The 112,529-nt window shown below is 65.6% G+C and carries 113 protein-coding genes and 1 pseudogene (1 of these 114 running past the window's edge); 56 read left to right on the top strand and 58 right to left on the bottom strand.

Annotated elements, in window-relative coordinates; genetic code table 11:
• Together NOF53_RS19060 and NOF53_RS19055 are read left to right on the top strand one after the other, a co-directional pair.
• Nucleotides 1-15, top strand: partial view of a serine/threonine-protein kinase gene (locus tag NOF53_RS19060; protein WP_255971588.1) — the 3' end only. Its footprint begins 3,486 nt before the window's first position; 15 of the gene's 3,501 nt are visible here — the last part of the coding sequence; its start codon lies off the left edge, out of view; its stop codon occupies nt 13-15.
• A gap of 20 nt (nt 16-35) precedes the next feature.
• Nucleotides 36-800, top strand: a complete 765-nt coding sequence (locus NOF53_RS19055) for a maleylpyruvate isomerase family mycothiol-dependent enzyme (protein WP_255971557.1) — start codon at nt 36-38, stop codon at nt 798-800.
• A gap of 27 nt (nt 801-827) precedes the next feature.
• Here the strand turns inward: NOF53_RS19055 and NOF53_RS19050 are convergent, their stop codons facing one another.
• The gene (locus NOF53_RS19050; protein WP_255971555.1) at nt 828-1,253 is read right to left on the bottom strand and encodes a pyridoxamine 5'-phosphate oxidase family protein; all 426 of its coding nucleotides are present in this window, start codon (nt 1,251-1,253) and stop codon (nt 828-830) included.
• 151 nt (nt 1,254-1,404) lie between these two features.
• Here NOF53_RS19050 and NOF53_RS19045 point away from each other — a divergent pair, with 151 nt between their 5' ends.
• The gene (locus NOF53_RS19045) at nt 1,405-2,457 is read left to right on the top strand and encodes a Dyp-type peroxidase (protein WP_255971553.1); all 1,053 of its coding nucleotides are present in this window, start codon (nt 1,405-1,407) and stop codon (nt 2,455-2,457) included.
• Nucleotides 2,454-3,260 (top strand): family 1 encapsulin nanocompartment shell protein, encoded by an 807-nt coding sequence (locus NOF53_RS19040; protein WP_255971551.1) that lies wholly within the window; start codon nt 2,454-2,456, stop codon nt 3,258-3,260. Before NOF53_RS19045 ends, NOF53_RS19040 begins: the two co-directional genes overlap by 4 nt.
• A gap of 24 nt (nt 3,261-3,284) precedes the next feature.
• Here the strand turns inward: NOF53_RS19040 and NOF53_RS19035 are convergent, their stop codons facing one another.
• Genes NOF53_RS19035 through NOF53_RS19020 form a run of 4 tightly spaced genes read right to left on the bottom strand, consistent with a single transcriptional unit; the run spans nt 3,285 to nt 7,068 of the window.
• Complete coding sequence (locus NOF53_RS19035; RefSeq protein WP_255971549.1) at nt 3,285-4,616, bottom strand: hypothetical protein; 1,332 nt, start codon at nt 4,614-4,616, stop codon at nt 3,285-3,287.
• Nucleotides 4,613-5,032 carry a hypothetical protein gene (locus tag NOF53_RS19030; protein WP_255971547.1) on the bottom strand — a complete coding sequence of 140 codons (420 nt, stop codon included), beginning with the start codon at nt 5,030-5,032 and terminating at the stop codon, nt 4,613-4,615. Before NOF53_RS19030 ends, NOF53_RS19035 begins: the two co-directional genes overlap by 4 nt.
• Entirely contained in the window at nt 5,033-5,221 is a 189-nt protein-coding gene (locus tag NOF53_RS19025; protein WP_255971545.1) for a hypothetical protein, read from the bottom strand.
• A complete protein-coding gene (locus NOF53_RS19020; RefSeq protein WP_255971543.1) occupies nt 5,218-7,068 on the bottom strand; it encodes a hypothetical protein in 1,851 nt (616 codons plus the stop codon). Before NOF53_RS19020 ends, NOF53_RS19025 begins: the two co-directional genes overlap by 4 nt.
• A gap of 263 nt (nt 7,069-7,331) precedes the next feature.
• Between NOF53_RS19020 and NOF53_RS19015 the strand changes: the two genes are divergently transcribed.
• Complete coding sequence (locus NOF53_RS19015; RefSeq protein WP_255971541.1) at nt 7,332-7,844, top strand: CGNR zinc finger domain-containing protein; 513 nt, start codon at nt 7,332-7,334, stop codon at nt 7,842-7,844.
• A gap of 42 nt (nt 7,845-7,886) precedes the next feature.
• Here the strand turns inward: NOF53_RS19015 and NOF53_RS19010 are convergent, their stop codons facing one another.
• Together NOF53_RS19010 and NOF53_RS19005 are read right to left on the bottom strand one after the other, a co-directional pair.
• On the bottom strand, nt 7,887-8,318 hold the full coding sequence (locus tag NOF53_RS19010) for a VOC family protein (protein WP_255971539.1): 432 nt from the start codon (nt 8,316-8,318) through the stop codon (nt 7,887-7,889).
• 86 nt (nt 8,319-8,404) lie between these two features.
• Complete coding sequence (locus tag NOF53_RS19005) at nt 8,405-9,574, bottom strand: LLM class flavin-dependent oxidoreductase (RefSeq protein WP_255971537.1); 1,170 nt, start codon at nt 9,572-9,574, stop codon at nt 8,405-8,407.
• Between the two features lie 133 nt (nt 9,575-9,707).
• Between NOF53_RS19005 and NOF53_RS19000 the strand changes: the two genes are divergently transcribed.
• The 3 genes from NOF53_RS19000 (at nt 9,708) to NOF53_RS18990 (ending at nt 13,484) form a co-directional block, all read left to right on the top strand.
• Nucleotides 9,708-11,033, top strand: a complete 1,326-nt coding sequence (locus NOF53_RS19000; RefSeq protein WP_255971536.1) for an MFS transporter — start codon at nt 9,708-9,710, stop codon at nt 11,031-11,033.
• A 97-nt stretch (nt 11,034-11,130) separates the two neighbouring features.
• Nucleotides 11,131-11,838, top strand: coding sequence for a TetR/AcrR family transcriptional regulator (locus tag NOF53_RS18995; protein ID WP_255971535.1), 708 nt, complete (start codon nt 11,131-11,133; stop codon nt 11,836-11,838).
• Entirely contained in the window at nt 11,835-13,484 is a 1,650-nt protein-coding gene (locus NOF53_RS18990) for an FAD-binding dehydrogenase (protein WP_255971534.1), read from the top strand. Before NOF53_RS18995 ends, NOF53_RS18990 begins: the two co-directional genes overlap by 4 nt.
• 43 nt (nt 13,485-13,527) lie before the next feature.
• Here NOF53_RS18990 and sfnG read toward each other — a convergent pair whose 3' ends face one another.
• On the bottom strand, nt 13,528-14,643 hold the full coding sequence (sfnG, locus tag NOF53_RS18985; protein ID WP_255971533.1) for a dimethylsulfone monooxygenase SfnG: 1,116 nt from the start codon (nt 14,641-14,643) through the stop codon (nt 13,528-13,530).
• 100 nt (nt 14,644-14,743) lie between these two features.
• On the opposite strand from sfnG, the gene NOF53_RS18980 reads away from it, so the two are divergent.
• The 3 genes from NOF53_RS18980 to NOF53_RS18970 all read left to right on the top strand — a co-directional run bounded on the left by NOF53_RS18980 (nt 14,744) and on the right by NOF53_RS18970 (nt 18,536).
• Nucleotides 14,744-16,009 carry an acyl-CoA dehydrogenase family protein gene (locus NOF53_RS18980; protein ID WP_255971532.1) on the top strand — a complete coding sequence of 422 codons (1,266 nt, stop codon included), beginning with the start codon at nt 14,744-14,746 and terminating at the stop codon, nt 16,007-16,009.
• Complete coding sequence (locus NOF53_RS18975) at nt 16,006-17,226, top strand: acyl-CoA dehydrogenase family protein (protein WP_255971531.1); 1,221 nt, start codon at nt 16,006-16,008, stop codon at nt 17,224-17,226. Before NOF53_RS18980 ends, NOF53_RS18975 begins: the two co-directional genes overlap by 4 nt.
• 98 nt (nt 17,227-17,324) lie before the next feature.
• Nucleotides 17,325-18,536, top strand: a complete 1,212-nt coding sequence (locus NOF53_RS18970; protein ID WP_255971530.1) for an SfnB family sulfur acquisition oxidoreductase — start codon at nt 17,325-17,327, stop codon at nt 18,534-18,536.
• Nucleotides 18,537-18,546: 10 nt separating this feature from the next.
• On the opposite strand, the gene NOF53_RS18965 is transcribed toward NOF53_RS18970, so the two are convergent.
• Nucleotides 18,547-20,019, bottom strand: a complete 1,473-nt coding sequence (locus NOF53_RS18965) for a glycoside hydrolase family 183 protein (protein ID WP_255971528.1) — start codon at nt 20,017-20,019, stop codon at nt 18,547-18,549.
• Nucleotides 20,020-20,526: 507 nt separating this feature from the next.
• Here NOF53_RS18965 and NOF53_RS18960 point away from each other — a divergent pair.
• Genes NOF53_RS18960 through NOF53_RS18950 form a run of 3 tightly spaced genes read left to right on the top strand, consistent with a single transcriptional unit; the run spans nt 20,527 to nt 23,442 of the window.
• Nucleotides 20,527-21,525: a ScbA/BarX family gamma-butyrolactone biosynthesis protein gene (locus NOF53_RS18960; protein ID WP_255971526.1), complete on the top strand. Its 999-nt coding sequence runs from the start codon at nt 20,527-20,529 to the stop codon at nt 21,523-21,525.
• Complete coding sequence (locus tag NOF53_RS18955) at nt 21,522-22,187, top strand: HAD family hydrolase (RefSeq protein ID WP_255971524.1); 666 nt, start codon at nt 21,522-21,524, stop codon at nt 22,185-22,187. The genes NOF53_RS18960 and NOF53_RS18955 overlap by 4 nt, the downstream gene beginning before the upstream one ends.
• A gap of 22 nt (nt 22,188-22,209) precedes the next feature.
• A complete protein-coding gene (locus NOF53_RS18950) occupies nt 22,210-23,442 on the top strand; it encodes a cytochrome P450 (protein WP_255971522.1) in 1,233 nt (410 codons plus the stop codon).
• On the opposite strand, the gene NOF53_RS18945 is transcribed toward NOF53_RS18950, so the two are convergent.
• Entirely contained in the window at nt 23,433-24,128 is a 696-nt protein-coding gene (locus NOF53_RS18945) for an enoyl-CoA hydratase-related protein (RefSeq protein WP_255971520.1), read from the bottom strand. The genes NOF53_RS18950 and NOF53_RS18945 overlap by 10 nt on opposite strands.
• A gap of 61 nt (nt 24,129-24,189) precedes the next feature.
• Between NOF53_RS18945 and NOF53_RS18940 the strand changes: the two genes are divergently transcribed.
• Nucleotides 24,190-24,810 (top strand): TetR/AcrR family transcriptional regulator, encoded by a 621-nt coding sequence (locus tag NOF53_RS18940; RefSeq protein WP_255971518.1) that lies wholly within the window; start codon nt 24,190-24,192, stop codon nt 24,808-24,810.
• Here the strand turns inward: NOF53_RS18940 and NOF53_RS18935 are convergent.
• Together NOF53_RS18935 and NOF53_RS18930 are read right to left on the bottom strand one after the other, a co-directional pair.
• Entirely contained in the window at nt 24,742-26,262 is a 1,521-nt protein-coding gene (locus tag NOF53_RS18935; RefSeq protein WP_255971516.1) for an FAD-dependent oxidoreductase, read from the bottom strand. The genes NOF53_RS18940 and NOF53_RS18935 overlap by 69 nt on opposite strands.
• Nucleotides 26,259-27,827: an MFS transporter gene (locus NOF53_RS18930; protein ID WP_255971514.1), complete on the bottom strand. Its 1,569-nt coding sequence runs from the start codon at nt 27,825-27,827 to the stop codon at nt 26,259-26,261. The genes NOF53_RS18935 and NOF53_RS18930 overlap by 4 nt, the downstream gene beginning before the upstream one ends.
• A gap of 134 nt (nt 27,828-27,961) precedes the next feature.
• Here NOF53_RS18930 and NOF53_RS18925 point away from each other — a divergent pair, with 134 nt between their 5' ends.
• Both NOF53_RS18925 and NOF53_RS18920 read left to right on the top strand, forming a co-directional pair.
• Nucleotides 27,962-28,276 carry an ArsR/SmtB family transcription factor gene (locus tag NOF53_RS18925; protein ID WP_255971512.1) on the top strand — a complete coding sequence of 105 codons (315 nt, stop codon included), beginning with the start codon at nt 27,962-27,964 and terminating at the stop codon, nt 28,274-28,276.
• 81 nt (nt 28,277-28,357) lie between these two features.
• Entirely contained in the window at nt 28,358-29,419 is a 1,062-nt protein-coding gene (locus NOF53_RS18920; RefSeq protein WP_255971510.1) for a GAF domain-containing protein, read from the top strand.
• Here the strand turns inward: NOF53_RS18920 and NOF53_RS18915 are convergent.
• From NOF53_RS18915 to NOF53_RS18905, 3 genes are all read right to left on the bottom strand, one after another.
• Nucleotides 29,342-30,427, bottom strand: coding sequence for a VIT1/CCC1 transporter family protein (locus NOF53_RS18915; protein WP_255971508.1), 1,086 nt, complete (start codon nt 30,425-30,427; stop codon nt 29,342-29,344). The two genes, NOF53_RS18920 and NOF53_RS18915, sit on opposite strands and share 78 nt — an antisense overlap.
• Before the next feature lie 63 nt (nt 30,428-30,490).
• Complete coding sequence (locus NOF53_RS18910) at nt 30,491-31,159, bottom strand: SanA/YdcF family protein (protein WP_255971507.1); 669 nt, start codon at nt 31,157-31,159, stop codon at nt 30,491-30,493.
• Nucleotides 31,160-31,684: 525 nt separating this feature from the next.
• Nucleotides 31,685-33,097, bottom strand: a complete 1,413-nt coding sequence (locus NOF53_RS18905) for an FUSC family protein (protein ID WP_255971506.1) — start codon at nt 33,095-33,097, stop codon at nt 31,685-31,687.
• Nucleotides 33,098-33,172: 75 nt separating this feature from the next.
• Here NOF53_RS18905 and NOF53_RS18900 point away from each other — a divergent pair, with 75 nt between their 5' ends.
• Entirely contained in the window at nt 33,173-33,688 is a 516-nt protein-coding gene (locus tag NOF53_RS18900) for a MarR family winged helix-turn-helix transcriptional regulator (RefSeq protein ID WP_374212636.1), read from the top strand.
• 12 nt (nt 33,689-33,700) lie between these two features.
• Here NOF53_RS18900 and NOF53_RS18895 read toward each other — a convergent pair whose 3' ends face one another.
• Nucleotides 33,701-34,759, bottom strand: coding sequence for an SDR family oxidoreductase (locus NOF53_RS18895; protein ID WP_255971505.1), 1,059 nt, complete (start codon nt 34,757-34,759; stop codon nt 33,701-33,703).
• Nucleotides 34,760-34,850: 91 nt separating this feature from the next.
• Between NOF53_RS18895 and NOF53_RS18890 the strand changes: the two genes are divergently transcribed.
• The gene (locus NOF53_RS18890) at nt 34,851-35,168 is read left to right on the top strand and encodes an ArsR/SmtB family transcription factor (RefSeq protein ID WP_255971504.1); all 318 of its coding nucleotides are present in this window, start codon (nt 34,851-34,853) and stop codon (nt 35,166-35,168) included.
• A gap of 19 nt (nt 35,169-35,187) precedes the next feature.
• Here NOF53_RS18890 and NOF53_RS18885 read toward each other — a convergent pair whose 3' ends face one another.
• Together NOF53_RS18885 and NOF53_RS18880 are read right to left on the bottom strand one after the other, a co-directional pair.
• The gene (locus NOF53_RS18885; protein WP_255971502.1) at nt 35,188-35,661 is read right to left on the bottom strand and encodes a hypothetical protein; all 474 of its coding nucleotides are present in this window, start codon (nt 35,659-35,661) and stop codon (nt 35,188-35,190) included.
• Between the two features lie 59 nt (nt 35,662-35,720).
• Nucleotides 35,721-36,542, bottom strand: a complete 822-nt coding sequence (locus NOF53_RS18880) for a DUF72 domain-containing protein (RefSeq protein WP_255971500.1) — start codon at nt 36,540-36,542, stop codon at nt 35,721-35,723.
• 82 nt (nt 36,543-36,624) lie between these two features.
• Between NOF53_RS18880 and NOF53_RS18875 the strand changes: the two genes are divergently transcribed.
• The 3 genes from NOF53_RS18875 to NOF53_RS18865 all read left to right on the top strand — a co-directional run bounded on the left by NOF53_RS18875 (nt 36,625) and on the right by NOF53_RS18865 (nt 39,381).
• On the top strand, nt 36,625-36,945 hold the full coding sequence (locus NOF53_RS18875) for a GYD domain-containing protein (RefSeq protein WP_255971498.1): 321 nt from the start codon (nt 36,625-36,627) through the stop codon (nt 36,943-36,945).
• A gap of 58 nt (nt 36,946-37,003) precedes the next feature.
• Entirely contained in the window at nt 37,004-37,858 is an 855-nt protein-coding gene (locus NOF53_RS18870) for an LLM class F420-dependent oxidoreductase (protein ID WP_255971496.1), read from the top strand.
• Nucleotides 37,859-37,974: 116 nt separating this feature from the next.
• Nucleotides 37,975-39,381: an ABC1 kinase family protein gene (locus NOF53_RS18865; RefSeq protein ID WP_255971494.1), complete on the top strand. Its 1,407-nt coding sequence runs from the start codon at nt 37,975-37,977 to the stop codon at nt 39,379-39,381.
• Nucleotides 39,382-39,383: 2 nt separating this feature from the next.
• Here the strand turns inward: NOF53_RS18865 and NOF53_RS18860 are convergent, their stop codons facing one another.
• From NOF53_RS18860 to NOF53_RS18825, 8 genes are all read right to left on the bottom strand, one after another.
• Nucleotides 39,384-40,085, bottom strand: coding sequence for a methyltransferase domain-containing protein (locus NOF53_RS18860; RefSeq protein ID WP_255971492.1), 702 nt, complete (start codon nt 40,083-40,085; stop codon nt 39,384-39,386).
• Complete coding sequence (locus NOF53_RS18855) at nt 40,082-41,641, bottom strand: TerD family protein (RefSeq protein WP_255971491.1); 1,560 nt, start codon at nt 41,639-41,641, stop codon at nt 40,082-40,084. Before NOF53_RS18855 ends, NOF53_RS18860 begins: the two co-directional genes overlap by 4 nt.
• Nucleotides 41,642-41,650: 9 nt before the next feature.
• Entirely contained in the window at nt 41,651-42,898 is a 1,248-nt protein-coding gene (locus NOF53_RS18850) for a TerD family protein (RefSeq protein WP_255971489.1), read from the bottom strand.
• 63 nt (nt 42,899-42,961) lie between these two features.
• Complete coding sequence (locus NOF53_RS18845; RefSeq protein WP_255971487.1) at nt 42,962-43,882, bottom strand: HAD family hydrolase; 921 nt, start codon at nt 43,880-43,882, stop codon at nt 42,962-42,964.
• The gene (locus NOF53_RS18840) at nt 43,879-44,988 is read right to left on the bottom strand and encodes a cysteine protease StiP family protein (RefSeq protein WP_255971485.1); all 1,110 of its coding nucleotides are present in this window, start codon (nt 44,986-44,988) and stop codon (nt 43,879-43,881) included. The genes NOF53_RS18845 and NOF53_RS18840 overlap by 4 nt, the downstream gene beginning before the upstream one ends.
• Nucleotides 44,985-46,268: a phosphoribosyltransferase family protein gene (locus NOF53_RS18835; RefSeq protein WP_255971483.1), complete on the bottom strand. Its 1,284-nt coding sequence runs from the start codon at nt 46,266-46,268 to the stop codon at nt 44,985-44,987. The genes NOF53_RS18840 and NOF53_RS18835 overlap by 4 nt, the downstream gene beginning before the upstream one ends.
• Nucleotides 46,265-47,434, bottom strand: a complete 1,170-nt coding sequence (locus tag NOF53_RS18830; protein ID WP_255971584.1) for an HpcH/HpaI aldolase/citrate lyase family protein — start codon at nt 47,432-47,434, stop codon at nt 46,265-46,267. Before NOF53_RS18830 ends, NOF53_RS18835 begins: the two co-directional genes overlap by 4 nt.
• A gap of 66 nt (nt 47,435-47,500) precedes the next feature.
• On the bottom strand, nt 47,501-48,619 hold the full coding sequence (locus NOF53_RS18825; protein WP_255971582.1) for a hypothetical protein: 1,119 nt from the start codon (nt 48,617-48,619) through the stop codon (nt 47,501-47,503).
• Nucleotides 48,620-48,876: 257 nt separating this feature from the next.
• Between NOF53_RS18825 and NOF53_RS18820 the strand changes: the two genes are divergently transcribed.
• The 5 genes from NOF53_RS18820 (at nt 48,877) to NOF53_RS18800 (ending at nt 52,881) form a co-directional block, all read left to right on the top strand.
• The gene (locus NOF53_RS18820; RefSeq protein ID WP_255971481.1) at nt 48,877-49,452 is read left to right on the top strand and encodes a TerD family protein; all 576 of its coding nucleotides are present in this window, start codon (nt 48,877-48,879) and stop codon (nt 49,450-49,452) included.
• 117 nt (nt 49,453-49,569) lie between these two features.
• Nucleotides 49,570-50,721 carry a DUF475 domain-containing protein gene (locus NOF53_RS18815; RefSeq protein ID WP_255971479.1) on the top strand — a complete coding sequence of 384 codons (1,152 nt, stop codon included), beginning with the start codon at nt 49,570-49,572 and terminating at the stop codon, nt 50,719-50,721.
• 80 nt (nt 50,722-50,801) lie between these two features.
• Nucleotides 50,802-51,425 carry an AIM24 family protein gene (locus NOF53_RS18810; protein ID WP_255971477.1) on the top strand — a complete coding sequence of 208 codons (624 nt, stop codon included), beginning with the start codon at nt 50,802-50,804 and terminating at the stop codon, nt 51,423-51,425.
• Nucleotides 51,426-51,430: 5 nt separating this feature from the next.
• Nucleotides 51,431-52,129, top strand: coding sequence for an AIM24 family protein (locus NOF53_RS18805; protein ID WP_255971475.1), 699 nt, complete (start codon nt 51,431-51,433; stop codon nt 52,127-52,129).
• Complete coding sequence (locus NOF53_RS18800; protein ID WP_255971473.1) at nt 52,126-52,881, top strand: AIM24 family protein; 756 nt, start codon at nt 52,126-52,128, stop codon at nt 52,879-52,881. Before NOF53_RS18805 ends, NOF53_RS18800 begins: the two co-directional genes overlap by 4 nt.
• Before the next feature lie 7 nt (nt 52,882-52,888).
• Here the strand turns inward: NOF53_RS18800 and NOF53_RS18795 are convergent, their stop codons facing one another.
• Nucleotides 52,889-53,359 (bottom strand): hypothetical protein, encoded by a 471-nt coding sequence (locus NOF53_RS18795; protein ID WP_255971471.1) that lies wholly within the window; start codon nt 53,357-53,359, stop codon nt 52,889-52,891.
• A 60-nt stretch (nt 53,360-53,419) separates the two neighbouring features.
• A complete protein-coding gene (locus tag NOF53_RS18790) occupies nt 53,420-53,869 on the bottom strand; it encodes a PPOX class F420-dependent oxidoreductase (protein WP_255971469.1) in 450 nt (149 codons plus the stop codon).
• A gap of 129 nt (nt 53,870-53,998) precedes the next feature.
• Here NOF53_RS18790 and NOF53_RS18785 point away from each other — a divergent pair, with 129 nt between their 5' ends.
• On the top strand, nt 53,999-54,661 hold the full coding sequence (locus NOF53_RS18785; RefSeq protein WP_255971467.1) for a hypothetical protein: 663 nt from the start codon (nt 53,999-54,001) through the stop codon (nt 54,659-54,661).
• Here NOF53_RS18785 and NOF53_RS18780 read toward each other — a convergent pair.
• Entirely contained in the window at nt 54,641-55,504 is an 864-nt protein-coding gene (locus NOF53_RS18780) for a spermidine synthase (protein WP_255971466.1), read from the bottom strand. The genes NOF53_RS18785 and NOF53_RS18780 overlap by 21 nt on opposite strands.
• Nucleotides 55,505-55,626: 122 nt before the next feature.
• On the opposite strand from NOF53_RS18780, the gene NOF53_RS18775 reads away from it, so the two are divergent.
• A complete protein-coding gene (locus NOF53_RS18775; RefSeq protein ID WP_255971465.1) occupies nt 55,627-55,956 on the top strand; it encodes a hypothetical protein in 330 nt (109 codons plus the stop codon).
• 113 nt (nt 55,957-56,069) lie between these two features.
• Here the strand turns inward: NOF53_RS18775 and NOF53_RS18770 are convergent, their stop codons facing one another.
• The 5 genes from NOF53_RS18770 to NOF53_RS18750 form a co-directional block, all read right to left on the bottom strand.
• Nucleotides 56,070-57,152, bottom strand: coding sequence for a PQQ-dependent sugar dehydrogenase (locus tag NOF53_RS18770; RefSeq protein ID WP_255971464.1), 1,083 nt, complete (start codon nt 57,150-57,152; stop codon nt 56,070-56,072).
• Nucleotides 57,153-57,221: 69 nt separating this feature from the next.
• Nucleotides 57,222-57,983: an SDR family NAD(P)-dependent oxidoreductase gene (locus NOF53_RS18765; protein WP_255971463.1), complete on the bottom strand. Its 762-nt coding sequence runs from the start codon at nt 57,981-57,983 to the stop codon at nt 57,222-57,224.
• Complete coding sequence (locus NOF53_RS18760; RefSeq protein WP_255971461.1) at nt 57,983-58,429, bottom strand: nuclear transport factor 2 family protein; 447 nt, start codon at nt 58,427-58,429, stop codon at nt 57,983-57,985. The genes NOF53_RS18765 and NOF53_RS18760 overlap by 1 nt, the downstream gene beginning before the upstream one ends.
• Nucleotides 58,430-58,487: 58 nt before the next feature.
• Entirely contained in the window at nt 58,488-59,252 is a 765-nt protein-coding gene (locus NOF53_RS18755) for an RsiV family protein (RefSeq protein ID WP_255971459.1), read from the bottom strand.
• A 31-nt stretch (nt 59,253-59,283) separates the two neighbouring features.
• Nucleotides 59,284-63,819: a non-ribosomal peptide synthetase gene (locus NOF53_RS18750; RefSeq protein WP_255971458.1), complete on the bottom strand. Its 4,536-nt coding sequence runs from the start codon at nt 63,817-63,819 to the stop codon at nt 59,284-59,286.
• A 119-nt stretch (nt 63,820-63,938) separates the two neighbouring features.
• Here NOF53_RS18750 and NOF53_RS18745 point away from each other — a divergent pair, with 119 nt between their 5' ends.
• Nucleotides 63,939-64,922: an LLM class F420-dependent oxidoreductase gene (locus NOF53_RS18745; protein WP_255971456.1), complete on the top strand. Its 984-nt coding sequence runs from the start codon at nt 63,939-63,941 to the stop codon at nt 64,920-64,922.
• Nucleotides 64,923-65,031: 109 nt separating this feature from the next.
• Nucleotides 65,032-66,027, top strand: coding sequence for an LLM class flavin-dependent oxidoreductase (locus NOF53_RS18740; protein ID WP_255971454.1), 996 nt, complete (start codon nt 65,032-65,034; stop codon nt 66,025-66,027).
• A 43-nt stretch (nt 66,028-66,070) separates the two neighbouring features.
• Here the strand turns inward: NOF53_RS18740 and NOF53_RS18735 are convergent, their stop codons facing one another.
• Together NOF53_RS18735 and NOF53_RS18730 are read right to left on the bottom strand one after the other, a co-directional pair.
• Nucleotides 66,071-67,180 (bottom strand): NDMA-dependent alcohol dehydrogenase, encoded by a 1,110-nt coding sequence (locus NOF53_RS18735; RefSeq protein ID WP_255971452.1) that lies wholly within the window; start codon nt 67,178-67,180, stop codon nt 66,071-66,073.
• Nucleotides 67,181-67,435: 255 nt separating this feature from the next.
• Nucleotides 67,436-68,578, bottom strand: a complete 1,143-nt coding sequence (locus NOF53_RS18730; protein WP_255971580.1) for a lipase family protein — start codon at nt 68,576-68,578, stop codon at nt 67,436-67,438.
• A gap of 181 nt (nt 68,579-68,759) precedes the next feature.
• Between NOF53_RS18730 and NOF53_RS18725 the strand changes: the two genes are divergently transcribed.
• The gene (locus tag NOF53_RS18725; protein WP_255971450.1) at nt 68,760-69,113 is read left to right on the top strand and encodes a TraR/DksA family transcriptional regulator; all 354 of its coding nucleotides are present in this window, start codon (nt 68,760-68,762) and stop codon (nt 69,111-69,113) included.
• Between the two features lie 48 nt (nt 69,114-69,161).
• Here the strand turns inward: NOF53_RS18725 and NOF53_RS18720 are convergent, their stop codons facing one another.
• On the bottom strand, nt 69,162-69,431 hold the full coding sequence (locus NOF53_RS18720) for an ANTAR domain-containing protein (protein WP_308213841.1): 270 nt from the start codon (nt 69,429-69,431) through the stop codon (nt 69,162-69,164).
• Between the two features lie 373 nt (nt 69,432-69,804).
• Here NOF53_RS18720 and NOF53_RS18715 point away from each other — a divergent pair, with 373 nt between their 5' ends.
• From NOF53_RS18715 to NOF53_RS18705, 3 genes are read left to right on the top strand one after another with little or no spacing between them, the layout of a single operon-like run.
• Nucleotides 69,805-70,023: a ferredoxin gene (locus NOF53_RS18715; RefSeq protein WP_255971447.1), complete on the top strand. Its 219-nt coding sequence runs from the start codon at nt 69,805-69,807 to the stop codon at nt 70,021-70,023.
• Nucleotides 70,013-71,377, top strand: a complete 1,365-nt coding sequence (locus tag NOF53_RS18710; RefSeq protein ID WP_308213840.1) for an NAD(P)/FAD-dependent oxidoreductase — start codon at nt 70,013-70,015, stop codon at nt 71,375-71,377. Before NOF53_RS18715 ends, NOF53_RS18710 begins: the two co-directional genes overlap by 11 nt.
• Nucleotides 71,378-71,392: 15 nt before the next feature.
• Nucleotides 71,393-72,601, top strand: a complete 1,209-nt coding sequence (locus NOF53_RS18705; protein WP_255971443.1) for a cytochrome P450 — start codon at nt 71,393-71,395, stop codon at nt 72,599-72,601.
• Between the two features lie 9 nt (nt 72,602-72,610).
• Here the strand turns inward: NOF53_RS18705 and NOF53_RS18700 are convergent, their stop codons facing one another.
• The gene (locus NOF53_RS18700) at nt 72,611-74,050 is read right to left on the bottom strand and encodes an HNH endonuclease signature motif containing protein (protein WP_255971441.1); all 1,440 of its coding nucleotides are present in this window, start codon (nt 74,048-74,050) and stop codon (nt 72,611-72,613) included.
• Nucleotides 74,051-74,150: 100 nt separating this feature from the next.
• The gene (locus tag NOF53_RS18695; RefSeq protein WP_255971439.1) at nt 74,151-75,098 is read right to left on the bottom strand and encodes an AraC family transcriptional regulator; all 948 of its coding nucleotides are present in this window, start codon (nt 75,096-75,098) and stop codon (nt 74,151-74,153) included.
• A 239-nt stretch (nt 75,099-75,337) separates the two neighbouring features.
• On the opposite strand from NOF53_RS18695, the gene NOF53_RS18690 reads away from it, so the two are divergent.
• The 4 genes from NOF53_RS18690 to NOF53_RS18675 all read left to right on the top strand — a co-directional run bounded on the left by NOF53_RS18690 (nt 75,338) and on the right by NOF53_RS18675 (nt 79,272).
• Nucleotides 75,338-75,910 (top strand): flavin reductase family protein, encoded by a 573-nt coding sequence (locus NOF53_RS18690; RefSeq protein ID WP_255971437.1) that lies wholly within the window; start codon nt 75,338-75,340, stop codon nt 75,908-75,910.
• Nucleotides 75,911-75,931: 21 nt separating this feature from the next.
• Nucleotides 75,932-77,548, top strand: coding sequence for a 4-hydroxyphenylacetate 3-hydroxylase family protein (locus tag NOF53_RS18685; protein WP_255971435.1), 1,617 nt, complete (start codon nt 75,932-75,934; stop codon nt 77,546-77,548).
• 20 nt (nt 77,549-77,568) lie between these two features.
• Nucleotides 77,569-78,417, top strand: a complete 849-nt coding sequence (catA, locus tag NOF53_RS18680) for a catechol 1,2-dioxygenase (RefSeq protein WP_255971433.1) — start codon at nt 77,569-77,571, stop codon at nt 78,415-78,417.
• A 72-nt stretch (nt 78,418-78,489) separates the two neighbouring features.
• On the top strand, nt 78,490-79,272 hold the full coding sequence (locus NOF53_RS18675) for an alpha/beta fold hydrolase (protein ID WP_255971431.1): 783 nt from the start codon (nt 78,490-78,492) through the stop codon (nt 79,270-79,272).
• Nucleotides 79,273-79,276: 4 nt separating this feature from the next.
• On the opposite strand, the gene NOF53_RS18670 is transcribed toward NOF53_RS18675, so the two are convergent.
• From NOF53_RS18670 to NOF53_RS18645, 6 genes are all read right to left on the bottom strand, one after another.
• The gene (locus tag NOF53_RS18670) at nt 79,277-80,512 is read right to left on the bottom strand and encodes an acetyl-CoA C-acetyltransferase (protein ID WP_255971429.1); all 1,236 of its coding nucleotides are present in this window, start codon (nt 80,510-80,512) and stop codon (nt 79,277-79,279) included.
• The gene (locus tag NOF53_RS18665; RefSeq protein WP_255971427.1) at nt 80,505-82,211 is read right to left on the bottom strand and encodes an AMP-binding protein; all 1,707 of its coding nucleotides are present in this window, start codon (nt 82,209-82,211) and stop codon (nt 80,505-80,507) included. The genes NOF53_RS18670 and NOF53_RS18665 overlap by 8 nt, the downstream gene beginning before the upstream one ends.
• Nucleotides 82,208-83,053, bottom strand: coding sequence for an alpha/beta fold hydrolase (locus NOF53_RS18660; protein WP_255971425.1), 846 nt, complete (start codon nt 83,051-83,053; stop codon nt 82,208-82,210). Before NOF53_RS18660 ends, NOF53_RS18665 begins: the two co-directional genes overlap by 4 nt.
• Nucleotides 83,054-83,055: 2 nt before the next feature.
• Nucleotides 83,056-83,877, bottom strand: coding sequence for a hypothetical protein (locus NOF53_RS18655; RefSeq protein ID WP_255971423.1), 822 nt, complete (start codon nt 83,875-83,877; stop codon nt 83,056-83,058).
• Nucleotides 83,874-85,067, bottom strand: coding sequence for an acyl-CoA dehydrogenase family protein (locus NOF53_RS18650; RefSeq protein WP_255971421.1), 1,194 nt, complete (start codon nt 85,065-85,067; stop codon nt 83,874-83,876). The genes NOF53_RS18655 and NOF53_RS18650 overlap by 4 nt, the downstream gene beginning before the upstream one ends.
• Nucleotides 85,068-85,201: 134 nt before the next feature.
• Entirely contained in the window at nt 85,202-85,807 is a 606-nt protein-coding gene (locus NOF53_RS18645; RefSeq protein WP_255971419.1) for a TetR/AcrR family transcriptional regulator, read from the bottom strand.
• A 210-nt stretch (nt 85,808-86,017) separates the two neighbouring features.
• On the opposite strand from NOF53_RS18645, the gene NOF53_RS18640 reads away from it, so the two are divergent.
• Genes NOF53_RS18640 through NOF53_RS18630 form a run of 3 tightly spaced genes read left to right on the top strand, consistent with a single transcriptional unit; the run spans nt 86,018 to nt 88,442 of the window.
• Nucleotides 86,018-86,497 carry a nuclear transport factor 2 family protein gene (locus NOF53_RS18640; RefSeq protein WP_255971417.1) on the top strand — a complete coding sequence of 160 codons (480 nt, stop codon included), beginning with the start codon at nt 86,018-86,020 and terminating at the stop codon, nt 86,495-86,497.
• The gene (locus tag NOF53_RS18635) at nt 86,494-86,847 is read left to right on the top strand and encodes a DUF485 domain-containing protein (protein ID WP_255971415.1); all 354 of its coding nucleotides are present in this window, start codon (nt 86,494-86,496) and stop codon (nt 86,845-86,847) included. Before NOF53_RS18640 ends, NOF53_RS18635 begins: the two co-directional genes overlap by 4 nt.
• Complete coding sequence (locus NOF53_RS18630) at nt 86,844-88,442, top strand: solute symporter family protein (protein WP_255971413.1); 1,599 nt, start codon at nt 86,844-86,846, stop codon at nt 88,440-88,442. The genes NOF53_RS18635 and NOF53_RS18630 overlap by 4 nt, the downstream gene beginning before the upstream one ends.
• A 195-nt stretch (nt 88,443-88,637) precedes the next feature.
• Here NOF53_RS18630 and NOF53_RS18625 read toward each other — a convergent pair whose 3' ends face one another.
• The 4 genes from NOF53_RS18625 to NOF53_RS18610 form a co-directional block, all read right to left on the bottom strand.
• Nucleotides 88,638-89,720 carry an NAD(P)H-dependent amine dehydrogenase family protein gene (locus NOF53_RS18625; RefSeq protein ID WP_255971411.1) on the bottom strand — a complete coding sequence of 361 codons (1,083 nt, stop codon included), beginning with the start codon at nt 89,718-89,720 and terminating at the stop codon, nt 88,638-88,640.
• Entirely contained in the window at nt 89,717-90,523 is an 807-nt protein-coding gene (locus tag NOF53_RS18620; protein ID WP_255971409.1) for an SDR family oxidoreductase, read from the bottom strand. Before NOF53_RS18620 ends, NOF53_RS18625 begins: the two co-directional genes overlap by 4 nt.
• A 210-nt stretch (nt 90,524-90,733) precedes the next feature.
• The gene (locus tag NOF53_RS18615) at nt 90,734-91,915 is read right to left on the bottom strand and encodes a 4-hydroxybenzoate 3-monooxygenase (RefSeq protein WP_255971407.1); all 1,182 of its coding nucleotides are present in this window, start codon (nt 91,913-91,915) and stop codon (nt 90,734-90,736) included.
• 91 nt (nt 91,916-92,006) lie between these two features.
• On the bottom strand, nt 92,007-92,747 hold the full coding sequence (locus NOF53_RS18610; protein ID WP_255971405.1) for an IclR family transcriptional regulator: 741 nt from the start codon (nt 92,745-92,747) through the stop codon (nt 92,007-92,009).
• A 120-nt stretch (nt 92,748-92,867) separates the two neighbouring features.
• On the opposite strand from NOF53_RS18610, the gene NOF53_RS18605 reads away from it, so the two are divergent.
• Together NOF53_RS18605 and NOF53_RS18600 are read left to right on the top strand one after the other, a co-directional pair.
• A complete protein-coding gene (locus NOF53_RS18605; RefSeq protein ID WP_255971403.1) occupies nt 92,868-93,344 on the top strand; it encodes a VOC family protein in 477 nt (158 codons plus the stop codon).
• A gap of 25 nt (nt 93,345-93,369) precedes the next feature.
• Entirely contained in the window at nt 93,370-93,771 is a 402-nt protein-coding gene (locus NOF53_RS18600) for a VOC family protein (protein WP_255971401.1), read from the top strand.
• Here the strand turns inward: NOF53_RS18600 and aztA are convergent.
• On the bottom strand, nt 93,768-94,415 hold the full coding sequence (gene aztA / locus NOF53_RS18595) for a zinc ABC transporter ATP-binding protein AztA (protein WP_255971398.1): 648 nt from the start codon (nt 94,413-94,415) through the stop codon (nt 93,768-93,770). The two genes, NOF53_RS18600 and aztA, sit on opposite strands and share 4 nt — an antisense overlap.
• Before the next feature lie 19 nt (nt 94,416-94,434).
• On the opposite strand from aztA, the gene aztB reads away from it, so the two are divergent.
• The 4 genes from aztB to aztD all read left to right on the top strand — a co-directional run bounded on the left by aztB (nt 94,435) and on the right by aztD (nt 98,790).
• The gene (gene aztB / locus NOF53_RS18590; protein WP_255971396.1) at nt 94,435-95,289 is read left to right on the top strand and encodes a zinc ABC transporter permease AztB; all 855 of its coding nucleotides are present in this window, start codon (nt 94,435-94,437) and stop codon (nt 95,287-95,289) included.
• Nucleotides 95,290-95,332: 43 nt separating this feature from the next.
• Complete coding sequence (locus NOF53_RS18585) at nt 95,333-96,589, top strand: YncE family protein (RefSeq protein ID WP_255971394.1); 1,257 nt, start codon at nt 95,333-95,335, stop codon at nt 96,587-96,589.
• Entirely contained in the window at nt 96,586-97,509 is a 924-nt protein-coding gene (gene aztC, locus NOF53_RS18580; protein ID WP_255971392.1) for a zinc ABC transporter substrate-binding protein AztC, read from the top strand. The genes NOF53_RS18585 and aztC overlap by 4 nt, the downstream gene beginning before the upstream one ends.
• A gap of 66 nt (nt 97,510-97,575) precedes the next feature.
• Nucleotides 97,576-98,790: a zinc metallochaperone AztD gene (gene aztD / locus NOF53_RS18575; RefSeq protein ID WP_255971390.1), complete on the top strand. Its 1,215-nt coding sequence runs from the start codon at nt 97,576-97,578 to the stop codon at nt 98,788-98,790.
• A 57-nt stretch (nt 98,791-98,847) separates the two neighbouring features.
• Here aztD and NOF53_RS18570 read toward each other — a convergent pair whose 3' ends face one another.
• Nucleotides 98,848-99,291 carry a carboxymuconolactone decarboxylase family protein gene (locus NOF53_RS18570; protein WP_255971388.1) on the bottom strand — a complete coding sequence of 148 codons (444 nt, stop codon included), beginning with the start codon at nt 99,289-99,291 and terminating at the stop codon, nt 98,848-98,850.
• Nucleotides 99,292-99,431: 140 nt separating this feature from the next.
• Here NOF53_RS18570 and NOF53_RS18565 point away from each other — a divergent pair, with 140 nt between their 5' ends.
• A complete protein-coding gene (locus tag NOF53_RS18565; RefSeq protein WP_255971386.1) occupies nt 99,432-99,800 on the top strand; it encodes an MmcQ/YjbR family DNA-binding protein in 369 nt (122 codons plus the stop codon).
• Here NOF53_RS18565 and NOF53_RS18560 read toward each other — a convergent pair.
• Nucleotides 99,784-101,133, bottom strand: a complete 1,350-nt coding sequence (locus NOF53_RS18560; RefSeq protein ID WP_255971384.1) for a TIGR01777 family oxidoreductase — start codon at nt 101,131-101,133, stop codon at nt 99,784-99,786. The two genes, NOF53_RS18565 and NOF53_RS18560, sit on opposite strands and share 17 nt — an antisense overlap.
• A gap of 57 nt (nt 101,134-101,190) precedes the next feature.
• On the opposite strand from NOF53_RS18560, the gene NOF53_RS18555 reads away from it, so the two are divergent.
• Nucleotides 101,191-102,678, top strand: coding sequence for an SDR family oxidoreductase (locus NOF53_RS18555; protein ID WP_255971382.1), 1,488 nt, complete (start codon nt 101,191-101,193; stop codon nt 102,676-102,678).
• A gap of 31 nt (nt 102,679-102,709) precedes the next feature.
• Here the strand turns inward: NOF53_RS18555 and NOF53_RS27970 are convergent.
• Nucleotides 102,710-102,950 (bottom strand): annotated as a pseudogene (locus NOF53_RS27970) (lipocalin family protein); the annotation flags it as partial.
• A 207-nt stretch (nt 102,951-103,157) separates the two neighbouring features.
• Here NOF53_RS27970 and NOF53_RS18550 point away from each other — a divergent pair.
• The 6 genes from NOF53_RS18550 (at nt 103,158) to NOF53_RS18525 (ending at nt 107,353) form a co-directional block, all read left to right on the top strand.
• Nucleotides 103,158-103,826: a fasciclin domain-containing protein gene (locus tag NOF53_RS18550; protein WP_255971380.1), complete on the top strand. Its 669-nt coding sequence runs from the start codon at nt 103,158-103,160 to the stop codon at nt 103,824-103,826.
• A gap of 126 nt (nt 103,827-103,952) precedes the next feature.
• On the top strand, nt 103,953-104,531 hold the full coding sequence (locus NOF53_RS18545) for a sigma-70 family RNA polymerase sigma factor (protein WP_255971378.1): 579 nt from the start codon (nt 103,953-103,955) through the stop codon (nt 104,529-104,531).
• Nucleotides 104,524-105,249, top strand: coding sequence for an anti-sigma factor (locus tag NOF53_RS18540; protein WP_255971376.1), 726 nt, complete (start codon nt 104,524-104,526; stop codon nt 105,247-105,249). Before NOF53_RS18545 ends, NOF53_RS18540 begins: the two co-directional genes overlap by 8 nt.
• 68 nt (nt 105,250-105,317) lie before the next feature.
• Nucleotides 105,318-105,539 (top strand): hypothetical protein, encoded by a 222-nt coding sequence (locus NOF53_RS18535; RefSeq protein WP_255971374.1) that lies wholly within the window; start codon nt 105,318-105,320, stop codon nt 105,537-105,539.
• On the top strand, nt 105,536-106,045 hold the full coding sequence (locus NOF53_RS18530; protein WP_255971372.1) for a Clp protease N-terminal domain-containing protein: 510 nt from the start codon (nt 105,536-105,538) through the stop codon (nt 106,043-106,045). Before NOF53_RS18535 ends, NOF53_RS18530 begins: the two co-directional genes overlap by 4 nt.
• Before the next feature lie 78 nt (nt 106,046-106,123).
• The gene (locus NOF53_RS18525) at nt 106,124-107,353 is read left to right on the top strand and encodes a helix-turn-helix transcriptional regulator (protein ID WP_255971578.1); all 1,230 of its coding nucleotides are present in this window, start codon (nt 106,124-106,126) and stop codon (nt 107,351-107,353) included.
• On the opposite strand, the gene fdhD is transcribed toward NOF53_RS18525, so the two are convergent.
• The 5 genes from fdhD to NOF53_RS18500 all read right to left on the bottom strand — a co-directional run.
• Entirely contained in the window at nt 107,346-108,167 is an 822-nt protein-coding gene (fdhD, locus tag NOF53_RS18520; RefSeq protein WP_255971370.1) for a formate dehydrogenase accessory sulfurtransferase FdhD, read from the bottom strand. The two genes, NOF53_RS18525 and fdhD, sit on opposite strands and share 8 nt — an antisense overlap.
• The gene (locus tag NOF53_RS18515; protein WP_255971368.1) at nt 108,167-110,473 is read right to left on the bottom strand and encodes an FdhF/YdeP family oxidoreductase; all 2,307 of its coding nucleotides are present in this window, start codon (nt 110,471-110,473) and stop codon (nt 108,167-108,169) included. Before NOF53_RS18515 ends, fdhD begins: the two co-directional genes overlap by 1 nt.
• Nucleotides 110,474-110,477: 4 nt before the next feature.
• Nucleotides 110,478-111,110, bottom strand: coding sequence for an MBL fold metallo-hydrolase (locus tag NOF53_RS18510; protein WP_255971366.1), 633 nt, complete (start codon nt 111,108-111,110; stop codon nt 110,478-110,480).
• Nucleotides 111,107-112,192, bottom strand: a complete 1,086-nt coding sequence (locus tag NOF53_RS18505; RefSeq protein ID WP_255971364.1) for an S-(hydroxymethyl)mycothiol dehydrogenase — start codon at nt 112,190-112,192, stop codon at nt 111,107-111,109. The genes NOF53_RS18510 and NOF53_RS18505 overlap by 4 nt, the downstream gene beginning before the upstream one ends.
• 166 nt (nt 112,193-112,358) lie before the next feature.
• Nucleotides 112,359-112,529, bottom strand: a 171-nt coding sequence (locus NOF53_RS18500; protein ID WP_255971576.1) for a Fe-Mn family superoxide dismutase, incomplete at its 5' end; no start/stop codon positions are given.

Raw genomic sequence — 112,529 nt, 5'->3', positions numbered from 1 at the left:
CCGTACACGCTGTGACGGTGGATTACCGTGAGCGGATGACGAACCCCGGCACGCCCCTCCTTCTCGACGTTCTGCGCACCGAAGGGCAGCGCATCGCGTCGATGCCGGCCGACGCCCTTGCCGCGCCGGTGCCGTCATGCCCGGGCTGGACCCTCGAACACGTGGTCCGGCACACCGGCAAGGTCCACTTATGGGTGACCGCCGTGATGCAGGCAGGCCCCGAAGCCGCCCTCGACCAGTCTCGCCCGGCGCGGCAGATGCCACGGGGACCGGAGTGTCTCGACGCCTACCGTTCGGCTCACGAGTCGATGATGACCGAGTTCGAGCAGCGACATCTCGATGAGCCCGCACCCACCTTCGTCGGACCCGCAACCTTGCGGTGGTGGGTTCGCCGTCAGGCCCACGAGGCGACGGTCCATCGTTTCGACGCCGCCGATGCCGTCCACACGGCCGGTGGGCCACTGCCCGAACCCGCAGACCCCACCGCAGCGGCCGACGGCGTCGACGAGTGGATTCAGGCCATGGCCTCACGATTTCTCGGCGCGGGACAGGTGCCCGAAAGCCTGCTCGGCCGCACCGTGCACCTGCACGGCACCGACACCGGTGACGCCGAGTGGCTGCTGGCCTTCACCGACGAGGGCATGTCCGTCACGACCGAACACACGAAAGCCGACGTCGCGTTGCGCGGCTCCGCGGAACGACTACTCCTCGCCGTGTGGCGGCGGCGGCCGCTCGACAGCCTCCAACTCTTCGGCGACGAAGCCGTTGCCGAAGCTCTTCTCGACACCGTGCAGGTCTGAGGCGTTTCACCCGGGCACCGGAGGGAGTCAGCTCGATCCCATGTCTGCCGATCGCCAGTGCTCGGGGCGGAGGTAGATGGCGACCTGTTCGCCGAGTTGGGCCTTGGCGAACTCGAGGTAGGCGTCCACCTTCTCCGGCGCGAGGTAGCGCTGGGTGATCTCCCGCATCATGTCGTCGGTCCCCGGGGCGGTTCGCGTCACCGCGCCCTCGACGGAGACATATCGGACGGTGGGGTCGACTCGTTCGACCATCATCGTGAATCGCCCGGCCGCCTCGATGAGGCGCGCCTTCTCCGAACCGGCGCCGGTCAGTACCCACAGATCACCGCCCGGGGCGTACTGATACCAGATCGGGACCGTCAGAGGTCCGCGGCCCTCACCAGCGGAGACCGACAGCGCCGCGATGTGCGGCTCGGACAGGAACTGTTCGCGCTCGTGCACAGAGAGTGGCATGCCCCGACGATAGAGCCACCCACCGACACCGTGGTCCCGAAACACCGTGGTCCCGAAACACCGTGGTCCCGAGTCGACGAATTCGGACGAGGGTGTTGAATGGGACCCGTCGGTCGGTGCAGCGTCGTTGTCGAAATGATCGGAGGCCGTGATGCCGGGTCCAGTGCCGAGATTGGCGGCGCAAGCCGTTCTCACACCACCGAGTGCGGCGTCCCTGTTTCTCGTCGTCGTGGCGGGCGAGTCGCGCGAGGACGCGCTGACGGTCCGCGACGTCGTCGCCGACCTCGAAAGCCTTCTCAAGGCGGTCGGCTTCCGGGAACTGTCGGGTTCGCTGTCGTGTGTGGTGGGCATCGGGTCCGAGTTCTGGGACCGGGTGAGCCCAGCGACCAAACCGGCTCTGCTGCACCGCTTCCTCCCCTTGTCCGGACCCGTTCACAGCGCCCCGTCCACTCCTGGTGACGTCCTGTTCCACATCAAGGCTGCCCGCGCCGACCTCTGTTTCGAGCTGGGCCGCTTGCTCGTCGCAGCGCTCGGACCCGCTGCGACCGTTGTCGACGAGGTGTCCGGCTTCCGGTATTTCGACGCCCGCGATCTCCTCGGATTCGTCGACGGTACCGAGAATCCCACCGATGCGGACGCCGAAGAGGCAGCCCTGATCGGTGACGAGGATCCGGATTTTCGCGGCGGCAGCTACGTGATCGTGCAGAAGTACCTCCACGACATGAGTGCCTGGACGTCGCTCAGCGTCACCGAGCAGGAACGGGTCATCGGGCGCACCAAGCTCGAGAATGTCGAGTTGGACGAGGACGCCCAGCCCAGCAACTCGCACGTCACCCTCAACACGATCGTCGACGACGACGGTGTCGAACACGACATCCTCCGCGACAACATGCCGTTCGGCAGCCTGGCGGCAGGTGAGTTCGGCACCTACTTCATCGGTTACGCCAGGAATCCCGGCATCACCGAACTGATGCTGCGCCGGATGTTCCTCGGCGAGCCGCCCGGCAACTACGACCGCATCCTCGACTTCTCCACGGCCGTAACGGGCACGCTGTTCTTCGTGCCGAGCCGGGAGGTCCTCGAGTCCCTCGCCGACCAATCCGAGAACGCCGAGGCGCCATCGGACGTCACCGGCGAAACCGAGCAACCAAATACGTACGACCTGTCCCTGAACATCGGTGGTCTCAAAGGAGTATCGCAATGACTGATTCGAGCAATCTGCACCGCAACCTGGCCCCGGTCACGGAGGCAGCCTGGCAGCAGATCAGCGAAGAGGCGGCTCGTACTTTCAGGCGCCATGTCGCCGCGCGACGCGTCGTCGACGTCGCCGGGCCGTTCGGTTACTCCTACTCCGCCCACAACGTCGGCCGGGTCACCCCGATCACGACTTCCGACAGCAGAATTCGGGCACAACTGCGCCAGGTCCATCCGCTGGTCGAACTGCGCTTCCCGTTCACGCTCAGTCGCGCGGAGGTCGACGACGTGGCCCGGGGCTCACTCGACTCCGACTGGCAGCCCGTCAAGGACGCCGCGAAGGCCATCGCGTTCGCCGAAGACCAGTCGATTTTCGACGGATTCGAGCAGGCTGGAATTCGCGGCATCGGCGCGTCCAGCGACAATCCCGTCCTGAGCCTGCCCGAAGATCCGCTCCTCGTTCCCGACGCGGTGGCCTCGGCACTGTCGGCGTTGCGTCTCGCCGGTGTCGAGGGACCGTACTCGGTGGTGCTCGACGCCGACACGTACACGGCAGTCAGCGAGACTCGTGACGCCGGGCACCCGGTCTTCCATCACCTCGACGCCCTGGTCACCGGTGACATCATCTGGGCACCGGCGATCCGCGGCGGGTACGTGCTCTCCACCCGTGGCGGTGACAACCAACTGACCCTCGGATCCGACCTGTCCATCGGCTATGACAGCCACACCGCGACCGAGGTGACGCTGTACCTCGAAGAGACGTTCACGTTCTCCTCGCTCACCGCCGAGGCCGCCGTCGTCCTCCAACGCTGAGTTCTCCAATGCTCAGCGCGGGCGTCAGCCGCCGAACAGCAGGTACAGCCCACCGAAGGTGTACGTGACCATGATGAGCAGTAGTGCCAGCTGTCCGGTGAGCTGATGCCCTCGCGGCAATATCCTCACCGATGCATCGTGCGCGGCAACCACGCCCAGGACGTGCCCGATCAGCACACAGAGCACCTTGATCGACGCCGTCGCGGAAGGGTGTTCGGACAAAACGTAAGCCACGTCGGCGTTGCCCAGTCCCAGCAGATTCCATCCGCGTCCCAGCGGGTCGGCCAACAGGATCACTGCCGCCTGCCCCTTCTCCACCAGATACGTCAGGTAGTGGGCGAACACGTAGCCGATGATGATCGGGATCAGCGAGTGAGACAGTGATCCGGGTAGTGCGGCGCGCTGTTCGGGTCGCAGGCCTCCTGCCGCCCTCGCGGCCGCCCAGAACGACACCCCGACGAAACCGATGAAGACGAGAAGTCCGGCCGTGCGTGCCAACGTCTCCCCCACCGCCCCCCCGGCCCCGTCGAGTGTGCGCTGCCACCACGGAAAGGCGGAAAAGCTGTCGAACGCCGTCGACCCCAGCAAGGTAGCCATCAGCGCCACCGACCCGGCACGAACGGGCATCGAGCCCAGATGGTCGAGCGGATTACGCAACGCGATTCGGCCGTCACCGCGGTTGCGACTGAGCGGCGACAACCGGGATGCAAGGGTGCTGTAGACCTCGAAGGGGTCGCCTCGCTCGCACCAACGTTCACCCGCGACGACAGCGCCGACCAACGTCACCACAAGGTAGACGACGCACCAGGTGCGCACGGCGGCAACCGAACCCGGATCCGAGAAGGCGAGTTCGAGCCACACGAACGCGAACAGTCCCACCACGGCCGGCCGGTATCCCCACGAGACGCGGTACCGTCGATTTGGTTCGGAGGGTGAGCGTCCGAGCGCGGCGCATGCGAGTCGGTGCAGTGTCCGTACCGGAGACAGGACCCGCCATATCGGACCGAACGCCAGCGACGCCGCAACCAGGCCCACCCACAGGAGCACGTAGAACACACCGGGCAGCGCATTCTCCGCGGACGTCGGCGGTCCGAAGAAGGCGGCCAGAGCCACCCATGCGGTGAAGACCAGCGCCACACCCGCCAGGACGTTCCTGGTGATCGGCGAGTCCGCGAACCGCGTGACCCAGAGGGGAAGGGCACGACCAGGCCTGTCGGGATCGAGCTTCGGGGTCTTCCAAGCGAAGGCCAGGACGACGAACGACGCGGTCAGCGCCCAGCTCGCCCCGATCAGGGCATAGGTGAACGGAATCGGGAGATCGGTGGACCCACCGAGCCCGTGCGCGAGCAGGGTCACGGTCGCACGAGCAGGGTGGCCACCGTCTTGCCGGTCTCATGCAGTTCCAACGCCACCTGTCCGGGAACCTCTACCGCAAACTGGGTCTGCTGACCCGTTCCCGGGTGAATCTCGAACGAGTGCTCCGGCACCGCATGGACGTGCAGCTCGTCGTCGGCATCACTGTCGATGCGCACGGTCACTGTCTGTCCCACCGCGACGTCGATGCGCTCGTTGGTGGGCGTCACCGTGCCCTCGCTGATCCGGACGTCGATCACGACACCGTCGTCGGCCGCTTCCGGTGTGGTTTCTGCCGAGGTTCCACCGGCCGGCGTACCAGTGACAGGAGCAGGGCCTTCGTTCCCGGTCCCGCAGCCGGACACTACGAGAAGAACACCCGCGGATACCGCCACCACGGCGGTCAACCGCCTGATCACCTAGACGTCCTCCTCTTTCGGGGCCGATGATTCATCGCCGGCGTTCTCGGCGGCCTCGGCTTTGCGGTCACGGACCGCAAGGTAGACGATCAGACCGACGACGAGGAATGCCGGAACGAAGGCAGGGATCGCCAACAACACCGAGTGGTCCGCGAGATAGACGACGTTCGGGTCGCTCGCCGGACTCATGTCACGTTCACATCCTCGCGGGTGTCGGCGGTCGCCTGTCCCCGGGTGTACTTGCCGATCCGCCCGGCGCCCCATGCCAGCGCGGAGACGAGTGCGAGCGTGCAGGCCAGCACCACCAGAGACGCGGCGGCGAACAACCAGCTGGGGTGATCGAAATTACGTTCGCGCTGCAAGATGGTGATCTCCGGAACGAACTCGCGGGTGAACGAGGCCTCGGCGGGCAGTTCCTCGGCACCGATACCCGGGTCGCTCGGCAGGAAGATCGGTACGGCCGTCATGGTGCGTCCGTCCTGCACGCGCAGCAGCGTCTTCCACGTTCCGTGAACCGGCACGGGCTCGTTGGTCCGGTACGTTCCCGGCCCGGTGCGTTCGAGGTTGTCCACGGTGAAGCCGTTGTCGAGGTCGGGACCGCCCTGCCAGGACAGGATGGACACCCAGGCCGGATCGTCGCTCGCCAGTTCGGGAGGATCGATCGTGACCTCGGCGTTGACCATACGGCCGCCTTCGGGTGCCGCGTCGGTGAGCGCGACTGTGGCCGTCGCGTTCTCGGGAACGGTGGCGATCAGTCCGTTGGCGGTCGCACCGCCGATCACCAGAACGGTGGCGACCACGATGGTCCTGCTGAGCGCGGGACGCGGCAAACCCTCGGACCGCAGGACCCGGCCGAGCAGCGCACCGCACGCTCCTGCTGCGATACCGACGGGCACAGCCATCGCCAGCGCCTCCGGCCACATACTGGTCGGCCAGGGGTAGAGGTACATGGCGTCGATCCACAACGATTCGAGCCACAGACCGACGGTCGCGACGAGGAATCCGCCCACCGCGCCGAATGCCACCCGGTTCTTGATCAGCGGTGTGAGGGCGAGCAGTTCGATGACCACGGCCGCGCCGAGGCACAGTTCGAACACGTTGGTCGGAGCACCGAGCACCGGGCCCACCACCAACGCGGTGACTGCACGCACCACTCCGGCGACGGCGACCGCGACGAGGGCCGCGAACGGACCGAGGACGATGCGTGCGGCAACCAGCGCGAATGCGGCAGCACCGGCGATCATCATCGGCTGCAGGACCAACCGGAACTGTTCGACACCGAAGTCGTACTCGATCTGGAAGACGGACAATCCGATGATCAGTCCACCGAAGGTGCCGCACCGGAGGAACCAGATGAGCCGACTGTCGGGCACCTTCTCGCCCGCCTTGGCGGCGCGGCCTTCGAAGTCGAGGAGGAGAACGCCGATCAGCGACAGTCCCGCTCCGCCGATCAGCATGAGGTGAGTGGGGCCCCACAGCGTGACGTCCTGACCGAAGATGCGGTGCCAGACGTCGTCGAGCGGAAACCCGATGAGGGCGTACAGACCTGCGCCGGCCACCAGCACGCCGCCGACCGGGACGTACCAGGTGCGGGTGATCTTGAGCGCCGCGGGACCGGGCTTCTCGTCGCGGGGCAGGATCATCGCCAGCATGCCGGTGATGAACAGCAGGAACAGGCCTACGAGGATGAAGTAGTGAGCCGGGTTTGCCAGAGGGCCGTCGTCACGTCCGCGGCCGATGTGAAGACTCACATCCCAGATGAAGCCGAAGAACGCCGTGAGGATGGTCCCCACGAAGGTGAACAGGGGCAGCGCCACCCAGGCGGGGCGATCGAGCGTGCGGCCTGCGGCGTCGGCGATCGACTGCAGCCACGTGATCTTGCGCGTACGGTGCAGGTACGCGATCCATAGCAGTCCGATCGTGATGACCGCCGTCGCCACGGTGATCCCGATGATCTGGTCGAACGCTGCGCCGCCACCCTCTCCGCCAGACTGCGCGAAGATGAGTGAACTCGAAGTAACAGTAACTTGGCTCACGTGGTGATTATGTGCGCCTCGGGCGAAAAATGCCAGCCCTTCAGCGGGGAGGTCATCTTTCCGTAGGGGAATCTATGCCTTTCTGCGATCAGACATAGATCCGCTTAGATGCCGCTACGGAATTCTCTACCAGTACTAATCGCCAACGTCCGCAGCTACAGCCGCTGTAGACCACCGCGCCCGTACTCGTCCGATGTCGCGATGATTCCTGCCATTGATGCTCGTGCCGTTCGCTCATGCGTCCAGCGTGATGTAATGGCATTGTGCATCTCAACCCTTACGGCGAGTACGCGGTAGAACTCGCCGCCGATCTGGCGAATCGTCGACCTCAAACCATTGGCGAACTGGTGACCCGATGCATCGATGCCGGGATCGTCGTCGATTTCCCGGTCTCTGAGGACGACCTCGGCGAGGTGCTCGCCATGCTCGACCGGTGGGTGGTGGTTGCGGACGCCGGGAACGAGGAGGACCGCGCCGAGCAGGTCAATCTCCTCCTCGCGAAGGCGTCCGCCTACCCACGACTGACCAACCACGCCGGCGACGGCTGGCATCTGCACTATCGCGACGACCAGCACTCCCTCGCCGGAGTGCTCGAAGCGCTCATTTCCGTCGGAACCGCACTGCATCTCGTCGGCCGGGGAATGCACCGCCTCGGCCGGTGCGCAGTGGACGAGTGCACTTTGATCTATGCGGACACCTCGCGGAACGGGCGGCAACGCTACTGTTCGCCCCGTTGCGCCAACCGGGACGCGGTCCGCCGTCACCGTTCACGTTGACGGTCCAGTCGGACGGTCCGGGCGCGAAAGAGTGCGGCGCAATCAGTGCGGGAAATCCTCACCGGTGAACTCGCGCTTCTCCACCAGCACCAACCAGTTCCCGGAATTGTCTCGCATCACCGCTTCGACGCCGTAGGGACGCTCGGCCGGAGGCTGCGTGAAATCGACTCCCTTCGCGCGCAACTCCTCGTACGTCTTCCGGCAGTCGGTGGTGGTCAATCCGAATCCGCCCATCGTCCCAGCCGCCAGAGAGCGCCGGACCGCCTCTGCCATGTCGGTGTCGAGCGGGGGACCGGGCTTCATCAGGGTGACCTCGAGCTCTGGGTGGTCGGGGTGCATGATCGTCACCCAGCGAAACCCGTCACCCATCGTGACGTCCGTGCCCTCGACGAAGCCGAGCATGTCGACATAGAACGTTATCGCGTCGTCTTGATCCGTGACGTACAGCGTCACGAGCGATACACCTGTAATCATCTGCTGCCCCTGCCTGCGTGGTTTGTTCTCCACAGAACGTACGCCGAGGACGCAAGGTGCAGTGCTTCTTCGAAATTGCTTGGGACCTACCGACGAGACGACAGGAACGCCGTCGACCCCGACAGGTCGCCCGGACGGTAACCGCGAGGTTGGACGAGCCCGCGGCGCTCGAGGACGGGCCGCACACCCTCCCCGAAGCGGTAGGACTCTTCGAGGTGCGGGTAGCCGGACAGCACGAAGTGGTCGAGTCCGAGTGCCGCGTATTCGGCGATGCGGTCCGCGACCTCCTCGTGAGAGCCGACCAGCGCGGTTCCGGCGCCACCACGGACCAGTCCGACACCCGACCACAGGTTGGGCGCCACCTCGAGGCTCCGCGCGTTGCCGTCCTGCGAATACGCGCTGCCTCCGCCGTGTAGCTCGCGCATGCGCCGCTGCCCCTCCGAGCCTGAGCGGGCAAGGCTCTGTTGCGCCTGTTCGACCGTGGCCGGATCGAGCGCCCCGAGTAACCGGTCGGCTTCCGCCCACGCCTCCTCCGAGGTGTCGCGGCTGATCACGTGCAGTCTGATGCCGTAATCGAGAGTGCGACCCTGCACCTCGGCGAGGTCCCGGATCCACGCGATCTTCCCCGCGACGGCACTGGGCGGCTCACCCCAGGTGAGGTATGTGTCGGCGAACTGGGACGCGACGGTACCCGCCGCAGGTGACGACCCTCCGAAGAAGATCGGTGGCACCGGATCGGGGAGCCGCTGCAGCGCAGCGTTCTCTACCCGGATGTACTCACCGGCGTAGTCGACGGGACCGTTGCCCGCCCACAGCCGCCGGATGACATCGAGGAACTCTCCGCACCGCGCGTACCGCTGGTTCTTGTCGAGGTAGTCGCCGTACGTGCGCTGTTCGTGGTCTTCACCACCGGTCACCACATTGAGCAGCAGGCGACCCTGCGACTGCCATTGGAAGGTCGACGCCATCTGGGCCGCGAGCGTCGGGCTGAGCAACCCTGGCCGCAATGCCACCAGGAATTTCAGTGTCTCGGTGGTCTCCACCATCATCGCGGTGGTGAGCCATGCGTCCTCGCACCAGGCACCGGTGGGTGTGAGAACCGATTCGAAGCCGCTCGCCTCCGCGGCGGCGCCGATCTGGTTGAGGTATTTCAGCGTTGCGGGACGGTCTCCGGCCATCGCGCTTCCGTGGCCGCCTGCCATCAAGTTGCGGGAGTCACCATAGGTGGGCAGGAACCAGTGGAAATGCAGAGACACGCGGGATCCTCTTGTCGTCGAAGATGGGCAGCGCGCCCAGTTCATCAACCGGACCGCCCGGTCGGGAGGCTTTTATTCACGGTGATTCGGAGGGGTGAAAGCTGACGGCGGACACCGATAGCGTCACCGGGCCATGACCACGCTCTCCCAACCCGCCTCCACGCCGTCCACCGAGTCCGACGTCGAGCGGCGTACGCGGTTACGCACCGTCGTGGCCGCCAGCCTCCTCGGCACGACGGTGGAGTGGTACGACTTCTTCCTCTACGCGACTGCCGCCAGCTTGGTCTTCAACCAGCTGTTCTTCCCCGACCAGACCTCGTTTGTCGGCACCATGCTGGCTTTCGCGACGTTCGCGGTCGGTTTCGTTGTCCGCCCGATCGGTGGCGTCGTGTTCGGCCACATCGGCGACCGCATCGGACGCAAGAAGACGCTCGCGCTGACCATGTTCATCATGGGCATCGCCACCGCCCTGATGGGCGTGCTGCCCACCGCCGAGCAGGTCGGTGTTCTCGCCCCCGTGCTTCTGCTGCTGCTCCGGATCCTGCAGGGGTTCGCCCTCGGTGGCGAATGGGCGGGCGCCGTGCTTCTCGCCGTCGAACACAGTTCCGCCCATAGGCGCGGGTTGTTCGGGAGCATTCCGCAGATCGGACTCGCCCTGGGCCTCGCGCTCGGTACCGGAGTATTCGCGGCGCTGCAGGTGATCTTCGACGACACCCAATTCCTGTCCTACGGGTGGCGAATCGCCTTCCTGCTCAGCCTGATTCTCGTCATCATCGGCTTCGTCGTGCGGTTGAAGGTCGAGGAGACCCCGGCATTCCGGGAGGTACATGATCTGCAGACGCGCTCCTCCGCTCCGTTGAAGGACGTGTTTCGCGGTCGCGTCCGCCGCAGCAGTGTGCTCGGGTTGCTCTCGCGCTGGGGTGAAGGGGCCGCGTTCAACACGTGGGGCGTCTTCGCGATCACCTACGCGACGAACAACCTGGAATTTGCGAAAGTGCCCGTCCTGCTGGCTGTCACGATCGCGGCGCTCGTCATGGCGGTACTGCTTCCGTTCTCGGGACTCCTGGTGGATCGGTACGGAGCCCAGAAGATCTACATCATCGGAATCGCGGCATACGGCTTGGCGGTGTTCCCGACATTCGGCCTGTTCGGCACCGAGAACCTCGTCCTGTTCACCGTCGCGCTGGTGTTGGTCTTCGGGATCTTCCACGCACTGTTCTACGGAGCGCAGGGCACCCTCTATGCGAGCCTCTATCCCACCGAGATCCGCTACACCGGACTTTCGGTGGTGTATCAATTTTCCGGGATCTACGCCTCCGGGGTGACTCCGATGATCCTCACCGCCCTCATCGCCGTCGGCGGCGGCACCCCGTGGCTCGCGTGCGGCTACCTCGTCGCGACCTCGGTTGTCAGCGTCGCCGCCACTTCTGCGATCCGAAAGCAAGACCTCTACCTCTGACACGGGCATTCGTCGGCACTTTCTCGATACAGCAGCGTATCCGATACGTTATTGTATCGAATAAGTCCGTCGGTCCCGGTGTAGTAGAGGAGGAAGCATGCCGACATCTCCGGCGTCCTCTCCCCAACATGCCATCGACGCGCCGAGCAGGGTGACGAAACGGCGAGGACAGACTCGTCGGCGCCTTCTCGACGCTGCCTGCGAGGTGTTCTCCGAGAACGGGTTCGGACGATCGACTGTCGAGCAGATTTGCGAACGCGGCGGTTATACGCGCGGAGCCTTCTACTCCAATTTCGCTTCGCTCGACGAGATGTTCTTCGCCATGTGGGAGCAGCGATCCAGCGCCATGCTCGAGCACATTCGACTGGCAGCCGAGTCGTCGAACATCGATCTGGCCGATCTGCCGCCGTCGGAAAAGGTGCGCGCCGGTACCGCCCTGATACTCGACGTCGTTCCCGTCGACGACCAGTGGTACCGGATCAATGCGGAATTCACCGCGCATGCTTTACGTAATCCCTCGTTGAAGAAGGCGCTCGCGGCGCGCGAGGAGGCGATCCTGAACACGATCGTGCCGATCCTCGAGAGCGCGCTCGGCCGGCTCGGCCGCACAATTACCGGCGACCCGCGGGTATTGGGTCGCGCCTTGGTGGCCGTACACGACGGCACAAGCGTCCAGTGCCTGATCGAGGACGCCAGCGTGTCCGCCCGCGAACTGCGCATCGAATTGTTCACCCACGTCGTCCTGGCGTACAGCCGGCCCGACACCACCGCACCACACACCGCTCGAGAAGAGGAGTCTTCGTGACCGAACAGGCTGATGTCATCGTCGTCGGCGCCGGCTTGGCCGGACTCGTCGCCACGTACGAAATGGTCAAGGCGGGCCGGAAAGTCCTGGTGGTCGAGCAGGAAAGTTCGTCGAACCTCGGTGGGCAAGCCTTCTGGTCGCTCGGCGGCTTGTTTCTCGTCGATACACCCGAACAGCGCCGCCTCGGCATCAAGGATTCCTACGAGCTCGCGATCCAGGACTGGATGGGCACCGCCGCCTTCGACCGCGAACGAGAGGACCAGTGGCCCCGGTTGTGGGCGCAGGCGTACGTCGAGTTCGCCGCCGGAGAGAAGAGGCAATACCTGCACGACCTCGGCCTGCGTCTCATGCCCAATGTGGGGTGGGCCGAACGTGGTCGGGGATCTGCTCTCGGGCAGGGTAATTCGGTGCCCCGCTTCCACATCACCTGGGGCACGGGACCAGGTGTCGTCGAAATCTTCCTCACCCGCGTCATCGCCGCCTCGCAGCGCGGACTGGTCACCTTCAAGCACCGGCATCAGGTCGACGAGATCGTCGTCACCAACGGCGCCGCCACCGGCGTGCGCGGCACCGTCCTCGAACCCTCCACCGAGCCTCGCGGGGTGAAGAGCTCGCGAACGGCAGTCGGCGACTTCGAGTTCTCCGCACAGGCGGTGGTCGTCACCTCCGGCGGCATCGGCGGCAACCCCGAGCTGGTGGCGAAGAATTGGCCTGCCCGCCTCGGCAGGGCACCCGAGAACATGCTCGCCGGTGTCCCGGCGCATGTCGACGGCAGAATGCTCGAGATCACCGAGAACGCGGGCGGCAACATCGTCAACCGCGACCGCATGTGGCACTACACCGAGGGCATCCAGAACTGGGACCCCATCTGGCCCAATCACGGCATCCGGATTATTCCCGGACCATCGTCGATGTGGTTCGACGCCAACGGAAAACGGTTGCCCAGCCCCAACTTTCCCGGGTTCGACACCATGGGGACGCTGGAATACATCATGAACAGCGGTCACCACTACACGTGGTTCGTGCTCGACCAGAAGATCATCGAGAAGGAGTTCGCCCTGTCGGGCTCCGAACAGAACCCCGACATCACGGGCCGGAATTTCAAGCTCCTCGCCGAGCGCTTGAAGAAGGGTGCTCCCGGACCGGTCGAGGCTTTCAAACAGCACGGGGCCGATTTCGTCGTCCGCGACAACCTTCGCGATCTCGTCGACGGTATGAACGCTCTCACCGACCAGCCCCTGATCAAGTACGAGGACCTCGAACACGAAATCGTGGCCCGCGACCGCGAGGTGAAGAACAGCTACAGCAAAGATTTCCAGGTGATGGCGATTCACAACGCGCGTAACCTTCTGGCGGACAAGATCACCCGAGTTGTCGCACCGCACGAACTGCTCGCCCCCGAGAACGGCCCACTCATCGCCGTCCGGTTACACCTCCTCACACGCAAGACCCTGGGTGGGCTCGAAACCAACCTCGACTCGCAGGTCATCAAGCCGGACGGAACGCCGTTCGAGGGGCTCTACGCCGCTGGTGAGGTCGCCGGATTCGGTGGCGGCGGAGTGCACGGTTACAGCGCCCTCGAGGGCACCTTCCTCGGTGGCTGCATCTTCTCCGGACGCGCTGCGGGCCGAGCCCTCGCCCGGTAGGCGGCTCCGCCACCCGTGCGTGGTTAGCGAGTCTCTGGACTCGCTAACCACTCACGGGCGCGAGCCTCTCGGAAGCCTCGAGCTCCCGCACGAGCGGCAGGACCTTGGCACCGAAGTACTCGATCTCCTCCTGGAAGTGGAGGAACCCGCCCAGAATGAGATCGACTCCGCGACGCCGGTATTCGACGATGCGCTCGGCGATTTGCTCGGGTGTGCCAATCAGCTGGGTACGAAACCCGTCGTTGTACTGCACCAGATCTTCGAAGGTCGAATCCGCCCACATGCCCGACTTGTCGGCGGTGGACGCACCCGCCTGCTGGACGGCCGACTTGAACCCTTCGACGGCCGGCTTGTTGGCTTTGTCGATGATTTCCCGGAGAGTGTCGCGGGCTTCCTTCTCGGTGTCGCGGGCGATGATGAAACCGTTGAGCCCGAACTTCACTTCACGGTTCGCCTCCCGTGCATGCCGGCGGAGGTCGACAACCTGCTCGGTGACACCGTCGTAGTCCTTTCCGTTGGAGAAGTACCAATCCGCGTAGCGTCCGCCGTTGACCCGGGCCGCTGAGGAGTTCCCGCCCTGGAACAGTTCCGGGTTGGGCCGTTCCGCAGTGTTCAGCGGCTTGGGCTTCAACGTGAAGTCGTGGATGCGGTAGAAGTCCCCACGAAAGTCGACCTCGTCTTCGGTCCAGATCTTGCGTAGTACCTGCAGGAACTCGGAGCTACGCCGGTACCGCTCGTCGTGTTCGAGCCAGGGCTCGCCGAGGTGGGTGAATTCGTCCTTGAACCAGCCGCTCACCACGTTCACCGCGAACCTGCCGTTCGACAGGTGATCCGCCGTGGCCCCCAGCTTCGCCAGCACCGCGGGCTGCCACAAACCCGGATGCACCGCCGCGATCACCTTCAGCCGCTCGGTGGCCAGTAACAGCGCGAGACTGAAACTGGTCGACTCGTGCTGGAACTCCGCGCCGTAGCTCGCCTCGTATCGCACCTGGCTGAGCGCATACTCGAAACCGTTGTTCTCCGCCGTCTGAGCAAGCTTCTTGTTGTACTCGTAATCCCAGCTCGTGCGTTGCTCGATGTCGGACGTGACGAGCCCGCCACTGACGTTGGGCACCCAGTAGGCGAACTTGATCTGATCGGCGATGTGTTCCGTTGACATACCCAGCATGAAACCTGCCCACCGCGGTTGCGCCCACCCTTCCGATCATGGCGCGCACAACCCTTCCTCGCCCCCACTCAGCCGTGTGAGCTTCTCCGACATGACAGCCGTACAGGAACGAAGAGCTGCTCCACCGATCGCGAGCGAGACGGATTACGACACCCTCGCGAGCACTTTCCGCCCAATTTTCTCCGACATCGCCGAGGGCGTGGTGCAGCGCGAGCGCGACCATGTACTTCCCTACGAACAGATCGACGCTTTGAAAAAGGCCGGTTTCGGGGCGATCCGGGTACCCACCTCGTATGGCGGATTCGGCGCCAGCATTCCTCAGCTGTTCCGGCTTCTCGTCGAACTTTCCGCCGCGGATTCGAACGTCATTCAGGCCCTGCGTGGGCATTTCGCGTTCGTCGAGGACCGTCTGGTGGCCGCCGACGGCCCGGATCGCGACCTGTGGCTCCAGCGCTTCGTCGACGGCCAGCTCGTCGGGAATGCGTGGACGGAGATCGGGGACGTCGCCCTCGGTGAAGCCAACACCAAAGTCTCCCCCTCGCCCGACGGTGATCATTTCCTCGCGAGCGGCACCAAGTACTACAGCACGGGATCCATCTTCGCCGACTGGGTCGACCTGTATTCGCAGCGCACCGATACCGGCACATTCGTCATCGCCGCCGTCGACGCCCGCCAACCGGCCGTCACCCACAGCGACGACTGGAACGGTTTCGGGCAGCAGACTACCGGTTCCGGCACGTCGACCTATGACAACGCAATAGTTCAGCCGGAGAACATCTTCGACTTCTCCACCCGCTTCAAGTATCAGACCGCGTTCTACCAGCTGTTCCACCTGGCGACTCTGGCCGGGATCGCCCGGGCAGCGACGGACGCCATTGCTGCGCGCGTCGCCGTCCGCACCCGCACGTTCAGTCACGGCAACGCACCCACCTACGCCCAGGACGCCCAGATTCAACAGGTGGTGGGTGAGGTGTCTGCTGCCGCGCACGCAGCCGAGGCCATCGCGATCCACGCCGCGGAGCCGGCGCAATGGGCCTACGAGGCCGCGTTCGGTAGCGACCCCGACGAGGAGAAGTCGGCGAACATCGCCGCCGAGATCGCCTCTGCTCGAGGTCAAATTGCCTCGACGTCCCTGGTCGTCCCGGCCACCGCGAAGATTTTCGACGCGCTCGGCGCCTCCGGCGTCGACCGGAATTGGGACCTCGACAGGTTCTGGAGAAATGCGCGCACCGTGGCCAGCCACAACCCGGTGGTCTTCAAGGCGAAGGTCGTCGGCGACTACGAAATCAACGGAACAGAACCCATCTATGTCTGGGCCATCGGAACCGCACGGAGCGACAAGGGAGAGAAGGCATGACAACCACAGAAGAGAAGGTTTGGGCGGACACCCCGACCACGAGCGCGGAGTGGATCGCCCGCGCACGCGAGGTGAGCGACATTCTCGCCCGAGACGCCGTCGACCGCGACCGCGTCGGAGCCGCCCCCTACGCGGAGGTTCGGCTCCTCAAGGACAGCGGACTGGTCACTCTCCTCGGCCCCACCGACTTCGGTGGCGGCGGACAGCGCTGGGAGACGGCGTACCAAGTGGTTCGGGCGATCGCGCGTGGAGACGGTTCGATCGGGCAACTCCTCGGATACCACTACCTGTGGGCCTGGGCCGTGCGGCTCGTCGGCACCGAACCTCAGATCGGCGCGGTCGAGGAGCTGTACACCAGCAACAACTTCCTCTTCGGCGGCGCGGTCAATCCACGTGACACCGACCTCACCATCGTCGACCGCGGTGACAGCCTCGTGTACAACGGCGTGAAGTCGTTTTCCACCGGGGGCCGCGCCACCGACCTCACCGTGCTCGAGGGCATCATCGAGGGTACCGCCACCCACGTGTTCGCGATCGTCCCAACCTCTCAGGACGGCATCGTCTTCCGCGGTGACTGGGACAACCTCGGCCAGCGTCTCACCGATTCCGGTTCGGTGGAAATCAATGATGTCGAGGTGGACTGGACCGGTGCCGCAGGGTTCGTGGACAAGGAGTTCCAGCCTTTGGTTTACAACACGCTGAACTTCCCGGCACTCGAAATCGTGTTCGCTAATTTCTACGTCGGGATCGCCCGCGGCGCACTGGACACGGCTGTCGAGTACACCCGAACCCGCACCCGACCTTGGCCTTACGGAGGCGACAACAAGGAACTCGCCACCGACGAGTGGTACCTGCGCGAAGGCTACGGCGATTTGCAGGCGAAGCTGTGGGCGGTGGAGGCCTTCGTCGATCAGGTGAATCGCGAGTCCGACGCGGTCCTACACGACGCACGGGAGAATCTCACCGAGCAGGCTCGTGGCGATCTCGCCGTGCGGATTGCCGCAGCGAAACTCCGGGCCGCCGACGTCGCTCTCGAAATCGGGACCACGGTGTTCGAGTTGACGGGTGCGCGTGCCACCTCCAACAGTGTCGGGCTGGACATCTTCTGGCGGAACGTGCGCACGCACACCCTGCACGATCCCGTGGCGTACAAGCGCCGTGAGGTAGGCGGCTACGTTCTGACCGGCGAGATTCCCGAACCGACTTGGTACACGTGACAATTCCGACGAATCCGACGAATCTGCATTTCCGGTTCATCGAGTCCGGCTACCACAAGCGGTAGCCGGACTCGGCACGTCACCACACTCGGAGGACCATGACCGCCGTCCAGAATGCCCACCGGATCACCGACGAGGCGGAGGCCCTGGCCGTCGCCGCCGATCTCGCCGCGCAGTTCGCCGCCGACGCGCCGGCCCGCGACGCGGACCGGACACTGCCATACGACGAGGTGCGGGCTCTTGCGCGCTCCGGACTGCTCACGCTGAGTGTCCCGCGCGAGCATGGCGGAATCGATGCGCGAACCGAAACGCTGACCGAGGTATTTCGCCTTCTCGGGGAGGCTGATCCGAGTATCGCGCAGATCCCGCACAGCCACTACACGTTCCTGGAAGTGTTGCGGCTCCAGGGGACTGCGGAACAACGCGAGTTCTTCTACAAGGAAGTTCTCGCCGGTGCGCAGTTCGCGAATGCGCAAAGCGAGCGGGGGACGAAAACCATCGACGTCGACGCCACCACTCTCCTCGAGGACGGTACCGACTTCGTGGTCGATGGAAAGAAGTTCTACTGCACCGGCGCCCTCTTCGCCGACTGGATCGCGGTACGCGCCACACTTCGCGGAACCACCACAGCGACCGGCAAACCCGCCAAAGCTGTTGCTTACGTGCCGAGATCTGCGTCGGGCCTCTCGATCGTCGACGACTGGGACGGCATGGGCCAGAGAACCACGGCGAGCGGCACCGTCACCCTCGACTCCGTGCGGGTGCCCGCGTCACACGTCGTGCCGTTCTCCCCGATCTTCGACGCACCCACCACGTACGGTTCACAGGCCCAGATTCTGCACGCAGCCATCGACACAGGAATCGCGTCGGCAGCGCTGAACGAGGCAGTCCGATCAGCACACCGGTCGCGGCCGTACTTCGAAGCCGGTGTCGCGGACGCCGTCGACGACCCGCTGCTCATCCAACTGGCCGGTGAAGCATCGCTGGCGGTTCGGGCGGCCACCGCAATGCTGCGAGAGGGTGCCCGGAGCATCGATACTGCACGCACGAGCCTGACCGAGTCGACGGCTGCGGTCGCCTCGATCGACGCGGCCGCTGCCAAGGTGGCGTCGGCACGGGCGTCACTCGAGGCGTCGTCCGTGCTGTTCGAGCTCGGGGGCACGCGGAGTGCGTCGGAGTCGGCCAATCTGTCCCGCTACTGGCGTGACGCCCGTACCCATACCTTGCACGACCCCACCCGGTGGAAGATCCAGCACATCGGCCGGTGGACGCTGTCAGGGACCGTTCCGCCCCGGCACGGGCTGCTGTAGGCGGCTGCGCCTACTCGACCTTCGCCCTCATCAGGAACACGTTGTAGTCGGACCACGTCGACATAGTGAAGTACAGATCTTCACCGCTCGACCACGGGTGGATGAAACCGCCGTACAGCTCCGGATACTCCATGGCACTGACCAGCCGGGCGCCCTCGGACCATTCACCCTGCGGTGAGTCGGATTCCCGGAGAACAATGGCCGCCTTGGAGGTGTCGAGGTAGGACATCTGCCACTTGCCGGTGGCCTCCTCGTACCGCACGGACAGTTCGCCGGCCGGCGCGTTCACGATTGGGGTCGCCTCGTTGAATCCACCGACCGGAGTCCAGTTGCCGTTGTGCCAGTACTGGTACGCCGACTTGTTGAGCACCTGATCGGCGGGAACCCGGGCGAGGCCGATCGAACCCAGCCGGGTGTTGGGGGTGCCGAACATGTAGACGAAGTCGCCGACCGGAACCATCGAGGCCACCTGGAACTTGGTGACGCCGAAGATGTTGTCCCATTTGGCGTAGGGGTCCTTGGTCCACGTGGAACCGCCGTCATCCGAGTAGGCGATGCCACCATAGTTCGTCCACCACGTGGCGGGAATGCTGTTCCACGTCCGAATCGACATGTAGCTCAGGTACTGCCTGTTTCCGACCGCGAACCCGGACGTCGGAATGGTCGTGATCTCGACGTTGTCGAGTTTTCTACTGTCCAGCAGTTCCGCCGCATGGCAACGGCTGTCCTGCACCATGCTGTCGAGGCTCATCCCGTCTGCGAGGTTGCGGTCGGAACTGAAGCCCAGGACGTTGCTGCGCCAGTCGCCACCCTGGCCACCGGGCGGCATGAATCCCTTGCCGACGGTGTCACCGAAGGCGACCGCGACCTGATCGGGCGCGCTCTCCCACATGATGCCCAGGTCGGTACCGTTGACCTGGTAGCGCTTGTCGGTCCGGCTGACGGAACCGGCCCCCGTCACCTTCGCGACACGGGTCACTTCACCGATCTCGGGGGTTGCCGGGGCGGGGCTCCGAGGGGCTTCCTCGGTTGCGGGATGAACCAGTGGTGGTGGAGGTGGTAGGGCGACGTCCGCACCGGGGACCGGAATTCCGAGGTGGAACGGGGTGAACTTCACGCTGACATCCGGGATGTTCAGTACGCTCGACAGATTCCCCGATTCGAGATCGGTCTCGTCGGTGAGGTCGGGGCAGGGATCCAGGCAGGGGTCCGCGGGTAGCGGTGGCGGAGCGATACGCGTGGGTTCCGTGGTCGGTGCCGGGTACGGAACGGTGGTGATCTTCGGGTAAGGGATCGGAACTTCGAGCTTTTCCGGGATGAGCGAACCGGTTTCATTGGTGCTGTCACTGGCACACGAACCACTGCCCGGCACCCCGTTGGACACCGTTTCGGGTTCGGCAACGGCCGAGCTCTGATTCGAGTAGACGATCACGCCCGAACCGATAGCCACCGCCGCGAAAGACGCGACCCATCTCTTCGACATCCCCGAACCCCTCCGCTGTCAACTCTGTCCGCGCGCAGGCTCATCTCGCCCACACCCGGCGAGGGCAACATAGCATCGCCCGGCTACGCCCACCGATTCCCACGCGCCATACCCGGGGGTAACATTCCGCGCCCTGCAGCCCGTACGCCGGTTGTGACGCCTGCCACGCTCGACCAGCACAAATACCCATCCGGAGAAACAATTCCGCAGGTCACGCCTCTTCCGTCGGCACCGTCTCCAGCAATGGCGAGGCGCCGACTGTGAACTCTTCGGTTGCAAGTGTTGACGACCCCCACTCCCCGGTATTCACTGATCGTGCGCAACCACCGGCCCAGCCGGACCGCGACGAGACCCCGAGCTCCTCGCCCCTGCGCTGCGGAACCTCCCGCCCTCTTCGCTCAGCACGACCGTCGTGTTCTCTCGTCGGCCGCGCCTCTTCTTCATGCCGTCCGTAGCAGGGCGTGGGTCACCGCCGCGTGGATTCATCTGTCAACGAAAGGAATCGACATGACCGCCGTCCTCGAACCAGCATTGTCATACTCGACTGCCATTCCCCGAGCACACGTCCACCGCGCCGCGATCTGCGAAGTCTTCCTCACTGACATCATCTGCGAGAGCTACCCGCAATTCCGCCTCGGCGTGCAACTTCCGCGCGTTCACAGTTACTACAGCGACCACAATATCGTTGTGCGACAGTACGACCCACTGCTTCTCCTCGAGACCTTCCGGCAGGCTTCGATCCTCATCTCTCACCGCCATGTCGATGCTCCGCTCGACGCCAAGTTCGTGTTCAACTCAGGGGCATTGGAAATCACCGACCTCGACGCGGTCCGGGTAGGGGCTGCCCCGGCGAGCGGCGTCCTCGATGCGACGATCACCGCGGAGAAAAGACGCGGCACGGAGATCGTCGGAATCACCCTGGCGATGACGCTCGCACTCGACGGAGCCGCTGCAGCCAGGATGAGCATGACCATTCAGTGGATGCCCGGCGAAGCATGGGATCGTCTCCGTCACAAAGGACGTTCACAACTGGGTCTCGAGCCGGTTCGCCCCTACCCTTTGCACGAGCGGGTAGAGCCGCGCGAGGTGGCGCGGCACTCGTTCGACAACGTGGTGCTGAGCCGCGTCGCCCTACAGGGGGACACCGTGCGCAGCCAGGTCCTGGTAGATCAGTCCCACCCCGGTCTCTTCGATCATCCACTCGACCACGTTCCCGGGGCCTTGATCTTCGAGGCCATGCGTCAGACCGCCCTCGTCGCCGCCCACGAAGTATTCGGGCTGTCGCCCCGCATGCTCGTACTCGTGGGATGCGATGCGGTGTTCGAGAGCTTCGGCGAACTCGAGTTGCCAACGGACTGCGCTGCCGTCGCAGAGGCCGAGATCTGCTCGCGCCAAGTTGTTTTCTCCGTCGCGCTCGCCCAAGAGGGTAGGCAGATTGCCCACGGCCGAGTTACCTTGCAGCGAGTCAGCGCGCTCACCTCGGCTCTCGATCGCGTGGTCCGATGACGGAACGTGAGAACCCCTTCGTCTGGTTCGATTTCGGTGGAGTTCTATCACCCCCGCTCGCCGAACTCTTCTCGACTTACGAGACGAAGACCGGAATCACACCGGCGGCGCTGCAGGCTGCGATGCAGGCCGTCGGCGACGACCTCGGCGCGCATCCACTCGCACCCATCGAGTTGGCGCAGATCACCGAGCGGGAGTGGGGTTCCCGGTTGCGCGAACACCTCGCGGCAGCGGATCCAGACCTGGATCTGTCCCGAGCGCGACTGGAGACGTTCGGCGAGCAGTGGTTCGACGGAATCGTGGTCAACTCCGCGATGGCCTCTGCTCTTCGTGGTCTGAAGGCATATGGTCATCGTGTCGGAGTCTTGTCGAACAACGTGGTCGAGTGGGAACCGTACTGGCGAGCCATCATCGAGCCGGCCGGTCCACTCGATGCCCTCGTCGACTCCTGCCTGGTCGGTGCCAGGAAGCCCGACGAGCAGATTTTCGCGATCGCGGAGAAGGTTGCCGGTGTCGATGCGTCCCAGTGCATTCTGATCGACGATCTCGCGCAGAACGTCGATGCCGCCCGCCGGCGCGGCTGGCAGGCGATCCATTTTCGGAGCAATGGTCAGGCTGCGAGTGAACTGTCCCGACTGACCGGCATCCCCGCGGTGCTGTGAACCTGAGACGAAGGAGTGCTAAATGACTATCGGGATCGCGACATCAGCTCTACTGCAGGACGGACGCGGCATCGCCGTGTCTGTCTCCGACATACCGAATCTCGACCCACCGATTGCGTACACCCCGGCGAATCCGCAAGGCCCGACCGGTCTGCCGGAGATCACGCTACCGAGCGGTCACACGGCTCTGCACATCACTCGATACGACGACGTCCTGAAAGTTCTGACGGATCCATCTTTCGGCCGCACGGACACCAACAGGGAGGACGGTCCGAGCTTTCTGCCCACGACGATGCCTCCCGACCTCCTTCTGAACCTGGACGCCCCGGACCACGGAAGAATGAAGGGCTTCGTCAACTCCGATTACAGTCCCGCATCGGTGGAGAGCCTGGAAGACTCGGTGCACCGGCTCCTCGACCGGCGGATCGCGCTGCTCCGCGGCCAGGAAAACCCCGACTTGTTCGGCACGGTGCTCGATAGGCTTCCCATCGAGGTGAATGTCCGCTTCCTCGGGATCCCCGAGGAGGACATCGACTACTTCCGCCCGTCGTCGCGGGTGGTGCAACTGGCACACGACGAGGACATTCCGGATCTACTCGAGCACTTCTGGCTCGTCTACCACTACGTCACCGACCTGGTGCAGCGCAAACGCCCAACGGAGCCGGGCGGTCTGATCGACCGCTTCCTTTCGGCACGCGGCGAGGTGAATCCGCCGCTGTCCGACGAAGAACTCGTTGCGATCCTCCTGGGGTCGGTGCTCGGCGCCGACCAGAATGTGCTGTCCGTGCTCACGAAGGCCGCGTACGTGCTGTTGCAGGCACCCGGACTCTGGAATCTACTGGTGGAGCATCCCGAGTCGGCGCCGAAAATCGTCGAGGAGTTGCTGCGGGTACTTCCCCTCGGGACCATTTCGACGTTCCCCCGGATCGCCACTCGGGAGGTTCAGCTGCGCGGTGGGGTCATTCCGGTGGATGCCGTGGTGTACGCCGACGCGTTCGCCGCGAACCGGGATCCCGAGGTCTTCCCGGAGCCCGAACTCATCGACCCGTTCCGGAACGGGAAGCGCCACCTGCAATTCGGCTACGGGATGCACCACTGCATGGGCGCCTCGTTGGCCCGAATGGAGATCACGACGGCGCTCGTCCGTCTGGCCGCCGAATTTCCGAAACTTGAACTCGCCGCGGACCCTGGTTCCCTGCAGTGGGATTCGGGCGTGATCCTGCGACGGCCGACGTCGTTACCCGTTCAGTGGTGACCAGACGCCTCCAATTGGGACAGCCCTTCCAGGGCGGTGCAATAAAGACGCTCCTTGATCGTCCGCAAGGTGGGGCCGGCTTTGGGAGCCAGTGTTCTCGCTAGTTCCACAGCGGCGGGGACTACGTCGTCTTCCTCGGCTGTCCGCTCGACGATGCCGGCGGCCAGGGCCTCGGCGCCGCTGTATCGGCGGCCGGTGGTCATGGCCGCGTTCGCGGTGGGGATCGGCAGTTTCGCGCGAATGAGTTCGGTCATGCCGACGGAGAACGGGATCTGGATGTCGACCTCGGGGAAACAGAAGTAGCCGCGGTCAGCGCGCATCACGTGCTGATCGTGTGCGAGGGCGAACATCGCCCCCGCCCCGAAGGCGTGGCCCTGGATCGCCGCGACCGTGGGTACCCCGAGCGCCAGCACCCGGGCGAACAATGCCTCCACGCGTGCACTGAAGGCGGGAATCGCGTCCGCGTTGGCCATCAGCCATTGCAGGTCGAGCCCGTTGCTCCAGAACTTGCCGGTTGCCATGGTGACGAGTGCGATCGGCCCACGCTCGGCTGCGACCACGTCGAGCTGCGATTCGACGGCGTCCATCCAGGCAGGATTCATCCGGTTCTCGTCCGAGCCGAGATGCAGGACGAGCACGTCGCCTACCCGGTTCAGTGCCGGACCTGTCATTGAAAAGAATGTCATTTCTAGAAACTATATTCTAGAACTGGTGATGTCCAGCGCCCGGATCTGAAAGAATGCGCTCATGGCCCGGACGACGTTCTCCACAGATGCCCTTCTCGACGCTGCCCGCGAGGTCATACTCGAGCGCGGCCCCCGTGCGGCGACCATCACGATGATCGCCGCACAGGCCGGTGCACCGACCGGGTCGATCTATCACCGCTTCGCCTCCGTGGACGAGTTGCTGGTACGCACGTGGCTACGGGCGGTCCGGCGCACCCAGCAGGTCCGGCCCGGAGGAAGCGACACCGCAGAGAACCCAGCCGAGGCGGCGGTGCGGCTCGCCCTCGCGTTCTACGACCACTGCATCGAGACCCCGCAGGACACGCTGCTACTCGATCGCCTGCGCCGGGAGGACGTACGGCACCTCGACCTCGACCCGGCGCTGCAAGCCGAGGTCGAGGCTGCCGACAGGGACACGGCCGCCCTGATGGGGGCACTGACCCGCACCGTGTTCGGGCATTCGGGCCGAAGGCAATCCGACCTCGTCGTGCTCGCCGTCATCGACCTGCCGCACAGCTTCGTGCAGCGTTACCTCCAGAGCGGGAAGCGACCGCCCCGCAGTCGCCGGGAAAAGCTACCCGACGCTGTACGTGCTGTCCTGACGGACCGGAACGTCCCCGCGGAAGGTCTCGGTGAGCCGTGACGATAGTTCGGCGAGGTCTGCCGCACCGCCCGACCACGCGACTTCACCGTCCGGTCGCACCAGAACGTTCGCTGTTCCGAGGTTCCGGGCGCGCACCACCTGCACCCGGTCACTCCAGGAGGATTCCACCAGGGCCTGCATCTCGGCGGAGGCATCGCCACACAGCAACAGGCCGCGATCGCCGGCTGCGACATGCAACCGAATCAAATCTGTTGTCTCCACATCTGTCTCGATTTCAGTGTTCACCGCGAAGTCTCCGCGCAGCGCGTCCGGAAGTCCACTGGGCGCCGGCTGACTTTGTCCACTGATCAGCGCGCCCAGAGCGCGGTTGCGCTGCGTGTCCGCCAGCAGGAGGTCCAGTTCGCTCCGCGCACGATCGCCGACCGGACCGATGCGCATACGCTCCCGTTGGTCCGCGACATTGGCGATCACTCCCGCGGCACATGCGTGCCGTTCGCGCGAGTAAGCGTCGAGAACCGAGGGGTCTGCCGATCCGCGCGCCACGAGCGCCAGCCGCCAGCCGAGACCGATCGCGTCCCCGATGCCCAGATTCACACCCTGCCCACCGAGTGGAAAGTGCACGTGCGCAGCATCTCCGACGAGAACCACCCTCCCTTGCCGGTAACGGTCGACGAGTCGCGAGAAGTCGCTGAACCGCGACAGCGATCGGGCGTGCCGAAACGGGACGGGGCTGCCCGCGAATCTGTCGAGAGTGGCCTGCAACTCTGCGGCGGTGAGCGGTCTGCGGTGGTCCTCGTGCGGACGTTCGAGATCAAAGGTGATGATGCGGCTGAAGCCGCCGGGATTCACATTCAGCACCGTCCACCCGCGCTCGGTGCGCATCCATCCCCGCGGGGCAGTCGCGGGGTCGTCGAGCACCGCCAGGCCCAGGAGGGCCGCCGCCGTCGGTGCCGTCTCCGTGACCGGAAACCCGACACTTCGCCGGACGACGCTGCGGGCACCGTCCGCGCCGACCACCCAGTCGCTCGTGACGACGTATGTACGTCCCCCCTGCGTGAACGACACCGTCACCTCGTTGTCGCCTCGGGCAACGTCGGTGACCACCGCGGCCTTGCGCACCGGGACGCCCAGATCGGCCAGACGGGCCGTGAAGACTCGTTCGAGGTCGCTCTGCCCGATACCCGCAATGGCGGGGCCTTCTCCACACGGAGCTGTGATCTGCAATCCCCAGACACCGGCATAGTGGAAGACCGTCGACGTAGCGGGCGCATCGACAGCGGGAGCCGCGAGATGTCCGCGCCGCGCCAGCAGTTGAAGGCTGCGAGCGTGGATCGTCCCCGCCTTCGGAACGTCGGTGGTGTAGGGGGCGGCCTCGAGAACCAGCACGTCGATTCCACTGCGCGCCAGTTCGAGCGCCGTCAGCGATCCGACCGGTCCACCCCCGACCACCACGACCTGATAGTGATCCCGAAGAATGTCGGCCGTCGTCATCGCGCCCTCGGACCCCTGCGCAGCAACACCGCGATGATCCCCGACAGCGCCGTCACGACCACCGCCAGCACGATCAGCGTCGTGTGGAAAGCACTGTTGTAGGCGTCGATCATCAGCGGTGCCACCTCGTCGCGGGCACGCGGTCCTGCCACGTCGAGGGCCTTGCCGAGGTCGCCACTCGCCGTGTTCGCTACCACATCGGCCGGGCTACCGATTCCGTCGACACCGGCCAGAGCGGCTTCACCCCGGCTTGTGACCAGACCGGTGAGCAGCGCCGCGTAGACGGCGACCGCTATCGCCTCGCTCCCCAACCGCATCGTGTTCACCACGCCCGCAGCCATCCCGGCCTTGTCGTCGGGTACCAGCGCCAGGGCCTGGCCGTCGACGAGGCCGGCCGAGAGTCCCATCCCGCAACCGGCGAGCAGGAGGGGTACCGCAATCACCGCGACGAGGGTGTCCGGTCCGGCCAACAGGAGACCCAGATCCCCGAAGACCAACGCTCCGAGGCTGATCCAGATGACCACCAGTGGATTGATTCCCGCGGTCACGGCGCGGCCGGCGACGAGCGGGCCCACGACCACCGGGATGGTGAGCAACACAATCACCAGGCCGGCCTTCGCCGACGACTGTCCGGCAACGAGTTGCAGGAAGGTCGGAAAGTACGTGAGCAAAGTGACGAAGCCGAACGACGCGGCTACCGGAACCAGGCACAGTGCCATGAATCGTGCGTGTGTGAGTAGTTCGAGATCCAGCAGAGGGGTCTGCCGGCGTGACTCGACCCGGGCGAACGCCACGAGCAGGATGGCGGCGAGCACGAAGGACGCGACGACCGCAGGGCTGGTCCATCCCCAGGGCTCGCCCTGAACGATTCCGGCCATGGCGGCGAACAGGCCCAGGACCAGCAGGACCGTTCCGAGGAGGTCGAATTTCGCGACTCCGTCAACGGTGGGCCGCGAGAGACCGATCACGGGAGCAGCGGCCAGGACGAGCACCAGAACTGCCGCTTGAACGGCGAAGATGGGCCGCCATCCTGCGGTGTCGACGAGGAGTCCGGACAAGGTCGGACCCAGCGCGACACCGATACCTGCGGTGGTTCCGAACAGTGCGAAGGCACGCAGCCGGGCGGGTCCTTCGAACACAGACGACAGGATCGCCGCACCGCACGAGAAGATGGCGGCGCCGCCGAGACCGGCCACGCCCCGTGCGACGTCGAGGACCACGATGCCGGGCGCCAGCGCACTGGCCGCGCTGCCGACCGCGAACGTGGCCGCTCCTGCCGCGAAGAGACGTCCCCGGCCGAAACGATCCGACAACGAGCCCCATACCAGGGTGAAGCAGGCGAACGACAGGTTGAAGGCATTGACCACCCACTGCTGGCCGGCCGTGCCTCCGCCGATGTCCGAGGAGATCGCCGGAAGCGCCACTGCCGTACCGGAAATCGACATCGGCACGACGAGGACCGCCAGCAGTACCGCGGCGAGGACAAGGTTCTGCTTTGGCGGCGGCGATACGTCGTGGGGCGGCAACGACGTGTGCGCGCCTGGCGTGCTCAGCTCCGAGGTCATGTCGATCCTTCCTGAAAGTGTGTGGGTTCCTCGCCGGTCGTGAGGTTCGATATACTGCGAACCATGCCGCAGATTTAGGTTCGACGCAAGACGAACCTTGTTTGCGGCTCCGTCCCCGAACCAGGAGGTGTGCCGTGCCCGACGCCGAGGGCCATCCCGCAACCGAGGAGATCGAGTTGGTCTCGGTTCTCGCGGCGCTCGCCGACCCGCTACGCCTGGAGGTCGTCCAGAAACTCCTTGACGAGGCCGAAGGTGCCGAGCGCCACTGCACGTCGTTCGGTCTACCCGTGTCGAAGTCGACACGCAGCCACCATTTCAAGGTTCTGCGCGAGGCCGGGTTGATCAAGCAAGTAGATCGCGGCAATTCCCGGATGGCTCAATTGCGAAGATCGGACATCGAGTTCCGGTTCCCGGGGTTGTTGGACTCCGTGGCACAGAAATCCCGCTGACTCAGGTCGAGGGCGCACGTCTCGCCGAGCGTGCGCCGTGGCAGCGTGAGATGATCGGGCGCCATGAGGGGGGCGTCACCAGTGGATCAACAGGGCAATGACGGCTGGATACTCGTCGAAACTCTCGGTGACGCACCGACAGTGATCGCCGAAGGAACGAGGCAACGGCAGTGCCGACCCCTCGGCAACGTGTATCGCGGCAGAACACTGGCGTTGGTCGCCGGCACCATCGCGTCCGTGCAGGCGTCGCGGCAGCCGGCTCGAGTACTACTCGGGGAGACCGTGAACGGTATCGGCCTGGTCGTGGCCAGACCGGTACTCGGCCCGGGCGGGGACGTTCTCGCGGTTCAGGTCTTCACCGCCCCTGCCGACAGGTCTCCGCCGGCGCCACATCGCGCGGCGGGCTGGGAGTGGAACCTGTCCGCCTCGGCGGGCCCGCGGCGGACACGATGGACGCAGGAGTTCCGAAAGCTGTACGGAGTTTCGGACACCCGGCCACCGCACGCCTACTTCGGCCTTGCCGATCTGTACCGCAGGGTACCGCGCATTTCGGACATTGCTGTTCTGATGGAACGCGTCGACAACGCGCGACCCGGTGAATCCTTGTCGGGTGAGCTCATCGCCCGGCGAGACGACGGAACGTTGCGCCTGGTCCGGTTCGTGCGCCGCGCGGTCGACACGCCCGAAGGGGTGACTTTACGGGGAGTCGACCACGACATCACGGATCGGACAGATGCGGGCGAACTGGCCGTCCGCATCATGGACTCCGATGTGGCGGCGACGGTGCACTCGGTGGCCGGAGTTCATGCGGCGCTTGTGGATTCGTACCACGGATACGCCATCAAGTGGATCACCGCACCCTTGCCGGGACTGTCCGCAGAAGTGGAGGGCGGGCAGGTGAGCCTGCTGCACGGCGACGACCTCGGCGCCGTGCGACCGCACGAGCCGGCCCGACTACCCGGTGTCGCGCGGGTGTCCATGGCCGATGGGTCGTGGGCTCCCCACGCGGTACGCGCGTTTCCCGTGCCCGGCTACGGATCCACGCCCGTGGTGATGGTGACATTTTCAGCTGCTCGTCCCGAACAGCATTCCCAGCACGTAGGTCGCGGCCGCTGCGCCGTACCCGATTGCCAGCTGGCGTAGCGCCCGCCTGACAGGTGGGCCACCCGAGAGCAGGCCCACCACCAGACCGGTTCCGAGCAGTGCCACGCCGACGAGCGCAGCAGCGACCACGAGCGCGGCGGTACCCTCCAGACCGAAGAGGTACGGCAGCACCGGGATGATGGCACCGGAGGCGAAGAAGCTGAAACTCGCTGCGGCAGCGCCGATGCCCGTGCCGATGGCTTCATGTTCGTCGACACCGTCGGTACTGGGATCAGGTTCGGGGTGGTACGTGGCCTGGAGGACCTCTTTGGCGCGGTTCTCTGCTTCCTCCACCGACATTCCGCGCGCCCGGTAGACGAGAGCCAGTTCGTTCGCATCGACGTCCAGAAGGGGCACTGCCTCGCGGGCCGCACGCCCCGGCGTGGAGGCCTCCAACAGTTCGCGCTGTGATCGAACCGACACGTACTCGCCCGCTCCCATCGAGAGTGCGCCCGCGAGCAGACCCGCAAGGCCGGTCAGCAGGACGATGGAATTGGAGACGCCGCTTCCGCTGATGCCGAGCACGAGCGCCAGGTTGCTCACCAGACCGTCGTTGGCGCCGAACACGGCGGCACGAAAGGTTCCGGAGAGTCGATTTCGTCCCCGCGCGGCCAGTGCGCGTACCACTTCTTCGTGGATGCGTTCGTCGGCGCCCATCGCCTGCGTCGCGTCGATGTCCGTCGGATACGGCGACCGTGTCTCCGCGCGCTGCGCGAGGGCAAGAACGAATACCGATCCGAATCTTCTCGCGAGAAGACCGAGAATTCGAGTGCGGAGGTCACCGCGCACAGGCTTGCCGACGTGCTCGCCGAGCAGCGCCCGCCAGTGGGCTTCGTGACGGCCCTCGGCGTCGGCGAGTGCGAGGAGGATCGCGCGTTCCTCACCAGTCCGACGCTGTGCGAGGTCCCGGTAGACGGCCGCCTCCGCGCGTTCGTCGGCGAGATAGCGACGCCATTTCCGGACGTCCTGGGAACTGGGATCCGGCCTGGCACCGGAATCGGACACCATGCTCAGCCTCCGATCGTCGACTGGGAGAAGGATACCGAGGCGCGATGTGCCTCACTCCGGAAGTCAGTCCTGTCGAGCCAGCGCCTTCGCGAGTGCATCGTCCCGAGCGGACACCACTGCGGGGTCCCGGCCGGACAGCAGATCGAGCACGGCCTTGGGCCTGGCCAATGGTTCTCGAATGGTGTTCCGGGCGCTCGCGAATACACTGCAGTCGCAGTCCGCGTTGACGCCGTCGGTGTCGATGCCGGCGTCTCGGCACAGCGCGACGGCTCTCGGCACGTGGAATTCCTGGGTGACAATCAGCGCCTTGGTTACACCATACGTATGTATTGCGCGAGCGCACGTGTCGTAGGTGTCCAGCCCATACGGATCACCGACGATCAGATCTCGGTCGATTCCGTTCGCCACCAGGTACTCCGTCATCCCCGCGATCTCGTCGCCGGACTTGCCTCCGGCATCACCGGACACGAGGACCGCCCGCGCACGGCCATCGTTCACGAGCTGGACGGCGACGTCGAGTCGGCCGGACAGGAACGCCATCGGCTTGCCGTCGCGCACCTGCGCACCGAGGACGATCACCACGGGAGCTGCCGGAGCACTATCAGCGTCGTAGACGTGGCCGGTGGCCTGCCGCGAAACCCATACCGTCGACGCGGCCACAACGATCACGGCGAGGATCCCCGCCACCGCCCCCACCCCGAGCATGCGGCGAACCCACCGTCGTTTCCCCATGCCGGTATCCAACCACAGGCCACATCGGCGACCCGCAGATGTTTCGTGACCGATCCTTCTACGACTCTGCGCTCAGGGCACCGAGACGGCGTGCGTGTGGGACCGGACCGCCTTCCGCAGTTCTGAGCGCAAGAGCGTACGGGAACCGCACGCGCACCGAGCCGGAATCTGATCGTCGTCGAATCTGGAGGCGTCGAGCATATCGATGTAGTCGGTGCCGGGTCGATCGCCGTGATGTCCGGTGCCCTCCCGATCACGTGATCCGTGGCCTCCTGGGCCACCCCCGGCGACCACCACGGGACCTTCGTCCGTCCGATACACGGTGGCGACCCGGTGACTGGCGGGGCAGGTAACACGCACTATGGCGTGATCACTACGTTGCGCACCGAGCGACTCCACGGCTGTCCGCGCAAGCCTTCGACGATCTGTCGGTAGAAGTTGTTCTGTGTCCATAAAGACATTCCACACCCGATCGGCGCGCACTTGAAGGGGATTTCGCAGTTCTCCGACGCTGCAGACCCTTCGCTAGGCCACGTGGTGGTGATCTTTGCGGCTGATGGCCGCGGCGGACACGATCACGCCGATTACCACCCCGACCGCCGTGTCGATCACCCGACTGACCGCGATGTCCGGAGTAACTGCCGATCCCAGACCGGTGAGCAGCAGTGCCATGGGGGTAATCACGACGGACGCGAAGGCGTAGCTCTTGATGACGACGAGTTCGGTCACTGTCTGCAGCACGACGATCACGACCACCGTCTGCCAGTACCCCAGAGCGGTGGCGATCAGCGCGGCGGCGAGGACGGCGCCGGCGACATTTCCGGACAATCGCTGGATTCCCCGCTGCACCGTCTGACTGAAGGTCACACCCTGCATGGCCGCCATCGCACCCATCGACGCCCACAGCGGATGTTCCAGCCCCACCGCGACGCAGAAACATCCGGCAAGGAGTGCGGCCACCGCAATGCGGGCCGCATTCAGTGCCGCGTCCCGCGACCGCAATCGTCGAATACCGTCCGGGAGAAATCGGTCGCGTGCCGGCAGGTCGCCGTCGCGGCACTCGATACCGGGAAGGTGACTGCGACGCTTCACCTTGCGCAGTTCGCTCTCGTGTTCGACGAGGGCACGCAAGGTGGCAGAGTCTCGATCCGACGCCCACCGCTCGACCACCGCTTCTGCGTCGGCGAGCAATGCGAGGAGCTGACGAGAATGCGCATCTCGGCTCCTGCCGTTGTGCGCCATCACATCCCACGCATGATCGACGGCCCGGCGCGCAGACACCAGAGCACCGTCCTCGCCCGCACGCCCCAGTTCCGACACCGCAGTAAGAGCTCTCGCCACCGCGAGACGCGCGGGTCCGAGCGGAACGAAGAGGTACGGCGTCATGACAGCAAGCCAGCCGACGGCCACTCCCCCCGCGACAGCGCCCACAGCCGGCCCCACGTCGGCCAGATCCCTGGCATACCCGACGGCAGCGGTGGCCGCGAAGATCAGGATGACGGGACCTGGGCCGACGATGCGGAAGGCGGTCAGGAGCCAGGCGGCGACACCCGCGGCGACGGACGTCAGCGCGATCTGCCACCACACGGCCCAGCCGGCCGCACCGAGCAGTGCGCCTGCCGCGACGTAGGCGATCAAGGCGATTCCCACGAAGCCGGCCTTGCGGGCGAGCCGCGGATACGGCTCGTACCGCCCGAATGCCGAGGTCAACGCACCTAGAGCGCCGAGCCCCGCAAGATTTCCGTGCCCGAGCAGCCCGCCCAGCACCAGTACCAGCGCGGTCGCCACACCCACCCGTATCGCCGGTGCGATGGTCGCGTCAACCGTGCGGACCTCGAACGCTCGACGCCAGGTGGCGGGCGTCACCGAATGCTTCAGCGCAGTGCGACAGTGATCGAGCCGGCTGTTGTCGGGGGCGTATCGGGGAAGACCGTGCATCGTTCGAGCCTAACGTATACTTCACTAGTAAAATAGTTATGAACTAGTGTGAAGTTGGTCGCTACGATGGTTCCCATGAGCAGCACTCCCCGTCCGGACGAGGATTTCACCGACCGAGTCCGACGCGAGTGGGCCGAAACCTATCCCGAGGTCGACACCTCACCGATCGAGGTGATCGGACGGATCACCCGCATCGGGTCCCGCGCCTTGCAGCAGCTGGACCACTCACTCGACGAACATGGCGTCTCCCGCCCCGAATTCGACGTGCTGTGCGTGCTGGCCCGGAGCGGGCGCCCGTTGCGGGCCAGTGAAGTGACCGCCGTAACCATGCTCAGTGGCGCCTCCACCACCAAACATGTCGATCGCCTCGGCAGGCTCGGCCTGGTGGAACGCCTGCCCTTCGAGCGCGACGGGCGGGTCGTCCTGCTTCATCTCACGGACGCCGGGCGCGCCCTCGTCGACGCCGAGTTCCCGCGACGGATCGAGCGAGACAGGCGACTACTCGACGGTCTCGACCAGGACGAATGCTCGTTGTTGGCCGACTTGCTCCGCCGCATCGCCGCCAACGTCGAGTCCGGCACACATCCCTAGCTGCACGAGACGTCAGGGGATGATGCGCCGAGCGCGCAGGTCGCGGAAAATGTCGAAGAACATGCGCTCGGTATCGACGAAACGGTGAAATCCCGCCCGGCGCGCCTTCGACCCGTCCGCGAACACGTCGTAATCCCACCCGAAGACGAAATCGCCGAAAGCCCAGGACGACACATCGGAGTACGAAGTGTTCTCCAGTCCGTGCCGAACGACGAGGTCGTTCCACACCGGTTCCTTGTCGGCCATGACGGTCGCCATCGACATGGGGAGTGGGGGAGCGAGATCCATCTCGAAGAATTCGGCGATCTTGGGCAGCATGTCGTTCCACCGAAACAGATCGCCGTTGTTGATGTTGAATGCCTGGTTGGCACACGACGGCGTCGTTGCAGCCCAGACGGTGGCCTCGGCGAGCAGGCCGGCGTCGGTCATCTCGATCAGACTGGTGTACGCACCGGGTTTACCCGGAAACCTCAAGGGCACACCGAGTTCCTTCGAGAGGGTGGCATACACCGCGATCACGAGCGCGAGGTTCATGGGGTTCCCCAGCGCGAATCCGCACACTACCGACGGGCGGATCGCGGACCACGACCACGCCTTCCCGCGTTGCCGTTCTTCGAGGAAACGTTGCTGATCGACATTGAATTCCGGCGGCATATGCGGCGGGTCGCTCTCTCGCGCCGGGGTTGCGAAGGGCCCGAGGTGGGCGCCGTACACCTTGTAGCCCTGCATCAAGCTGACGTGCTCGAGGCCGGTGGCGACGGGTTCGATCGCGTTGACGGTGTTGACGAGCATCGCGACGTTGGGCGCCACCAGTTCTGCCCACGAAGGGCGGTCCTGATATGCGGCATAGAAGACGTGGGTTGCGTCGTGGAGTCCACGCAGTTTCTCGGTGGCGTCTTGCTCATCGAGCAGGTCTACCGCGATGTGCCGGACGCGTTCGGTGGAGGGTCCGCCGCGACGGGACAACCCGATGACGTCCCATTCGCCTGTCGACTCCAGGTGGGCGATCAGGTTGCCGCCGATCACCCCACGTGCCCCCACGACCACTGCCACCCTGCGACTCGGTCCCATTCCGGCCTCCTATCGTCATATCGCGAAGTTGCGATGTGGGGAGTTAACCACACGCATCGGGATATCGCGATGTGACGGTACTATGGGCGGCATGGAGGAGAATCCGGACTCGACCGGGCTGGCACTGGTCTTCAAAGCACTGTCGAACCCAACCCGAGTGCGCATCCTGCAGTGGTTGAAGGACCCCGGCGACTTCCCTCCTCAGCTGGAACCCGCCGAGGAAGTGGGTGTGTGCTTGAAACACATCCAGGCCCGAGCCGAGGTTTCCCAGTCCACGGCGTCCCAGTACATGGCAGCCCTACAGAGTGCGGGCCTCGTGACCAGCAGACGGATCGGGCAATGGACGCACTACCAGCGCAACGAGGAAGTGATCGCGCGGCTGGCCGAGCAGATCCGCACCGAACTCTGATTCGAGAGGTGAGCAGAAATCAGGGCATCTCGACAGTCTCGGCGCGGGCGATCTCGTCGAGCGCCCGCCGCAGGTAGTCGGTGGCGGAGGCTCCGGCCGTGGTCGAGAGATCGGCAATCACGAGAATCGCCGCTTCCACGGCATGTTCGGGTGTTCGCGGGTTCTCCTCGATCTCCGTCACACCGAGTGCGCCGGTGAGCACGCTGACGAAGGCATCGACGTCGGCGGCGGGCAGCCAGACCGCGGCCGCACGGGTGCAGCGTCCGAGCACATCCTGAACATCTTCTCCGGTCAGCCCGTCCGGGTGAAGCGTCTCGAGCAGTTCCCGGACCACGGCTGCCAGCACGACCCGAACTTGTTCCGCCGGCGCCTCGGCCAAGTTGGCCGCTGCCTCGGTCAGCGCTGCCGCGTCCGAGGAGCGGGCAGCGGCGATTGCAGCGTCGACCGCTTCGGCAATGTCGCGGGCGACCGTCGGCCAGTGGGTGGGCCACATCGGGTGATCCTCTTTCTCCAGGAGAAGTACGCATTCACCTTCCCACGGACGACCGACACTCAGCTCCCCCGTACCCGCTCGATCAGCCGGAGCGCATCGAACGGGGCGTACCCCTTCATGTCGTTGTCGAAGTACACGAACACGTCGAGACCCTGCGCCATCCACTCCTCGATCTTGCCTGCCCATCTGTCCAGGGCCTGATCGTCGTAACCGCTGGCATAGAGCTCCTTGTCGCCGTGCAACCGGATGTAGACGAAGGTGCTCGTGGCCACCTCCACCAACGGATATCGGCCCGCGGTGTCGGCCACCACGAAGGCGACATCGTGGGCGCGGAGCAGTTCGGTCGCCTGCTCGGTGTCGAAGCTGCGGTGGCGGACCTCGAGCGCGTGACGAAGCGGGCGGTCGGCGTCAATCTGGAGGAGAACTCTGTCGCCGGACAGCTTTTCGTCGTGGTGAGACGCAAGCTCCGCCGCCTCCGTGGTGGTGCGCGGAAGCTGGTCGAAGAAGGCAGCCAGGCTCGACTCGTCGAAGGCGAGCGTCGGGGGAAGTTGCCACAGGAACGGCCCGAGTTTGGGACCGAGCGCTAGCACCCCCGAGGCGAAGAAATTGGCCACTGCGCTTTCCGCACCCACCAACCGCTTCATGTGGGTGATGTAGCGGCCACCCTTGACCGCGAACACGAAGTCCTCCGGCGTCTCGCTCCGCCACTTCGCGTAACTGGTGGGCCGTTGCAACGAATAGAACGACCCGTTGATCTCGATCGACGTCAATCGGCCCGCCGCATAGGACAATTCCTTGCGGTGAGCCAATCCCTCCGGATAGAAATCACCGCGCCAGCCCGGATACGTCCAACCGGAGATACCTATTCGGGCCTGCGACATGTCCTGACACTAACTCCGTAGCCCCTTGCGTGCGGTCGGTCCCGGGGAGAAGCATGGGACGAACCACAACCGAGGAGGCCCCATGCCGAAATACCTCTGGCAGGTCACGTACTCACCCGAAGGCGCGCAGGGACTTCTTGCCGAGGGTGGCACCGCTCGACGCGAGGCAATCACACGGATGGTCGAAAGCATCGGCGGGACAGTAGAATCCTGCTACTTCGCGCTCGGCGGGCGGGATCTGTTCGTCATCGGCGACGTACCCGACGACGTCGCGGCCGCTGCTCTCGGCATCCGTACCGCCGCATCCGGTGCTGCGCGATCGGAGTCGGTGATGCTGCTGACGCCCGAACAGATCGACGACGCGGTGCACCGCGAGGCCGATTATCGCGCGCCGGGAAGCTGACGGTCTGCCGGTTCGAGGTCTCCGGAATGAATGGCAGCGCGGAGAGGTTGCACGCCACATGACGGAGACCACAGCGAACACCCCGAGGCTCGGACAATTCGGCGTATGGCGACACGCAGGCGGCCTGCAACCCGAGGTGGGCACGGCCATCGAAAACGCCGGCTTCGGTGCCATCTGGATCGGTGGGTCTCCGCCTGCCGACCTCGAGGTGGCGGAGCGCCTGCTCGACGCCACCTCCACGATCACCGTGGCCACCGGCATCACCAACATCTGGACCGCGCCGGCCGAAGAGATCGCGGAATCGTTCCACCGGCTCGAGAAGCGTCATCCCGGGCGTTTTCTCCTGGGGATCGGTGTCGGCCATCCCGAACAACCGGGACTGAACTACACCAAGCCGTACTCCTCTCTCGTGAACTACCTGGATGTCCTCGACGAAGCCGGAGTGCCCGCCGGCCGCCGGGTTCTGGCCGCACTCGGCCCCAAGGTTCTGAAGCTCTCGGCAGAGCGAAGCGCCGGTGCGCACCCCTACCTGACCACTCCCGCGCACACTCGCGAGGCCCGCGAACTCGTCGGGGCCGGTCCGATACTCGCACCGGAGCAGAAGGTGGTTCTCGACACCGATGCCGCGCGGGCCCGCCCGATCGGACGCGCCGCCGTAGACAACCCCTACCTGCACCTGCGCAACTACGTGAGCAACCTCGAACGGCTCGGGTTCACCCAGGAGCAGATCGCCGACGGCGGCAGCGACGACCTGATCGACGCCCTGGTCGCTCACGGAGATACGGGATATATCGCCGGACGCTTGCGCGAACACCTGGATGCAGGTGCCGACCACGTGGCGATTCAGGTGCTCCCGGCCGGGGACGACCCGCTTCCTGCGCTTCGCGAGCTCGCGGCCGCGCTCGGGGTCTGAGTTGCGGTGACGAAATAGTGTGACAGCGAGTCCCGCATACCGGCAGAAGTCGGGCTCATCGGTCGGGGTAGGGTCCCCACTGAACGGCAGCCAGGACTGAACGCAAGGTAGGAACTGTGCAAGAGCCAACGGCACGTCCAGTCGGCCCCTACGCCTCGGGTCCGCCCACAGCCGCCCTGACCGTCGACGTCGTCACCCTCGACCGGTTTCGTGGCGCGGAACTGTGGCGAGCGCTCGTCATCGGCGTCGTCATCGTCTTCTCCGTGCTGTTCTCCGTTGCCAGCTGGCCTTTCCGTCGCCGCGGCCGCTCCCTCGCGGACGCGGCGTCGGAAGGGCTGGTCGACGGCTTCGAGGTGCTGGGCCCCACCTTCGTGAAGGTCGGCCAATTGATGGCGTCGTCGTCCGGAGTGTTCCCCGCCCCGCTCGCCAACGCGTGCCTGCGATGTCTCGACGACGTCCCCCCGGTCTCCGCGGCCGAGGCCCGCAGAGTCATCGAGCAAGACCTGGGTCACCCGGTGGACACACTGTTCGCCAGATTCGACGACGCCCCCCTCGCCGCCGCCTCCGTCGCGCAGGTCCACGCGTGCGTGCTGCACGACGGCCGGGAAGCCGTCATCAAAGTGCAACGCCCCGACATCTTCCGCCGCATGGTGGTGGATCTGCGCACCGCGTACTGGGGTGCGCGGATCCTCGAGCGGCTGTTCGAGTTCTTCCGCATCGCCAACGCGACGGCCATCATCCGCGATTTGCACGCCGCCACGATGACCGAGCTCAACAGCGCCGTCGAAGCGGACCGTCAGACCCGGTTCCGCACCAACATCGGGGCGTTCGGTGACAACAAAGGCGTCACCACCCCGGAGGTGTACTGGGACTATTGCGGTCCCCACGTGATCTGCATGGAACGCATGTACGGATTGCCCCTCGACCGGTTCCCGGACCTCGCGCACATGGACACCCGGATGCTGATCCGCCGGGGCGTGAAGGTCTGGCTGGAATCGGTCATCGTGCACGGACCGTTCCACGGCGACGTGCACGCAGGAAACTTGTGGGTGCTCGAGGACGGTCGTATCGCCATGCTCGACTTCGGTATCGTCGGCGAACTCCCGGAGTCTTGGCGCCAGATTCTTCGCGACATGTTCTACGCGACCCTGATCGACGGCGACTTCTCCCGGATGGCCCGCGGTATCCGGAGCCTCGGATATGCGACAGATAACCCTGCGACCGACGAGGAGATCGGACTGCAGGTGGCGGCCGCCCTCGCGCCCCTCCTCGGCCGTGACCTCGGTGAACTGCGCCTGAGCGAACTGATCATGGCGTTGGTCGGGATCGGCAAGAAGTGGGGCATCGCGAGCCCGGAGGAATTGGTGCTGTTCGGCAAGCAGCTCGGCTACTTCGAACGCTACGCGACGGAACTCGCGCCCGGATGGGTGCTCGGACAGGACCTCTTCTTGTTCCGCAACGTCTTCCCCGACGCGGTCGCCGCGAAATCGCGTGAACTCGGGATCGAGCTACCGGACGAGTGAGTTCACGGGCCCGTTCCCCCGTTGAACACGAGCATGGCGTCGGCGCCCCGCTGGAATTGATAGTCGACCTTCCCCACGCGGGGTTGCAATCCCCAAGACTCGAGCTCGACGAGCAGCGGGGGCAGCAACTCGTCCACTGGATCGCCGGCCTGATTCACGAGGGGGAATACTCGAACTTCACCCTTCGCTACCCGAGCCAACTCCCGCAGCGCGGCACGGTGGAAGTTGTAGTCGAGGCGGTCTGCGTAGGTGAACAGAAGGTGCGAGGACAGCACCAGGTCGAAAGTACCGTCGGCGAACGGCAACCTCGGCAGGGCCCCTGCACGGTATCGACGGGGATTCGCGACGATGTCGGCGCCGAATTTCTCCGCCGATTCCCGCCGCATCCGGTGATGACCGTCCGGGTTGCCGTAGAACTCCCATCGGTAGTCGTCGGCGTGGTCGGTGGCCCACTGGGCACCCCGGGCAACCTCCTCGCGAACGTGCTCGGCAATCTTCGCGGCAGTTCGGCGATACACCGGGTCGACGGCCATGGCGTCTACGCCCAGTTGGTGGGCGGAGGCGGTGAAACTCGCTCCCCCACCGGGACAGTCCAGCACTCGTCCGGTGAGGTCGGCGTCGCCGAGTGCGAACATCGCCCGATACTCCGCCATCGAGCGGGAACTGATCAGGTACTCACCGATCGACCGTTCGCCCACGCTCATCGCCCGGTCAGCGAATCGAGCACCGACGCGCGCTGCAGCGGATCGGCGGGAAGTCGATCGGGCGTGAGGATCCACTGGTTACGCGTCCACGGGTCGGAAACGGTGAGAACCCCCGACGACGGAACCTGCTGGGCGATTCTCTCGAGCACCGCGACACCGGGATCCGTTTGCGCCGCACTGTTGTCACCGACGATGATCAGGGACGTCCCGGCGGCGGGACCGTGGTCGGCCAGATGGACGATGCGCGCCGCGTCCTCGGCGCCGTAACCGTGCGGGAAATCGTTGAGGATCACCAGGCGCGGTGACGGCACCTTGTCGTGAATCCCACTGCGTGCGGCCATCTCCGCGAGGTCGACACTTTCCGACAGCGCCGTGAGCCGTGCCGCGATGTCGGATGCGGCATTCACCACTGGAGCAGACAGCAGAGCGGCGAGGGGCTCGGTGATGGCTCGCAACGAACCGCTGAGGTCCACGACTTCGAGCGTGGACGTCGCCGCGGAGGAGGCCACCAGCATGCGCACCGCCAGTGCGGCGACCACCGGTGCGGCCTCCGCGGGGTCACCGAGAATCCACAGCGGGCGGCTCAGCGGATAGTGCACACAGAACGGCACCCGCAGGTCGCCGAGATCGGGTGCGGACAATTCGCCGAGTCGCAGGCCGTCGGTCACCACGCCGCTCGCGTGCCTGGCCGACCACGAAGTCGATTCGAAGGTGGCCAGGGAGCGCGGCAGCAGCGGGTCGATGACACGGAGCTCCTCGGCCAACAGCGTTGTCTCACCCGCGAATTTGGACTGCGCCTCACCGAGGAGCGCGTCGCAACGTTCTTGCGCTCTTGCCTGCAACTCGACCACTGCGTGACTGTTTCTGGTGGACGGGTCGGCCACCGACGCAGACAGCTCATCGTCCAGCCGGGCCTGGGCGTAGTCGCGCGTTGCTCGGAACGATGCGGCGGACCGAGCCGCATCCTCGAAGATCATCCACACCCGTTCGAACGAATGGGCTGGGTCGAGGGGCACGGCGGCAGGCCCGGAACGCGTTGGCGCAGGGTCTGTCGACACCGGCTCGTCCACCTCGACCCCGTGCCGGGTGAGCAGCTCCGCCAAGCCGCCGTCGTAGCCCTGACCGACCGCCCGGACCTTCCACTCGTCGCCACGGCGATAGAGCTCGAGGCAGATCGCCGCCGTCTCGCTGCCGACGAGGGGCACCTCGAATGCGACCAGTGAAGTGCCGTGCTCGTCGGCGAGCGTCGCCGACACACCGCTGCGCGGCAGGGTGGTCGCCGCATCGGTCGTCGGGTCCACACTGACGACGCAGAGCACAGCGGCGGCGGCGCGATCCACCTCGTCGAGGCTCAGCCGAACCGCGTTGCCGTCGTCGAGAGTCACCCCCGCAGCGGATCGCGCGTTGTAGAACACGAAGTGCTCCGACGACAGCGCACGCAGGTCACCGTCGACCACGAGTACCGACACGTCGACGGGACTGACGTTCATCGCCTGGAAGGACAGCGAACGCGAAGGCAGCACAATGTTCTGCCCCGCCGCGAGGTGAACCGTCACCGCCCTGCCCTAGACGCCGAGGAAACGGGTGAGTTGCGGAGCAGCTTCACCGGCGTGCTTGGCCTGGATGCCCTCACCGATCGCCTGGAGCTTCCACTCGCCACCGACGCGGTACACCTTGGCCATCACCATTCCGGTGAAGGGCATGCCGCCCTGCAGGGTGAACCGGGCGAGCTCCGTCTGCGAGGTGCTGTCGACCAGCCGGCAGAAAGCGTTCTTCACCTGTTCGAAGGTGTGCCCCCGGTACGAGGTCACGATGAACACGATGGTGGACACGTGCGGCGGGATGCGGGTGAGGTCCACCATGATCACCTCGTCGTCTCCGGCACCTTCACCGGTGAGGTTGTCGCCCTGATGGCGGATCGAACCGTCCTTCGACGTCAACTGTCCGTAGTAGGCGACGTCGACGAGGTTGTTGTCGGCGAACAGCACGGCCGACGCGTCGAGGTCGACGTCCGCGGAACGGCTGCCGAACATCCCACGCTTCTCGACCGGGTCCCAGCCGAGGCCCATCTGGATGTACGTGAGGGCGACGCCCCCGTCCTTGCGAAGCGTCACCTTTTGCCCCTTGGTGAGGCTGACCGGGCGCGACTTGGTGAGGCTGACCTCGGCCGGGGCAGCCGGTGCGGCCGGAGGCGGTGTGGGGGCCGGAGGCGGTGTGGGGGCCGGAGGCGGTGTGGGGGCCGGAGGCGTGGGGGGCGGGGTGGGTGCCGGTGCGGCCGGTGCGGCCGGTGGCGGTGTGGGCGCAGGTGCGTCGTCGACGGACACACCGTGGTCGGTGACGAGTGCGGCGAAGCCGCCGGCGTACCCCTGTCCCACGGCCCGGACCTTCCACGCACCCTGACGTCGATACAGCTCGAGGGCGATCACGATCGACTCGGAGTTCAGGCCCTCGATCTTGTACTCGTACAGCGGGTTACCCGCCCCGTCGGCCACCCGGGCCGTCGGTGGTGCGAATCGGCCGAAGTTGCTGCTCGCATCGTCGAGGGTGATCACCGCGCGCACCTGCTCGATGTCGGCGGGCACCGACCCGAGCGCCACCTTCAGCGAGGCTGCCTGCCCGGCCGTTCCAGGAACCAACTGGACACCCGGACCGGCCGGCTGGTTGAAGAACACGAAGTCGGCGTCGGAGCGCACCTTTCCCGATTCGGTGACGAGAAGTGCGGACAGGTCTGCGGCGGCCGTCAGTTCGAGAGAGACGACGACCTCGTTGACGCTCAGTGGACCGTTCTGGCCCTTGGAAAGCGGAGTGGACACTGCGTAATTCCTTCACTGTGAGGAGCGTCGGGTTTGTCCCGTTCGGCCGGTTTGCTTACCAACCTACAAAAGAGAGGTGACCGGTGTGACCGCCGCACCGTGGGCGACGCGCGCCGACATCCACCGGAGAATCTCCTCACCAGCGGCGATGCCGCTGCTCTCGGTGATCGACAGCGTCGGGTGCTGCCAGTTGGCCAACTCGAGTTCACCGTGGCGGGGGCGGATCGCGGCATCGGCGGCGCTGAGCATGTTCGCGTCGAGCGCACCGTCACCGGCAGCGAGCACGGGTGCATCCGGCGGGAGCACTCCGTCGTCGATCAGCCGCGAACGAACCTCGGCCACCGCAAGACTCTTGCAGACCGCGTTCGGCATCGTGTAGATCTTGCGGCCCTGCCGGGACGCCCCCCATCCTCGATCCGCACACCAACCGTTCCATTCCTCGACGAATCCCGACGGCATCGCCTCGGGATCCACTACCAGGTAGGAGAACAACTCGTCGGCCACGCGGAACGTGCGAACCCAACTGTCATCGATCCTGCGACCCAGTTCGGAGCCAATCTCCTCGAGTGAGGCCCCGCCGTCCGCGAGCGCAGTGTCGACACCGGTTCGCCAGCGCTTGTCGGGGAAACCGTCGACCAGGATGTTCCCGCCGTTCGTGGTGATGGCATACCGCCACGGCGCGCCGGGCAATTCGATCCGCTGGAACTGCGCGATGGTTCTCGTCGTCGTGGGAACCACCACCGCGGAAGCGGTGAGCATTCTCAGCATGGCCTCGGCGGCGGAAGTGACATACGACAACGGTTTACCTTCGTACACCTCGACACACAACACGTCCTCCGGACCCGGCGAGGACGCCACGTCGGACTCGGCCGTCCCCAGCTCCATCGCGTTGCGCGAATAGATCATCGTCCGATCGAGATCGGTGGCGATCAGAGCGGTCCTGTCCGAACTCGTCCCGTCGCGGCTCATGTCACGCCTGGTCATGTCACATCCTTGATGAGGCCCATGCACGAATACGCCAGGTCGGGCACTTCCTCGACCGGGACCGACCGTGCGGCGGCGAGCAGTCGGATGTGCGCGTGCTCCGGCGCGTCGAGGTCGCGGACCAGGACTCGCCACGGCACTCGGCGCAGCAGGACCCGGGTGGTCTCACCGACTCCGGGTTTGACGAAGTTGACGCTGGAAATTCCGTACTGCTCGCGGACCGCCTCGACGGACCTCCAGCCGTCCCAGGTCGGTGTCCTGTCGCCCCGAAGCAGCTCGTCGACGTCACCGGGAACGTGTTCGCACACATCGGTAAATGCGACGGAGACCGAGTCGAGGAGATGATTCGACACGTCCTCGCCCGCGAGGTGGGCATAGAACTTGGCGCCGTGAAAGTCGCCCGGCCCGATCAGGGTGTCGTTGAGGACCGTGCGCGACACCAGTCCGGAGACCGTCGAGTTGAGGCAGGCGGAGGCGATGAGGAAATCGTCTCGGGTGCCGAACGTGCGTACACAGTGCCCGGGGTCGGCGAGGACGGCGAGGTCGTCGTCGAAAACGGCACCCCCGGCGTCGCGATACTCGGTGAGCGCCTGCGACAGCTCGCGTGCGATGGCCCCCTTGCCCGTCCAGCCGTCGACGAACACGACGTTGCGCGAATCATGGTGCGCCGCGATGTAGTCGAGGGCGACCGCATCGATGCCCCGGTCCCGGACGATCGAGACGGCGTAGTGGGGCAGCGTCACTCCGCGAATCTCGCGCGCCCATCGTCGCATCAACACACCCACCGGGGTCCCGGCTCGTGCCAGCGACACGAGGGTGATGTCCCGGCCCCGTTCGGCCAGCACCAGATCGGTCACGGTCCCCACCGCCCGGGCGAGCCGGATGGCGCTGTCCTGCAGGACTTTCTCGAAGAGTTCCCGGTATTCGGCATCCGGCTGATATTCGATCGGGAGGGTTTCGGCGTAGTGGGCGTCGCCGGCCTGGATGCGCCGCTCCCGTTCGGCCACATCTGCCTCGAGGTGCACGTGAGAGAGGTCTTTGAGCAGCCACGCCACCTCCTCGGCGGCATACGACCCGAATGCGGGACCGGTCAGCGGGCCCGTCACGACGACGCCCCCTCTCGTGCGGCCCGTAACCGGGCGGGGTCGGCTCCCGATACGACGGCCAGCACCACGTCGGTACCCGATGCAGTGAGCACGTCGAGCAGGCCACCATCGGCGGTGAGCCGGTCGGTATCGGCCGGCGCGTCGACCACCACGACCACTACGGCCTCCTCGTCCGGCCACTGGGCGTTGTACAGGAATCTGGGCTGTTCCTCACCGAATTCGGGTGCGGTGAAGCGGAATCCACGGCGAAGCGGATAACCGGCTCGGTCGAGCACATACGCCGGCGACCGCGTCGTCGTCTGGAATCGCACACGATGACCGGATGTCGAGAGCGCCTCCGCCACCCGCAGCGGCAGATACATCAGCTCTTCGTGCCCGACGACGATCACGGGGCGACGAGGGTCGAGACGGTCCCCGAGCTCGGCAGCTACGGCTACGACTGCCTGATCGAAGGCGGGAACGTCCTCGCGCAGGAATCCGTGCCGGCCTCCGTCTGGAACCGTTGCGGGCCAGATCAGATCGACGCGCTTCATCGTGCCCACCCGATCCCCCGCGCCGTTGAGTACCGGGTCGGGGAGGTCGGCGACGGACTCGACCAGTCCGTCCGGGAGTTCCGTGCGGCCCTGCGCGAGGCTGACGCCGACAATCTGTACACCCAGCTCGGCCGCCGCGGCGTCCACGGCTTCGAGGTGCTCCGGAGTGCGCATGTCCACGAGCGACGCCACCACATACCGGCTGCGTGGGTTGCGCAGGTGCAGTGCACGTATCGCGTCGACGGCGGTAGCGCCCGTGGAAATCTCGTCGTCGACGAGAACGAGAGGCTGGTCGTTGGCGAACAACTCGGCGGTGGTCGGTTGCAGCTGGTGACTGGTGGCGTGGGAGTGCCCTTCCTCGAATCCGGCGAAGGTCCCGATCTGCGGAACGTCACGACGAGTCGAGTGCAGGTAACAGCGAGCATGCAGCCGGGCGGCGACACAGTGCCCGAGACCCGTTGCGGTCTCGGCGAACCCGAGCACCACCGGATCAGCGTCCGGACCGAGCACCTCCGCCACCAGGTCACCGAGCTTGTTGCCCGCAGAGATCACGAGGCCGGGGTCCGTGGGCACATGCTTGCCGAGGACCAATGAGACGAGCAGGTGCGCACGACGCGGGTTGCGGCGCAGCCCCGGTTCGATCAGCTCGGGAACGGTGATTCCCGCCGCGGAATCGACGTGGGTGAGAGTCAGCCCGAGATGCTCGGTGGCCCAGGGCACTGCGCGCAGCGCGGTCGGCAATGTCATCGGACGGCCAGAGCAGTCAACAGATCCACGAACGTGATCCCCTCATTTGTCACGCCGAACACCTTGGCTCGGACGAGTGTCTTCTCGGCCCAGTTGCGATGCGGGCGCATTTCGTTCATCTTGTTCCGGTAACCCGACGCTCGCACCCCACCGGCGCCGTCTGCACCGAGGATGTCGAGAGCGTCGTGGTACTCCTCGTGCGTGACAGCGGACAAGGCGTGCACGGCAGCCACGTGGGTGGGGTGAATCACCGTCTTGCCCTGGATACCGTTGGCTCGGTCGAGCGCGATCTCACGGAGTAAACCATCGAGATCGCGGCTCACCAACTGCTGACGGAACCGCACCTCGTCGTGTTCCTCGAACGGGGTGGCGCGCAGGGTGGGCCGGAACATCCGCTCGTGATCGGCGAAGTACTCCCACACCGGTCCGGTGATGACGTGCCCGGTGTCGTCACTGCGCCCGAGGTAGTTGACGATGGCGGCGATTGCGTCGGCCACCACGCGGACGTCATAGATCGTCAAATCGCGGTCACGCCTGATCCCGAAGGTGCCGCACATGTCGGTGGCCCCGACCCGCACCGCGAGAATCTGATCGCGACGCTCGGCCAGCAGCTCACCGATCCGCGCGAGCTCGTCGTCGCGGGTCTCACGGTGCACCAGCTCCGGCGATTCGAGCACGGGCATGGCATACAGGTGCTTGCCGAGACGATCGGACGCCGCGGCCAGCTCGTCGAGGAATTCGCCACCGGTGACACTCCCGAACTTCGGCACCACGAATCCGGTGAGCACGCGCGCTCCGGTGGTCAGCAGCTCGGCGATGCGACGAAGATCCGCAGCGGCCCGTACCCGCACGAACAGCTGCAGTCGGGAACCACCCAGAGTTGCCAGCCGGTCGAGCGCGTCGACGGCATTGAGCAGCGCGAACTCCACCTGATCGTCGGCCACTGCGTCCTCGAGGTCGAGCACCATGGAGCAGACGCCCTCCGCCGACCGGCGGAGCACGATGTCCGCCAGGTCCGACCGGGTGGCCGGCACGTACAACGTTGCCCCGAGGGCGACGGCGAGCACCACCCGGTCCTCGTCCGGCCCCAGCGGCTGCGGTGCGTGGAGGAACAACCGTTCGCGAGTCTGTGGGTCCAGGTGGTGAAAGTGCCGTACCCGCGGCATCGTGGTACCCGGCGCCGCTGCGCCGCCTGCCGCGGTCTGTTCGCTAATACTCATCGTCCCCCCATGTCATCGCTGCGCTGCGTGTCCTCTCATCTTCTGAACCACCTCGACAATGAACGCCGACACGGCATCGAGCTGGGTGATGTAGGCCCAGTAATCGGGATGCCTCCCCGTCAGTGTCCCTGCGATTCGGTCGATCCGCTCGAGCTGAGCGTCGAGGACCGACCCCCATTCCCGCACGAGCCCGCGATTGACAGCCAACATCTGGGCGTCGCGCAGGCGAAATCTGATCTCGTTTTCCTTCGCACGCGGATCCTCGCGGACGTGCCGGAGTAACCGCAACCGGTCGGTGACACCGTCCACTTTTGCCTCGGCATCCGCCAGACGGGTCCGCGCCGTGCTCGTCAACTCGAGTGCACCTTCCGGATTGCCCGCGGTCAGGGCCTCACGCGCCTTTCGCAGATCGGCCTCGGCCTGTTCGATGTGCCGGCGGCTGTCCTGTTCGTTGTGGACGAGATCCGCCGAACTCTTGGCGTTGAATTCTCGCAGCAGGGCGGAGTAGGCAGGCGCGAGCCGCTCGGCGCGGGTCTGCACGGCAGCAATCCGGGTGCTCACAGACGACACCGCCTGCGAGGCGTCCCGCTCCTTGGACGGCGCCGCCGCCAGCGCATTGTCGAGTGCCGCAGCAGCCTCCCGCACCCGGCCCGCGGCCTCGCGCACCGGGTTGGCTCCCCGGGCGCCGTGCAGGGCCGCCACGGCGTCGTCGAGCGCCGCAGCAGATGCGCGCACCGACGGATAGTCGGCGTACACCTCGTACCGGTGCACCCCCTGCCGTGCCGTCTCGGCCGTCTGCAGGGCCTGCTGCGCCACCTGGGGAACGGCGGCCAGCATCGCCGTCGACTCCTCGAGATGGCCGCGATGCGCGCGATAGAACTCGTCCAGGGCCTGCGTTGCGGCCACCAACTGCGTGGTGACCTGTTCGAACGCCGCGGTTGCCACCGGCGATTGGACGCCGTCGAATTGATCTTCCGCCGCCAGATACGCGGACGCCGCCCGATAGCACCCCTCCCGAACCGGCTCCCACGACCGCTGGACCCCGCGCTCCGGGGTGAGTTGGCGGGAGGCGTCGACCGCCGCGGCGGCGATGCTCTGACGATTGTCCATGTCGAGAAACGCTGCGACCATGGTCTCGTGGGCGCGACGAGTCGACTCGTCGCCCCGGGCTCTCCCTCGGAAGCGTCCCGCCCATCCGCTCGTCACAACTGAAATCGTACTGGTCGGCGTCATCGGTCCGAGCTGACCGGAATTGCCTGTGGACAACCCTGTGGACAGCTATAGGGATGGGACAAGTCGGACAAATTCATTATCGTGGTGGTGCACGACGATCTCGAGACTTCGACAGCCGTCGAGGTCGAACCACCTCCTCTCGAAAGGACCCCTGAATGGGCGTCAGCTTGACCAAGGGCGGCAACGTTTCACTCACGAAGGAGGCGCCGAACCTGACCGCGGTGGCTGTCGGGCTCGGATGGGATGCTCGTTCGACCACCGGCACCGACTTCGACCTCGACGCCAGCGCCATCGGTGCGGGTGCCGACAAGAAGGTCGTGTCGGACCAGCACTTCGTATTCTTCAACAACCTGCGCTCCCCCGACGGCTCCATCGAGCACATCGGTGACAACACCACCGGTGAGGGTGAGGGCGACGACGAGGTGATCAACGTCAACCTGGCGGCGGTCCCCGCGAACATCGAGAGCATCCTGTTCCCCGTCTCGATCTACGACGCCGAGACACGTTCGCAGTCGTTCGGTCAGGTGCGCAACGCCTACATCCGCGTCGTCGACCAGGCCAACGGCAACGAGCTCGCCCGTTACGACCTGTCCGAGGATGCGTCGACCGAGACCGCCATGGTCTTCGGCGAGCTGTACCGAAACGGTGCAGAATGGAAGTTCCGCGCTATCGGCCAGGGCTACGCGTCCGGGCTCGCCGGTATCGCCCGCGATTACGGCGTCAACGTCTGACGGTAGTTTCGCTACATCAGCCGGGAAGGGTTTCGCGTCGCTGACGTGAAACCCTCCTCGGCGTTCGTACTCCAGCAGTAGCCACCCGGCATTGCCCAACCAGAAAGGCCACGCTCAGTGGTTCTGCGAATATTCGGTCTCTCCTTCGTCGTGACGGTGATTTCCATCATCATCGCGGCGCTCTACGGAGGCCCCCAGGCCGTCCTCCTCGTGGTGATCCTGTCGATCCTCGAGATCTCGCTGTCCTTCGACAACGCCGTCATCAATGCCACCGTGCTCCGCCGGATGAGCGAGTTCTGGCAGAAGATCTTCCTCACCGTCGGCATCGTCATCGCGGTGTTCGGCATGCGCCTGGTCTTCCCGCTGGTCATCGTGTGGCTCGCGTCCGGCCTCGGCCCCGTCGCGGCCCTCGATCTCGCTCTCAACCCGCCCGCCGACGGCGCCGCATACTTCCCCGACGGCAGCGCCAGCTACGAAACGCTGCTCACGGACGCCCACCCGCAGATCGCGGCGTTCGGCGGCATGTTCCTGCTGATGCTCTTCCTCGGGTTCATCCTCGAAGAGCGCGAGATCACCTGGCTGTCCTGGCTGGAGAAGCCCCTCGCCCGCGCAGGCAAGCTCGACCAGCTCGCCGTCATCGTCGCCGGTGGCCTGCTTCTGCTGACCGCCGCTTACATCGCGCCCGAAGGCACCGTCTCCACCGTGATGATCGCCGGCGTCCTCGGCATGGTCACCTACATCGCCGTCAACGGCCTCGGTGAACTGTTCAACACTCCCGAGGAGGACGAAGACGGTGAGGTCGTCGAGGGCTCCAGTGGCGGTCCGACCGAACTGGCCAAGGCCACCGGCAAGGCCGGCTTCTTCCTGTTCCTCTACCTCGAGGTCCTGGATGCGTCGTTCTCCTTCGACGGCGTGATCGGCGCCTTCGCGATCACCTCGGACCCGATCATCATCGCCCTCGGCCTCGGCTTCGTCGGCGCGATGTTCGTCCGTTCGATCACCGTGTTCCTCGTCCGCAAGGGCACCCTGTCCGACTATGTGTACCTCGAACACGGTGCGCACTGGGCCATCGGCGCCCTGGCCGTGATCCTGCTCGTCTCCATCGGCTACCACGTCAACGAGAACATCACCGGACTCGTCGGCGTCGCCCTCATCGGCGCCGCATTCATCTCCAGCATCTTGCGCAACCGCAAGGCTGCGGCCACCGGCGGAAACGGCGGTAACTCCGAGAATGACGTGGACGAGCCGAAACCGGTCTCCGTCAGCTAGGTTCTGCCTGTACTCACATCCTGCGGCAGTGTTCGTGACCCGGTCACGAACACTGCCGCTCGGCACTGGAAAGGGCACCTATGACGCGGCTGCTCGAGAAGTCCAAGAAGGTGGTCGAAGCCCAACTGGCCGGCACCACCATCCGGGCTATACAGGGATCGATGATTGCCTACGAGGGCAACGTCAGCTTCAAGTCGGCGGGTTTCGGTGGCGGAGACGGTGTACTCGCGGGGATGAAGAGGCGCGCAACGGGCGAGTCGCTGTCCCTGATGGAATGCTCCGGCAACGGCGTCGTCTACCTCGCGGTGGGCGGCCAGCATGTCACCGTCATCGATCTCGCGGGTGAAACCCTGCAGGTGGAGTCGCAGCAACTCCTCGCGCTCAGCGGCAACCTGCACACAAACGTCACCTTCACCGGTCTCCGCGGAGGCGTCGGTGGCCAGGGCCTCTTCACCACGACGGTGACGGGGCAGGGTCAGGTAGCCCTCCTCTCGGCCGGTGGCCCGCTCATCCACCTCGAGGTGTCGCCGCAGTACCCGCTCGTTGTCGACCCCGACGCGTTCGTCTCGGCCCGAGGGCAGTTGACGCAGTCATTCGTCACCGATGTGTCGTGGCGGACCGCCGTCGGGCAGGGCAACGGCGAAGCCTTCTCGCTCAAGTGGGACGGCCACGGCGTCGTGTCCATCCAGCCGGCAGAACGGTGAACAGCATGGTCTTCACACAGGTCAATTCGAAGGTCGTCAAGGTCGATGTCGGGGCAGCCGGCGGAGTGGTCGCGCGCACCGGGTCGATGCTGTTCTACACCGGCCAGGTTCAGTTCTCGCCGCACCAGGTTCCCGGCTCGCAGTCCATGGCCGGGATGGGTGGGTTCACCCGCATGGCCGGACGCATGATGCAGGGCGAACACGAGCGCACGATGCTCGCCCAGGGGCACGGCGAGGTGCACTATGGTCACGCCGGTCTCGAGGTGCACGTCGTTGACATGTCGCAGGGCGGAACTCTGTGCGTCGAGGCGTCCCGACTGCTCGCCCACAATGCCGGTCTGCAGAGTTCGGTGGTCTCGGTGACGAGTCAGGGCGGCGGTGGAGGGCGCGGAATGCTCGGAGCCCTCCGCGGCGCCGCTGCGGGTGCGCTGTCCGGGACCGGCCTGTTCACGACGCAGCTGTCCGGATACGGATCGGCGGTGTTGTTGGCGCACGGCGGTTTTCTGGAAGTCCCGGTGGGCGGACCGAACCCCATCCTCGTCGACCCCGACGCGTTCGTCGGTACCTACGGAAACGTCCAGGTAGAACTGAAGTCCGCGGTCGGCTGGCGTGATGCTGTGGGCCGGGGTGCCGGTGAAGCGATGCAATTGCAATGCAGCGGACAAGGAATCGTCTACGTTCAGGCCTCGGAGGAGAAACTATGAGCACCGTGCTGAATCCGTCGACCCTGGGCGCCAGCGACAATATTCCGGGCAACAGCTACGCCTACTGCATCGACCTCACGGCCCCCTGGTTCATCCGCAAGGGCGCGATGATCGCTTACTACGGGCAGATGCAATTCCAGGCCCTCACGCACGGGTTACACGGCGCCGCACTGCACATGGTGGCCAACCAGTTCTCGGCGCCGCTGTATATGGGTGACTATGCGGTAGCCGAAGGCTTCGGGAAGTTGATCATCGGTGACCGCGGTTACGACATCAACTCGTATGATCTCGATGACGGCAACCTCACCATCCGGGCGTCGAATCTTCTTGCGTTCGAACCGGGTTTGTCGCTGAACCAGTCGATCGTCCCCGGATTCCTCACTCTCATCGGAACCGGTAAGTTCCTGGCCTCCTCCAACGGCCCCGTGATGTTCGCCGAGCCACCCCTGCGGATCGACCCCGAAGCACTGGTCGGCTGGGCAGACTGCCCGTCGCCGAGCCATCACTACGATCAGGGCTGGATCAGCAACTTCCTCGCCGCCGGCGCCCACATGATGGGCATCAACTCCGGGGAGGAACGGCAGTTCGACTTCACCGGCGCCGGAACGGTATTGATTCAATCCAGCGAGAAGGTCCTCAGCGACACGGCGGTCGTGCGCAGCATCGAGGGGCAGATCCACGGCATTACTCCGAGTGGTCTCCAACGGCTCAACGGCGTGATCGCGGCCAAGCTGGCGGAGCAACCTCGCTGATCCTTGCTCACAGGGCAGGGTCGGGTCCCAGGCGGACGATCTCGGTCCTGGGCCGCAGGCCGATTTCCGGCCAGCCGGCGGTCAGCGTGATCACGCCCGACTCCGGGTATGCACCGATCCAGTAACGCGGCTCGGTGTGGTATTCGGACGCCTCGGCGGTGGCCGCCCTCGACGTGGACTGCGGGTGGCTCGGATCGGCTTCACCCACCACGTCGTCCACCCGGACGTGCACCGCGAGGTACGACCAGAGCGCCGACGGGTCGTCGGGGTCGTCGAGCGGCCGGGTTTCGTGACGGGCCCGGTCCGCCGCGCGTCCCGTCGCTGTCAGCTCGATGCGCAGCTCGAGACCTGCCGGGTAGGCGACCACCTCTGCCAGCCGGAGTGCCAGGTCACGGGTAGTCGCGAGTTCGACAGGGCCGTACACGACGACCCCTCCCATGGCGGGCGGTGAGGCCGCCGGCCACCGCCTCCTGCGCATGCACCCCATGGTCCCACCGGGGGCGGCGGCCTGCCACAACTACGTTTCCGGCCCGAATGCTCACGGCAGCTGGGCCATGCCGTACAGGTGCGTCGCCCGCACTCGGAGCACCTGCCGTCGCTCGGACACCATCGAACGACGGAAGTCCTCCCAGTCGTCGTGTTCCCGTCCCGCCGCAGTCCGGAAGACCTCGACGAGTTCGTCGGTGGCCGCGTCGTGTGGGTCGCTCGCGACAGCACTCAGCTCGGCATCACCTTCCACGACCGCGTAGCTCCAGAAGTCGGGCGCGCTGACGTGGAGCGACACACGGGGGTCGCGCGCGGCGTTGCGTGTCTTCGCCCGGTCCGCGGTCACCGAGATCCGGGCGGTGTGCGTGTCGGGGTCCCAGGTGTAGAGGACGTTCGACAACTGCGGTCTGCCGTCCCGTTTGATCGTCGTGAGGACGGCCCGCGAGTGTGCGGCAACGAGGTCGATCAGGGGACGCTGCGCGTCGTTCACTTCCAGGCTCATACGGACACCCAACCACCTTGCGATCCGCGATGTTCCCGTTGTGCAATTGTCGGTTCGGTCCCGTCGGACCACCTCGCGTCGTTAGCCTCGTAACCATAATCGGAAACACCCAGCGCGAGGTGGATGCCCATGGACACGACAGCGGTCAGAATCGGCGGATTGTGCGGAGTGGCAGCAGCCCTCATCATGATTCCCGCTTACATGGTGGGCACTCCCGACCGCCCGACGTCCACGACGGAAGCTGAAGAGTACTACTCGTCATACTCGGGTTTCGTCACAGCCAACGGTGTCGTCCCGCTGTTGCACGTGCTGTTCTTTCTCTTCTTCCTGGGCATCTTGGTGAGCGTCCTGCGCCGCGCAGACCGGGAGAGTACCGGTCTCGCGACGACGGCGCTCGCCGGAGGCATCGTCTTCGTGACGCTGACGGCAGTCGGGTTCGCCGCCGAAGTCGCCTACCCCGCCACGCTCCTGCGCTTCGACGACCTCCCCTACGACGAGCAGATTGCACCACTCCTGCTGACGACTTCGTCGTGGCTGTACCACTACTGCCAGGTGGGGACGGCCGTGATGATTCTCGCCACCTCCGTGCTGGTCCTGCGGACCGGAGTGCTGCCCCGGTGGACGGCGGCCGGCGCAGCTCTGGGAGTGCTTGCGCTGCTGCACACCTGGATTCCGCTCGTCGCCGCATTGGGCGGTCTGCTGTGGATCGCGGTGATCGGGTTGCTTCTGGCGGTTCGGGGAGCGTCCGACCAGGTGGAGCGCAGCGCTGTCTCACCCCGACTCGACCGGTGACGCTTCCGCATCGAGCAGGACGCGCGCAGCACCGGCGAACGAGCGCACCTGCGAGTCGTCCCAGAGGTGCGCGGGCACACCACCGCCCAATAGTCGACGAACCAGTGCGGGGTCGTCACCGAGGGGTACGTCACTTCCGGCGATCACGATGTTGCCGTAGCGGCGGCCCTTCAGCATGGCGGGGTCCGCGATCACGGCGGTGTGCGGGAACACGCTACCGATGGTGGCCGCTTCCCGACGGGCCTTCACGAGGTCGCGGGTGTCACCACAGTTGACGACGTAAATACCGCCCGGCGCCAGGACCCGGCGGACCTGGCCGGTGAATTCGAGGGTGGTGAGTGGAGCGGGAGTCGTGTTGCCGGCGAACACGTCACGGATGATCAGGTCGCGGCTCGACTCGGTGAGGGTTTCGGTGACAGCCCTGGCTTCACCGACGCGTAGTCGGAGCAGCGGTGCTCGCGGCAAATCGAACCACTGACGCACCAGTTCGGCCAGCTTGCCGTCCAGTTCGACCACAACTTGCCGGGCCTCCGGGTACGTGGCCGACAGATAACGGGCAAGTGAGCACGCGCCGCCGCCGAGGTGCAGTGCCCGCACCCGGTCCGTGCGCTCCCAGCGGGATCCGATCAGGTCGGCCATCCACCGCATGTACTCGAAATCGAGGTGGCCTGGGTCAGTGAGGTCGATGTGTGAACTTTCGACGCCGTTCACTTTGAGAACCCAGCCGTGGGGGTTCACGTTGTCCTCGGCGAGTTCGCAGGTTCCCGTGTCGATCGGATAGACCCCGGCGACAGGCCCGCCTACGGCTGCGTGCGCAGTTCGACCACCGCGCTGCCTGCCCATCTACCGACTTCCCTACCGTTCGCATCGACTGCGCGCGTCTGCTGCGACAATCGTCATCCCACGATACCGGCACGACCACGCGGTGACCTACCGTAGTGACGCGCGCACGAGAGAGGGAGGCGATGGAACCTCAGGAAGTCGACTTCGCGCATACCGAAGGCGCGGCACGCAAACGTCGTGAGAAGGCCGTGGGCCTCGCAAGATACGTCTGGGATCGCGGAATCAGCGGTAAGGAACTGCTCGACCTCACCGACGGCACACTGCGGAAACTGGCACGAGCAGCCGGATCGAACCCTCCGAGCACCATGGAAACCTGGCTCACCGTGGCCGAGCTGCTGGACCAGAAGTCGGCGTGGGCCGAGCGCCACCCGAATCATCCGAGCGCGTCGCCCGCGCATGCGGACGAGAAGATCATGTGGGTGAAGCCGCCCGTCGCGCCCTGGACCGACTGACAGCCCGGTCCCGCCCCTCGTGTGTGTGCACCAACGGGACGTTCGTTCGATCTGACGCAACGGGCGTCCCGTTCGTCCGAGGGCCCTGGAGCTTCACCCGAGACGACCCGGACTCACGCCGACGGCCGCACCGCGAAAATGCGGTCGTCACTGTCTGCCGGCGAACCCCGGCCGTCGCGGTTGCTGGTGCTGAACCACAGCGCGCCGTCCGGTGTCGCGACGACGGTACGCAGCCGCCCGTACTCCCCTGCGAACAGCGACTGCGGTTCACCGAGCGAACCGTCGCCGCCCACGGGTATCCGCCACAACCGTTCGCCACGTAGTGCCGCCACCCACAGCGACCCGTCGAGGAAGGCGACGCCGGACGGGGACGCCTCGTCGGTGGGCCACTGGACCACCGGGTCCACGAAGTCCGCCTCTCCCGCCTGCCCCTCGACCTCCGGCCATCCGTAGTTGGCACCGGGCCGGATCAGGTTCACTTCGTCCCACGTGTTCGCGCCGAACTCGGTGGCCCACAACCGGCCTGCGTCGTCCCAGGTGATGCCCTGCACGTTCCGGTGCCCCGACGACCAGACAGGTGAGCCGGACATCGGGTTGTCGGGCGGAATGGTCCCGTCCGGATTGATTCGCAAAATCTTGCCGCCGAGCGAGGTGAGGTCCTGAGCGAGCGGCCGATCGCCGGCTTCGCCGGTAGTGACGTAGAGCTTGCCGTCGGGGCCGAAGGCGATCCGGCCCCCGTCGTGGATCGACCCGGCTGGGATTCCCGTGAGGATCGGGACGGGCTCGCCGAGGCTGTGGCCGTCATAGCGCACGGCGACCACGCGGTTGTCTTCGCCGGTGGTGAGGTAGGCGAAAATCGTCTGATCCGACGTGTAGGTGGGCGACACTGCGAGTCCGAGCAGTCCCGATTCCCCCCGCGCCGCCACATCCGGCACCTCCCCGACCTCGGACACGTCCCCGTTCGGTTGCAGGCGCCGGATGGTGCCGCTATCCCGCTCGGCGATCACCGCGCCGCCGTCGGGCAGTAGCGCGATCCCCCAGGGAACGTCCAGTTCGTCCGCGACCACGGTGGGAGCGGCCTCGGGTGGCTGCGCCGCCGATGTCACAGACAACTCCGTGCGGCTGCGATCGGACTGGCAGCCGGCGGCGGCCAAGCCCACCACCAACGCTGTCACCGCGACAATTCGCCGTCTCATGTGCAGTCCTTCCGCCGCGTCCCGGTCTCCACCTCTGAGGCGGTGCTCGCCGGGACTACCGGCTCGCGCTCAACTCCAGCGGGCCTGGCCACCGTCGAGTGGAATGGTGGCACCGGACAGGTAGCCGGCGTCGGGTCCGACGAGGAAGACGACGGCCCGTCCGATGTCCTGCTCACAATCCCCGATCCGGCCCAGCGGTATCGACCGAACGAACTCGGCCGCCTCCTCCGGATTGTTCTCGGTCCACCACTTCAGGCCGGGAGACAAGGCGTGCGGCGCAACGGCATTGACACGGATTCCGTCGGCACCCCACTCGCTGGCGGCCGTGCGGGTCAGCGAGCGCATGGCCTCCTTCGTGGCCGCATACAGGCCGTAACCACTGGTGTCCCAGCGCACCGCCGAGGAACTCACGAGATTGACGATCGATCCGCCGCCGCGCGCTTTCAGGTGGGGATGACACAGCTGCATCAGGAGCAGGGTTGCCACGGGACCCACCGCCATGGCCCGGTCCAGCAGCTTGGGAGTGACGTCCAGCAACGGACCGAGTGCGCTCGCATTGGCGTTGTTGATCAGGATGTCGATGCCACCGAACGTCGCCACCACACGCGTGACCATGGGCCCCAGTTGGTCCCGCTTGCTGATGTCACACACGACGGGTTCGGCGACACCGCCGAAGTCGGCGATGGCAGCGCACGTATCGACGAGTTTCGACTCGGTACGTCCGACCACGGCGATTCGGGCACCCTCCTTGGCCAGCGCGAACGCCATGCCCGCCCCGACGCCCTGCCCGGCCCCGGTGATCAGCGCCACCTTGCCGTCGAGCGTGCCCATCACGGATGCGCCGTCAACCGGAAGCTGGGGATGTCGGCCAGCGACATCACCGCCTCGAAGGTCCGTTCGTACCCCGTGTGTGCGATGCGCCATCGCCCGTCCTGCCCGCGGACATAGCGGTCGGAGTAGAAGGCGGCTCCGCGCAACGCCATGTCGTGTTCGGGGATCAGCACCAGGTCGGAGAGGTACCACCGGCCGGTAGCCGTGTCACCGTCGACGTCGATCTCCGGGTGCCCACAGTGATGCTCGGTGATGGTCTGCGGGCCGAGGCTGGTTCGCATGAACTCGACCACCGCGTCACGTGAGTCGAACGTCAGGTGCTCGCCGTAGCTGGCCGTCACATCGGGCAGCAGGGTGTCGGCGAATTCGTCCCAGTGCTTGGTGTCGAGGGCGCGCAGATAGGCGTACTTGAGTCTGCTGATCGCGGCGACAGCTTCCAGATCCATGATCACCCTCCGGTACCAAAACTGATACCTGTTCTACCACGCATGGACGGCGCGCGGACTAACTCGACACCACGTCGGCCAGCTGCGGATCGACCACGTCACCGAGCACGTCCCAGGGGACGGTGACGGTAACCAGCCCGACGGCGTGCGGACCCACTTGATAGTCGTCGAAGTGAATTTCCATGCCGGCGGGGGTTGCGAGCCAGTTGGCGAAGTTCATTTCGACCGGCTCGATGCCGGTGCGGTCGAACTCGGGGCCGGCGGCCGTGGCCGGCAGCAGCGTTGCGCAGTGCTCGGACAGCGTCCGCAGACCGGCATCCAGATCTGGGAAGAGGTCGGCGAGCGTGATCGGGGTTGCGTCTTCTGCGTTGATCACGACGGTGGCGACGGTGGGGGTGGGATGGGCGCCGGGAGGATCCGCATTCCAGGACGTCACGAGGAGGCCACTGACCACTTTCGCACCGATATGCGTGACGTCGTACTCCTGGCTACGCAAAGTGAAGGACTCACCACTTCCGCCGTCGATCTGGTCCTGGAGTGCAGCCCGCATGGATTCGTTGAACTCGGCCGTCACCGCCTGATCGCCGCCCTCGATGTGGGGGATCACGACATCGAAGTCCACCCGGTCCGTCGATCCGGTCACCCGCAGCGAGGTCTCCGTGTATGGCCCCGCCGATTCGGTCGTCGACGTGACCGCCTCGGAGACCGTCGTGGTCGACGGCTCGCTCACCGCCGTACCTGCCTGGCCGGAGCAGGACGCCAGGAAGACGATGGCCCCGGCAACGACCCCGACCACACAACTCGATCTCCGGAAGTCGCTCATCAGCTATCTGTACCACCGACTCGTCCCGAGGTCACCTCCCGATCGGCTCGACAATGGTGTGAAGAGTGTCCACGAAGCTCTGCGCGGTGGAGACGTCGAAGAGGTCGGCGGAATACACGAGTTCGGCTTCGATTCCGGTGGGTTTTCCGTCGACGTCATGGCATTCGGTGAAGTGGAAGTGCAAATCGCACTTGGCGATGTCGAGTGGGCGCGGGGTGACCTCGAAGTCGAGCCCGGAGACGTCGAAGGCAGCCGGAGCGAAGTTGTTCAGGGACAGCGCAACTTGGAACAACGGGTGCAGCGACTGCGACCGGGGCGGATCGAGCACCTCGACGAGTCGTTCGAATTGCACATCCGCATTCGCCAAGGCACGAAGCTCCACGTCGCGGGATCGATCGACGATGTCGGACAGGCTCATGCTCGGGTCGACCCGGGTTCGCAGAACCAGCGTGTTGACGAACATTCCCACCACGTCGTCGAGCACCGGATCCCCCCGCCCCGCGATCGGTGTCCCGATCGCGATGTCGGGATCTCCGCTGAGGCGGGCCAGCAGTACCGCCACGGCCGACCGGAGCGCCGTGAAGAGGCTGGCGTGGTGTTCGTGCGCAGTGGCGAGCAGACCCCGATGCGCATGCTCATCGAGGGAGAACTGAAGTCGCCGCGCCCGATAGGTCCACCGTCGGGGCCGGGGACGGTCGGTGGGCAGCGAGAGTTCCCCGCGAAGTCCCGACAGTTCCTGCGTCCAGTGGGCGATCTGTCTCGACGCAACACTGTCGGGGTCGTCCTCGGCCCCGAGCAACATCCGCCGCCACACGGTGTAGTCGGCGTACTGCACGACCGGAGGCTCCCACTCGGGTTCACCTCCCGTCGACCGGGCGCGGTAGGAATCGGCGAGGTCGCGAGCCAAAGGTGCCAGCGACCAGCCGTCCGCCGCGATGTGGTGGAGGACGCAAGAAAGAAGGTGGTCGCCATCGGCCAGACGGAAGAGCCGGGCGCGGAGAGGAGGGTCGCGCCGCACGTCGAATCCCGCGGTCAGCAGCGTCGACGTCTGTGCCTGCGCTGCCGATTCACCGGCCGGCACCGGCACCAGGTCGGGCAGGGCATCGGCCACGTCGAGCACGCGCTGGTATGGCCCCCAGGGCGAGTCGGGATACACGGTTCTCAGCGAGCGATGCCGGTCGAGGACGTCTGCCATCGCCGAGCGCAACGCTTCGATGTCGAACGGGCCGCGCACTCGCACCGTGAAGGGAATGTTGTAGAGGGCGGGTTCCACGAGCGCGCGGTCGATGAATTGTTGCGATGGAGACAGCGGCACGCACTCGGGCAACGGTGTGGCGCCCAACTTCGGTCTGCGCGCAAGCTCAGCGCTCGACGGGTGTTCACAGGCTTCCGTGATCGACTGTGCCAGTGCTGCGACCGTCGGTGCATCGAAGAGTTCACGCACGCCCAAAGTGGTGCCCAGCTCGGCGTTGATGGTGGCAACCACCCGGATGGCCGACAGCGAGTCGCCGCTGAGATCGAAGAACGAATCGTCGGCGCCGACCGAATCCACACCGAGTACCTGGGCGAACACCCGCGCGACACGGCGCTCGGCGAGGGTCTCCGGATCGCGATGAGGCACCGAATCCGAGCCGAACTCCGGGAGCGGGAGCACCGACCGGTCGAGTTTCCCCGTCGGTGTCAATGGAATCGAATTCACGAGCATGAACGATTTGGGAATCATGTAGTCCGGCAGGAACCGTGCCACGTGCGCTTTCAATGCTCCACGATCGATCGGTGCGTCCTTTTCGGTCATGATGTAGGACACCAGGTTCGGATCACCGACCGAGTTCTCGTGCACCATCGTCGCGGCAAATGCGACGCCCGGATATGCGCTCAACGTGGCGTTGATCTCACCGAGCTCGACGCGGAATCCGCGGATCTTGACCTGATCGTCGGCCCTGTCCAGGAACTCGAGGGTTCCCGATACCGTCCACCGCACCACGTCTCCGGTGCGAAACATCCGGGAACCGCTGTGGCCGAACGGATTGGCAACGAACCGTGCGGCGGTCAGGTCATGGCGCCGGTGGTAGCCCCGGGCGATTGCGGGGGTGGCGAGGTAGAGCTCACCGGCCGCGCCCGGCGGAAGCGGGCGGAGACGACGATCGAGAACTACCGCGTCCACGCCGCGCATGAGTGCACCGATCGTCACGGTTCCGTCCGGTGACATCGGTTCCGTCAGGGTGACACTGCACGTCGTCTCCGTCGGACCGTAGGCGTTGCGTAGGGTTCGGCCACCTGCCCAGCGCCGTGCCAACTCCGGGGGACACACCTCTCCTCCGACCAGTACCAGCTCCAACTCGTCCACCGCGGCCGGATCGATCGCAGCCAGCGCGGAGGGAGTCGTCAGCAGGTGGGTGACGTGTTCCTCCCGCAGCAACCGAGACAGCTCGTCGCCACCGAAGTGCCCGGGAGGGGTCACGACGAGCGTCGCGCCGCCGACACACGCCGCGAGCACTTCGACGAGCGCGGTGTCGAAGCTCGGTGAGGCGAAATGCAGGACGCGAGAACGCGCGGACACCGCGTACTTGTCCCGAATCTCCTGTGCCAGATTGGCGAGGCCGCGATGAGTCACGACGACGCCCTTCGGCACCCCGGTCGACCCGGACGTGTAGATCAGATAGGCGGGATGGTCCAGGAGCAGAGGACTCACCCGCTCCGCATCGTCCGGCGCCCCGGAAGAGGCTTCGTCGCAGAAACTTTCGGGTTCGTCGATATCGATCGCCAGCCATTCGACGGTGTCGGGCAGACGATCCTGCTCTGCACGGACGGTCAACCCGACAGCCGCACCGCAATCGGCCAGGGAATACGCGACGCGGGCGCTCGGGTGTGTGGGGTCGATCGGAACGTAGGCCGCGCCGGTTTTCGCGACCGCCCACAAGGCCAGCACCGATTCGATGGACCGCGGGACTGAAACTGCGACGAAATTCTCGGGCCCGATTCCCCTGCCGATCAGGATCCGGGCGAGCCGGTTGGCGAGGCGGTCCAGGTCACCGTAGGACAGTTCACGCCCTCGGTCGCGTATCGCGACGGCCCCGGGATCGGAGGCGACCGACCCCGCGAGGAGACGGTCGAGGGTGATCGGGTCGGCGTTCGGGAAACCCTGTGCGGGAGCGAATATCCCGCGTTCGCCGGCAAGGAACACGTCGAGGTCCGAGACCAGGCATTCCGACTCGATCGATGCGGTGAACCGGTCGAGGAACGCGAGGAATCGGTCGTAGTGTCCGGTCAGTTCGTCGTGGCCGTACAGGGACGAATTGCCCTCGAAGTCGACACGGGCGGCACGTTCTGAAGATCCTGGATAGATGTTGACGGCGAGGTCGGCGACGGGACCGGTGGTGAGGACCCGAACCGTCGCCTGGACGGCGCCCAGCGTGATCTCCTTGAACATCATGAGGTTGATCACCGGCCCGAAATGCAGAAGTTCGACCCCGCCTGAGGCGAGGTCGCGGCCGATGTCCTCGCGGCGGTAGCGCTGGTGACGCAGTGCCGCCGTCAACGCCGCCTCGGCCGTTGCGACCGCGCTTCGCACCGTGCCCGAGCCGATTCCGCCGAGCCGCAACGGAATGACGTTGGAGACGCACCCGCCCGAAGCACGCAGGCGGGCCGTGGTTCTCGCCGACACCGGCAGGGAGAGGACTACGTCCTCGACGCCGCACATCGTGGCGAGATACGAGGCGAAGGCGGCGACCGCCACGGCCGCTTGGTTGCGTGAACTCGAGCTTCGAGCCGCGTGCCCCGTGACAGTCCGGGCGGTCGTGTCGGGACGCGCGGCGCGGCGGCTCAGTCCGACGACCGGAGGTAGGTCACTGCCCTGCTCACGCCAGTAATCGCGGTCCCGGACGAACCGGGTGGAGGCGCGGTACGCGGCGTCCTCCTGCACGAGGCGTTCCGGTCCCACAATCCGGCAGTCCGGCGGATCCCTGCCCTCGACGGCGGCGACGTACAAGTCGGCAGTGCGGCTCATCAGCATCATCGCGGCGTACCCGTCCGACGCGATGTGGTGGGCGCGGGAGTACCAGTAGTAGTGCTCGTCTCCCAGCTGCAGGATGTGCGACACGAGGAGCGGTCCGCCGTACATGTCGGTGCGCGCGCTCCGGTCGTGTCGCATCCACCTGTGGGCCGCTTCGACGGGGTCGTCCTCACCACGAAAGTCGGTAGTAGGCACCGAATTGCTCATCGTGGTGTCCACGACCTGGTGTGGCTGCCCGTCGATGTCCACCAGACGAATAGATCCCCAGCCGAATTCGAGATGTGCGCGACGGGTGGCGTCGTCGAGGACGGCGAGTTCGACAGGCCCGTGCAGCTCCGCATAGTGGGCGATGACATACGGAATCTCAGGCGCGAGCTGCTGCGCGAACCAGATGGACCGCTGCGCCGCGGTCAACGGCAGGGCTCCATCGATCGATCGCGTCGGGTGCGCGAGCGGACGTTCCGGGCGGGCTACATGATGCCGGGCACACGTCGGTCTCTCCAGGCAGACGCAGGCCGCGCCGCCGGACTGCGGCGAATCGAAGTCGGTGTTCATCTCCCCCAGCATGCGTGACCGCGAACCCGCCCACCAGCCACCCCAGGGTGCACAGTTATCCCTCGAGCACCCGTCGAGATGAAAGGCGCCCCCGCCGCCATCCGGGTAGCGTCGAGCGCGTGACTATCCGACTTGGTTACCAAATGCCGAACTTCAGCTACTCCGACTCCGTCGCGGACCTCTTCCCGACGGTCATCGCTCAGGCGCAGGAAGCCGAATCAGACGGTTTCGACACCGCATTCGTGATGGATCACTTCTACCAATTGCCCGGAATCGGCAAGCCCGACGAGCCGATGCTCGAGGCCTACACCGCCCTCGGCGCTCTCGCCACTGCCACCGAGACCATCCAGTTGTCCGCACTCGTCACCGGCAACACCTACCGCAACCCTCCCATGCTCGCCAAAGCGGTATCTACCCTGGACGTCGTCAGCGGAGGCCGTGCCGTCCTCGGTATCGGGGCCGGTTGGTTCGAACTCGAACACCGCCAGTTCGGCTACGAGTTCGGCACTTTCACCGACCGATTCGAACGACTCGACGAGGCATTGCAGATCATCGCGCCGATGTTGCACGGCGAACGTCCGACGTTCGACGGCAAGTGGTATCACGTCGAGAACGCGATCAACGAGCCGCGGATCCGCGACGACCTGCCGATCATGCTGGGAGGTGGCGGTGAGAAGAAGACGTTCGGTCTCGCCGCCCGGTTCGCGGACCACCTGAATATCATCTGCAACGCCCGCGAACTGCCGCGAAAGCTCGAGGCACTCGATACCCGGTGCTCGGAGATCGGTCGCGACCGGTCCACGCTGGAGACCAGCTACCTGGCTTTCGTCATCGTCGACGAGGACGGCGACCGCGCCCGGCAGCTTCAGCACGACTTCCTGCTCACGCAGGGCGTCGACCTGTCGAAGGCGTCGGACGAGGAACGCGCCGCCGCCACCGACCGGCAGTTCTGCGGTGCCCCCGACGAGGTGGCCGAACAGCTGAAGACCCGTGTCCTCGACGCGGGAATCGACGGCATCGTCCTCAACCTCGTCGCCAACGGGCACGAACCCGGCATCGTCGAACTCACCGGGCGCACGTTGCGTCCGCTGGTCGACGCCTGACCGTTCCGGCCACCCGGAATACGCGCACTACCTCTGCGGTTGCACCCAGAGGTAGTGCGCGAGGCTAACCTCTCGCGCCTGTTCTTGGTGACGAAAGGTGACGAATCCCGTGAGCGCTGTTCTGTCGATTCTCGATCTGGCCTACATCCGCGAGGGCGACACGGCGCGGGACAGCTTCGATGCGAGCGTGAAACTCGCGCAACTCGCGGAGACCCGCGGGTACCGCCGCATCTGGTACGCGGAGCACCACAACATGCCGTCGATCGGCTCGTCCGCGACGAGCGTCCTCATCGCGCACGTCGCCGCGCACACCGAGAGCATCCGGCTCGGCGCAGGCGGCATCATGCTGCCCAACCACGCGCCGCTGACGATCGCCGAGCAGTTCGGCACCCTCGCGACACTGCACCCCGGTCGCATCGACCTCGGACTCGGACGCGCACCCGGCAGTGATCAGAAGACGATGTACGCGCTGCGCCGCGACCCGGCGTCCGCGGACCGCTTCCCGCAGGACGTGCTGGAACTCCAGGCATACCTCAGAGGTGTGTCACGGGTTCCCGGCGTCGACGCGGTCCCCGGCAAGGGCACCAACGTTCCCCTCTACATCCTCGGGTCCTCGCTGTTCGGCGCACAGCTCGCCGCGAAGCTCGGACTCCCCTACGCCAACGCGTCCCACTTCTCCCCCGACTCGCTCGTCGACGCCGTCACGCTGTACCGGGAGCGGTTCGAGCCGTCCGAGGATCTGTCCGAGCCGTACGTCATCGCCGGCGTCAACGCCATCGCCGCGGACACCACCGAGGACGCGCATCGGCAGTTCGAAGCGTCCCTGCGGCGGCGGGTGGTGCAGATGGTCGGTCGGGGGCAGAAATTCACCCCCGAGGAGGTCGACCTCATCATGACGTCCCCGGCGGGTCAGCAGGTCGCGCAGATGGTGCGCTACTCCGCCGTCGGAACGCCGACCGAGGTCAAGACGTACCTCGACGAGTTCGCCGAGCACGCGCAGGCCGACGAGCTGATCGTCGCCTCCCATGCCGAGAACACCGAGTCCTGGCTGAAGACGTACGACCTGCTCGCCGACGCGTGGCGCTCCGCGCCCGTGCGCGGTTAGCGAGTCTCTGAACTCGTCAACCGCGCACGAGCGCCGGAGGCGCCTACTGGTGGACGATGACGCCGCGGATGTTCTTTCCGTCCCGCAGATCCTGGTAACCCTGGTTCACCTGCTCGAGCGTGTACTTGGTGGTGATCAGTTCGTCGAGCTTGAGCTGACCAGCGTCGTACAGACGCAGTAGGCGGACAATGTCGTACTGCGGGTTGGCCGAGCCGAACAACGTGCCTTTGATCGTCTTCTGGTTCAGGGTGAGGTCGGTTCCCGACACGTGCACCGTGAGCTTCGCGGGGTCGGCGAGGCCGGTGATGACCACGGTGCCGCCCTTACCGATGACGGCGGTCGCGTTCTGCACTACCTCTTCGTCGACGGTCCCCACCAGAATGAGGGCCTGATCGGCGCCCTGCCCCCAGGTCAGTTCGTTGACCTTCTCCGCCGCAGTTGCGGCGTCCGCGAACGCGTGGGTTGCGCCGAACTTCAGTGCGGCCTCCCGCTTCATGGCCACCGGATCCACCACGACGATGTACTTGGCGCCCGCGGTCACGGCGCCCTGCACTGCGTTGATGCCGAGTCCGCCGATGCCGTAGATGACAACCGTGTCACCGGCCCGCACTCCGCCGGCGTACACGGCGGTGCCCCAACCGGACGGCACACCGCAGCCGACGAGGACGGCGGTCTCCAGCGGAAGCCAGTCGTCCACTTTCACCACCGAGTGCTGCGAGATGGTGGCCCGCTCCGCGAACGTGCCGAGCATGCACATGGCGCCGAAATCGTGCTTGTCCGAGTGGAACCGGAACGAGCCGTCGGGCATCGACCCCTCGAGGATGGTGGCACCCATGTCACACAGGTTCTGGCGGCCGGTGGCGCAGTAGCGACACGTTCCGCAGTTCGGAATGAAGCTACAGACGACGTGGTCGCCGGGCTTCACCTTCGTGACCCCGGGCCCGACTTCTTCGATGATCCCCGAACCTTCGTGCCCGCCGACGATGGGGAAACGCGGCGGCAGATCGCCGTCGGTGAGGTGCAGGTCCGAGTGGCACAGACCCGCCGCAACATACTTGATGAGCACTTCGCCGGGACCCGGACCGTCCAGCTCGAGTTCCACGATTTCGAACGGCTTGTGCGTTTCGAACAGAACCGCTGCTTTGGTCTTCATGTCTTCTCCTCGTTGAGTGACGGTCAGAGTGCGATGTTGACGGCTTGGGTCTGGGTGTAGAGATCGAAGGCGGTGGCCCCGAGCTCACGTCCCCGCGGCCGATTCGAGCATCCACGCGACAGGCGGGTGCATCGACTCGGCAAGGGGGCACACCACACTCCCGAACGTACCCACGAAGTGTGACCCACGCCATAGTGCTTGTGGGTCCCGGAAGACAACTGTCCGGAATCTGGACAGTGCCGGTGTCGGGCTCGGTCAGGCGAACAGCCCCGCAACGAACGGGATGGTGTCGGCCTGCGAATCGATGAGTGTGCCACTGTGGTCGGTGGGATAGGCCTTGAACGTGACCGGCTCACCGTTAGCAGTGAGCGCGGCGACCAGTGAGAACGCGGAGGGCGCGGGAACGTCGATGTCGGTGAGCCCCTGCCCGATGAACAGCGGGCGATCGTACCCACTTGTGGGCACACCCATGTAGTCCACCAGTAGCGGGTAGAAGTCCGGAATTTCGTTCAGTGGCTTGCCGAAGAGGTCACCGACGACAACACCCTCCGCCGCCTCGTGCATCTCGCTGACGCACAACTGCTCGGCGGCGTTGACATAGTGGGCTCCGAGGGGAGTGAGGTAGGAGTCGAGGCCGATCTCGGGATGCGCCGATCGCAGTCCCGCGAGGATGTAGAACAGGTACGACGTGAGGCCGGCGGGGATCGCCGTGGGCGGCACCCCCGGGCCGAGCGGCAGCAGTGCCAGCTCGATGTTCGCGGGCACGCCCGTTCCCACTGCCCCGCGGTAGTCCAGCGTCTCCCCGCCGTACTCGGTGGCGTAGCGGGCGGTGGTGATCGCGGCGCCGCCGCCCTGGGATTGTCCGACCACCACCCACTTGTTCGACAGGGACTTGTCGACGGTGCGCGCGGCCTTCACCGAGTCGACGACGCTGTGCGCCTCGACCTTTCCGTCGAGGTACGGCATTACCCCGGGCGTGCCCAGTCCGACGTAGTCCGTGGAGACGACGGCGTAACCCTGCTCGAGCCAGCGCCCGAGGTAGGGGTAGTCCCGTTCGGGCAGGGCTGGGCCGACGAGGGAGGGAGCGCAGTCGTCGGCAAGACCCGAAGTGCCGTGCGCCCACGCCACCACCGGCCAGCCCCCTTCAGGTGCCTCACCGGGCGGCACATACATCGCGCCGGTACTGAGGGCCGGAGTACCGTCCGAGCCGATCGACCAGTATGTGATGCGCTGTGCGTCCGCGGCACCGGGAATCCACAACGTGCTCGGGAGCGGAGCCACGTCCACTACATCGCCGGGAGACCTGGCGGCCTCGTCCGCAAACGCCGAAGGGACTGCGAGGCACGTGCCGGTGATCGTCAGGGAAGCGACGGTCACGCTTGCAGCGGCCCGCGACATACGTACCAGGGGACTCTTCACCGACTCACCGTAGAACGCGGCGTCGACCCGAGCCACGGCACCATCCGCGATGGCCGGCCGTACACCTCGAACAGTCAGTGAGTCGTACTGCGCCCCGGATGCCGGCCGATCGCTATACCGTCGACACCAGCACTTCCGTCGACCATCGGAGGACGATGCCGTGACGCTCGATCCCTCTACTCCCGACCACCGCGCGCGGATCGTGGCCGAACAGGCCGACGCCGAGCGGCGGCTCGCAGCGCTGAGCGGGCGCTTCACCGCCATCGTCGAGGGTTCGGAATTCACTACGGACGACGACGAACACGACCCGGAGGGGTCGACCATCGCATTCGAACGCGCCCAGGTGTCGGCACTGCTCGCCGACGCGCGGCGAGACGTGGAGGAGCTGACGGCCGCGCTGGCGCGACTCGATGCCGGAACCTACGGCACCTGCATCCGGTGCGGACGGCCGATCGCCGAGGTCCGGCTCGACGCGCTTCCCGCGGTCCGCACGTGCATCGAATGCTCGGGCTGACGCGCGTCACGCGGGGTCAGTCGAGGATCTGGTCAGTTGAGGATCTGGTCAGTTGAGGATCGAAGCCCAAGCTCGGCCGGCCACCTCACGGGCTCGCAGATGCCCCTCGGGCGGGTCTACGCCCTCGGCAAGATCGGCAAGCGCTTCCGCCAGGTCTCCGATATCCACCTGATGTCGCATCGAGGTATCGAGTAATTCGTCGAATGCTTGGTCCGGGCTGTACGAGGTCCCTCGCGCGTCGGTCAGGATGTGTATCGCTGCATCCAATGCGGAAAGGTGACGGGTTTCGCGGGTGTCGCGGTGAGCTTCAATCGTCAATCTTTCGCCCCTGAGTTTGTCGCTGCTCGGCGTTTTTCCGATCATGTGTGGGCACATCACATCACGATCGGTGCCGGTCCGTTGCCGATTCGTCGTCAACGGCAAAGTCGTTTTCCGACAGTGATATCCAGCAGCGCCGAAAGTACTTGTAACTGCCGTTCCTACCGCCGGGTTCTACTCGGCAGTACGCCCCGCACGGGTCGCCGGGGACAGCGGCGGCAGTTCTGAACAACTCCAGATCAGCGGATTCGAACCATACAGACCGTGCGCTCCGTGATACTGGCAACCGGCGGTTGTTTCGCCGGTTCGAACGGGTGGCCATGCGCCTCGCTGTCCCTGTGGACACAACGGAAACGAAACTGTTCAGGATCGGGTGATGGACGTGAAACTCGTCGTCGACCTCAATCGGTGTCAGGGATATGCACAGTGCGTATTTCTCGCACCGCGTGTCTTCACACTGCACGGCGAGGAGTCCCTTCTCTATGACGCGGGGCCGGACGACGGCGAACGCGACCGGGTCTCGCAGGCCGCCGCAGCCTGCCCGGTGCAGGCCATCACCACCGACATCCGCCCGCGATCACATGAGCAGTGACATGCGGGTCGTCATCGTCGGTGCATCGCTCGCCGGACTGCGGGCAGCGGACGAATTGCGACAACAGGGGTTCGACGGCCCGCTGACCATGATCGGCGACGAACCGTACGAACCCTACGATCGGCCGCCACTGTCGAAAGCAGTGCTGCTGGGGATCATGCCCCCCGAACACGCGACGCTGCCCGCCCGAACCGACCTCGATGCCAAGTGGCGGCTCGGTGTCCCGGCGACCGCGCTCGACCTCGAGGATAACCGGGTTGAGCTCGGAGATGGCGACAGCGTTCCCTTCGACAAGGTCCTGCTCACAACAGGGGTGCGGGCACGCCCGTGGCCGAAGGTGGAAGAAAGCGACCTCGACGGCGTCTTCACCGTACGGACCCTGGACGACTCGCGTCGGCTCGACCAACGCCTGTCTGCAGGTCCACGCCATGTGCTGGTGATCGGCGCCGGCTTCACCGGTTCGGAGATCGCCTCGGTGTGCCGCGAGCGCGGGTTGGCTGTCACGGTCACCGAGCGTGGACCGGCACCCTTGGTCGGGGCCCTCGGCGGGGTGGTCGCGGCCGTCGCGGCCGACATGCAGCGCGATCACGGTGTCGACCTGCGATGCGGCGTCACGGTTGCGGGATTGGAAGGTGATGGACAGGGCCGACTCCACCGGGCACACCTCTCGGACGGAACAGTCCTCGACGTCGATGTGGCTGTTGTCGCCCAGGGCAGCATCCGGAATACCGAATGGCTGGCCGGGTCCGGTCTCGCCGCGGGGCCACGGGGAGTGGCCTGTGATGCCGGTTGCCGCGCATTCGACCTCAACGGTCTCGTCACCGACAACGTCTTCGTCGCCGGTGACATTGCCCGGCAACCACATCCGTTATACGACTACCAATTGATCGCACTCGAGCACTGGGGCAACGCCATCGGACAAGCGGAAGTGGCTGCACACAACATGATCCACGAGGGGCTCCATCGGCGCCCCCATCTCGACATTCCGGCGTTCTGGTCCAGCCAGTTCGGGGTCAACATCAAATCGGTCGGCATCCCCACCTATTCGGATCAGGTGGTCGTCACCCAGGGTTCGGTCGAGGATCGCCGATTCGTCGCAGCCTACGGCTTCCGTGGACGCCTCACAGCAGCAGTCGCGTTCAACCACGGCCGGTGGCTGGACTTCTACCGCGGCCTGATCGAATCGGCGGCTGCCTTTCCTCCGGACTTCGCCGTGATGGATCGAACGGACCCGTGGGAGGTGCGGTCGTCGGAACTTCCCGACCCGGCCGTTCTCAGCCACGGCCCGACCGTCTCGGTGACCGGACATCTGCCCACCGAGCGTCACGTCGAGTTCGTATCGGCACCGAAGTAAGCAGGGAGACTTGGCATGTCGCGTGCGCAGTTACTCGAACGCATCACCGACCAGTCGAATCGAGCGAACCCGTACCCCCTGTACGAGGAATTGCGGGAGACGCCGGCCACGCTGCAGGACAACGGTTCCTACCTGGTCGGACGGTATTACGACGTCGCCGCCCTGCTGCATGATCCGCGAATCAGCTCCGACTTGCACAACCGCAGAGCGGGCATGCCCGGAGCCGATCGGGCCGACAACGGTGGGCCGGCGTTCATCCGAATGGACCCGCCCGAGCACGACCGGCTTCGACGGTTGACGACGCGGCAGTTCGGACCGCCACACATGCCCGGCCGAGTCGATTCCATGCGAGGCGAACTCGCGGACCTCGTGTCCGCCCTCGTCGACAACCTGGCGGGGAAGGACCGCATCGATCTTGTCGACGATTTCGCGTACCCCTTCCCGGTGTCCGTGATCTGCCGACTGCTGGGTGTTCCGCGCGAGGAGGAACCACGATTTCACGTCTGGGCGGATGCGTTGGTGGCCTCCATCGAACCGACCCGCGATTCGGACAGCGACTCGAAGATGAAGGCCGCTCAGCAAGCCCAGCTGGAGATGGGCACGTTCATGGCCGGCCTGATCGAGGAGCGCCGTGGGAATCCGGGTGATGACATGTTGTCCGGGTTGGCGGCCGACCACCATGAAGGCGGTCTCGACACCCTCGAATTGGTCACCAATTCGATCATGCTGTTCATCGCGGGCCATGAGACGACCGTCAATCTCATCACCAACGGAATGCTCACCCTGCTGCGCAACCCCGACGAGCTGGAACGTCTGAAGCGCCACCCGGAGCTGATGCCTCTGGCGGTCGAGGAGTTGCTCCGGTTCGAGCCTCCCGTCCATCTGATTCCCCAGCGGACACCCATCGTCGACATCGAGATCGGTGGGGTGACGGTGCCGAAGGGTTCACCGATCGTGTTGGCGCTGGCTTCCGCCAATCGGGATCCGGACCGGTTCACCGACCCCGATCGGTTCATCCCCGACCGCGCCGACAACCAGCACCTCGGCTTGGGCAGCGGAATCCACAGCTGCTTCGGCGCACCACTCGCCCGCCTCGAAGGTCAAATGGCGCTGAATGAGCTGATCCGCCGACTGCCGAACCCGCGTCTCGTGAAGGACCCGCCGCCGTATCGTCCCAACCCGGTGCTGCGTGGTCCCCGGCATCTCATGGTGGATTGCGGGTGACTGTTCTCCTCAGCGAGCACCCCGCTCTGTGGGACGAAGCCACCGGCGGCGTGTGTCGGTCGCCCGCGCATGTTCGATCAGCTCACCGGGCTGGTGACGGTGATTGATTCGGGGCGTTCGTGTGGGATCGATCTGCGGTGGTGGGATCCATTCGGTCCTGCCCGGAAACTCTGATTCGGGCCGGGTGGAAGTGGTGTTCCACCCGGCCGAGCCATCGTTGACCTGTGCGTGGCACGCATCGCATGCGAGGGTGAGGTTGTCGATGTCGGTCCGGCCGCCTCTCTGCCAGTCCGTGACGTGGTGGACCGCGCACAGACTGGCCGGTGCGGCGCATCCCGGTCGGGTGCATCCACCTTCGGCGGCGATCAGCGCAAGCCTTTGATCGGCGTTGGCGAGCCGGCGACGTCTACCGAGACGCAGAGGACGACCGGAGTGGTCGAACAGCACGAGAACCGGATGAGCATGCTCGGCAAGCTTCAATGCGTCCTCGAGGGGGAGGAGGCCACCGCTCGCCGTCGTCGCGAGACCGCCGGCAGCCTGTTCGAGTTGATCCAGTGTCATCGTGATGATCGCGGTGACGGGTAGGCCGCGATGCCTGCCGAATACCCCCGTTTCGAGCAGCACCCGGAATATGGCACTGAACGCGTCGTGGTTGCGCTGGGCTGCCGAGCGGGTGTCACGCGCCGCCGCCGCTGCCAGTGCTGCGCGATCGAGTGTGGGGTCTTCACTGTCGCCCCTTGGTGACTCTGGATCGTCGGGGTTGTTCATTCCGGGGCGGGCCCACCTGGCGAGGATTGGATCGAGCAACGCTCGCGCGGTGGGATCGAGTTCACCGGAGATTCTCGTCATCAGTTCCGAATCTTGGCGAGACAGCGAGATGCCGCGTCTCCGCTTGCGGTCACGGTCGTCACCGAGGTTTCCGTCTGGGTTGAGGTACGCAAGGATCCGATGTCCGGCCTGCTCGACGTCCTCGGGTGTCCCCGTTCGCGCCAACTGGGCCAGAATCGACTCGGCGTGGGAAACGTCGTCGTTGTCGACTGCGTGCGGAATCTTCCGCATCACCTTTGCCACTGCGCGCGCATGGCTCGGTCCGATGGTGCCGTCTCGTTGGGCTGCAGCTGTTTCCGGCATCGCCGGGTTGATCGAATCGCCGGAGAGTGTATGCCACACACCGAGACTGCGTGCCGCCGCGATACGGGTGGATGCATCTCCGGCGGACACGCGGAGTACATCGACGAGAAGCTTGTTCGGGGAGCTGTATCCGAGTGCGGCTGGTATCGAACGTTCGACACTTTCGACGACCAACCGATGCGACACCGCATCGGCGCGGCGAAGCGACTGCTCCAGTCGCCGCATGGCCTCGAGTACGTCGGCATCGCGCAGGGTCGTCAAGTCGCATTCGAGGAGCTCGTCGATCGAGGCGGACAGCATCGACAGCTGCTCCGCCACTCGGCTATTCGCCGACCCCCAGTCGATATCATGAACGAAACACTACCCCGGGGGTCCGACACGTTCGCCGCAAATCAGATGCCGACGAACCGAGCAACCGTCAGGATTCCCCGCCCCGCAGGGTGTCGGACGGCGCCACCCCGTACTTGCGCCGGTAGGCGGCCGCGAATCTGCCGGTGTGCATGACTCCCCATCGCGAGGAGATGTCGGACACCGTTGTCGGAGAAGCGCTTCCGGACAGGTCGGCGTGCACCCGCTCGAGCCGGACGTCGCTGAGGTATTCCATCGGCGTCATACCCACGTATTCGCGGAATCCCTGCTGCATTCGGCGGACACTCACGTCGACGAGTTCGGCCAATTCACCCGCGGTCCAGGGGTGGGCGGGGTCCTGTTGGATCGCGTCTACTACCCGTTTGACGATGCGCGGTCGGATACTCGCCGTACCCGCCTCGTCATCCGGCATGGCAGCGAGTACCAGCGCGCTGGTCAGCGCACCGCAGAGCTGCTGGGACACCTGTTCGCTCCGCAGGAGGATGCCGTTGTGCAACACCTGGTCGGCCACGGAGCGCACGAACCCGAGCCACTCGGCTCCGGCGCCGGACCGCAGATCGAGTTGCCGCGGCAACTGCCGGCCCGGCCTCGCGAGTACGCGGTCCATCTCCCGCTGCAGATAGTCCCGGTCCACCTTGAAACCGATGATCTCGCAGGAACTGCTCCAGTCGGTGATCACGGTGCGGGTGTCGGGTGGGCAGATCGTCGCGAACCCTGGCGTCGAGGTCACCTCCCTGGCGCCGGTGACGGACACGATGTGGCCGGCCAGGGGGATGTTGATGCCGTATGCGCCTGGATGCTCGGACTCTATCGACACGGCCGCCCCGAATCCGATTCGCGCAAGCCTCGACGCCCCGAGCTCGGAAGACTCGAGCGACGACCGTCCCGCGTCGTCGCGGGAAAGTGGACGGAGGTCGTGCGGGAAGTAGGCGTCCGCGACCACCTCGTGGACTTCGTCCCAGTCCGTGAATCCCGAACCCACCAGCTGTTCTCGCATGTCTGCTTCCAGACCTCTCACCTCGCACTACGGCCGCGTACGGGCAACTCCCGACCCTAGCATCGCCTGTGACTCGCGTCACTACAAGCGCCTCCGGCCCACGTCCGGCAAACCCGTTTCGCGTACCGGATCGCGCCTTCGCAATGCGGATCGACGGATTGTGACGCCCGTCATACGTTGTGCAGGTCCCCAATCGCAGGGGTTATCGCACGAATCGTGCAGAAAGGCGGTCAGGAGAAATGGACCAGCGCACTCTGCGTAACATTTTCGGCCAGTTCGCCAGCGGCGTCACCGTGATCACGTGCACCAACGCCGAGGGCATGCCGCACGGGGCCACTGTCACCGCCTTCACCGCCGTGTCGATCGAGCCTCGGCTGTGCCAGGTGACGCTGACCCGGAAGTCGAAGGCCTGCAGCTATTTGACCGATGCGCCGTTCGCGGTGAACATCCTCGCCGCCGATCAACTCGATACCGCGATGCATTTCGCGGGCAAACCGCAACGGACGGAACCGGTGTGGGACTCCGCCGGCATCGCGCCCGCACTGTCCGGAAATGCGGCAACGCTGACGTGTTCGCCATGGGCGTCCTACGACGGCGGCGACCACATCATCTTCATCGGCGAGATCGTCGACGCGTCCGTCGACCCGACCAAAGACCCACTGCTGTTCTACCGCAGTACGTTCCACGATCTCGGTGCGACGTCGGGCACCACGGCGTGGAACGGCTGCCTCGACGACCCCCACAGCGGATGGTTCGACGCCGCCGCTTCGTTCACTCCGCTCCACTTGCAACTCGCCCAAGCTGCCTCGTAATCCTGACCGAAAGGGAACACCATGACCACCACCGAAACCGCCCCGGAGACCGCCGTCGACCGCACCAAGGTCAACACCGCTGCGGACTGCGAGGCCAACCGCACCGCGAACTTCGCGTCGCGCCCGATGAACGGTGACGAGTACATCGAATCGTTACGCGACGACCGGGAGATCTGGTTGCACGGGGAGCGAGTCAAGGATGTCACCACGCACCCCGCGTTCCGCAACCCGATCCGGATGACCGCCCGCCTCTACGACGCGATGCACACCGGCGAGCATGTAGACACCTTGACGACACCCACCGACACCGGCAACGGCGGCGTCACCATGCCGTTCTTCCGGGCGTCCAAGACCTCGGACGACCTGCTGAAGGACCGTGACGCGATCGCGACCTGGGCGCGGATGACGTATGGCTGGATGGGCCGGTCCCCCGACTACAAGGCCTCCTTCCTCGGCACCCTGCACGCGAACAAGGAGCTGTACTCCCCGTTCCAGGACAACGCCGAGCGCTGGTACAAGGAATCGCAGGAAAAGGTTCTCTACTGGAACCACGCGATCATCAACCCACCCGTCGACCGGCAGCTGCCCCCGGACGAGGTCGGCGACGTGTTCATGAAGGTCGAGAAGGAAACCGACGCCGGCCTCATCGTCTCCGGCGCCAAGGTGGTCGCGACCGGGTCGGCAATCACCAACTACAACTTCATCGCCCATTACGGTCTGCCGATCAAGAAGAAGGAATTCGCCCTGATCTGCACCGTCCCCATGGACGCACCGGGAGTGAAACTGATCTGCCGCACGTCCTACACGCAGCAGGCGGCCGTCATGGGAAGTCCGTTCGACTACCCGCTGTCCTCACGAATGGACGAGAACGACACCATCTTCGTCTTCGACAAGGTGCTGGTGCCGTGGGAGAACGTCTTCATGTACGGCGACGTCGAGAAGATCAACGCCTTCTTCCCCCAGTCCGGCTTCCTTCCGCGCTTCACTCTGCAGGGGTGCACGCGCCTGGCGGTGAAACTCGACTTTATCGCCGGTCTTCTGATGAAGGCCCTCGATGCCACCGGCGCGGGAGGTTTCCGAGGGGTGCAGACCCGCGTCGGTGAAGTGATCGGCTGGCGAAACCTGTTCTGGTCACTCACCGAATCGATGGTCCGCGACCCGGAGCCGTGGGTGGGCGACACCGTCATTCCCAAGCTCGAATACGGCCTCACCTACCGTATGTTCATGCAGCAGGGCTACCCCCGCATCAAGGAGATCATCGAACAGGACGTGGCGTCCGGGCTGATCTATCTGCCTTCGTCGGCCGCCGATTTCAAGAGCCCCGACGTACGTCCGTACCTCGACAAATACGTCCGCGGTTCGGAGGGCATGACTGCGGTCGACCGCGTGAAGATCATGAAGGCGCTGTGGGATTCGATCGGCACCGAGTTCGGTGGCCGCCACGAGCTGTACGAGCGTAACTACGCCGGCAACCACGAGGGAGTCAAGGCGGAGCTTTTGATGTTCGCCGAGAACCGGGGCACCGTCAGCTCCATGAAAGGTCTCGCCGAGCAGTGCCTGGCCGAGTACGACCTCGACGGCTGGACGGTGCCGGACCTCATCGGCAACGACGACGTCTCATACTTCGGCCGCAGCTAGCTCACATTCTCAGGAGAGTCATGACGACCATGGAAAGTCCCACCGCTGTAGTTTCCGGCAACGCCGCCACCGGTAAGTTCAAGGGCGAGCGGTTCACCGCCGACACCTCCCCGGATCGCCTGTCCACCATCGCCACGGAGGCGCTCGCCGGATTGAGCGCGCTGATCCGGAAGCATGCCGTCACCTATCCGGAGTACCGCGTCCTCAAGCAATGGCTCATCGACGTGGGTGAGGGTGGCGAGTGGCCGTTGCTTCTCGACGTGTTCGTCGAGCACGACATCGAGGAGGTGAACTCGCGTAACTTCCAGGGCACCAAGGGAAGCATCGAGGGTCCGTACTACGTGCCCGGAGCGCCGGAACTTCCCGCGCGATGCACCCTTCCAATGCGCGACGAGGACCGGGCGCACCCGGCCCTGGTCCTGCGGGGCCAGGTGACGGACCTGGACGGAGCCGGGCTCGGCGGAGCAACCATCGAGTTGTGGCATGCCGACGACGAGGGCTATTACTCGCAGTTCGCTCCCCACCTTCCCGAGTGGAATCTGCGCGGCACCATCGTGACCGATTCGGAGGGACGATACGAAATCACGACGATTCAGCCTGCGCCGTACCAGATTCCGACCGACGGGCCGACCGGCCAGTTCATCGAGGCTGCCGGGTGGCACCCGTGGCGTCCGGCGCACCTGCACCTGCGGGTCACGTCTCCGGGTAAGCAGCCGATCATCACGCAGCTGTACTTCGCCGGTGGAGACTGGATCGACGACGATGTTGCCACCGCGACGAAACCCGAACTGCTTCTCGATCCCGTGATCGACGACGCGGGACGTAAGGTGGTCGACTACGACTTTGCGCTCGATCCCGCCGCACACTGACACCACCATCTCCCCGGGTGAGGCGATTCGCATCGCCTCACCCGGGGCATTGTTGTAGAGGACACGATGCAGATGCCAGGCAGAACGACCGAGTTCGTGCGCACGAGGGACGCGGTGATCGAGGTCGTGGTCGAAGGTGCCGGTCCGTCTGTAATCCTGCTGCCCTCACTGGGCCGCGAATCGTACGACTATGACGATGTTGCACAGGGTCTGGCTCAGAATGGATATCGCGTCTCCCGGCCGCAGCCACGGGGCATCGGCCAGAGTGAAGGCCCGCTCGAGGACATCACCTTGCATGACCTGGCTGCCGACGTGGCGGCTGTGATCGAGGCGCAGGACAACGGCGCGGCCGTCGTGGTCGGGCATGCCTTCGGGCATTACGTCGCCCGGATGCTGGCCGCCGACCGACCTGACCTTGTGCGCGGCGTCGTGGTCGCGGCCGGCGGGGCGCGGCACTATCCCGCCGAGTTGACCAGTCTGGCTGTGAAATGTGCCGACTCGTCCCTGCCCGAATCCGAGCGGCTCGGCTACCTGCAGACCGGGTTCTTCGCACCGGGCAATGACGCGGCGGAGTGGCTCACCGGCTGGTACCCGGAGGTGTCGAAGCGACAGCTCGCAGCGGCGGCCGCTACGCCCAGAGACGCATGGCGGACCGTGGCCCACCAGCCGATTCTCGACCTTCAGGCGGCTCTCGACCCCTTTCGGCCTCGCGAGACGGCGAACGAATTACGGGATCATCTGGGCGAAGTGGTCACCGTGATCGTCATCCCGAATGCCAGTCACGCATTACTGCCGGAAGCGCCCGCACAGGTTGTGCGGGCGCTCACCGACTGGATTCGGGCTCTCGACAGCTGAGTGGCTACACCCGCTCGAAGATGGCGGTCAATCCCTGGCCGCCGCCGATGCACATCGTTTCGAGCCCGTAGCGGGAGCCGCGGCGATCCATCTCCCGCAGCAGGGTGGTAAGGATCCGGACGCCCGTCGCGCCGACGGGATGGCCGAGCGAGATACCCGAACCGTTGACGTTGGTGCGCTCGAAATCCTGTGCAGCGAACTTCCATTCGCGCGTGACGGCCAGCGCCTGCGCCGCGAAGGCCTCGTTCAGTTCGATGAGATCGATGTCGGCGAGGGTCAGTCCGGCGCGTTTCAGGGCCCGTTCGGTGGACGGCACCGGTCCGATACCCATCTCAGACGGTTCGACCCCGGCCACGGCCCAGGTGACCAGCCTTGCGAGCGGCCGAAGACCGAGCTGCTCGGCGTGGGTACGGGTGGTGACGAGACAGGCTGCAGCGCCGTCGTTCTGCCCACTTGCATTTCCTGCGGTGACGGTCGCATCGGGGTCGCTGCGGCCCATGATGGGACGCAACCTGGCGAGCGACTCGACCGTCGTGTCGGCGCGGGGGTGCTCGTCTCGATCGACGATCTGCGGGTCGCCCTTGCGGCCGGGTACTTCCACCGAAACGATCTCCTCGCCGAACTTTCCCGACTCGATCGCGGCGACAGCCCTCTGGTGGGAACTCACCGCAAGATCGTCCTGTTCGCGGCGGCTGATGTCGTATTTGCGGCGCAGGTTTTCTGCGGTCTCGAGCATGCCGCCAGGAACCGGGTAGTTTCGGCCGCCCGCGGTCACTCGCCCCCGAGCCAGGCGATCGTGGAGTGCCGCCGGCGCGCCCTTGGCTCCCCAGCGCATCGACTCGGTGTAGTACTCGGCGCGGCTCATCGACTCCACGCCGCCGGCGATGACCAACTCGGCCACTCCCGTTTGCACACGCATCGCTGCGTCGAGCACTGCTTGCAGGCCCGACCCGCACCGGCGATCGAGTTGCTGTCCGGGGACGGTGACCGGCAGGCCGGCGTCCAGGGCCACGACCCTGCCGATGGCGGGCGCTTCGCCGTTGGGGTAGCACTGCCCGAAGATGACGTCGTCGACGCTGCCCGGCTCCACCTTCGTGCGGGCCAGCAGTTCGGACACCACGCGGGCACCGAGGTCCGCGGCGGGAACGTCCTTGAACTGCCCGCCGTATCGGCCGACGGGGGTGCGCAGGGGCTCACAGACGACGACATCGTTCGCCTGGGCACTCGAATTTTCAGGCACTGCGAAAATCCCTTTCGTAATCGGTCCACTGCTGCGCCCATTCGCGCAGTTCGACCGCTCGGATCTTGGTTCCGTTTCCGCCCACCGTGGTGGGCATCCGTTCGATGACGTGTACTGCGGTCGGAACCTTGAACGCCGCCAAAGACTCTGCGCACCACGCCTTCAGTTCGGCGGAGCCGGTGTCCGTCCCCTCCGCCGGCACGACGAAGGCGACTGCCTGCGTGTAGCCGCCGTCGCCGGTGATCCCGACGACCTTCGCCAGGTGGACGGAATCGTGCTCGGCCAACCGGTGCTCGATCTCCGCCGGATCCACCAGGAATCCCCGAAGTCGTAACACGTCACCCATCCGGCATACGTACGTATAGCCGCCGTCACCGGTCGCAACCGCCAGATCGCCGCTGCGGAACCATCCGTCCGCTGTGAACGCCCTCGCGGCCGCATCCGGATTACCGAGGTACGCGTCGACGACGTTCGGTCCGCGGACCTGAAGTTCACCCTGCTGACCGTCCGGTAGCACGGAGTCGTCCAGGGGATCCGCTATCCGGACCTCGATCTCCGGGGACACCGGTCGCCCACCACCGTTCCACCGCAACGATTCCGGGTCGTCATCCGTCCAGAGCAGCATGAGGGCGAATACCTCGGACGACCCGAAGACGCCGGTGGTGACGGCACCGAACTCGTCGCGCACCCACGCGGCAACCTCATGGGATCGGCCGAGGAAATCGGCGATGCCGATCCTCTTCAGCGAGGACAGGTCGGCGCGTTCTCCCCCGTGCCAGGTGTCGAGCAGGCGGGTGAAGAGGTCGTCACCGCCGACGACATGCGTGACGTTCTCGGACTGCATTCGCCTCGAGGTGGCGGACGCGTCGAAAACCGGTTCCATCAGCAGCGCACCACCGCCCGCGAGGGTGGCCATCGCGGTACTGAATCCGAAGACGCCGGACACCGGCAGCACACACAGGGTCACATCACCGGGCTCGATGCCGAGAAGTCGGGCGTCCGCGTGCGCATGCCGGACGATCGCGGTTTCCCGATGTGCTGCCAGCTTGGGTACCCCGGTGGATCCCGAAGTCGTAAATGCCACTGCGAGTGGGTCGTCGGCGTCCGCCCGGGCGCCGGCCGCTGTCGTGGTCGCCATGTCGGGGGTCTGGGGCGCCCGCACCGACTCGCCGATCCCGCCTCCCACGTTCCAGGCACCGTTGCCGAGGTCGAACGCGGCGCAATCCAGATCAAACGCCGCCTCGCCCGGCCCTCGAACGACGGCGACGACCGGAGCCGGGATGTCGAGAAACTGCTGGGCGTCGCGAAGGCGCCCGAACAGATCCAGTCCGTGGAAACGGGCGGCCACCGCCACCACCGCAGGCCTGGCCGAGGTGAGTATGTGGGCGATTTCCTGGGTGTTGTAGCGGGTGTTCACGCCGATGACGTGCGCCCCCACCGCCGCAGCCGCCCACTGCCAGAGCACGGCATCCGACCAATTCGGAAGCAGCACAGCCACGCACTGGCCACGCCGAATACCGGCCTGTCGCAGTTCCGACGCCACACCTTCGACGCGTGCAGCGAACTCGGCGCGGGTAGTGGGTACCCGCCTGTCACCCACGACGTCGATCGTCATGACAGCATCCGGGTCTGCCGTCACGAGTTCGTCGAGCAGCGCAGCGAGCGTGTCTTGGCGGGTGGCCGTGTCGTGTGCTGTCACGAGAGCACCTCGGCCGCACGCAGCTCGGTCAGCCACTGGTCCGCCAAAGACGAGAAGTCGTCGACCTCCTCCATGGGGTAGTGGCCGATTCCGTCGAGCTTCGTGTAGCGCGCGTAGCCCGGTCGCGCCGAATTGATCAGCGCTGCCACCTTCTCGACCGCGGCGGTCTTGATCCAGGGGTCCTGCGCTCCGGCGACAACGTGGAGGGGGCACGTGATGTGGGCGAGACGGTCGCGGACGTCGTGCATTCCCCAGGCGATGAGATCCGAGGACGAAATCTCCGGGTCTTCACGCTTGTGCATCGTGGCGATCAGCTTGGCCGTCGCCTCGGGCACCGAGTGACCCACCGAGGCGAGGGTGCCGAGGTACGTGCGGTCACCGCGACTTGGACCGGCGACATCCTCGAGTTCGCGCCGCAGTCCACCGACGTTGACGCGGCCGGGCCCTGCTTCGGCTTCCATCGCGATCGCACCGGCCAGTGGGCGTGCGGGACGCGTCGCCAGCTCGAGCGTCAGCTTCCCGCCGATGGAACAGCCTATGACGTACGGTCGCTCGACCTCGAGAAGGTCGAGGACTTTCCACAGCCAGTCACCGTAGGTGACGAGATTGGTGACCGGTCCATCGACTGCAGGTTCGGAACGGCCGTGCCCGGGCAAGTCGGGCACGATCACCCGATAGCCCTTCTCCGACAGTGCCGATGCGACGTGCCGCCATTGCACCCCGCTCTGCCCCGCGGTATGCAGGCACAGCACCGTGGGCGTGGCGTCCGTGGGCGTTTCGGGGCTGACGATTTCGACAAACCCGAGGGCCCCATCGATGTCCAGGTAGCGGGCCTCGATCATGATCAGGCCTCCCTTTCCCAGGTGAGTGGCAGAGCATCGGTCTGCGCTCGTCGCCGCTCACTCGCGGCGGTGCGGGCATGGGCGATAATGATGTCGAGTGGTTTGGTGAGCCGCAGGTACTCGTAACCGTCTCCTGCGGAGGAGAACTCACCGCGGATTGCGCGCCGCATGAAGTCGTGATGCTCACCGAACACCAAGTCCACCCACGTCGACGCCGGCGCGCGAAGCGTGAACGTCGCACCGGTGGGAACGCGCCTACTGATGTCGATGATGCGTCCGCGGTAGATCCGCAGCTGCACCTCGCGGCTGTGCCCCGAACCGTCGAGGCAGCACAGGCCTATCGTTCCGTCCCAGGTCGCCAGCGACGAGGTGAAGTTCCGGTCGTCCGCAAGCGCTTCGCGGAGAAGTTCCGCCCACGCGACGGTGCAGAAATCCGTGGCAGGATCGGCTTCGACGGCAAACCCCTCGGACAGCCGCCACGTCTCGATTCCCTGCTCGCGGACATTCCCGTCCTCGTCGATCAGACGAAGGTGCCGATCGACCTCCACCGCGTCTTCGGACCGCTGAATGCGGGTGACCACCGACTCGACCCGGACGACGTCGGCCTCTCCGACTGCCGACACGCTTTCCCATTGCAGACCTGTTCGGGATGCGCCGTTGGGTTTCGACGCGTCGAGTACCCCGGCGACCACGATCCCCGTGAAAGACGCGCCCGTACCGGGGAAGGTAGCTCCCGACTCGGCGATGACGTCGGACACCCGGCTCGCGGCGCTGACGGTCCGATCTCCGACAGCGATGCGCAGCTGTTGTGTGACGGCACTCATGCGGACACTCTCCCCAGCAACTCGTCGGAGATGATGCGCATCTGGATTTCACTGGTGCCTTCGAAAATTTTCGTCAACCGTGCGTCGCGCCAATGCCTTTCCACTTGGAAGTCGGTGGTGTATCCGGCACCTCCGTGAATCTGCACGGCCTCGCTCGTCACGCGTTCGGCCATCTCGGTGGCGACGAGTTTGCACATCGACGCTTCGAGGGAGCACCGGCGTCCGGTGTCGATGTCGGTGGCCACCGAGTACATGAGCTGGCGGGCGGCTTCGATGTCGGCCGCCATCGTCGCGACCTTGAAGCGCAGGTGCTGGAAATCCGCGAGTTCGTGACCGAACTGGCGACGGGTATGCAGGTAGGCGATCGAATCCTCGAGCGCGGCCCGGGCGAGGCCGATGGCACGCGCGGCGGTGTGCGCACGCCCCACCTCCAGACCGCTCACTGCCAGGTAGAAGCCCTTACCTTCCTCGCCCAGCATCGCGCTCGCCGGCACCCGGTAGTTGTCGAACGACAACTCCCACGTGCTCCAGCCGAAGTAGCCGATCTTCCGGATCTTCGTTCCGCTGATGCCCTGTGGAAACTCGCCGCGCCCCTTTTCGATGAGGAAAGCGCTGATGCCTCGATGCGGTTTCTCCGGGTCCTTGTGCGGGTCCGTCCGCGCGAAGAGCACGAGGTAGTCGGCCTCGTCGGCGTAGGTGCACCACATCTTGGTGCCGTTCACCACCCAGTCGTCCCCGTCCCGGACGGCACGGCAGGAAATGTTGGCGACGTCGGAACCGGCTTCCGCCTCGGACAACGCGTAGGCACCCAAGTACTCGCCGCGCGCCACCTTGGGCAGCAATTCAGCTTCCTGCTCCGGGGTGAAGCCGCCGCCCATCCCGTTGCCGCGTGCCAGGAGCCCCGAGACGCTCATCCACGCACGGGAGAGTTCTTCGGCGACGAGGCAGTACTCGAAGACGCCGAGACCGAGACCGCCGTGCTCCTCGGGGATCATGATGCCGAAGAACCCGACTTCCGCCATGGCCTTCTTGAGGGTGTCGGGGATGGTCCCCTGCACCGGATCGAGTTCGTTGGCGACGGGCAGCACCTGCCTCATCGCGAAATCGCGAGCCAGATCGCGGATCGCCAGTCGGTCCTCGGTGAGATATCGCGGCGAATCGGTTCGGGGCTGTGACGGCCGGTGAGTCATGGACACTCCATTCGAGATTCGGGGCGCGAGACGGGGGAACTCGCGGTTCCGCACACGAATCACATTAACGCTTGTTCACCCAGTACAGCACGGGCGGGACTGTGGCGTCAACGGTCACTTCGAGGGGGCGGCCCTCAGGGCGCGCGGTAACCCACGAGATTGAGCGCGTAGACGCCATACGACTCGGCAACCGCTTGCGCAGAGAGGGGGCCGTCCGCGCGGTACCAGAGAGCGATGCCGGCACACATGGTCAGCACCGCGGTCACCGCCTGATGGACGTGGGGAATGTCGAAATCTCCGCTGGTCACGCCACCTTCTGCAATGGTGACGAAGAGATGTTCCTGCGCGTCCCGCGATCCGACGACCCGCTTGCGATCGACTTCTTCGAGATAGCGCAGTTCCGTGTTGGCGACCAGGCAGGCACGCTGGTGACGCGCGGTGTACAGCGAGTGGGCCACCACGGCAGCTCGCCACCGATCCGCCGGAGCCGGCCCCGCCTTCCGCAGGGCGTTGCGGGTAGCGGTGAACTGCTCGTCGCTGGCGGAACGCAGAATCTCGACGAGGAGCTCGGCCTTGTTCTCGAAATGGTTGTACACGTTTGCCGCACTACAACCGGCATTCTTCGCGATATTCCGCATCGTCGCCGCGTGAAACCCCGAGAAGTAGAACTCGTCGAGCGCGGTGTCCAGAATCCGCTGCCGGACGTTCGACTGCGCGGCGGTGATTGACCGGGTGTTCATCCCTCGGAGGGTAGAGCGACCAGCACGGATGAGCAACAACTCGCTCGCGAATTGCAGTTCACGGCAGGTTTCTCTGAGTGGACGCAATCTGGCCCTTCGCCCGACGGCCGTCTTGACTACCCCTTATCCGTCGATTATGGTCCCCATCACATGAACGACCGTTAATGACCGTGACTTCTCACCCGCTCTGCACCGTGGAGGTACGCCGCCTTGAGCACCCTCGAAGAACGAATCCGCCGACTGGAGGACCTTGAGTCCATCCGGACACTCGACGCGCAGTACTGCCGCCATCTCGACGACGGCGATTGGGATGCCTTGATGGATCTGTTCACAGAAGACGGGGAATTCGACGGCCTGTCGAACCCCCGCGGTAAGGGCGAGATGCAGGAGTTCTTCTCCGGGCTCGCCGCAGGCGGCCTCACGGCGTTCTGGCACTTCATCACCAACCTCGAGATCGACCTGGACGGTGACCGCGCTGTCGTCCGCTCGTTTCTGTGGCAGCCGTGCGTGTCGGACGGAACGTCGTCGATCGCCGCGGGCCGCTACACCGACGAGGTCGTCCGAGTCGGCGACCGCTGGTTATACCGTCGCAAACAGGTCCGCTTCCACTATTTCGGGCCGCTGACGGACGGTTGGGACGAAAACCTGTTCGCGCTCGACTCCGCCCGCCGTGCGGCGGTGCACGCATGACCGCCGACGCCTCCCTCACCGAACCCGGCACCGCGATCTGGTCACCCATCCTTGCATTGCCGGAGTTCGTCGAACTGCGACGACGCCGCCGCGCCGTCACCGCAAGCCTCGGTGTCGTCGCGATCGCGTTGTTCACCGGCTTTCTCGTCGGGTTCGCGTTCTTCCCCGAACTTTTGGGTGGCACTGCACTATTGGGAATACCGCTCTCGCTGTGGGTGGTGTTCTCCCAGTTCGCCGGCACCTGGGTACTGGTGTACGCCTACTTCCGACTCTCCCGGATCTACATCCAGCCGGCCGCCGACGCGGCCGTTCTGGCCATCGAACTACGCCAGCAGGAGCGTGCCGCATGACGGGCGAAGCCGATTACCTTGCCATTGCCATTTGCTCTGCGGTCATCTCCCTGACTCTCTGGGTGACCTTTGCCGCGTCCCGGCGCAGTCGCAGTGCCACCGGCTTCTTTGCGGCCGGCCGTTCGATCACCGGCTGGCAGAACGGTTTCGCGATTGCCGGCGAGTTCATCTCCGCGGGTAGCTTCCTGGGGACCACCGGACTGATCTTCTACAAGGGTGTCGACGGGGCCGTGATCCTGTGTACATCCGTCGTCTCGTTCCTGCCCGTGCTGTTCCTCCTCGCCGAGAAGATGCGCAACGTCGGAAAGTACACTCTGGCCGACGTTCTCGTGTTCCGGACAGGCGCTCGGCGGGTCCGGGTGGTGGTTGCGCTCAGCACGATCGTCACCGGTACGTTCGTGCTGCTGGCCCAACTCGTCGCGGCGGGCGTCCTCCTCGAGTCGGTGTCGGGCATTCCCTTCGGGCTGTCCGTCGTCGTCGCCGGAAGCCTGATGGGAATCTATGTCTTCGTCGGCGGCATGCTTGCAACCACCTGGGTCCAGGTGATCAAGTCGTCCATCTTGTCCGTCCTGGCCATCATCGTCTGCCTGGGGATTCTGGCGAAGTTCGGGTTCAGTCTCCCGTCCGTCTTGTCCGACGCCACCGACAACGCCGGCGCAGGAGACGCGATCCTCACGCCCGGACTGATCTTCGGACAGACCGGCGCGATCAATCTCATCTCCTACTCACTGGCCTTCGCTCTGGGCACCGCGGGCATGGCGCACATCCTTATTCGCTTCTTCACCGTCCCGGAGGCCGCGACTGCACGGAAGTCTCTCGGCTGGACCGTCGCGCTGTGCAGCGCCTTCTACTTGATCGTCATCGTCATGGGATTCGGCACCGCTGCGCTTCTCGGACCCGACGGAGCAGACCGCGTCGGCGCCGGCGGCAACCTTGCGGCACCCACCCTGGTCACCGAACTCGGTGGTGGCGTCGGCACGGTGGGCGGGTCCATTGCTCTGGCCATGGTCGCGGCCGTGGCATTCGCCAGCATCGTCGCCGTGGTCGCAGGTGTGGTGATCTCGGCGGCGGGCACTTTCGCTCACGACGTCTGGCCCACCGTCACTCGCACGAAGTCCGCCGACACGGAAACCACAGACGCCCGGGAGGCGAAGACCGCACGTTACGCTGCGGTTGCGTTCAGCATTATCGCCATCGGGCTGACCATGGCCATCGGCGACAGTACGAATATCACCTATTTCATGGGCATGGCGTTCATGGTGGCTGGAAGCGCACACCTGCCCAGCCTGCTGCTCAGCCTAAACTGGCGGCGATTCAACAGCACGGGAGCCATGTGGGGGATCTCGGTGGGACTGGCGTCGACCGTGGTCAGCCTCATGTTCACCGAGGCACTCTGGTTGGGTAGCGGACCGGCGCCGCTCACCATCCAACTGCCCGTCATCATCACGATGCCTCTGGGTTTGGCTGCAGCAGTGATCGGCTCGCTCGTCGCGGAACGGCGCAGCGGCATCAAGGCCGACCGAGACGAGAAATTCGCCGAGATGCTGGTGCGCGCCGAGACCGGAATCGGAGCGGAGCTCGCCGAAGCACACTGAGTGCAGGCTCGGTCTCGGCAGCCTGGTATACCCGGGCTTCACCCTGAAGTCGGGTGAGGCCCGGGTTAGCCTGGCTTGGTGGCTACCGACCTTCCCGACTTCGACCGCAGCGATGGTCTACGAAAGGCATGGGCGGGGTTCGAATTGACGCTCCCGTGAGTACTTTTCAACCGCCGGGTGTCAAGCGCTCACGGCTCAGGGTTTGCGTGAGACCAGCCCGCGACCGGTGACGAGCGGCAGATCCAGTGCGGTCACGAGTCCGGGGTCTGCCTCGACGACGGCCTGCACCGAGTTCACCAGTCTCATTGCCGTGACGATCATGCCCGACACGTTGTGGTCGCCGTTTTCACCGTTGTGGTTGAACTCGACGGACATCATGGGCTCACCCGTGATGTCGATGCGATAGCAGCCGTCACCGCGGTTCGGCTTGGGCCATTCGGGCATCTGGTCCGGATGTGTCCGGGTGACGTGCTCGAGTACCACGCGTGGCACGCCGTCGACGGTGCCGATGACCTCGAACCGCACGGCAGCCGTCGTGCCCGCGGGAATATGGCACGACACGACGTCGAGGTCGTGCTCTGCCGGGATTCGTGCAACCTTTTCCACCAGCGGCTCGTCCAGTGTGATGTCGAGGCCTGCGGCGATCTGGCGGACGACGCTCCCCCACGCCAGCGACAGCACCCCGGGCTGGAACAGCATCGGCGTCTCGTCGAGGGGTTTACCGAATCCGAAGATGTCGCGCATCACCACCGGCTGGTAGTACGTGGAGTAGTCGGCGATCTCGTAACAGCGAACCTCGTCGATGCGCTGGGACAAACTCGTCATGGCCAGGGGCAGAACATCATTAGCGAAGCCGGGGTCGATGCCGTTGACGTGCAGACTCGCGCCGCCCTGCTCGCCGGCACGGCAGATGCGGTCGACGAGTTCCTCCGGGATGACACCGATCGGATATTGCAGCAGCACCGGCCCCGAGGAGACGACGTTGACGCCCGCCTCGAGGAAGGAGATCAACTCCTCGACGGCCTCGAAGATGCGGTCGTCCGTCATCGCGGTATGCACGATGCAATCCGGCTTCAACGCGAGCAGGGCCGCCTTGTCATCGGTGGCCCTCACACCGAGTTCACGATCGAGGCCGGCCAGTTCGCCGGCGTCCTTTCCGACCTTGTCCGGATTGGACACCCAGACGCCGACCAGTTCGAGATCGTCGCGGGCATCGATCCCTGCAATGGCATGCCGACCGACTGTGCCGGTGGACCATTCGACGACGCGGTAGCTCATGACTTCTCTCCCAGGTTCAGATCAGGAAGGCCGAGGTCGAGGTTCGGTTGGTCGAGGCCTCCGTCGACCTCGAGTACCTTGCCGGTCACATATGAACCAGCCTTCGAGGACAGGTAGAGCACGGCAGCCGCAATGTCCTGCGGGTCGCCGATCCCGCCGAGCGGGGTGACGCTCTCCATCGACGCTTTCACCGCCTCGTCGGAGGCGACGAACTCGAGCGCGGACGTCATCACCGACCCCACGGCGATCGCATTGACCCGTACGTGCGGGCTCAGATCGCGGGCCGCCAGCCGGGTGTAGTGTGCCAGGGCTGCTTTCGCCGTTCCGTAAGCCAGGTAGCCGCGGCCGGACAGCCTGCCCATCACCGACGAAATGTTCACCACCGAGCCGCCGTCGTGCGCAAGCATGTGGGGTACGGCCGCCCGAACGAGCGCATGTGCGGTGCTCACGTTGAAATGGAATGCCTCCTCGAGATAGTCCGAGTCGGTGTCGAGAAGGGCGTTGGGGATTGTGCCGCCGACGTTGTTGACGACGATGTCGAGCCTCCCGAACTCCTCCTGCGCGGCATCCGCGAGTGCGGCGACGGCCTGCAGATCCATCAGATCGGCGGGCACGACCAACGCGCGCCGCCCGGCTTCCTCGACCTGCGCCGCCACCTTCTGCAGTTGACCAGCATGGCGGGCGGAGAGGACGACGTGAGCGCCTGCCTCCGCGAGCGCCACCGCGGTCGCAGCGCCGATGCCACGGCCGGCGCCCGTCACGACGGCGACCCGGCCGTCCACTTTGAACCGATCGAGGATCACTGCCGCTCCTGTTGTCGCACCCCTTTCCGTGAATGTAACAGGTTCTAGTTTGCGCGTGCAGCCATTTGCCGGCAGAAGTACTTCACCAGCGGTAGCCGAGCACGCCGAGAATGAACTCGAGCCAGTCCGGCAGTCCGGGGTCGCGGAACATGGTGGCCTCCTCGATGATCGCCTGTGAGTACTTCTTAACACTCTGTGGTTAACGAGTGCTCACGACTCGAGCGGGACGCCTACGTAGTTCTCGGCGACGAGGGTGCGTCCAGCGACGGATCTGGTGACCAGGTCGAGTTCGGCGATCTGCCGCTTGTGGCCGAAACCGGTGTCGTCGGGGAGTCGGTGGAGCATCGAGGACATCCACCACGAGAAGTGCTGGGTCCGCCAGACGCGCGGCATCACCGTGTCGGTGTAGCTCTCGAGCCCCGCTCGGCTTCGGGTGGCGAAGTACTCGGCCATCGCCTTGGAGAGGAAGTAGACGTCGGCGATCGCCAGGTTCATGCCCTTCGCGCCGGTGGGGGGCACGGTGTGGGCAGCGTCGCCAGCCAGGAAGAGGTTGCCGTGCTGCATGGGCTCGCTCACGAAGCTGCGGAATTGGAGGATCGACTTCTGGAAGATTTTGCCGTCCTTGATTTCTGCGCCTTCGCCATCGACGCGGGCGTGGAGTTCGGACCAGATTCGGTCGTCGGACCAGTTGTCGACGGAGTCGTCCGGGTTGACCTGCAGGTAGTGCCGCTGGACGTCAGGGGTGCGGGTGCTGATGAGTGCGAAGCCGCGCGGGTGGTTGGCGTAGATCAGTTCCTCGGACGACGGCGGGGCCTCGGCGAGGATGCCGAACCAGGCGAACGGGTACTGGCGGAAGTGGTCGGTGCGCACGGTGGTCTCGGGGATGAGACCGCGGGTCGTGGTGCGCGACCCGTCACAGCCGGCGACGAGCGCGCAGGTGATGGCCTGTTCGTTGCCGTCGGCGTCGAGGTAGGTGATCTTCGGGTTGTCCGACGTGTGGTCGTGCACCTGCACCTCGGAGACGCCGAAGCGGAGGTCGCCGTCGTCCTCGAGCCTTCGCGCGATGAGGTCTTTCAGCACCTCATGCTGCGGGTACATCGTGACCGCGCGCCCGCCTGTGAGTTCGTCGAACGCTATGCGGTGTCCCCTGCCGCCGAACCGCAGTTCGATGCCCTGATGGGTGTGGCCTTCGCGCTTGATGCGGTCGCCGAGACCGGTGTCGGCCATCAGATCTACCGTGTTCTGCTCGAGCACACCGGCGCGGATCGTGCCCTCGACCTCCTCACGGGTGCGGGTTTCGAGTACCACCGACTCGATGCCGTGCAGGTGTAGAAGGTGGGACAGCATCAGTCCGGCGGGTCCCCCGCCGACGATCCCGACCTGTGTGTTCATGCGCAGACTCCTCGCGTAGTTCGTGACACCAGTCACTGTTGCCCCCGAACTCCGCCCTCGACACCCCCACTTTCACTGAGTGAAAGACGAGCTACGCGACACCGCGGGAGATGCCTCGTGCCGCCGCCCGCACGGCGGGGATCAGAGGCGCGGGATCCTTCTCCGCCGGCACCACGACGGACACGGCGGCCACCACCTCGCCCGTCGACCGCGACACTGGAGCGGCCACGGCCAGCGTTCCGACGTTCAGATGTTCACGGCACATGACCCATCCGGTCCGGCGGATGTCGTCAAGGGTGCTGCGAAGCCGGTGTTCGGTGGTGATGGTCGCCGGCGTGAAGCGCTCGAGGCCGGCCGCAAGGACCGCGTCGAGCAACTCGCCGCCGCCGAACGCGAGCAGAATCAGACCGCCACTCGATGCATGCAGCGGCAGCCGTCCCCCGGCGCGCCCGACCACGGTCACGGCACCCCGCGCCGACAGTCGCTCGATGTACAGCGCTTCGAGTCCCTCCCGAACCACGAGCTGGACGTTCTCGCGCGTGGCCTCGTAGAGGTCCTCGAGATACGGCAGCGCCACCTGGCGCAGTCCGTGGGCACGGGGCGCGAGGGAACCCAGTTCCCACAGTTGAACGCCGATTTCGTAACTGCCGTCGTCGGTTCGTTCGAGCGCGCCGTGCGCCATCAATTGTCGGCACAGTCGGTGCACGGTGGGCAGGGGCAGGCCGGTACGCCTACTCAACTCCGACTGCGCCAGACGCGGTCGATCCGAAGTAAACGAACCGAGAAGAAGAAATGCCCGGCCCAGCATGCTGCGTTCGTCACCGTCGGCCATGCCGCCAGTATCCCGGGTGCGCGATGCGCTGAGATTCCTTTCCGCGGGGCGATGAGTTTCGGGCATGTGCGTGGTCCATATCGGTGAGGATTGATCGAGAAGCACCGAGAGGACTACACCATGAAACCCATCACCCCCTGCCTCTGGTTCGACGACCGAGGTGAAGAGGCAGCACAGTTCTACACGTCCCTCTTTCCGAACTCGCGGATCACCGACGTGACGTACTACGCTCCCGGCACACCCGGCCCCGAGGGCAAGGTGATGACGGTGTCCTTCGAAATCAACGGGCAGCCGTTCACCGCACTCAACGGCGGCCCGCAGTTTCAGTTCGACGAAGCGATCTCGTTCGAGGTGCGGTGTAAGGACCAGGACGAGGTGGACCGATACTGGGCGGCGTTCACGACCGACGGTGGCGAAGAAAGCCAGTGCGGATGGGTGAAGGACCGCTTCGGAGTCTCCTGGCAGGTGGTCCCCGACCGCTTGTACGAGCTGATGAGCGACCCCGACACCGCCGCAGCCCAGCGCGCCGTCCAGGCGATGCTGCAGATGCGCAAGTTGGACATCGCCGCACTCGAGAAGGCGTTCGCGCAGGCGTGATGCCGGGCGAGAAGGAGGTGACACTGTGATTGCGCAGGGCAAGACACACATCAACGGGGTGCATACGGTGGCCGTGCCGGTCACCGATCAGGACAGGGCCCTCGAATTCTATGTCAGCACACTCGGTTTCGAGCGGCGCATGGATGCCGAGTTCGGCGACGGTCAGCGCTGGGTCGAGGTGGCACCCCACGGATCGGTTACCTCGATCGCCCTGGTGCCGGAGCGCGAGGGCGTACCGGCCGGGGTCGAAACCGGTATTCGGCTTTCCACTTCGGACGCCGACGCCGATCACGCGGCGCTCTCGGCGCAGGGTGTGGATGTAGACGCCGAGGTCATGCGCGTCGGCGACTACGTTCCGCCGATGTTCTACTTCCGCGACCCCGACGGTAACCGTCTCGTGCTCGTCGAACTTCCGCGCGAGATCTAGGCGGACACTGCGGTGTCCGTCGGCATCCGGAGGCACCCCGCTGTCAACGTCAGCGTCTGACCGGCACGCTCGGCATCGAGGGGTTCGTGCGTGGCGACGACGACGATCGCACCCCGTGCGGCTTCTTCGTCGATGACGTCGTTGATCACGGCGCGGGCTTGGGTATCGAGTCCGGTGGTCGGCTCGTCGAGGAGCAGTAGATCACCGCGTTGCACGAGCGCCTGCGCGAGCAACGCGCGTTGCCGTTGACCGCCTGAAAGCGCACTCATCTGGCGCTCAGCGATATCCGCGATGCCCAGGCGAGTCAACGCAACCTTCACAGCATCTCGGTCGTGGGCGGTGAGCCGGCGCCACAGTCCCCGCCGCTGCCACGCGCCCATGCCGACGAGTTCGCGCACCGTGAGAGGCAGGTTTTCACCGACTACCGTGCGTTGCGGCACGTAGGCGACGCGTTGCCCGAGCGTGCCCTCGATCCGGCCCGAGGTGGGGCGCAGGATACCCGCCAGTACGTGGAGCAAGGTCGACTTGCCCGACCCGTTATGCCCCACCAGCGCAGTAACCGTCTGCTCGGCGAAGGAGGCGCTGACACGGTTCAACGCCACGGATGCTCCGTAACGCACAGTGAGTTCGCTTACGACAATCATTATCGCTTAGGTTAGCACTATGCAATGGCTACTCGATCCGTTCATGGTGTCCTTCGTTCGCCGGGCATTGTGCGCCGGAATGTTGGTCTCTGTTCTGTGCGGATTGGTGGGCACTTGGGTGGTGGTGCGCGGAATGGCGTTCATGAGCGAGGCCATCTCCCACGGGATGCTGCCCGGCGTGGCGGTCGCCTACCTCGCGAGCGCCAACCTCATCGTCGGCGCAGCCGCGAGTGCGGTGGTGATGATTCTCGGCGTTTCCTGGGTGTCGAAGAATTCACGGTTGTCCGAGGACACTGGGATCGGGCTGTTGTTCGTCGGCATGCTTGCTCTCGGGGTGGTAATCGTCTCGCGGGCAAGATCTTTCGCAGTCGACCTCACAGCGTTCCTGTTCGGCGATGTACTGTCGGCAACCTGGAGCGATCTAGTGTGGCTGACCCTGGCCGTTTTCGCCGCGACGGCAGTTTCCGTGGTGGCCTATCGGCCGTTCGTTGCTCTGGTTTTCGACGAACGCAAAGCGCACACATTGGGGTTACACCCCCGATTGGCGCACCTGGCACTACTCGCCCTGGTGGTACTCGCCGTCGTGGCATCGTTCCGTATCGTCGGAACATTGCTCGTATTCGGCCTCCTGGTTGCACCGTCCGCCACCGCGGCGCTGTTCGGCCGTTCCATCGTCGCGACCATGGGTATGGCCATGCTGCTCGGATGGTCGGCCACAGCCCTCGGACTGATCGTGTCGTGGAACGCAGACACCGCCGCGGGCGCCACCATCGCCGGACTGGCCGTGCTGCAATTCTTCGTTGCCATTCTCATCCGAGCTGCAATCTCACGCCTGCGCACCGCGGGTCCGCCCGCAGCAGCGCCGGTTCGCTAGTCTAGCGGTAATGATTGTCATTATTTATTAGATGGAGTGCAGTATGCAGGACACGAGACTCGTGCGCACAATGATCGTCACCTCGATCGCCTCACTGATCCTGACCGGGTGCGGTTCGGACGCGACGGGCGAGACTGCACCGGCGGGCCAGGCCAAACCCGGCAGCGACCTGGCGGCCGAAGCAGGATCCACCGAGGTCGAGGGTCCCGAACCGCGACTGGTCGTCGCAGACGCGGGATCCGGCCGTGTCGACGTCCTCGACCTCACGACCGCGGACACAGTCCATTCGTTCCGATTCGACAACCCGACGCTCCTCACCACGGTCAAAGACCGCTACGCGTTCGCAGTCGACGAGATGGGCGGCGCCGTACATGTGGTCGATGCCGGATCGTGGACGATCGATCACGGCGACCACGACCACTCGTACACCAAGGCACCCGTCGAGGTCGGCACGTTGACGGGCGGAAAGCCGGGGGCCGTCGTGGTCGGTGACGACAAGGTCGCCACGTTCTTCGATACCGACGGCCGGGCGGACGTGATCGACTTCGCGCAGCTACGCAAGGACAGCGCCGAAGTCGGTACGGTCGTGAAATCCGCATCTCCGCACTCCGGTGTGGTCATTCCGATCGCCGATCGCTATCTCGTCACCCGAAACACCGCGAACGCTTCCGCACCGGAGACGTTCGAGCTCCGCCGCGCGGACGGTCAGGTGGAGAAGACGTTCGACTCAGCGTGCCCGGCAGTGAACGGACAAGCCGTGTTCGACTCCTACGCGCTCACAGCGTGCGACGACGGACTCTTTCTCGCCCGCGTCACCGAGGGACAGTGGACGTCGGAGAAGATCCCGTACCCGCAAGGCATCGGCCCGAGCACCCGTCCCACCGCTTTTCGTGGGCCGGACGGACTGCCGGTCCTGGTCGCGACTGCGGGACCGCCCTCCGCCAATGATGGTGTGCTTGTGTTCGATTCACTGACGCACCACTGGAGCCACATCCGGACACCGGCCGCGGCGCTGGACGTGAACCTGTCCGGCGACGGCCGCTCGGTCTTCGCCGTCCTCGCCGACGGCACCTTTCGGGTGTTCGATGCAGCGTCCGGGACGGAGACGGCATCCTGCCCAGTCCTGACTGGGAACAAGCGGCACGAGTCGGCGGCGATCGCCGTCGGTGGTAATCGCGCCTACGTCACCGACCCGGATGCGAAAGCCGTGATCGAGATCGACTATCGCGACAACGCACGGGTAGCGCGAACGTTCGACGTCGGGATTGCCGCGTCCTCGGTCAGCGTCGTGGGATCATGACGGCGGCACTACGGCGCCTGGTGCCGCTCAGCCTTCTGCTCGCGCTCGCCGCTTCGGTCGTCACCGCGTGTGGCGCCTCCACCTCGAATGGTCCGGTGGTCGTGGTGACCACGAACATTCTGGGCGACGTGGTCGAGAACGTAGTCGGAGACCAGGCCGAGGTCATGGTGTTGATGCCGAGGAATGCCGACCCGCACTCCTTCGAAATCTCGGCGCCCGAAGCCGCACGGGTGGAAAGCGCCGATCTCATCGTGTCCAACGGCCTCGGGCTCGAGGAAGGACTGGGAAAGACCGTCGATAGTGCACGAGCCGAATCGATTCCGATTCTCGAGGTCGGCGAGCGCGTGCGACCGATCGAGTACGGCACCGGACAGTCCTCCGGTTCACTCGACCCGCACATCTGGACCGACCCGGACCGCATGCGTGAGGCCGTCGCCCTGATTCGCGACGCGGTGATCACGCATATTGCCGACGTCGATGTCGAGATGGTTCGCGACCGATCCGAGGACTACGCGCGGGAACTCGGGGAACTGACTACCCGGATGACGGCTCGATTTGCGGATGTCCCGGAAGAGCGCCGCACATTGGTCACCAATCATCATGTGTTCGGTTATCTGGCAGAGCGATTCGATTTCAAGGTGGTCGGCGCCGTCATTCCGAGTGGAACCACGCTGGCGTCACCGAGCGCTTCCGACCTGTCGAATCTTGCTGCCGCGATCACTGCGGCGAGGGTGCCGGCTATTTTCGTGGACTCGTCTCAACCGAATCGGCTCGCCGAGGTACTGGCCTCGGAGGCGGGGTTACCCGTCGCCGTCGTCTCTCTGTTCACCGAGTCACTCGGCGATGTGGGGTCGGACGCCGGGACCTATATCGAGATGATGGAGTCGAATTCCGTCACGATCGCTCAGAGCCTGACGTAAGGACACATCGCAATATGCACACTTGTGGCTTTGACAATCATTTGCAATAAAGGGTACTTCTCTTGGGTGACCCTTTTGCGTAGATCTCCCCTACCCGCCGCCGTTGTCGCTCTAGGACTCTCGGCTGCGTTTCTTTCCTCCTGCTCTTCCGACTCGGCAGGCGCTGCCACTGACAACGCCGCCGCCACCCGCACCGATTCGGCGACGCCTCGACTCGCGCTGAGCTACGACGGGGGTGTTCTCGTGCTCGACGCGAAGACACTCGATGTTGTCGGAACCGCCGAGATGGACGGGTTCAACCGCCTCAACCCGGCGGGTGACGGGCGGCACGTACTCGTCAGCACCGGCAACAGTTTCACCGCACTCGACGCCGGAACCTGGACCGACGGCGACAGCCACTTCGTCAGTGATCCCGCTGTCACCGACATCTCCTTCGAAGCGAAGACGCCCGGGCACGTGGTCCGGCACGACGGCAAGACGGTGCTCTTCGACGACGGCACCGGCCTGGTGCGCGTCTTCGACCCGGCTCAGCTCGCCGACGGTCTGCCCGAGACCACCGACTACACGACACCGGAAGCGCACCACGGCGTGGCTGTCGAACTGTCGGACGGCAGCATGCTCACCACGGTGGGCAACGAAGACGAGCGGACCGGCATCGTCGTGCTCGACCGCGACCGCAAGGAGATCGCACGCAACGAGGAGTGCCCCGGTGTGCACGGGGAGGCCGTGGCCGCGGACGAAACCGTGGTCGTCGGTTGCCAGAACGGTTTGCTGATCTACCGTGAGGGCGTCATCACCAAGGTGACCAGTCCCGATCCGTACGGACGCATCGGCAACCAGGCCGGGGACGAGGACTCCCCGATCATCCTGGGCGATTACAAGACCGATCCGGATGCCGAACTCGAGCGTCCCCAGCGGGTCAGCCTGACCGACACCACCACGGGGCAGCTGACTCTCGTCGATCTCGGCACCAGCTACACGTTCCGTTCCCTCGGCCGCGGTGTGCACGGCGAAGCACTTGTTCTGGGCACCGACGGCGCATTGCACGTGATCGACCCGGCGTCCAAGACGGTGACCCGTACGGTGCCGCTGATCGAACCGTGGACCGAACCGGAGAAGTGGCAGGCGCCGCGGCCCGCACTGTTCGTGCAGGACGGCACCGCGTATGTGACCGACCCGGCGAAGAACAAGATCCACGCCGTGAACCTGGAGTCCTGGACCGTGTCCGGTTCGGCCGACCTTCCGCAGACGCCGAACGAGATCACCGGGGTCACCGGCTGACGCACTGACCACGCACCGGATTCGGACCCGCGAGGGGTGGGTCCGAACCCGGTGCCGTCACGGTGCGTCGGCTTTGCCCGCGAGCGGACCGAGTTCCTCGTCGAGTGCCTCCTGCACGACGGCCATTGCCGACAGCCCGGCCGGAGCACCGCAGTAAGCGCCTGCGTGAATGACCGCCTCCACGATCTCCGTGCGTGTCAGACCATTCCGAAGTGCGCCGCGCACATGCCCTTTCAGCTCACCGTGTGCCCGAAGAGCAATCAGCATGCCGAGATTGAGAAGACTACGGCTACGCCGATCCAACCCCGGTCGATTCCACACCGCCCCCCAGACGTGTTCACTGACGAACTCCTGCAGAGCTTCGCTGTCGGTACCGGCGGTGCGGGTGAGTGCTCGCTCGACGAAGTCGGCGCCCATGACCTCCCGGCGAACTACCAGCCCTGCCTCGACGGCCGGACTGCGATCACCGCTGGTCGGGCCGGCCGGTTCTGCTTCAGTCATCGGTTCACTCCTGTTCCGGTGGTTCGTTCGTCACCACGGTTACTCTACGAACCCGAGGCGGCCGTGCCTGCAGAGACTGAACGATGTCGGTGCCGCCCGATATAACGGAAGCGACAATACGACGGAGTGCGGGAGCTGTGATGCCGACCGAGCACGAGGTGCGCGCAATGATGCTGGCTCTGCCCGAGGCGCACGAGGTAGTGGTCGCCAACTGGGGCGACCAGCCGACCTTCCGGGTGCGCAACAAAATGTTCGGGCTGGTCGGGTACGGCGCGCCCACGGTGTGCTTGAAAGCCACCCTCGAAACTCAGACCGCGCTCGTCCAGGAAGATCCCGAGGTGTTTCTCGTGGCACCGTTCTTCGGACGTTACGGATGGATCGACGTTGTCCTGGAAGCCGTGACAACGACGGAGCTGGCAGAGCTGGTCGAGGAGGCGTGGCGCCTCTCCGCCCCCAAACGTGTCGTCGCAGCGTACGACGGCGAACGGGGTGCTACACCCCCGTCTTGAATCGCCCGAGCTGGTGCCGCAGGGCACTCTCGAGATCGGGGCGCCGGAACCGATGCTCCCGCTCGAGAAGCCGTCCGGGGGTGACGCGCTGATCCGCGAGAGCCAGTTCACGTGCTCCCTGCTCGCCCAGGAGCAACTTCGGTCCGAGGTCGGGCACCGGCAGGAACGCCGGCCGATGCAGCACCGACGCCAGTACCGACGTGTACTCCTCGTTGCGAACAGGGTTCGGCGCCACCGCATTCACCGGACCGGTCAACTCGGTGTCGACCACGGCCCGATGGTAGACGTCCACCAGGTCGTCGAGGTCGATCCACGACAACCATTGCGTACCCGAGCCGAGCCGGCCGCCGAGCCCCACCTCGAACAGCGGTCGCTGCAGACGTAGGACACCACCGTTCGGCGACTGGACGATCCCGGTCCGCACAGACACAACCCGCACGCCTGCCTCGCTGGCAGGAGTCGACGCGCCTTCCCAGTCGGCCACCGTGTCGGCGAGGAAGCCCTCGCCCCGCTCGTCGTCTTCATGCAGCAGCTCGTCGCCGCGGTCCGGACCGTAGTAGCCGATTGCCGATGCAGTGACGAAGATTTTCGGTCCGTCGGCGGTGGTTGCGGTCAGCTCGGCGAGCCGCCGAGTGGGTTCGATCCGGCTTTCCCGGACAATTCGGCGGTGGCTTTCGGTGAAACGTCCCGCGATGGATGCGCCGGCGAGGTGGATCACCGCATCGACCCCCGTGAGGAGATCGGCGGCCGGAGCGTCCGGGTTCCACCGTCGCTCGTCCGGGGTGCGCGGCGTGCGGCGAACCAGCCGGACCACCCGGTGTCCTCCGGTGGAGAGAAACGCGGTGAGGGCGGTACCGACCAACCCTGAACTGCCGGTCACTGCGATCGTCAGAGAACCCGGCGCCAGTGTGTCCGCCCATTGGTGGCGGGCGACGTCGTCGGCCACCTGGCGGTGCCGATAGACGAACGTCGATGTCAGGAGGCGGCCCGGCACGGCGGTCTCCACCCGGTCCGTCATCCGCGTCTCGCTGTCGGACACGACCTCGAAGCTGTGCGTATGGCGCCAGGGCACCAGCACCCGCATCGGGAGCGCCGCGGAATAGTCGACGAACTGCCGCGGCGGGTCGTACTCATGCGCGTCGTGTTGGGCGATCCACCGCAGACCGCCCGGCAAACGCGATTCTGCCCGACCCGATTGCAGGGATTCTGATTCCTTCACGAGCGAGAGCGGCTGCCACGGCGGCGCCAGCCGAGTGAAGGCACCCGGTCTCGTGTGCCATGCGAACAACTCGTCTCGCGCGGATCGGATCACGCTCGAATGCACGATGCCCATCACAAGACCATAGCGCTGATCGAGCGAGGCAGCGCCGATGACGGGTAGCGTATGGGAATGACACAGTTACGCGTACTGGTCACGGGTGCTACCGGATACATCGGTGGACGCCTCGCACCCCGGCTACTCGAGGCCGGGTATCAGGTTCGGGTTCTGGCGCGTTCCCCCGAGAAACTGACCGATGTCCCGTGGGCGGCCGGCGTCGAGGTTGCGCGCGGCGACCTGAGTGATCCCCAATCCCTTTCTGCCGCTTTCACCGACGTGGAAGTCGTATACTACCTCGTTCATTCCATGGGCGGCCCGGACGAGTTCGAGAAGGCCGAACGGATCAGCGCGGAGAACGTCGCGGAAGCCGCCCACGCGGCCGGCGTGGGACGGATCGTCTATCTGGGCGGGCTCCATCCCGATTCCGCGGACCTCTCGCCGCACCTTCGGTCGCGGACGGCGGTCGGGAAAATTCTCACCGAATCCGGTATCCCCACAATGGTTCTGCAAGCCGGTGTCGTCATCGGATCCGGTTCGGCCTCCTTCGAAATGATCCGTCATCTCACCAACAGGCTTCCGGTCATGATCACGCCCCGCTGGGTGAACAACAAGATTCAGCCCATCGCCGTCCGAGACGTCCTGTACTACCTCGTCGCGGCAGCGGAGGCCTCGCTGCCGCGCAGCCGCGCCTACGACATCGGCGGACCCGATGTGATCCGGTACGGCGAAATGATGCAAATCTATGCGGAGATCGCAGGGCTGCGCCAACGCAGAATCCTCGTACTACCGGTGCTCACACCGAAACTCGCCGGATTGTGGATTGGGCTGGTCACCCCCATACCCCGTTCGCTGGGACGGGCATTGATCGAATCGCTGCACAACGACGCCGTCGTCGTCGAGCACGATATCGACGACGTGATCCCGCCGCCGCCAGAAGGTCTGACGTCGTATCGCGACGCCGTGCGATTGGCATTGCGGCGCATAGACAACGGTGAAGTAGAGACCAACTGGGCAAGCGCTTCCCCCGTGGGCGCCCCGTCCGATCCATTACCCTCCGACCCCGACTGGGCAGGTGAGGTGGTCTACACCGACGAGCGCAGCAAGGAGTGCGACGCGGACGCGCCCACCCTGTGGAGCGTCGTCGAAAGCATCGGCGGCGAGAACGGTTGGTACTCCTTTCCGTTGGCATGGTCCATGCGCGGCTGGCTCGATCGGATCGCCGGTGGCGTGGGGCTCAACCGCGGTCGCAGGAATCCGAATCAGCTCAATACCGGTGATCCACTCGACTTCTGGCGTGTCGAGCACATCGAGCGAGGAAGACTCTTGCGGCTCAGAGCTGAGATGCGGGCCCCCGGCGGCGCCTGGCTCGAGTGGCGTGTCTGCGCCATCGACCCCGACGCGTCACGGTTGGAACAACGCGCGATCTTCTTCCCGAAAGGACTGGCGGGCCGGTTGTATTGGTACTCCATCCTCCCGTTCCACGGAATCATCTTCCGGGGAATGATGGAGAACATCACCGGCACCGCCGCACGCCTGAATCACACCGTGCAGAGGGGCTGAATGTCTTCTCTGCCTTGCGTGGTCGGTGAGGTGGCCCCTCAGGCGCGCTCTGGAACGGCACCGACGGGAAACTGACGTGTAATTGCGCGTTGGTCACGGGGTCGTTTGCTCGCGCAATTCCTTCGATGCCGCTCACCCCTCCCGGGGGCCAGTGCCCCGGGGAACTCCGCCTGCCCCATCGGCTCTGCCTGCGCCGGACCCGCTGAAAGCAGCACAGCGACGGCGGCAGTTGCGAGTCCCACGGCACATCCGCGGTTTGTCGAAACGCTCATGTCGAGTCCTCTTCCGGTGATCGAGTCCGCGGCGACACGCGCTCCGAAGAGAGGGCTGCGCGGCACCGTTGCGCGAGTCATTCGACACCGCTCGCCAACCGGATGGGTGTGGTACCGAAAAATCTCGGGACCCATCCACTTCGGGAACCGCTCCGAATGGCTGTCGATGGTGCTCCACCGCACCCACATCGGAGAGAGGCAATTTCCATGAACATCACCACACGCGTATTGGCAGTCGCAGCAAGCACATCCTTGGTGTTGCTGGGCGCAGCATGCTCCTCGGACGACAGCGACTCGTCCAGCAGTGCAGGCTCCGCGGACGCCATGACTTCCGAATCGAGTTCCGGCTCCGGCTCCACCACTTCCTCCGCTATGGCCGACCCGGCAGCCAACCTGGTCGGTCCCGGTTGTGCCGAATACGCGAAGACCGTTCCGGACGGTGCGGGATCGGTCAGCGGAATGGCGCAGGATCCGGTGGCAACCGCCGCTTCGAACAATCCCCTGCTCACCACGCTCACCGCGGCGGTGTCAGGACAGCTCAATCCGCAGGTCAATCTGGTGGACACCCTCAACAGCGGACAGTTCACCGTCTTCGCACCGGTCGACGCCGCGTTTGCCAAGGTTGATCCCGCCACCATCGAGACCCTGAAGACCGACTCGGCACTCCTCACCTCAGTGCTCACCTACCACGTGATAACCGGGCAGATCGCGCCGAACGACATCGACGGCGAGCACGTCACAGTCGAGGGCGGCTCCGTCACCGTCACCGGATCCGGTGACAACCTGAAGGTCAACGAGGCAGGCGTCGTCTGCGGTGGCGTTCAGACCGCCAACGCGATGGTGTACCTGGTCGACTCCGTCCTGATGCCGCAGTAGTTTTCGGCTCAATTGCACGCTGAACCCGGCGGTATCGAATCTCGATGCCGCCGGGTCGGTGTCTCCGTCCTGGTCACACCGACCGCAGGCTGTGACTAAGCTGAAATCGATGAACGGACAGGGCGGATGACCGGCGTCGACAGGGCCACCGAGAACGTGGCGCTGACGGCGTTGCTCGCGCGGATTGCCGCGGGCGACACCGAGGCGTTCACCGACTTCTATGAACGCACCAGCGCGCGCGTTTACGGCATGGTGCTGCGCGTCCTCCGCGACCCCGGATACAGCGAGGAAACCACCCAGGAGGTGTACCTTCAGGTCTGGAAATCGGCTGCTGGTTTCGACCCCCGCCAGGGCTCACCGCTGTCGTGGCTCATCACCTTGGCGCACAGGCGGGCTGTCGACCGGGTGCGCTCCGAGCAGTCGGGCACCGACCGAGAATCGACCTACGGGGCCGCGAGTTACTACGGCCCGTTCGACGCGGTGTCCGAAGAGGTCGCTCGCCGTGGCGACAAGAATGACGTCATCGACTGCCTGGGCACTCTCACCGAAATCCAGCAGGAAACGGTTGTTCTCGCCTATTACGGCGGACTCACCTACCGCGAGGTGGCAGAGCGGTTGTCGGTGGCCCTCCCCACCGTTAAATCACGGATTCGGGACGGGTTGATCAGGCTGAAGCAGTGTTTGGGGGTGCAGCTCGATGGATAATTCCATCAACCCTCTGCTCGATCACGCCCCGGTGTATGCCCTCGACGCCGTCGACACCGGGCAACGGCGCCAGATCGACACCGCGGTGCGGGACGCCTCGCCGCAGGTTCGCGACGAGTTCGCCGACGCGGTCCGCGGCGTCCGAGAGACGATGGCTGCCCAGTCGTCGTCCACCGCGGTCGAGCCGCCCGCCCATCTGATCGGCCGCATCCTCGAGTCACTGCCCGCCGCGACCGCCCCGGTGTCGCTCGACAGCGCGCGCGGTCGAAGACGCAACCGGCTGATCGCCGCGCTCGCCGCGGCCGCCGCGGTCGTCGTCCTCGCCGTCGGCGGTGTGACTGTGGCGCAGCGTTTCCTCGACGATTCCGGACAGCCCGTTCCCGCGCAGATCCTGGCAGCCGACGACGTCCGCACCGCGGTAGCGCCCATTGCCGGTGGCGGTTCGGCCACGGTCGTGTTCTCCAAGGACGTCGACGCGGGTGTCCTGGTGATGAACGACGTCGCTCCGCCGGCTCCGGGTTCGGTGTACCAGATGTGGCTCCTCGGGCCCTCCCACGAACCGGTGTCGGCGGGGATCATGGACGCCGACGCCGTGTCCCCGTCCACGACGGCGGTCGTCCGCGGCATCGACCAGTCGACAACCCTCGGATTCAGCGTCGAACCGGCCGGCGGCTCGCCTCAACCGACCAACATCTTCGCGACGATCAGCCTCACCTGACCGCGGGCTTCCACGAGCTCATCAACAAAGGTTGACAGGACTACGGGTATCAACTTAAGTTGATACCCGTGAGTGACGACCTGGATCCGGACACCGCTCTGGCGGCCGTAGTAGCCCTTCGACGTCAGGCGGACCAGCTCGAGCGTGAGGCAGTCGAACAGGCCCTTGCGTCCGGGTGGACCTGGTCGGCGATCGGTCAGGCACTGGGGATCTCAGGGCAAGCCGCACACAAGCGCCTGGGTCCCGGACGCAGACAAACAAGCGACAAAAAGACGAGAGGCACACGATGATCCTGACCCGCGGATGGCGCGACATGCGGACGATGAAACTGTTGTTCGCCGAGACCGAAGCAGAAGCCGACCGGCTCAGTGACCGGGAACCCGGTGCGGAACATCTTCTTCTGGCGTCGTTCTCGCTGCCGGACGGCACTTCTCGTCGAGTGTTCGAGCGTCTCGGGTCGAACCGGGACGCTCTGCGCGAGGCGATATCCCGGGTGCACCGTGACGCACTCGCCGCAGCAGGCATCGGTGACACCACCCCCTTCGACGACACCGCCTCCGTCGACACGGCCCCGAGCCGGCCGCGTACCGGCCCTCTGAACCTGTCGGCACCGGCGCGCGAGGCCTTCCGGGAGGCGACAGCGGTGGCGAAGGCCGGGCGTCGGCCGTTCACCGGGGCAGACATCGTCCGTGCGGTGGCGGAAATCGAACATGGCACCGCGGCGCGCGCCTTGGAGACGCTCGGGCTCGAGCGGTCCACTGTCATCGATGCTGCCCGCGCAGAGGCAGAGGCCTGACCGACCACCGCGCGATACCCTCGTGAGGTGGTTCTCTCCAGCTCGACCTCGGTGTCACCGGCAGATCTCCTCGGTTCGATGCGCGACGTCATCGACGGCTCGCTCCCCGATATCGCCGTCCGGTTCTCCAAATTCCTCGCCGACATCTGGCCGCACACCGCACTCGTGATCTTCACCCGTGAATGCACGGGACGTCCCCGCAAGGTCAGCGGAGATCCGTCGATCGTCGAGCGGGTCACCATCGCCGAACTGGACGCACTGCGTACCCAGCTGTCCGTCGACGAGGTCTTCGACGACCAGGTGGTGATCGCCGGATCGAAGCGGAAGGTCTGGGCGATGCTGGACGCCACCGGCACCCTGCTGCTCGTCGTGCCGAAGTCTCGTCAGCGCATCCGCGACGTTTCACTCGTCGCCGCCGCATTCGGTGTCGTGGCCGTGTCCATTCGACTCCAGGTCGCTCAGGCGAGCCCGGCGTACCTCGCGGAGTCGCGGGCCGCGTCGAGCGAGAGAGCCCGGACCATCGTCGAATTGACGGATCTGCATGCCGCCACCCTCGAGTCGATCCTCTCGACCCTCCGGTCCAAGGATCTCGACGATCATCGGTCACGCATCACGGCGAGCGAGACCGCGTCCACCGCACTGGTGGCGTTGCGCTCAGCCGGCGAATCCGACCGCCTCCTCACGGAGGAAGCGGTCACCACCGCATTCGCCCGGCTACAGGGTGAACTCCGGCCCCTGCTCCAACACCGGCCACTCCTAGTCGACTACGTCGATCCGCCCGCGGACGGCCGGGCCCTCCCCGGTGAAGTCGCGCATGCCGCGCGCGCCGTGGTACGCAGCGCCGTCCTCGCCTTCGCCGCGCAGTCGACGCTGGAACGGATTCGCATCGCCTGGGACTGCGACGGGTCCAATCTCCTGGTCGAGGTCCGCGACGACGGTGCCGGCGGCCTGGACACCGACGCACTCGTTCGGCAGCTGTCGGGCCGCGTCCACACACTCGGCGGCCGGATCGCCGTCGAGTCGGTCGGCGGATGGGGCTCCCGCGTCGCCGTCACCATTCCGCTCGACCCACCCGTGGCCCGGCCCGACGAACAGCAGTTGGGCGACCTCAATCCCCGTGAACTCGAGGTGCTGGGCCACCTCGCCACGGGCAGAAGGAACAAAGCGATCGCCGACAGCCTCGGCATCAGCGAGAGCACCGTCAAGTTCCATGTGGCCGGGGTGCTGAAGAAGCTCGGCGTGGGGTCGCGAGGGGAAGCGGGGGCGATCGCCCTCGAGGCCGGGATCCGCGCCGAGACACTCAGGTGATGCGGTCCGGGTGGGTGTAGATGTTCATGGTGGTGCCGCGGAGGAACCCGATGAGTGTGAGTCCGGCGTCGTGGGCGAGGTCGATGGCCAGCGACGACGGTGCCGATACCGCAGCCAGCACCGGAATACCTGCCATCACCGCTTTCTGTACCAGCTCGAACGACGCCCGGCCACTGACGAGCAGGAGTGTTCCCCGAAGCGGGACCGAACTCTGCTCGGTGGCCCAACCGATCAGCTTGTCCACCGCGTTGTGCCTGCCGACATCCTCCTTGATTGCGAGCAGGTCTCCGGTGCGGGTAAACAGTCCGGCCGCATGCAGACCGCCGGTGGTGTCGAATACCCGCTGCGCCGAACGTAACCGGTCGGGAAGCTCGGTGATCGTGGCAGCAGACACCCGCACCGCATCGGTGACCGGTGAATGGCGGGTGCGTTGACGAATCGCGTCGAGAGACGCCTTCCCGCACACCCCGCACGAGGAGGTGGTGTAGAAGTTGCGTTCGATCCCGGTGTCCGGCAAAAAGATCCCCGGCGCGAGATCGACATCGAGGACGTTGTAGGTGTTGACCCCGTTCTCGTCGACACTGTTGCAGTATCGGATGGCGGCAATGTCCGAGCGATCGCCGATGATCCCCTCGGTCAACAGAAATCCCTGCGCCAGTTCGACATCCGAGCCGGGGGTACGCATCGTCACCGCCAGCGGGGTCCCGTTGACCCGGATCTCGAGCGGCTCCTCCACCACCACCGTGTCGGGACGCGTGGTGTGCCGGGTGTCGGTGATCCGGGTGACCGGGGTCCGGGTGGTGACGCGCCCCATCAGGGACGCCTTTCGAGTCGGATCAGCACGGCCTTCGACACCGGGGTGTTCGACTTCGCCGCGACGTGCTCGAGCGGCACGAGCGGGTTGGTCTCCGGGTAGTAGGCGGCCACGTTCCCGACCGGGGTGGGATACGGCACCAACCGGAAATCATCCGCCCGCCGCTCCTGCACCGTGCCATCCGGGCGCGTCCACTCCGAGACGAGGTCAACCCGGTCCCCCGCCGCGTACCCGAGGCTCTCGAGGTCCTGCGCGCTGATGAACAGCACCCGCCGTCCGCCCTTGACGCCGCGGTAGCGGTCGTCGAGACCGTAGATCGTGGTGTTGTACTGATCGTGCGAACGCATCGTCTGCAACATCAACTTCCCCTCCGGGACGGGCAGCCACGACAGATCGTTCACCGTGAAATTCGCTTTGCCCGTCGCCGTTTCAAAGCGGCGCTCATCCCGCGGCGGATGCGGCAGTCCGAACCCGTCCGGCCGACGGACCTTTCGGTTGAAGTCCTCGAACCCGGGAATCACCCGGGCGATGGAGTCGCGGATCCGGTCGTAGTCCGCGGTGAACTCCGCCCACGGCACCGAATGATCCGGACCGAACAAGGCTTGGGCGATCCCGCACACGATCGCCACTTCACTGCGCAGATGCGCACCGGCCGGTGTCAGGCTGCCGCGGGAAAGGTGCACCATCGACATCGAGTCCTCGACCGACACCTGTTGTTTCCGGCCGGACTGGACGTCCCGATCGGTGCGGCCCAACGACGGCAGGATCAACCCGGTCCGCCCGGTGACGAGATGACTACGGTTCAGCTTCGTCGACACCTGCACCGTCAGCGCACACCCGCGCAGCGCGGCCTCGGTGGTCTCGGTGTCCGGGGTCGCGGAGACGAAGTTACCGCCCATCCCGACAAACACCGACGCCGTCCCGTCGCGCATCGCCCGAATGGAATCAACGGCATCGAGGCCGTGCTCGCGCGGGGATACGATACCGAACTCGCTGTCCAATGCGGCGAGAAACGATTCGGGCATCTTCTCCCAGATCCCCATCGTCCGATCACCCTGGACGTTCGAATGCCCGCGCACCGGGCACACCCCGGCCCCGGGTTTACCGATCATCCCCTGCAACAGCAGCAGGTTCACCGCGTCCTGGATCGTCGCGACCCCGTGGGTGTGCTGGGTCAATCCCATCGCCCAGCAGATGATCGTCTTCCTCGACGCGATCAACGCGTCCGCCGTCGCCCGGATCTGGTCGAGCGTCAGTCCGGTTGCTTCCACCACGGTGTCGAGGTCGACCCGCCGCAGATGCGCCGCGCACGCCTCGAACCCCGCGGTGTGGGTGTCGATGAACTCCCGGTCCAGCACGGTCCCGGGGTTGCGGTCCTCGGCCTCGAGCAGCAACCGGCCCAGACCCTGGAACAGGGCCTGGTCGCCGCCCAGACGGATCTGCAGGAACTCGTCCGCGATCTGCACCCCGTTCCCGAGCACCCCGTGCATTTTCTGCGGGTCCTTGAACCGCAACAACCCGGCCTCCGGCAGCGGATTGATCGCGATCACCCTCGCCCCGTTGGCCTTCGCCTTCTCCAACGTCGAGAGCATCCGGGGGTGATTGGTCCCCGGGTTCTGCCCGGCGATCAGGATCAGATCGGCGTTCTCGAGGTCGGGAACCGAGACCGACCCTTTCCCGATCCCGATCGTCTCCACCAACGCGCTACCGGACGACTCGTGGCACATGTTCGAACAGTCCGGCAGGTTGTTCGTCCCGAACGCCCGGATCATCAACTGGTACACGAACGCCGCCTCATTCGACGTGCGCCCGGAGGTGTAGAACACCGCCTCGTGCGGCGACGCCAACCCCCGCAGCTCCCCGGCGATCAACGCGAACGCCGCATCCCAGCCGATCGGCTCGTAATACGAGGCCCCCGGCAACAACACCATCGGATGCGTCAGGCGACCCTGCTGCCCCAACCAGAACTCGGTCCGCCCCAACAGATCCGACACCGAATGCGCGGCGAAGAACTCCGGGCCGACCGTGCGGGTGGTCGCCTCCTCCGCGACCGCCTTCGCCCCGTTCTCACAGAACTCCGCATGCTTACGATGCCCCGGAGTCTCCGGCCACGCACAACCCGGACAGTCGAACCCCTCCCGCTGATTCAACCTCCACAAGGTTCGGGCCGTCCGCACCGGGCCCATCTGCTCCATACCACGCCGCAACGACACCAACACGGCAGGAATACCTGCGGCATAAGACTTCTCGTGCGTAACAACGACATCGTCCTCGTCGAAGACGTACCTGCCGGTGGTGTCGGTCATGAACTCAGCTTCCTCGTGCAATCCAGTCGGCCAGATGCGGGGCCTCGGTACCGATCGTCGTTCCATCACCATGCCCGGTGTGAACAGTCGTCTCCTCAGGAAGGGCGAACAACCGGTCCCGGATCGATCCGATGATCGTCGGGAAATCGGAGTACGAGCGACCCGTCGCCCCGGGGCCACCCGAGAACAGCGTGTCTCCGGAGAACAGCGCACCGACCTCGGGCAGATACAGACACGACGAACCGGGTGAGTGCCCCGGTGTGTGGATCACCTGAATGTCGGTACCGGCGATGGCGACACGTTGCCCGTCCTCCAGGCTCCAGTACTTCACATCAGGGTGCGTCATCGTCCAGAGGACGTCGTCACCCGGGTGCAGCAGCACCGGGGCGTGCAGACGCTCCGCGAGTTCAGGCGCGACCGTGACGTGATCGTTGTGACCGTGCGTGCAGATCACGGCGTTGACGTGCCGATCGCCGACGGCATCGATGATCGGCTGCGCCTCGTGCGCGGCGTCGACGACCACCACATCGGTGTCGTCACCGATCAGCCAGATGTTGTTGTCGACGTTCCACTCTCCGCCGTCGAGGGAGAAAGTGCCCTCGGTGACGACCCGTTCGATCCGGAGCTTCCCGCTCACAAGACCACCACCGAACGGAGCACCTCACCGGCATGCATGGTGTGGAAAGCCTGTTCGACCTCGTCGATCTTGATGCGCTCGCTGACGAACTTCTCGAGCGGAAGCCGGCCCTGCTGGTACAGGTCGACGAGCATCGGGAAGTCCCGCTCGGGCAGGCAGTCGCCGTACCACGACGACTTCAGTGAGCCGCCGCGCGAGAAGAAGTCGATCAGCGGCATCTCGAGGGTCATGTCCGGCGTCGGCACACCGACCAAAACCACCGTGCCCGCAAGGTCACGCGCGTAGAACGCCTGCTTCCACGTCTCCGGACGGCCGACCGCATCGATCACCACATCGGCACCGAAACCACCGGTCAACTCCTGCACGGCCTCGACCACGTCCACATCGGAGCCGTTGACGATGTGCGTGGCACCGAGATCCTTCGCCCACTGCAGCTTCTTCTCGTCCCGGTCGATGGCGATGATCTTCGATGCACCGGCCAGGCGCGCCCCCATGATCGCCGCGTCACCGACACCGCCGCACCCGATGACAGCCACCGAATCGCCGCGGCCGACGTTGCCGGTATTCACGGCGGCGCCCAGCCCGGCCATGACGCCGCAGCCGAGTAAACCCACGACAGCAGGATCCGCCGACGGGTCCACCTTGGTGCACTGACCGGCATGAACCAGAGTCTTGTCGGCGAAGGCTCCGATGCCCAGCGCCGGGGTGAGTTCGGTGCCGTCCTCGAGCGTCATCTTCTGCGCAGCATTGAACGTATCGAAGCAGTACTGCGGGCGGCCGCGCTTACACGCGCGACACTGACCACACACGGCACGCCAGTTCAACACCACGAAGTCGCCGACCGCTACCGACTCCACGCCCTCGCCGATACTCTCCACGACGCCCGAGGCCTCATGTCCGAGAAGGAACGGGAACTCGTCGTTGATGCCACCGTCACGGTAGGTGAGGTCGGTGTGGCAGACCCCGCATGCCGCGATGTCGACGACCACTTCGCCGGGTCCGGGGTCGGGGATGGTGATGGTCGCGATCTCGACGGGGGCACCCTTCGAGCGGGCGATGACGCCTCGTACCTGCTGCGGCATGGGACTCGTTCCTTCGGTCGATCAGTGTGGCGGATCGATGCATGGCTATATATGCACCTCTCCCGAGACCCTACGGACCGGAGCACCGACGGGGGACTGATCGAAGGGACAGGCCGACCTGGTCGGATTGCCAGCCGACCAGGTCGCAGCCTCGAATTCCGAGGAGTCAGCCGATGAGGCCGGCGCCCTGGGTACGGGCGCGGGCGAAGCGTTCCTCTGCGTCTGCCCAGTTCACGATGTTCCACCAGGCCTTGACGTAGTCCGGCTTGACGTTCTGGTAGTCGAGGTAGAAGGCGTGTTCCCACATGTCGAGCATGACGACCGGGATCAGGGCGGC

The organism is Rhodococcus tibetensis (assembly GCF_024438035.1).
Lineage (GTDB): Bacteria > Actinomycetota > Actinomycetes > Mycobacteriales > Mycobacteriaceae > Rhodococcus_F > Rhodococcus_F tibetensis.
Note: the sequence above shows the minus strand (reverse complement) of the source record. Positions and strands in the feature narration are given on the sequence as shown.

Excerpts from the sequence above, each read along its gene's own strand:
- NOF53_RS19055 (WP_255971557.1), top strand. The coding sequence starts at position 36 with ATGACGAACCCCGGCACGCCCCTCCTTCTCGACGTTCTGCGCACCGAA.
- NOF53_RS19050 (WP_255971555.1), bottom strand. The coding sequence starts at position 1,253 with ATGCCACTCTCTGTGCACGAGCGCGAACAGTTCCTGTCCGAGCCGCAC.
- NOF53_RS19045 (WP_255971553.1), top strand. The coding sequence starts at position 1,405 with ATGCCGGGTCCAGTGCCGAGATTGGCGGCGCAAGCCGTTCTCACACCA.
- NOF53_RS19040 (WP_255971551.1), top strand. The coding sequence starts at position 2,454 with ATGACTGATTCGAGCAATCTGCACCGCAACCTGGCCCCGGTCACGGAG.
- NOF53_RS19025 (WP_255971545.1), bottom strand. The coding sequence starts at position 5,221 with ATGAGTCCGGCGAGCGACCCGAACGTCGTCTATCTCGCGGACCACTCG.
- NOF53_RS19010 (WP_255971539.1), bottom strand. The coding sequence starts at position 8,318 with ATGATTACAGGTGTATCGCTCGTGACGCTGTACGTCACGGATCAAGAC.
- NOF53_RS19000 (WP_255971536.1), top strand. The coding sequence starts at position 9,708 with ATGACCACGCTCTCCCAACCCGCCTCCACGCCGTCCACCGAGTCCGAC.
- NOF53_RS18995 (WP_255971535.1), top strand. The coding sequence starts at position 11,131 with ATGCCGACATCTCCGGCGTCCTCTCCCCAACATGCCATCGACGCGCCG.
- sfnG (WP_255971533.1), bottom strand. The coding sequence starts at position 14,643 with ATGTCAACGGAACACATCGCCGATCAGATCAAGTTCGCCTACTGGGTG.
- NOF53_RS18980 (WP_255971532.1), top strand. The coding sequence starts at position 14,744 with ATGACAGCCGTACAGGAACGAAGAGCTGCTCCACCGATCGCGAGCGAG.
- NOF53_RS18975 (WP_255971531.1), top strand. The coding sequence starts at position 16,006 with ATGACAACCACAGAAGAGAAGGTTTGGGCGGACACCCCGACCACGAGC.
- NOF53_RS18970 (WP_255971530.1), top strand. The coding sequence starts at position 17,325 with ATGACCGCCGTCCAGAATGCCCACCGGATCACCGACGAGGCGGAGGCC.
- NOF53_RS18965 (WP_255971528.1), bottom strand. The coding sequence starts at position 20,019 with ATGTCGAAGAGATGGGTCGCGTCTTTCGCGGCGGTGGCTATCGGTTCG.
- NOF53_RS18960 (WP_255971526.1), top strand. The coding sequence starts at position 20,527 with ATGACCGCCGTCCTCGAACCAGCATTGTCATACTCGACTGCCATTCCC.
- NOF53_RS18955 (WP_255971524.1), top strand. The coding sequence starts at position 21,522 with ATGACGGAACGTGAGAACCCCTTCGTCTGGTTCGATTTCGGTGGAGTT.
- NOF53_RS18950 (WP_255971522.1), top strand. The coding sequence starts at position 22,210 with ATGACTATCGGGATCGCGACATCAGCTCTACTGCAGGACGGACGCGGC.
- NOF53_RS18945 (WP_255971520.1), bottom strand. The coding sequence starts at position 24,128 with ATGACATTCTTTTCAATGACAGGTCCGGCACTGAACCGGGTAGGCGAC.
- NOF53_RS18940 (WP_255971518.1), top strand. The coding sequence starts at position 24,190 with ATGGCCCGGACGACGTTCTCCACAGATGCCCTTCTCGACGCTGCCCGC.
- NOF53_RS18935 (WP_255971516.1), bottom strand. The coding sequence starts at position 26,262 with ATGACGACGGCCGACATTCTTCGGGATCACTATCAGGTCGTGGTGGTC.
- NOF53_RS18930 (WP_255971514.1), bottom strand. The coding sequence starts at position 27,827 with ATGACCTCGGAGCTGAGCACGCCAGGCGCGCACACGTCGTTGCCGCCC.
- NOF53_RS18915 (WP_255971508.1), bottom strand. The coding sequence starts at position 30,427 with ATGGTGTCCGATTCCGGTGCCAGGCCGGATCCCAGTTCCCAGGACGTC.
- NOF53_RS18910 (WP_255971507.1), bottom strand. The coding sequence starts at position 31,159 with ATGGGGAAACGACGGTGGGTTCGCCGCATGCTCGGGGTGGGGGCGGTG.
- NOF53_RS18905 (WP_255971506.1), bottom strand. The coding sequence starts at position 33,097 with ATGCACGGTCTTCCCCGATACGCCCCCGACAACAGCCGGCTCGATCAC.
- NOF53_RS18900 (WP_374212636.1), top strand. The coding sequence starts at position 33,173 with ATGAGCAGCACTCCCCGTCCGGACGAGGATTTCACCGACCGAGTCCGA.
- NOF53_RS18895 (WP_255971505.1), bottom strand. The coding sequence starts at position 34,759 with ATGGGACCGAGTCGCAGGGTGGCAGTGGTCGTGGGGGCACGTGGGGTG.
- NOF53_RS18890 (WP_255971504.1), top strand. The coding sequence starts at position 34,851 with ATGGAGGAGAATCCGGACTCGACCGGGCTGGCACTGGTCTTCAAAGCA.
- NOF53_RS18885 (WP_255971502.1), bottom strand. The coding sequence starts at position 35,661 with ATGTGGCCCACCCACTGGCCGACGGTCGCCCGCGACATTGCCGAAGCG.
- NOF53_RS18880 (WP_255971500.1), bottom strand. The coding sequence starts at position 36,542 with ATGTCGCAGGCCCGAATAGGTATCTCCGGTTGGACGTATCCGGGCTGG.
- NOF53_RS18875 (WP_255971498.1), top strand. The coding sequence starts at position 36,625 with ATGCCGAAATACCTCTGGCAGGTCACGTACTCACCCGAAGGCGCGCAG.
- NOF53_RS18870 (WP_255971496.1), top strand. The coding sequence starts at position 37,004 with ATGACGGAGACCACAGCGAACACCCCGAGGCTCGGACAATTCGGCGTA.
- NOF53_RS18860 (WP_255971492.1), bottom strand. The coding sequence starts at position 40,085 with ATGAGCGTGGGCGAACGGTCGATCGGTGAGTACCTGATCAGTTCCCGC.
- NOF53_RS18845 (WP_255971487.1), bottom strand. The coding sequence starts at position 43,882 with ATGACCAGGCGTGACATGAGCCGCGACGGGACGAGTTCGGACAGGACC.
- NOF53_RS18835 (WP_255971483.1), bottom strand. The coding sequence starts at position 46,268 with ATGACATTGCCGACCGCGCTGCGCGCAGTGCCCTGGGCCACCGAGCAT.
- NOF53_RS18830 (WP_255971584.1), bottom strand. The coding sequence starts at position 47,434 with ATGCCGCGGGTACGGCACTTTCACCACCTGGACCCACAGACTCGCGAA.
- NOF53_RS18825 (WP_255971582.1), bottom strand. The coding sequence starts at position 48,619 with ATGGTCGCAGCGTTTCTCGACATGGACAATCGTCAGAGCATCGCCGCC.
- NOF53_RS18820 (WP_255971481.1), top strand. The coding sequence starts at position 48,877 with ATGGGCGTCAGCTTGACCAAGGGCGGCAACGTTTCACTCACGAAGGAG.
- NOF53_RS18810 (WP_255971477.1), top strand. The coding sequence starts at position 50,802 with ATGACGCGGCTGCTCGAGAAGTCCAAGAAGGTGGTCGAAGCCCAACTG.
- NOF53_RS18805 (WP_255971475.1), top strand. The coding sequence starts at position 51,431 with ATGGTCTTCACACAGGTCAATTCGAAGGTCGTCAAGGTCGATGTCGGG.
- NOF53_RS18800 (WP_255971473.1), top strand. The coding sequence starts at position 52,126 with ATGAGCACCGTGCTGAATCCGTCGACCCTGGGCGCCAGCGACAATATT.
- NOF53_RS18795 (WP_255971471.1), bottom strand. The coding sequence starts at position 53,359 with ATGCGCAGGAGGCGGTGGCCGGCGGCCTCACCGCCCGCCATGGGAGGG.
- NOF53_RS18790 (WP_255971469.1), bottom strand. The coding sequence starts at position 53,869 with ATGAGCCTGGAAGTGAACGACGCGCAGCGTCCCCTGATCGACCTCGTT.
- NOF53_RS18785 (WP_255971467.1), top strand. The coding sequence starts at position 53,999 with ATGGACACGACAGCGGTCAGAATCGGCGGATTGTGCGGAGTGGCAGCA.
- NOF53_RS18780 (WP_255971466.1), bottom strand. The coding sequence starts at position 55,504 with ATGGGCAGGCAGCGCGGTGGTCGAACTGCGCACGCAGCCGTAGGCGGG.
- NOF53_RS18775 (WP_255971465.1), top strand. The coding sequence starts at position 55,627 with ATGGAACCTCAGGAAGTCGACTTCGCGCATACCGAAGGCGCGGCACGC.
- NOF53_RS18770 (WP_255971464.1), bottom strand. The coding sequence starts at position 57,152 with ATGAGACGGCGAATTGTCGCGGTGACAGCGTTGGTGGTGGGCTTGGCC.
- NOF53_RS18765 (WP_255971463.1), bottom strand. The coding sequence starts at position 57,983 with ATGGGCACGCTCGACGGCAAGGTGGCGCTGATCACCGGGGCCGGGCAG.
- NOF53_RS18760 (WP_255971461.1), bottom strand. The coding sequence starts at position 58,429 with ATGGATCTGGAAGCTGTCGCCGCGATCAGCAGACTCAAGTACGCCTAT.
- NOF53_RS18755 (WP_255971459.1), bottom strand. The coding sequence starts at position 59,252 with ATGAGCGACTTCCGGAGATCGAGTTGTGTGGTCGGGGTCGTTGCCGGG.
- NOF53_RS18750 (WP_255971458.1), bottom strand. The coding sequence starts at position 63,819 with ATGAACACCGACTTCGATTCGCCGCAGTCCGGCGGCGCGGCCTGCGTC.
- NOF53_RS18735 (WP_255971452.1), bottom strand. The coding sequence starts at position 67,180 with ATGAAGACCAAAGCAGCGGTTCTGTTCGAAACGCACAAGCCGTTCGAA.
- NOF53_RS18730 (WP_255971580.1), bottom strand. The coding sequence starts at position 68,578 with ATGTCGCGGGCCGCTGCAAGCGTGACCGTCGCTTCCCTGACGATCACC.
- NOF53_RS18710 (WP_308213840.1), top strand. The coding sequence starts at position 70,013 with ATGAGCAGTGACATGCGGGTCGTCATCGTCGGTGCATCGCTCGCCGGA.
- NOF53_RS18705 (WP_255971443.1), top strand. The coding sequence starts at position 71,393 with ATGTCGCGTGCGCAGTTACTCGAACGCATCACCGACCAGTCGAATCGA.
- NOF53_RS18695 (WP_255971439.1), bottom strand. The coding sequence starts at position 75,098 with ATGCGAGAACAGCTGGTGGGTTCGGGATTCACGGACTGGGACGAAGTC.
- NOF53_RS18690 (WP_255971437.1), top strand. The coding sequence starts at position 75,338 with ATGGACCAGCGCACTCTGCGTAACATTTTCGGCCAGTTCGCCAGCGGC.
- NOF53_RS18685 (WP_255971435.1), top strand. The coding sequence starts at position 75,932 with ATGACCACCACCGAAACCGCCCCGGAGACCGCCGTCGACCGCACCAAG.
- catA (WP_255971433.1), top strand. The coding sequence starts at position 77,569 with ATGACGACCATGGAAAGTCCCACCGCTGTAGTTTCCGGCAACGCCGCC.
- NOF53_RS18675 (WP_255971431.1), top strand. The coding sequence starts at position 78,490 with ATGCCAGGCAGAACGACCGAGTTCGTGCGCACGAGGGACGCGGTGATC.
- NOF53_RS18660 (WP_255971425.1), bottom strand. The coding sequence starts at position 83,053 with ATGATCGAGGCCCGCTACCTGGACATCGATGGGGCCCTCGGGTTTGTC.
- NOF53_RS18655 (WP_255971423.1), bottom strand. The coding sequence starts at position 83,877 with ATGAGTGCCGTCACACAACAGCTGCGCATCGCTGTCGGAGATCGGACC.
- NOF53_RS18650 (WP_255971421.1), bottom strand. The coding sequence starts at position 85,067 with ATGACTCACCGGCCGTCACAGCCCCGAACCGATTCGCCGCGATATCTC.
- NOF53_RS18645 (WP_255971419.1), bottom strand. The coding sequence starts at position 85,807 with ATGAACACCCGGTCAATCACCGCCGCGCAGTCGAACGTCCGGCAGCGG.
- NOF53_RS18635 (WP_255971415.1), top strand. The coding sequence starts at position 86,494 with ATGACCGCCGACGCCTCCCTCACCGAACCCGGCACCGCGATCTGGTCA.
- NOF53_RS18630 (WP_255971413.1), top strand. The coding sequence starts at position 86,844 with ATGACGGGCGAAGCCGATTACCTTGCCATTGCCATTTGCTCTGCGGTC.
- NOF53_RS18625 (WP_255971411.1), bottom strand. The coding sequence starts at position 89,720 with ATGAGCTACCGCGTCGTCGAATGGTCCACCGGCACAGTCGGTCGGCAT.
- NOF53_RS18615 (WP_255971407.1), bottom strand. The coding sequence starts at position 91,915 with ATGAACACACAGGTCGGGATCGTCGGCGGGGGACCCGCCGGACTGATG.
- NOF53_RS18610 (WP_255971405.1), bottom strand. The coding sequence starts at position 92,747 with ATGGCCGACGGTGACGAACGCAGCATGCTGGGCCGGGCATTTCTTCTT.
- NOF53_RS18605 (WP_255971403.1), top strand. The coding sequence starts at position 92,868 with ATGAAACCCATCACCCCCTGCCTCTGGTTCGACGACCGAGGTGAAGAG.
- aztA (WP_255971398.1), bottom strand. The coding sequence starts at position 94,415 with ATGATTGTCGTAAGCGAACTCACTGTGCGTTACGGAGCATCCGTGGCG.
- aztB (WP_255971396.1), top strand. The coding sequence starts at position 94,435 with ATGCAATGGCTACTCGATCCGTTCATGGTGTCCTTCGTTCGCCGGGCA.
- NOF53_RS18585 (WP_255971394.1), top strand. The coding sequence starts at position 95,333 with ATGCAGGACACGAGACTCGTGCGCACAATGATCGTCACCTCGATCGCC.
- aztC (WP_255971392.1), top strand. The coding sequence starts at position 96,586 with ATGACGGCGGCACTACGGCGCCTGGTGCCGCTCAGCCTTCTGCTCGCG.
- NOF53_RS18570 (WP_255971388.1), bottom strand. The coding sequence starts at position 99,291 with ATGACTGAAGCAGAACCGGCCGGCCCGACCAGCGGTGATCGCAGTCCG.
- NOF53_RS18565 (WP_255971386.1), top strand. The coding sequence starts at position 99,432 with ATGCCGACCGAGCACGAGGTGCGCGCAATGATGCTGGCTCTGCCCGAG.
- NOF53_RS18560 (WP_255971384.1), bottom strand. The coding sequence starts at position 101,133 with ATGGGCATCGTGCATTCGAGCGTGATCCGATCCGCGCGAGACGAGTTG.
- NOF53_RS18555 (WP_255971382.1), top strand. The coding sequence starts at position 101,191 with ATGACACAGTTACGCGTACTGGTCACGGGTGCTACCGGATACATCGGT.
- NOF53_RS18550 (WP_255971380.1), top strand. The coding sequence starts at position 103,158 with ATGAACATCACCACACGCGTATTGGCAGTCGCAGCAAGCACATCCTTG.
- NOF53_RS18545 (WP_255971378.1), top strand. The coding sequence starts at position 103,953 with ATGACCGGCGTCGACAGGGCCACCGAGAACGTGGCGCTGACGGCGTTG.
- NOF53_RS18540 (WP_255971376.1), top strand. The coding sequence starts at position 104,524 with ATGGATAATTCCATCAACCCTCTGCTCGATCACGCCCCGGTGTATGCC.
- NOF53_RS18530 (WP_255971372.1), top strand. The coding sequence starts at position 105,536 with ATGATCCTGACCCGCGGATGGCGCGACATGCGGACGATGAAACTGTTG.
- NOF53_RS18525 (WP_255971578.1), top strand. The coding sequence starts at position 106,124 with ATGCGCGACGTCATCGACGGCTCGCTCCCCGATATCGCCGTCCGGTTC.
- fdhD (WP_255971370.1), bottom strand. The coding sequence starts at position 108,167 with ATGGGGCGCGTCACCACCCGGACCCCGGTCACCCGGATCACCGACACC.
- NOF53_RS18515 (WP_255971368.1), bottom strand. The coding sequence starts at position 110,473 with ATGACCGACACCACCGGCAGGTACGTCTTCGACGAGGACGATGTCGTT.
- NOF53_RS18505 (WP_255971364.1), bottom strand. The coding sequence starts at position 112,192 with ATGCCGCAGCAGGTACGAGGCGTCATCGCCCGCTCGAAGGGTGCCCCC.